At 63.3% G+C, this 115,343-nt stretch carries 99 protein-coding genes and 2 pseudogenes (2 of these 101 only partly in view); 57 read left to right on the forward strand and 44 right to left on the reverse strand.

From position 1 onward, the window contains the following. The 5 genes from rlmF to L6D80_RS06550 all read right to left on the reverse strand — a co-directional run. Positions 1-590 carry the 5' portion of a 23S rRNA (adenine(1618)-N(6))-methyltransferase RlmF gene (rlmF, locus tag L6D80_RS06530; RefSeq protein WP_176513057.1) on the reverse strand. The gene continues 361 nt to the left of window position 1, outside the view, so the window shows 590 of its 951 coding nt (coding positions 1-590); its start codon is at positions 588-590; its stop codon lies off the left edge, out of view. Positions 591-761: 171 nt separating this feature from the next. After that, entirely contained in the window at positions 762-3,608 is a 2,847-nt protein-coding gene (locus L6D80_RS06535; RefSeq protein WP_176513059.1) for a valine--tRNA ligase, read from the reverse strand. A 118-nt stretch (positions 3,609-3,726) separates the two neighbouring features. Beyond that, on the reverse strand, positions 3,727-4,092 hold the full coding sequence (locus tag L6D80_RS06540) for a DNA polymerase III subunit chi (RefSeq protein ID WP_176513061.1): 366 nt from the start codon (positions 4,090-4,092) through the stop codon (positions 3,727-3,729). A gap of 5 nt (positions 4,093-4,097) precedes the next feature. Beyond that, on the reverse strand, positions 4,098-4,526 hold the full coding sequence (locus L6D80_RS06545) for a DNA polymerase III subunit chi (protein WP_176513063.1): 429 nt from the start codon (positions 4,524-4,526) through the stop codon (positions 4,098-4,100). A gap of 48 nt (positions 4,527-4,574) precedes the next feature. Next, positions 4,575-6,068, reverse strand: a complete 1,494-nt coding sequence (locus L6D80_RS06550) for a leucyl aminopeptidase (protein ID WP_054901014.1) — start codon at positions 6,066-6,068, stop codon at positions 4,575-4,577. A 290-nt stretch (positions 6,069-6,358) separates the two neighbouring features. On the opposite strand from L6D80_RS06550, the gene lptF reads away from it, so the two are divergent. Both lptF and lptG read left to right on the forward strand, forming a co-directional pair. After that, a complete protein-coding gene (gene lptF, locus L6D80_RS06555; RefSeq protein WP_054901013.1) occupies positions 6,359-7,474 on the forward strand; it encodes an LPS export ABC transporter permease LptF in 1,116 nt (371 codons plus the stop codon). Continuing rightward, positions 7,467-8,528, forward strand: a complete 1,062-nt coding sequence (lptG, locus tag L6D80_RS06560) for an LPS export ABC transporter permease LptG (RefSeq protein ID WP_054901012.1) — start codon at positions 7,467-7,469, stop codon at positions 8,526-8,528. Before lptF ends, lptG begins: the two co-directional genes overlap by 8 nt. Before the next feature lie 52 nt (positions 8,529-8,580). On the opposite strand, the gene L6D80_RS06565 is transcribed toward lptG, so the two are convergent. The 13 genes and pseudogenes from L6D80_RS06565 to arcD (L6D80_RS06625) all read right to left on the reverse strand — a co-directional run bounded on the left by L6D80_RS06565 (position 8,581) and on the right by arcD (L6D80_RS06625) (position 24,162). Further along, positions 8,581-9,069 carry an RDD family protein gene (locus L6D80_RS06565; protein WP_054901011.1) on the reverse strand — a complete coding sequence of 163 codons (489 nt, stop codon included), beginning with the start codon at positions 9,067-9,069 and terminating at the stop codon, positions 8,581-8,583. A gap of 92 nt (positions 9,070-9,161) precedes the next feature. Further along, entirely contained in the window at positions 9,162-9,374 is a 213-nt protein-coding gene (locus L6D80_RS06570; RefSeq protein WP_028631500.1) for a cold-shock protein, read from the reverse strand. A 357-nt stretch (positions 9,375-9,731) separates the two neighbouring features. Continuing rightward, positions 9,732-10,853 (reverse strand): glycine cleavage system aminomethyltransferase GcvT, encoded by a 1,122-nt coding sequence (gene gcvT / locus L6D80_RS06575; RefSeq protein ID WP_176513065.1) that lies wholly within the window; start codon positions 10,851-10,853, stop codon positions 9,732-9,734. A gap of 26 nt (positions 10,854-10,879) precedes the next feature. After that, positions 10,880-12,256, reverse strand: a pseudogene (locus tag L6D80_RS06580) (L-serine ammonia-lyase). An 82-nt stretch (positions 12,257-12,338) separates the two neighbouring features. Next, positions 12,339-15,194 (reverse strand): aminomethyl-transferring glycine dehydrogenase, encoded by a 2,856-nt coding sequence (gcvP, locus tag L6D80_RS06585; RefSeq protein WP_054901008.1) that lies wholly within the window; start codon positions 15,192-15,194, stop codon positions 12,339-12,341. Between the two features lie 11 nt (positions 15,195-15,205). After that, positions 15,206-15,589, reverse strand: coding sequence for a glycine cleavage system protein GcvH (gene gcvH / locus L6D80_RS06590; RefSeq protein WP_054901007.1), 384 nt, complete (start codon positions 15,587-15,589; stop codon positions 15,206-15,208). Positions 15,590-15,902: 313 nt separating this feature from the next. After that, positions 15,903-17,108, reverse strand: a complete 1,206-nt coding sequence (gene gltS / locus L6D80_RS06595) for a sodium/glutamate symporter (protein WP_176513067.1) — start codon at positions 17,106-17,108, stop codon at positions 15,903-15,905. Between the two features lie 173 nt (positions 17,109-17,281). Beyond that, positions 17,282-18,790 (reverse strand): sigma-54-dependent transcriptional regulator, encoded by a 1,509-nt coding sequence (locus L6D80_RS06600; protein WP_054901005.1) that lies wholly within the window; start codon positions 18,788-18,790, stop codon positions 17,282-17,284. A gap of 137 nt (positions 18,791-18,927) precedes the next feature. Beyond that, on the reverse strand, positions 18,928-19,296 hold the full coding sequence (locus L6D80_RS06605; protein ID WP_054901004.1) for a DUF5064 family protein: 369 nt from the start codon (positions 19,294-19,296) through the stop codon (positions 18,928-18,930). 56 nt (positions 19,297-19,352) lie between these two features. Further along, positions 19,353-20,282: a carbamate kinase gene (arcC, locus tag L6D80_RS06610; protein ID WP_176513070.1), complete on the reverse strand. Its 930-nt coding sequence runs from the start codon at positions 20,280-20,282 to the stop codon at positions 19,353-19,355. An 85-nt stretch (positions 20,283-20,367) separates the two neighbouring features. Then, positions 20,368-21,378: an ornithine carbamoyltransferase gene (locus L6D80_RS06615; protein ID WP_054901002.1), complete on the reverse strand. Its 1,011-nt coding sequence runs from the start codon at positions 21,376-21,378 to the stop codon at positions 20,368-20,370. A 69-nt stretch (positions 21,379-21,447) separates the two neighbouring features. Then, entirely contained in the window at positions 21,448-22,701 is a 1,254-nt protein-coding gene (arcA, locus tag L6D80_RS06620) for an arginine deiminase (RefSeq protein ID WP_176513072.1), read from the reverse strand. 33 nt (positions 22,702-22,734) lie between these two features. Continuing rightward, complete coding sequence (gene arcD / locus L6D80_RS06625) at positions 22,735-24,162, reverse strand: arginine-ornithine antiporter (protein WP_054901000.1); 1,428 nt, start codon at positions 24,160-24,162, stop codon at positions 22,735-22,737. A gap of 439 nt (positions 24,163-24,601) precedes the next feature. Here arcD (L6D80_RS06625) and arcD (L6D80_RS06630) point away from each other — a divergent pair, with 439 nt between their 5' ends. Next, positions 24,602-26,029, forward strand: a complete 1,428-nt coding sequence (gene arcD, locus L6D80_RS06630; RefSeq protein WP_176513074.1) for an arginine-ornithine antiporter — start codon at positions 24,602-24,604, stop codon at positions 26,027-26,029. On the opposite strand, the gene L6D80_RS06635 is transcribed toward arcD (L6D80_RS06630), so the two are convergent. From L6D80_RS06635 to gap, 6 genes are all read right to left on the reverse strand, one after another. Then, entirely contained in the window at positions 26,009-26,422 is a 414-nt protein-coding gene (locus L6D80_RS06635) for a YbaN family protein (protein WP_054900998.1), read from the reverse strand. The genes arcD (L6D80_RS06630) and L6D80_RS06635 overlap by 21 nt on opposite strands. A gap of 53 nt (positions 26,423-26,475) precedes the next feature. After that, on the reverse strand, positions 26,476-27,069 hold the full coding sequence (locus L6D80_RS06640; RefSeq protein WP_054900997.1) for a biliverdin-producing heme oxygenase: 594 nt from the start codon (positions 27,067-27,069) through the stop codon (positions 26,476-26,478). A gap of 165 nt (positions 27,070-27,234) precedes the next feature. Next, positions 27,235-29,820: a TonB-dependent receptor gene (locus L6D80_RS06645; protein WP_176513076.1), complete on the reverse strand. Its 2,586-nt coding sequence runs from the start codon at positions 29,818-29,820 to the stop codon at positions 27,235-27,237. A gap of 126 nt (positions 29,821-29,946) precedes the next feature. Continuing rightward, positions 29,947-30,909, reverse strand: coding sequence for a FecR family protein (locus L6D80_RS06650; protein ID WP_054900995.1), 963 nt, complete (start codon positions 30,907-30,909; stop codon positions 29,947-29,949). Positions 30,910-30,999: 90 nt separating this feature from the next. Further along, positions 31,000-31,512: an RNA polymerase sigma factor gene (locus L6D80_RS06655; protein ID WP_054900994.1), complete on the reverse strand. Its 513-nt coding sequence runs from the start codon at positions 31,510-31,512 to the stop codon at positions 31,000-31,002. 204 nt (positions 31,513-31,716) lie between these two features. Then, positions 31,717-32,718, reverse strand: a complete 1,002-nt coding sequence (gene gap, locus L6D80_RS06660; RefSeq protein ID WP_054900993.1) for a type I glyceraldehyde-3-phosphate dehydrogenase — start codon at positions 32,716-32,718, stop codon at positions 31,717-31,719. Positions 32,719-32,981: 263 nt separating this feature from the next. On the opposite strand from gap, the gene edd reads away from it, so the two are divergent. The 11 genes from edd (at position 32,982) to L6D80_RS06715 (ending at position 46,117) form a co-directional block, all read left to right on the forward strand. After that, entirely contained in the window at positions 32,982-34,808 is a 1,827-nt protein-coding gene (gene edd, locus L6D80_RS06665) for a phosphogluconate dehydratase (RefSeq protein ID WP_176513078.1), read from the forward strand. Continuing rightward, positions 34,805-35,764: a glucokinase gene (locus L6D80_RS06670; protein WP_176513080.1), complete on the forward strand. Its 960-nt coding sequence runs from the start codon at positions 34,805-34,807 to the stop codon at positions 35,762-35,764. Before edd ends, L6D80_RS06670 begins: the two co-directional genes overlap by 4 nt. Before the next feature lie 69 nt (positions 35,765-35,833). Further along, a complete protein-coding gene (gltR, locus tag L6D80_RS06675) occupies positions 35,834-36,556 on the forward strand; it encodes a two-component system response regulator GltR (RefSeq protein WP_054900990.1) in 723 nt (240 codons plus the stop codon). Beyond that, on the forward strand, positions 36,540-37,991 hold the full coding sequence (locus L6D80_RS06680) for an ATP-binding protein (protein WP_176513082.1): 1,452 nt from the start codon (positions 36,540-36,542) through the stop codon (positions 37,989-37,991). Before gltR ends, L6D80_RS06680 begins: the two co-directional genes overlap by 17 nt. A gap of 108 nt (positions 37,992-38,099) precedes the next feature. Further along, on the forward strand, positions 38,100-39,326 hold the full coding sequence (locus L6D80_RS06685; RefSeq protein WP_176513084.1) for a D-mannose isomerase: 1,227 nt from the start codon (positions 38,100-38,102) through the stop codon (positions 39,324-39,326). A gap of 104 nt (positions 39,327-39,430) precedes the next feature. Beyond that, positions 39,431-40,717, forward strand: a complete 1,287-nt coding sequence (locus tag L6D80_RS06690) for an ABC transporter substrate-binding protein (protein ID WP_054900987.1) — start codon at positions 39,431-39,433, stop codon at positions 40,715-40,717. 131 nt (positions 40,718-40,848) lie between these two features. Further along, the gene (locus L6D80_RS06695; RefSeq protein ID WP_054900986.1) at positions 40,849-41,757 is read left to right on the forward strand and encodes a carbohydrate ABC transporter permease; all 909 of its coding nucleotides are present in this window, start codon (positions 40,849-40,851) and stop codon (positions 41,755-41,757) included. Continuing rightward, a complete protein-coding gene (locus L6D80_RS06700) occupies positions 41,750-42,601 on the forward strand; it encodes a carbohydrate ABC transporter permease (protein ID WP_054900985.1) in 852 nt (283 codons plus the stop codon). Before L6D80_RS06695 ends, L6D80_RS06700 begins: the two co-directional genes overlap by 8 nt. Positions 42,602-42,604: 3 nt before the next feature. Next, positions 42,605-43,759: an ABC transporter ATP-binding protein gene (locus L6D80_RS06705; RefSeq protein WP_054900984.1), complete on the forward strand. Its 1,155-nt coding sequence runs from the start codon at positions 42,605-42,607 to the stop codon at positions 43,757-43,759. Between the two features lie 42 nt (positions 43,760-43,801). After that, positions 43,802-45,145, forward strand: coding sequence for a carbohydrate porin (locus L6D80_RS06710; RefSeq protein WP_054900983.1), 1,344 nt, complete (start codon positions 43,802-43,804; stop codon positions 45,143-45,145). Between the two features lie 117 nt (positions 45,146-45,262). Continuing rightward, positions 45,263-46,117: a D-hexose-6-phosphate mutarotase gene (locus tag L6D80_RS06715; protein WP_054900982.1), complete on the forward strand. Its 855-nt coding sequence runs from the start codon at positions 45,263-45,265 to the stop codon at positions 46,115-46,117. On the opposite strand, the gene hexR is transcribed toward L6D80_RS06715, so the two are convergent. Continuing rightward, positions 46,110-46,973, reverse strand: coding sequence for a DNA-binding transcriptional regulator HexR (gene hexR / locus L6D80_RS06720; protein WP_176513231.1), 864 nt, complete (start codon positions 46,971-46,973; stop codon positions 46,110-46,112). The two genes, L6D80_RS06715 and hexR, sit on opposite strands and share 8 nt — an antisense overlap. A 212-nt stretch (positions 46,974-47,185) precedes the next feature. On the opposite strand from hexR, the gene zwf reads away from it, so the two are divergent. From zwf to L6D80_RS06735, 3 genes are read left to right on the forward strand one after another with little or no spacing between them, the layout of a single operon-like run. Then, a complete protein-coding gene (gene zwf, locus L6D80_RS06725) occupies positions 47,186-48,655 on the forward strand; it encodes a glucose-6-phosphate dehydrogenase (RefSeq protein ID WP_176513086.1) in 1,470 nt (489 codons plus the stop codon). Further along, positions 48,642-49,355, forward strand: coding sequence for a 6-phosphogluconolactonase (gene pgl / locus L6D80_RS06730; RefSeq protein ID WP_176513088.1), 714 nt, complete (start codon positions 48,642-48,644; stop codon positions 49,353-49,355). The genes zwf and pgl overlap by 14 nt, the downstream gene beginning before the upstream one ends. A 17-nt stretch (positions 49,356-49,372) precedes the next feature. Continuing rightward, positions 49,373-50,047: a bifunctional 4-hydroxy-2-oxoglutarate aldolase/2-dehydro-3-deoxy-phosphogluconate aldolase gene (locus L6D80_RS06735; RefSeq protein ID WP_054900978.1), complete on the forward strand. Its 675-nt coding sequence runs from the start codon at positions 49,373-49,375 to the stop codon at positions 50,045-50,047. Between the two features lie 157 nt (positions 50,048-50,204). On the opposite strand, the gene leuA is transcribed toward L6D80_RS06735, so the two are convergent. From leuA to L6D80_RS06755, 4 genes are all read right to left on the reverse strand, one after another. Further along, positions 50,205-51,878 (reverse strand): 2-isopropylmalate synthase, encoded by a 1,674-nt coding sequence (gene leuA, locus L6D80_RS06740; protein WP_176513090.1) that lies wholly within the window; start codon positions 51,876-51,878, stop codon positions 50,205-50,207. Between the two features lie 414 nt (positions 51,879-52,292). Continuing rightward, positions 52,293-53,120, reverse strand: coding sequence for a M23 family metallopeptidase (locus L6D80_RS06745; RefSeq protein WP_176513093.1), 828 nt, complete (start codon positions 53,118-53,120; stop codon positions 52,293-52,295). A 3-nt stretch (positions 53,121-53,123) separates the two neighbouring features. Beyond that, entirely contained in the window at positions 53,124-54,503 is a 1,380-nt protein-coding gene (xseA, locus tag L6D80_RS06750; RefSeq protein WP_176513095.1) for an exodeoxyribonuclease VII large subunit, read from the reverse strand. Between the two features lie 45 nt (positions 54,504-54,548). Then, positions 54,549-55,436 (reverse strand): LysR family transcriptional regulator, encoded by an 888-nt coding sequence (locus L6D80_RS06755; protein ID WP_054900974.1) that lies wholly within the window; start codon positions 55,434-55,436, stop codon positions 54,549-54,551. A gap of 97 nt (positions 55,437-55,533) precedes the next feature. On the opposite strand from L6D80_RS06755, the gene L6D80_RS06760 reads away from it, so the two are divergent. The 4 genes from L6D80_RS06760 to guaA all read left to right on the forward strand — a co-directional run bounded on the left by L6D80_RS06760 (position 55,534) and on the right by guaA (position 60,104). Further along, entirely contained in the window at positions 55,534-56,289 is a 756-nt protein-coding gene (locus L6D80_RS06760; RefSeq protein ID WP_176513097.1) for a sulfite exporter TauE/SafE family protein, read from the forward strand. Between the two features lie 46 nt (positions 56,290-56,335). Further along, complete coding sequence (locus L6D80_RS06765) at positions 56,336-56,893, forward strand: hypothetical protein (RefSeq protein ID WP_054900972.1); 558 nt, start codon at positions 56,336-56,338, stop codon at positions 56,891-56,893. Positions 56,894-56,979: 86 nt separating this feature from the next. Beyond that, positions 56,980-58,449, forward strand: a complete 1,470-nt coding sequence (gene guaB, locus L6D80_RS06770; protein ID WP_054900971.1) for an IMP dehydrogenase — start codon at positions 56,980-56,982, stop codon at positions 58,447-58,449. Positions 58,450-58,526: 77 nt separating this feature from the next. After that, positions 58,527-60,104, forward strand: a complete 1,578-nt coding sequence (gene guaA, locus L6D80_RS06775; RefSeq protein WP_054900970.1) for a glutamine-hydrolyzing GMP synthase — start codon at positions 58,527-58,529, stop codon at positions 60,102-60,104. 64 nt (positions 60,105-60,168) lie between these two features. On the opposite strand, the gene L6D80_RS06780 is transcribed toward guaA, so the two are convergent. Next, positions 60,169-63,054: a membrane-targeted effector domain-containing toxin gene (locus tag L6D80_RS06780; RefSeq protein WP_373876106.1), complete on the reverse strand. Its 2,886-nt coding sequence runs from the start codon at positions 63,052-63,054 to the stop codon at positions 60,169-60,171. Positions 63,055-63,295: 241 nt separating this feature from the next. Here L6D80_RS06780 and L6D80_RS06785 point away from each other — a divergent pair, with 241 nt between their 5' ends. Further along, positions 63,296-64,678, forward strand: coding sequence for a multicopper oxidase family protein (locus tag L6D80_RS06785; RefSeq protein WP_176513101.1), 1,383 nt, complete (start codon positions 63,296-63,298; stop codon positions 64,676-64,678). Beyond that, positions 64,678-65,157, forward strand: a complete 480-nt coding sequence (gene tadA / locus L6D80_RS06790; RefSeq protein ID WP_054903273.1) for a tRNA adenosine(34) deaminase TadA — start codon at positions 64,678-64,680, stop codon at positions 65,155-65,157. The genes L6D80_RS06785 and tadA overlap by 1 nt, the downstream gene beginning before the upstream one ends. A gap of 88 nt (positions 65,158-65,245) precedes the next feature. On the opposite strand, the gene mltF is transcribed toward tadA, so the two are convergent. Continuing rightward, the gene (gene mltF, locus L6D80_RS06795; protein ID WP_054903272.1) at positions 65,246-66,703 is read right to left on the reverse strand and encodes a membrane-bound lytic murein transglycosylase MltF; all 1,458 of its coding nucleotides are present in this window, start codon (positions 66,701-66,703) and stop codon (positions 65,246-65,248) included. A 241-nt stretch (positions 66,704-66,944) separates the two neighbouring features. Between mltF and purL the strand changes: the two genes are divergently transcribed. Next, positions 66,945-70,844 (forward strand): phosphoribosylformylglycinamidine synthase, encoded by a 3,900-nt coding sequence (purL, locus tag L6D80_RS06800; RefSeq protein ID WP_176513103.1) that lies wholly within the window; start codon positions 66,945-66,947, stop codon positions 70,842-70,844. Between the two features lie 2 nt (positions 70,845-70,846). After that, on the forward strand, positions 70,847-71,158 hold the full coding sequence (locus L6D80_RS06805) for a YqfO family protein (RefSeq protein WP_054903270.1): 312 nt from the start codon (positions 70,847-70,849) through the stop codon (positions 71,156-71,158). Between the two features lie 49 nt (positions 71,159-71,207). Here the strand turns inward: L6D80_RS06805 and tatC are convergent, their stop codons facing one another. The 3 genes from tatC to tatA are packed head-to-tail and all read right to left on the reverse strand — an operon-like array spanning position 71,208 to position 72,459. Then, positions 71,208-71,966, reverse strand: coding sequence for a twin-arginine translocase subunit TatC (tatC, locus tag L6D80_RS06810; RefSeq protein WP_176513105.1), 759 nt, complete (start codon positions 71,964-71,966; stop codon positions 71,208-71,210). Then, on the reverse strand, positions 71,963-72,235 hold the full coding sequence (gene tatB / locus L6D80_RS06815; protein WP_176513107.1) for a Sec-independent protein translocase protein TatB: 273 nt from the start codon (positions 72,233-72,235) through the stop codon (positions 71,963-71,965). The genes tatC and tatB overlap by 4 nt, the downstream gene beginning before the upstream one ends. Then, complete coding sequence (gene tatA, locus L6D80_RS06820) at positions 72,235-72,459, reverse strand: twin-arginine translocase TatA/TatE family subunit (protein ID WP_054903267.1); 225 nt, start codon at positions 72,457-72,459, stop codon at positions 72,235-72,237. The genes tatB and tatA overlap by 1 nt, the downstream gene beginning before the upstream one ends. Before the next feature lie 143 nt (positions 72,460-72,602). Here tatA and gspK point away from each other — a divergent pair, with 143 nt between their 5' ends. Further along, entirely contained in the window at positions 72,603-73,568 is a 966-nt protein-coding gene (gene gspK / locus L6D80_RS06825) for a type II secretion system minor pseudopilin GspK (RefSeq protein WP_176513109.1), read from the forward strand. Positions 73,569-73,703: 135 nt separating this feature from the next. Here gspK and L6D80_RS06830 read toward each other — a convergent pair whose 3' ends face one another. Further along, positions 73,704-75,767, reverse strand: a complete 2,064-nt coding sequence (locus L6D80_RS06830) for a PhoX family protein (RefSeq protein ID WP_176513111.1) — start codon at positions 75,765-75,767, stop codon at positions 73,704-73,706. Positions 75,768-75,990: 223 nt separating this feature from the next. On the opposite strand from L6D80_RS06830, the gene L6D80_RS06835 reads away from it, so the two are divergent. From L6D80_RS06835 to L6D80_RS06890, 12 genes are read left to right on the forward strand one after another with little or no spacing between them, the layout of a single operon-like run. Next, positions 75,991-77,631, forward strand: coding sequence for a bifunctional UDP-sugar hydrolase/5'-nucleotidase (locus tag L6D80_RS06835; protein WP_176513113.1), 1,641 nt, complete (start codon positions 75,991-75,993; stop codon positions 77,629-77,631). Further along, a complete protein-coding gene (locus L6D80_RS06840) occupies positions 77,628-78,053 on the forward strand; it encodes a pilus assembly protein PilZ (protein ID WP_176513116.1) in 426 nt (141 codons plus the stop codon). Before L6D80_RS06835 ends, L6D80_RS06840 begins: the two co-directional genes overlap by 4 nt. 21 nt (positions 78,054-78,074) lie before the next feature. Beyond that, entirely contained in the window at positions 78,075-80,006 is a 1,932-nt protein-coding gene (gene gspD, locus L6D80_RS06845) for a type II secretion system secretin GspD (RefSeq protein WP_371419528.1), read from the forward strand. Then, on the forward strand, positions 80,006-81,454 hold the full coding sequence (locus tag L6D80_RS06850) for a GspE/PulE family protein (protein ID WP_176513233.1): 1,449 nt from the start codon (positions 80,006-80,008) through the stop codon (positions 81,452-81,454). The genes gspD and L6D80_RS06850 overlap by 1 nt, the downstream gene beginning before the upstream one ends. A gap of 3 nt (positions 81,455-81,457) precedes the next feature. Beyond that, positions 81,458-82,660, forward strand: coding sequence for a type II secretion system inner membrane protein GspF (gene gspF / locus L6D80_RS06855; protein ID WP_176513119.1), 1,203 nt, complete (start codon positions 81,458-81,460; stop codon positions 82,658-82,660). Positions 82,661-82,678: 18 nt separating this feature from the next. Further along, positions 82,679-83,113: a type II secretion system major pseudopilin GspG gene (gene gspG, locus L6D80_RS06860; protein ID WP_054903259.1), complete on the forward strand. Its 435-nt coding sequence runs from the start codon at positions 82,679-82,681 to the stop codon at positions 83,111-83,113. A gap of 3 nt (positions 83,114-83,116) precedes the next feature. Beyond that, positions 83,117-83,593: a type II secretion system minor pseudopilin GspH gene (gene gspH / locus L6D80_RS06865; RefSeq protein WP_176513121.1), complete on the forward strand. Its 477-nt coding sequence runs from the start codon at positions 83,117-83,119 to the stop codon at positions 83,591-83,593. After that, positions 83,590-83,958, forward strand: a complete 369-nt coding sequence (locus L6D80_RS06870; protein WP_176513123.1) for a type II secretion system protein GspI — start codon at positions 83,590-83,592, stop codon at positions 83,956-83,958. The genes gspH and L6D80_RS06870 overlap by 4 nt, the downstream gene beginning before the upstream one ends. After that, positions 83,955-84,545 carry a PulJ/GspJ family protein gene (locus L6D80_RS06875; RefSeq protein WP_176513125.1) on the forward strand — a complete coding sequence of 197 codons (591 nt, stop codon included), beginning with the start codon at positions 83,955-83,957 and terminating at the stop codon, positions 84,543-84,545. Before L6D80_RS06870 ends, L6D80_RS06875 begins: the two co-directional genes overlap by 4 nt. Positions 84,546-84,583: 38 nt before the next feature. Beyond that, positions 84,584-85,624, forward strand: coding sequence for a type II secretion system protein GspL (locus tag L6D80_RS06880; RefSeq protein ID WP_176513235.1), 1,041 nt, complete (start codon positions 84,584-84,586; stop codon positions 85,622-85,624). After that, the gene (gspM, locus tag L6D80_RS06885) at positions 85,621-86,007 is read left to right on the forward strand and encodes a type II secretion system protein GspM (protein WP_176513127.1); all 387 of its coding nucleotides are present in this window, start codon (positions 85,621-85,623) and stop codon (positions 86,005-86,007) included. The genes L6D80_RS06880 and gspM overlap by 4 nt, the downstream gene beginning before the upstream one ends. Further along, positions 86,004-86,663, forward strand: a complete 660-nt coding sequence (locus tag L6D80_RS06890; RefSeq protein ID WP_176513129.1) for a general secretion pathway protein GspN — start codon at positions 86,004-86,006, stop codon at positions 86,661-86,663. The genes gspM and L6D80_RS06890 overlap by 4 nt, the downstream gene beginning before the upstream one ends. 60 nt (positions 86,664-86,723) lie before the next feature. Here the strand turns inward: L6D80_RS06890 and L6D80_RS06895 are convergent, their stop codons facing one another. From L6D80_RS06895 to L6D80_RS06910, 4 genes are all read right to left on the reverse strand, one after another. Beyond that, positions 86,724-91,250 carry a hemagglutinin repeat-containing protein gene (locus tag L6D80_RS06895; protein ID WP_176513131.1) on the reverse strand — a complete coding sequence of 1,509 codons (4,527 nt, stop codon included), beginning with the start codon at positions 91,248-91,250 and terminating at the stop codon, positions 86,724-86,726. A gap of 27 nt (positions 91,251-91,277) precedes the next feature. Then, on the reverse strand, positions 91,278-92,957 hold the full coding sequence (locus tag L6D80_RS06900; protein ID WP_176513133.1) for a ShlB/FhaC/HecB family hemolysin secretion/activation protein: 1,680 nt from the start codon (positions 92,955-92,957) through the stop codon (positions 91,278-91,280). 160 nt (positions 92,958-93,117) lie between these two features. Further along, the gene (locus L6D80_RS06905) at positions 93,118-93,672 is read right to left on the reverse strand and encodes a L,D-transpeptidase family protein (protein WP_054903250.1); all 555 of its coding nucleotides are present in this window, start codon (positions 93,670-93,672) and stop codon (positions 93,118-93,120) included. 18 nt (positions 93,673-93,690) lie between these two features. After that, positions 93,691-94,242: an NUDIX hydrolase gene (locus tag L6D80_RS06910; protein WP_054903249.1), complete on the reverse strand. Its 552-nt coding sequence runs from the start codon at positions 94,240-94,242 to the stop codon at positions 93,691-93,693. 123 nt (positions 94,243-94,365) lie between these two features. Here L6D80_RS06910 and L6D80_RS06915 point away from each other — a divergent pair, with 123 nt between their 5' ends. From L6D80_RS06915 to purT, 5 genes are all read left to right on the forward strand, one after another. Next, entirely contained in the window at positions 94,366-94,965 is a 600-nt protein-coding gene (locus tag L6D80_RS06915) for a CoA pyrophosphatase (protein ID WP_054903248.1), read from the forward strand. 41 nt (positions 94,966-95,006) lie between these two features. Beyond that, positions 95,007-95,531: a gamma carbonic anhydrase family protein gene (locus L6D80_RS06920; protein WP_054903247.1), complete on the forward strand. Its 525-nt coding sequence runs from the start codon at positions 95,007-95,009 to the stop codon at positions 95,529-95,531. Continuing rightward, entirely contained in the window at positions 95,524-95,718 is a 195-nt protein-coding gene (locus L6D80_RS06925) for a DUF1289 domain-containing protein (protein WP_054903246.1), read from the forward strand. The genes L6D80_RS06920 and L6D80_RS06925 overlap by 8 nt, the downstream gene beginning before the upstream one ends. 81 nt (positions 95,719-95,799) lie before the next feature. After that, positions 95,800-96,267 carry a 7-cyano-7-deazaguanine/7-aminomethyl-7-deazaguanine transporter gene (locus L6D80_RS06930; protein WP_054903245.1) on the forward strand — a complete coding sequence of 156 codons (468 nt, stop codon included), beginning with the start codon at positions 95,800-95,802 and terminating at the stop codon, positions 96,265-96,267. Positions 96,268-96,343: 76 nt separating this feature from the next. Then, on the forward strand, positions 96,344-97,525 hold the full coding sequence (gene purT, locus L6D80_RS06935; protein ID WP_054903244.1) for a formate-dependent phosphoribosylglycinamide formyltransferase: 1,182 nt from the start codon (positions 96,344-96,346) through the stop codon (positions 97,523-97,525). A gap of 61 nt (positions 97,526-97,586) precedes the next feature. Here the strand turns inward: purT and L6D80_RS06940 are convergent, their stop codons facing one another. The 3 genes from L6D80_RS06940 to L6D80_RS06950 form a co-directional block, all read right to left on the reverse strand. Next, a complete protein-coding gene (locus L6D80_RS06940; RefSeq protein WP_176513135.1) occupies positions 97,587-98,885 on the reverse strand; it encodes an MFS transporter in 1,299 nt (432 codons plus the stop codon). 276 nt (positions 98,886-99,161) lie between these two features. Then, positions 99,162-100,367 (reverse strand): transporter associated domain-containing protein, encoded by a 1,206-nt coding sequence (locus tag L6D80_RS06945; protein ID WP_054903242.1) that lies wholly within the window; start codon positions 100,365-100,367, stop codon positions 99,162-99,164. A 9-nt stretch (positions 100,368-100,376) separates the two neighbouring features. Further along, entirely contained in the window at positions 100,377-101,186 is an 810-nt protein-coding gene (locus tag L6D80_RS06950) for a cytochrome C assembly family protein (RefSeq protein ID WP_054903241.1), read from the reverse strand. A gap of 273 nt (positions 101,187-101,459) precedes the next feature. On the opposite strand from L6D80_RS06950, the gene ffh reads away from it, so the two are divergent. From ffh to L6D80_RS07010, 12 genes and pseudogenes are all read left to right on the forward strand, one after another. Continuing rightward, positions 101,460-102,836: a signal recognition particle protein gene (gene ffh / locus L6D80_RS06955; protein WP_012270758.1), complete on the forward strand. Its 1,377-nt coding sequence runs from the start codon at positions 101,460-101,462 to the stop codon at positions 102,834-102,836. A gap of 235 nt (positions 102,837-103,071) precedes the next feature. Next, complete coding sequence (rpsP, locus tag L6D80_RS06960) at positions 103,072-103,323, forward strand: 30S ribosomal protein S16 (RefSeq protein ID WP_008094480.1); 252 nt, start codon at positions 103,072-103,074, stop codon at positions 103,321-103,323. Between the two features lie 5 nt (positions 103,324-103,328). Then, entirely contained in the window at positions 103,329-103,865 is a 537-nt protein-coding gene (gene rimM, locus L6D80_RS06965) for a ribosome maturation factor RimM (protein WP_054903240.1), read from the forward strand. Between the two features lie 3 nt (positions 103,866-103,868). Then, complete coding sequence (trmD, locus tag L6D80_RS06970; protein ID WP_054903239.1) at positions 103,869-104,621, forward strand: tRNA (guanosine(37)-N1)-methyltransferase TrmD; 753 nt, start codon at positions 103,869-103,871, stop codon at positions 104,619-104,621. Positions 104,622-104,663: 42 nt separating this feature from the next. Then, complete coding sequence (gene rplS, locus L6D80_RS06975) at positions 104,664-105,014, forward strand: 50S ribosomal protein L19 (protein ID WP_029613346.1); 351 nt, start codon at positions 104,664-104,666, stop codon at positions 105,012-105,014. Between the two features lie 94 nt (positions 105,015-105,108). Beyond that, positions 105,109-105,516: an acyl-CoA thioesterase gene (locus tag L6D80_RS06980; protein ID WP_054903238.1), complete on the forward strand. Its 408-nt coding sequence runs from the start codon at positions 105,109-105,111 to the stop codon at positions 105,514-105,516. 108 nt (positions 105,517-105,624) lie between these two features. Continuing rightward, entirely contained in the window at positions 105,625-106,521 is an 897-nt protein-coding gene (gene xerD, locus L6D80_RS06985; protein ID WP_054903237.1) for a site-specific tyrosine recombinase XerD, read from the forward strand. Positions 106,522-106,673: 152 nt separating this feature from the next. Next, entirely contained in the window at positions 106,674-107,435 is a 762-nt protein-coding gene (locus L6D80_RS06990; RefSeq protein WP_176513137.1) for a thioredoxin fold domain-containing protein, read from the forward strand. A gap of 82 nt (positions 107,436-107,517) precedes the next feature. Beyond that, positions 107,518-108,822: a homoserine dehydrogenase gene (locus L6D80_RS06995; protein ID WP_054903235.1), complete on the forward strand. Its 1,305-nt coding sequence runs from the start codon at positions 107,518-107,520 to the stop codon at positions 108,820-108,822. A 159-nt stretch (positions 108,823-108,981) separates the two neighbouring features. Further along, positions 108,982-110,391, forward strand: a complete 1,410-nt coding sequence (gene thrC, locus L6D80_RS07000) for a threonine synthase (RefSeq protein ID WP_176513139.1) — start codon at positions 108,982-108,984, stop codon at positions 110,389-110,391. A gap of 129 nt (positions 110,392-110,520) precedes the next feature. Further along, a pseudogene (locus L6D80_RS07005) lies at positions 110,521-110,918 on the forward strand (histidine kinase). Positions 110,919-110,997: 79 nt separating this feature from the next. Beyond that, positions 110,998-111,279, forward strand: a complete 282-nt coding sequence (locus L6D80_RS07010) for a DUF3509 domain-containing protein (RefSeq protein ID WP_054903232.1) — start codon at positions 110,998-111,000, stop codon at positions 111,277-111,279. Positions 111,280-111,406: 127 nt separating this feature from the next. On the opposite strand, the gene L6D80_RS07015 is transcribed toward L6D80_RS07010, so the two are convergent. Both L6D80_RS07015 and L6D80_RS07020 read right to left on the reverse strand, forming a co-directional pair. Further along, the gene (locus L6D80_RS07015) at positions 111,407-112,264 is read right to left on the reverse strand and encodes a TIGR02285 family protein (RefSeq protein ID WP_054903231.1); all 858 of its coding nucleotides are present in this window, start codon (positions 112,262-112,264) and stop codon (positions 111,407-111,409) included. Between the two features lie 14 nt (positions 112,265-112,278). After that, positions 112,279-113,478: a CaiB/BaiF CoA transferase family protein gene (locus L6D80_RS07020; RefSeq protein WP_054903230.1), complete on the reverse strand. Its 1,200-nt coding sequence runs from the start codon at positions 113,476-113,478 to the stop codon at positions 112,279-112,281. A gap of 133 nt (positions 113,479-113,611) precedes the next feature. Here L6D80_RS07020 and L6D80_RS07025 point away from each other — a divergent pair, with 133 nt between their 5' ends. Both L6D80_RS07025 and recJ read left to right on the forward strand, forming a co-directional pair. After that, complete coding sequence (locus L6D80_RS07025; protein WP_054903229.1) at positions 113,612-114,154, forward strand: YaeQ family protein; 543 nt, start codon at positions 113,612-113,614, stop codon at positions 114,152-114,154. Between the two features lie 8 nt (positions 114,155-114,162). After that, on the forward strand, positions 114,163-115,343 hold the 5' portion of the coding sequence (gene recJ / locus L6D80_RS07030; protein ID WP_176513141.1) for a single-stranded-DNA-specific exonuclease RecJ. The gene runs 529 nt beyond the window's last position; the window shows 1,181 of its 1,710 coding nt (coding positions 1-1,181); the start codon lies at positions 114,163-114,165; the stop codon falls past the right edge of the window.

Raw genomic sequence — 115,343 nt, forward strand, 5'->3', positions numbered from 1 at the left:
GTGGCCTCCTCGCGTGAGGCATGGAAGGGCGGGTTGCACAGGGTCAGGTCGAAGCGTTCGTCCGCTTGCAGCAAGCCGGCGAGGATGTGCCTGGGGTTGTCCTGCTGGCGCAGGGCTATGCCTTTGCTCAGGCCATTGGCCTGAACGATGGCCTTGGCCGAGGCCAGTGCCACCGGGTCGATGTCCGACCCGAGGAAGCGCCAGCGGTAATCGCTGTGGCCGAGCAGGGGGTAGATGCAGTTGGCCCCCACGCCGATGTCCAGGGCGCGGATCTGGGCACCCTTGGGTACTTCGCCGGCGTTGTCCTCGGCCAGCAGGTCGGCGGCGACATGCAGGTAGTCGGCACGTCCAGGGATGGGCGGGCACAGGTAGTTGGTGGGGATGTCCCAGTGCTGAATGCCGTACTGCGCCTTGAGCAGCGCACGGTTGAATACCCGTACGGCTTCGGGGTTGGCGAAGTCGATACTGGGCTTGCCGTGGGGGTTGGTGATGGTGAAGCGGGCCAGGTCAGGGTGCGCCTTGATCAGGCTGGGGAAGTCGTAGCGGCCCTGATGGCGGTTACGCGGGTGCAGGGTGGGTTTCTGGGTCATGCTTGAATCCAAATGAGCATCGCTGGCCTGGGGGCCGCGGTGCGGCCCATTCGCGGCACAAGGCCGCTCCCACAGGATAGTAAGGTTGGCGATAGCACCCCTATCCTGTGGGAGCGGCCTTGTGCCGCGAACGAGGGCGAAGCCCTCGCCGGTCAGATCAGCAATATCAGGTTACAGCGCCGCAATCCGCGCATGCTGCTCGGTGAAGTTGGCCAGGGCCTGCTCGGACTCAGCCAGCTTGGCGCGCTCCTTCTCGATCACCGCAGGCGGTGCCTTGTCGACGAACGCTGCGTTGGACAGCTTGCCGCCGACGCGTTGCACTTCGCCTTGCAGTCGCTGGATTTCCTTGTTCAGGCGAGCCAGCTCGGCGTCCTTGTCGATCAGGCCGGCCATCGGCACCAGCACTTGCAGGTCGCCTACCAGGGCGGTGGCCGACAGGGGGGCCTCGTCGGCATCGCCAAGCACGGTGAACGATTCGACCTTGGCCAGTTTCTTGAGCAGGGCTTCGTTTTCCTGCAGGCGACGCTGGTCGTCGGCGTTGGCGTTCTTCAGGAACAGTGGCAGTGGCTTGCCTGGGCCGATGTTCATTTCGGCGCGGATGTTGCGCAGGCCCACCATCAGCTCTTTGAGCCATTCGATATCGCCTTCGGCGGCGGCGTCGATGCGGCTTTCGTTAGCGACCGGCCACGGCTGCAGCATGATGGTCTTGCCCTGGATGCCGGCCAGCGGCGCAATGCGCTGCCAGATCTCTTCGGTGATGAACGGCATGAACGGGTGAGCCAGGCGCAGCGCTACTTCCAGTACCCGCACCAGGGTACGACGGGTGCCGCGGGCGCGTTCGACCGGGGCGTTTTCATCCCACAGTACCGGCTTGGACAGTTCCAGGTACCAGTCGCAGTACTGGTTCCAGATGAACTCGTACAGGGCCTGGCTGGCCAGGTCGAAGCGGAACTGCTCGAGCTGGCGGGTCACTTCGGCTTCAGTGCGCTGCAACTGCGAGATGATCCAGCGGTCGGCCAGCGACAGTTCGTAGGCTTCGCCGTTCTGGCCACAGTCCTCGCCCTTGTCCAGCACGTACCGGGCAGCGTTCCAGATCTTGTTGCAGAAGTTGCGGTAGCCTTCGACGCGGCCCATGTCGAACTTGATGTCGCGGCCGGTGGAGGCCAGCGAGCAGAAGGTGAAGCGCAGCGCGTCGGTGCCGTAGCTGGCGATGCCCTCAGGGAACTCGGCCTTGGTCTGCTTGGCGATCTTCTCGGCAAGCTTAGGCTGCATCATGCCGCTGGTACGTTTCTCCAGCAGGGCATCCAGGGTGATGCCGTCGACGATGTCCAGCGGGTCGAGGACGTTGCCCTTGGACTTGGACATCTTCTGGCCCTGGCCGTCACGTACCAGGCCGTGCACATAGACGGTCTTGAACGGTACTTGCGGGGTGCCATCCTCGTTCTTGATCAGGTGCATGGTCAGCATGATCATCCGGGCAACCCAGAAGAAAATGATGTCAAAGCCCGTGACCAGCACATCGGTGGAGTGGAATTTCTTCAGGAACTCGGTCTGCTCCGGCCAGCCCAGGGTGGAGAAGGTCCACAGGCCCGAACTGAACCAGGTGTCGAGCACGTCGTCGTCCTGGCGCAGGGCAACGTCGGCGCCCAGGCCATGCTTGGCACGCACTTCTTCTTCGTTGCGCCCGACATAGACCTGGCCGGCCTCGTCGTACCATGCTGGGATGCGGTGGCCCCACCACAGCTGGCGGCTGATGCACCAGTCCTGGATATCGCGCATCCAGGAGAAGTACATGTTCTCGTACTGCTTGGGCACGAACTGGATACGGCCGTCTTCCACGGCAGCGATGGCAGGTTCTGCCAGGGGCTTGGTGGAAACGTACCACTGGTCGGTCAGCCACGGTTCGATGACCGTGCCGGAGCGGTCGCCCTTCGGTACTTTCAGCGCGTGGTCGTCGATGCTCACCAGCAGGCCCTGGGCGTCCAGGTCGGCAACAATCTGCTTGCGGGCGACGAAACGATCGAGGCCGGCGTACTGAGCTGGCAGGCTAGTATCGACCTGCTCGTTGACGCTGCCATCGAGGTTGAAGGCCTGGGCGGCGGACAGCACCAGGGCATTCTTGTCGAAGATGTTCAGCAGCGGCAGGTTGTGGCGCTTGCCGACTTCGTAGTCGTTGAAGTCGTGGGCCGGGGTGATCTTCACGCAGCCGGTGCCGAATTCCGGGTCGCAGTAATCATCGGCGATGATAGGGATGCGGCGACCGACCAGCGGCAGTTCGACGTATTTGCCGATCAGGGCCTGGTAGCGTTCGTCGTTCGGGTTGACCGCGACTGCAGCGTCACCCAGCAGGGTTTCCGGACGCGTGGTGGCAACCACCAGGTAGTCCTTGCCTTCGGCAGTCTTGGCGCCGTCGGCCAGCGGGTAGCGCAGGTTCCACAGGTGGCCTTTCTCGTCGTGGTTTTCCACCTCGAGGTCGGAGATTGCCGTGTGCAGCTTGGTGTCCCAGTTGACCAGGCGCTTGCCACGGTAGATCAGGCCGTCTTCATGCAGGCGCACGAAGGCTTCCTTGACCGCTTCGGACAGGCCGTCGTCCATGGTGAAGCGCTCACGGCTCCAGTCTACCGACGAGCCCAGGCGACGGATCTGGCGGCTGATGTTGCCTCCGGACTGCTCCTTCCACTCCCAGACCTTGTCCAGGAAGGCTTCGCGGCCGAGGTCGTGACGGTTCTGGCCCTTGGCCTCGAGCTGGCGCTCTACCAGCATCTGGGTGGCGATACCGGCGTGGTCGGTACCGGGCTGCCACAGGGTGTCGCGGCCCTGCATGCGACGGAAACGGATCAGGGCGTCCATGATCGCGTTGTTGAAACCGTGGCCCATGTGCAGGCTGCCCGTCACGTTCGGTGGCGGGATCATGATGGTGTAGGACTCACCTGCACCTTGTGGAGCGAAATAGTTCTCGGACTCCCAGGTGTTGTACCAGGAAGTTTCGATGGCGTGCGGCTGGTAGGTCTTATCCATGCGCGGCGGGACCCTGTGCATTTATTCGGGAAAGCCGGGAAGTATAACCAAGGTGGGGGCCGCAGGCGACAGCTGTACTTGTGTTGCCTGGGCTTGCGGCCGATGAGGCGGTGCCGAACTACTCGGAGCGCTTGATCAGACGCTCGATACGCGCATCGAGGCGGCGCTTGATCTCGGTCTCGATATGCGGGGTGAAATCATTGATCACGTCCTGCATGATCAACTGCGCCGCAGCGCGCAGCTCGGCCTCCAGGTGCAGCAAGGTGTCCTGGCGGCGGGTCTGCGGGTCATCCTCAGGCTCGGCTTTTACCGGCGCTGGCGCGGGCGTGGTGTTGCCGGCCGGGGTGTCGAGCAACAGGGGGATCTGTTCCACCGTTTCGGTCAGCAACGGTGGCTGCAGGTCGGCATCACCCAGCAGCTGGCGGATCGACTCAAGGTCGTCGAGCAGATGGGCGGAATCGGGTAAGGCGGAAGGCTTGTCCATCGTCGTTAAAGTCGCTGTAAGCGGTGGTCTTGCAGAGCATAGCCCTGTTCACGGTAGAAACGGAATCGCTCGCGTGCCGATTGGCGAATACCGGGCTCCTCGACAACGATCTCGGCAACCCGCTCGAACTGGCCGATGAACCCAGGCACATTGGCCCCCAGGTTGATCAGCAGGCCGCGGTGCTCGCCCGCCTTGTCGCCCAGGCCCAGGGCCACCGTGGCGTCGGCATGCGCCTCGGCCAGGTCGTGGGGCACGAAGGCTTCGCCCTTGAAGCGCCACAGGCGCAGGTCCAGCTCGTTGCGCTGCTCAGCGTCCTGGCAGTGCAGGTAGACCCGGTGGCCGAGGCGCCAGGCCTTTTCGCACAGCTTACAGGCGAAGTCCAACCGCGCCGACAGGGCGTCGGTGGGCAGAATGTAGAAATCGACTTTGCTCATGGTTCAGTCTGCCAGCCGGTGGTGCCAGGGCACCACCGGTTCACGGCATCAGGCGCCAGCGCGATCAAGCAGGTACTGCGTCAGCAGCGGGACTGGGCGGCCAGTGGCGCCCTTGTCCTTGCCACCGCTGATCCAGGCGGTACCGGCGATGTCCAGGTGCGCCCAGTTGTAGGCCTTGGCAAAGCGCGACAGGAAGCAGCCGGCCGTGATGGAGCCGGCTTTCGGGCCACCGATATTGCCCATGTCGGCGAACGGGCTGTCCAGTTGTTCCTGGTACTCGTCGAACAGCGGCAGCTGCCAGGCGCGGTCGTCGGCACGTTTGCCGGCGTCCAGCAGTTGGCTGACCAGCTCATCATTGTTGCCCATCAGGCCCGAGGTATGGCTGCCCAGGGCGACGATGCAGGCGCCGGTCAGGGTGGCGATGTCGATGACGGCCTGCGGCTTGAAACGCTCGGCGTAGGTCAGGGTGTCGCACAGCACCAGGCGGCCTTCGGCGTCGGTGTTGAGAATCTCGACCGTCTGGCCACTCATGGTGGTCACGATGTCGCCTGGGCGCGTGGCGCCGCCGCTTGGCATGTTTTCAGCGCAGGCCAGCAGGCACACCAGGTTGATCGGCAGTTGCAGTTCGAGCACTGCACGCAGGGTGCCGAACACACTGGCGGCGCCGCACATGTCGAACTTCATTTCGTCCATGCCGGCGCCAGGCTTCAGGCTGATGCCACCGGTGTCGAACGTGATGCCCTTGCCGACCAGCACGAAGGGTTTGTCGGCTTTCTTGGCACCCTGGTAATTGAGCACGATCAGGCGTGGCGGCTGGTCGCTGCCCTGGCCCACGGCATAGAACGCGCCCATGCCCAGGTCCTTGATTTTCTTCTCGTCCAGCACTTCGACCTTCAGGCCTTTATGGGCCTTGCCCAGGTCCTTGGCCTGTTCGGCGAGGAAGCTTGGGTGGCACAGGTTCGGTGGCAGGTTGCCCAGGTCGCGGGTGAAGGCCATGCCGGTGGCGATGGCGCTGGCGTGCTTGACGGCGCGCTCGACCTCGGCCAGGCCTGCCTTGTCAGCCAGAAGGGTGATCTTTTTCAGGGCACGGGGTTCGGCCTTCTGGCTCTTGAAACGGTCGAACACGTATTCGCCGTCGAGCAGGGTTTCGGCCAGCAGGCGATGCTTGCCGTAGTGGCCCTCGCGGTTGCTGACGGCGATGTCGTCCAGGGCCAGTACCGCGTCGCTGCCGTTGAGGCCTTTGAGTACCCCGGCCACGCTGTTGACCAGCTTGCGCCAGGCACGGTCACCCAGCGCTTCGTCTTTGCCACTGCCGACCAGCAGTACACGCTCTGCCTTCAGGCCAGGCAGGCTCTGCAGCAGCAGGGTCTGGCCCGGTTTGCCGGCCAGGTCGCCACGCTTGAGCACGGCGCTGATGGCACCTTCGGCGGCCTGGTCGACAGCTTTGGCAACGGCGCCAAGCTTGCGGCCTTCACCGACCGGTACGACCAGAGTGGCGGTTTTTACGGATGCAGCAGCTACGCTTTTTACAACCAGTTCCATGTCAGGGTCCCCGAATGGTCTTTGCAGTGGGCGCTGTAGTGTCTTCGCGCTCTGAACAGGCTTGGCCGCGTGGTCGCGTACCAGTGGAAAAGCTGCCAGTTTGAGCCTCTGACAACAGTGCTGACAACCCCGATGTGCGGCTTCATGCGCGGCCAAGTGACAGGCGCTGCCAATCACAGGATAATGCGCGCACTTTACAAGGAGGTTCGCCCTTGGCGAACCGGCATTGGTCTTGGCTGTCGTAAGCCTTTGTTTGGCAGTCCGCCCCTGACAACCCAGGAGTGTCTGGTTTGATCGTCTTTCGTTATCTCTCCCGCGAGGTCGTGCTGACCTTGAGCGCCGTCAGCGCCGTGCTGCTGGTGATCATCATGAGCGGGCGTTTCATCAAATACCTGGCCCAGGCGGCCCAGGGCATGCTCGACCCGGGCGTGCTGTTCCTGATCATGGGCTTCCGCTTGCCGGGTTTCCTGCAGCTGATCCTGCCTCTGGGGCTGTTCCTGGGCATTCTCCTGGCCTATGGACGGCTGTACCTGGAAAGCGAGATGACCGTGCTTTCGGCCACCGGCATGAGCCAGCAACGCCTGTTGGGCCTGACCATGGCACCGGCGGCGCTGGTAGCGCTGGTGGTTGCCTGGTTGAGCCTGAGCCTGGCCCCGCTGGGGGTCGCCCAGGTGCAGAAGATCATCGCCCAGCAGGATGCCCTGACCGAGTTCGATACCTTGGTCCCTGGCCGTTTCCAGACCCTGCGCGATGGCTCGCGTGTCACCTACACCGAGCAATTGTCCGATGACCGGGTCAAGCTCGACGGTGTGTTCATTTCCGAGAAGCGCTTCAACCAGGACAAGACCAAAGACCGTGCGCCATCGGTGCTGGTTGCCGAAAAAGGCCACCAGGAAGTGCAGGCCGATGGCAACCGCTACCTGGTGCTGGAAAACGGTTACCGTTATGACGGCAACCCGGGCCAGGCCGACTATCGCGCCATCAAGTACGACACTTATGGCGTGCTGCTGCCCAAGCCTGAGGTCAGCGAAGAGGTGACCGAGCGCGAAGCCATTCCGACCACGGACCTTATCGGCCACGACGGCCTGCGCGAGCGCGCCGAGTTGCAGTGGCGCATTTCGCTGCCGATCCTGGTGTTCATCGTGACCCTGCTGGCGGTGCCGCTGGCCAAGGTCAACCCGCGCCAGGGCCGCTTCCTCAAACTGCTGCCGGCGATTCTTCTGTACATGGCCTACCTGACGATGTTGATTTCCGTACGCGGCGCTCTGGAGAAAGGCAAATTGCCGATCGCCCTGGGCATGTGGTGGGTGCATGGCCTGTTCCTGCTGATCGGCCTGGCGCTGATGTACTGGGAGCCGCTGCGCCTCAAGCGTGCCGCTCGCCGTGCGGAGGTGGCCCGTGGCTAAACTCGACCGCTACATCGGCCAGAGCGTGCTGCTGGCCATTCTCGCTGTGCTGGGCATCATTCTTGGCCTGGCTTCCCTGTTCGCCTTCATCGACGAGATGAGCGACCTGAGCGATACCTATACGGTCATGGACGCGGGCTCCTACGTCCTGCTGACCGCGCCGCGCCGGCTTTACGACATGCTGCCGATGGCGGCGTTGATCGGCTGTCTGATTGGCCTGGGCAGCCTGGCCAGCAGCAGCGAACTGACCATCATGCGCGCCGCCGGGGTGTCCATTGGGCGCATCGTCTGGGCCGTGATGAAGCCGATGCTGATCCTGATGCTGGTTGGCTTGCTGATCGGTGAGTACGTGGCACCTGTCAGCGAGAACAAGGCCCAGGCCGACCGCTCGCTGGCCCAGGGCGGTGGCGAGGCGCAGAGCTCCAAGCGCGGCATGTGGCACCGTCAGGGCGAAGAGTTCGTGCATATCAACTCGGTACAGCCCAATGGCCTGCTGCTGGGTGTGACCCGCTACCGCTTCGACAACGAGCGCAAGATCATGACCTCCAGCTTCGCTCGCCGGGCGCGCTACGAGAATGATCGCTGGGTGCTCAGCGATGTCAGCACCACCTACTTCCGTGGCGATCACACCGAGGTTGTCAAGGTCCCGGAAGAGGTGTGGGATGTTTCGGTAACGCCACAACTGCTCAACACTGTGGTACTGCCGCCTGAGTCGCTGTCGATCACCGGTTTGTGGGATTACATCCACTACCTGGCCGACCAGGGCCTGAACAACGCCCGCTACTGGCTGGCGTTCTGGACCAAGGTGCTGCAGCCGGCAGTGACAGCGGCCTTGGTGCTGATGGCGATTTCCTTCATCTTCGGCCCGCTGCGGTCGGTGACTCTGGGCCAGCGCGTGTTTACCGGTGTCCTGGTAGGCTTCGTGTTCCGTATTGCCGGCGAGTTGCTCGGCCCTTCGAGCCAGGTATTTGGCTTCCCGCCACTACTGGCCGTGGTGATACCGGTAGGGGTATGTACCATCGCTGGGTTCTGGTTGTTACGCCGGGCGGGATGATGGCCTGACCGGTACAAGAAAGCCGACCTTGGGGTCGGCTTTTTTGTGGGGCTCATTTCTTCTGCTTCGGCACCCGTACCAGCTGGGTTTCCGAATAGATGTCATGCCAGCTGCGCTTGCGTTTGTCGATCAATGACCAGAAGAACCCCAGCCCCAGGCACAGCCACGAGGCAATCGACACGACAAAGCGCAGCAACGCCTGCCACAGGCTGATTGCGCTGCCATCGGCATTCTGTACGCGTACGCCCCACACCTGCATGCCCAGGGTTTGCCCGCCATGGGTCCAGAACTTGGCAAAGAAGCCGAACAGCGCAAACAACAGGACCGTCGACAACAGTGGATCGCCGTCCAGCGCGCCGGCGTCGGTCAATTCACGCATGCGCGCCTCGCCGATGATCGTCATCTGGATCATCTTGTAGGCGCCTGCGGTCACGATCAGCAGTGCCGTGCACAACAAAAAGTCGTAAAACATCGCCGCCAGGCGCCGACCCAGGCCGACAGGTGGGAAATCTCCCTGGGGGGAGAGCAGAGGCTTGGACATGCAGAACGGCTCCGAATGACGAAGCCGCTATTCTACGGGCAAAAAAAAGCCCCTGCACTGGGCAGGGGCTTTTCTTCGACGTCGGCGCCGGCTTAGCCGAGGACCTGAACCTTGTCAGCCTGCAGGCCTTTCTGGCCCTGGACTGCTTCGAAGGAGACCTTCTGGCCTTCTTTCAGGCTCTTGAAGCCGTTACCTTCGATAGCACGGAAGTGCACGAACAGATCAGCACCGCTTTCTGGGGTGATGAAGCCGTAACCTTTCTCGTCATTGAACCACTTGACGGTACCGTTCTGACGCTCAGCCATTGTCTTATTTCCTATGAAGCTTAAATTTTGATGACAGTTTCTATCACACTAATAAAGTGTGAAAGATTACTGGGCTGGGTTGCAGGAAAGTAAGAGACGTCGAACGGGTTGTAGCAGATTGCGGCTACTGGCCCAGGTCACGAACTGTTGCGACCCATGCAAACACAGTGCAGTGACTCTACGCCAACTCTCGAGAAAAAAACAAGCCCTTGGTCGTATGGAAAATCGGGCTTTTGCCGTTTACCGACATATTTGTCGGAAACGGCATGGTGCCTGGGCTGGCGCTATGTTCAAAAGCTATTGGGCAGGTTCGAAAACGAATATGTCTAGCCTGCCTGGATACCTCAGATGATACGTTCAACCGCGATAGTAACGTGGTGGAACAAAAGGCATTTTGCTGACTTTCAGGGCAACCTTCTTGCTCCGTACCAAGGCAAACAGTGGCGTTTCGAGTGCGCCATGTTCGATATCGACATAACCCATTGCAACGGGGGCACCGAGTGTCGGACCAAAGCCACCGCTGCACACTTTGCCTACCACTTTGTCAGCAGCGTCGACTATCTCTGCCCCTTCGCGAACTGGCGTCCGCTCTTGTGGCAACAGACCCACCCGCTTGCGTGCCACCCCCGCTTGCTGCTGGGCAAACACCACCGCGGCACCGGGGAAGCCGCCTGCACGGGTACCATCGGCGCGGCGCACCTTCGAGACGGCCCAGAGCAGGCTGGCTTCGACCGGTGTGGTGGTGGTATCCATATCGTGGCCATACAGGCACAGGCCCGCTTCCAGGCGCAATGAGTCGCGCGCGCCCAGGCCGATCGGCTGCACTTCGGGTTCGGCCAGCAGCCGGCGAGCCAGGGCTTCAGCGGCGCCGGCCGGTACCGAAATTTCATAGCCATCTTCGCCGGTGTAGCCCGATCGGCTGACGAAGCAGTCCTCGCCAAGCAAGCTGACCGGGCGCAGCTGCATGAACGTCATGGCGGCCACTTCCGGTGCCAAGCGCTGCAGTACCTTGACCGCCGCTGGGCCTTGCAGGGCGAGCAAGGCGCGTTCGGCGAACAGGGGCTGGATCTGGCAGCGGTCAGCGAGGTGTTCTTGCAGGTGCGCCAGGTCCTGCTCCTTACAGGCAGCGTTGACCACCAGGAACAGCGTGTCGTCACCCAGGTTGGCGACCATCAGGTCGTCGAGGATACCGCCTTGCTCGTTGGTGAACATGGCGTAGCGCTGCATGCCTACCGGCAGGTCAATGATATCCACTGGCACCAGGCTTTCCAGGGCCTGGGCCGCCTCTTTGCCGCGCAGCATGATCTGGCCCATGTGCGAGACATCGAACAACCCTGCCTGCTCACGGGTGTGCAAGTGCTCCTTGAGCACGCCCAGCGGGTACTGCACCGGCATGTCGAAGCCGGCGAATGGCACCATGCGAGCGCCCAGCTCCAGGTGCAGGGCGTGCAGCGGGGTCTTGTGCAGTGTTTCGGACATCGATGACTCCTTGGTTTTTTATCGGGTCAACATTCGATGATGTTGACGGCCAGACCGCCGCGGGCGGTCTCCTTGTATTTGCTTTTCATGTCGGCGCCGGTCTGGCGCATGGTGCGGATGACCTTATCGAGCGAGACGTAGTGCTGCCCGTCGCCGCGCAGGGCCATGCGCACCGCATTGATGGCCTTCACCGAGCCCATGGCGTTGCGCTCGATGCAAGGCACCTGGACCAGCCCGCCTATCGGGTCGCAGGTCAGGCCAAGGTTGTGTTCCATGCCGATCTCGGCGGCGTTTTCAACCTGTTGCACGCTGCCACCCATCACTTCGCACAAGGCGCCCGCCGCCATCGAGCAGGCCACACCCACCTCGCCCTGGCAGCCCACTTCGGCCCCGGAGATCGAAGCGTTTTCCTTGTACAAGATGCCGATGGCGGCGGCGGTGAGCAAAAAGCGCACCACGCCGTCTTCGCTGGCACCGGGGACGAAGCGCATGTAGTAGTGCAGCACCGCCGGGACGATGCCCGCCGCGCCGTTGGTCGGTGCGGTGACCACGCGCCCGCCGTAGGCGTTTTCCTCGTTCACTGCCAGCGCGTAGAGGTTGACCCAGTCGAGCACCGACAGCGCATCGCGCAGGTTGGCCTCCGGGTGCTGACTGAGCTGGCGGTAGAGCGCCGGTGCGCGGCGCTTGACCTTGAGGCCGCCTGGCAGGATGCCCTCATGCCGGTAGCCGGCCTCGACGCAGTCCTGCATCACCTGCCAGATTCGCAGCAGGCCGGCACGGGTCTAGGCCTCGGGGCGCCACACCGCTTCGTTGGCCAGCATCACCTGGCTGACCGACAAGCGCTGTGCGGTGCAATGCCCGAGCAGTTCCTTGGCGGTTTTGAAGGGATAGGGCAGCACCGTGCTGTCCTCGACGATACGGTCGTGACCGGCGGCGTCTTCATCGACCACAAAGCCGCCGCCTACCGAGTAGTACTCGCGGCTACGGATCTGCAAGCCGGCTGCGTCGAAGGCACGAAAAATCATGCCGTTGGGATGATAAGCCAGCGGCTTGCGGATCATCGCCAGATGCTGCTTTTCGGTGAAGGCAATATCGTATTCGCCGAGCAGGCGCAGGTGGCCGCTGTCGCGGATCGCCTGCAGGCGGGCGGGGATGGATTCGGTGTCGACAGTATCGGGGTGCTCGCCTTCAAGGCCGAGCAATACCGCCTTGTCGCTGCCGTGGCCTTTGCCGGTTGCACCGAGCGAGCCATACAGCTCGGCCTTGATGCTTGCGGTGCTGGCCAGCAGGCCGTCGCGGCGCAGCCCTTCAGCAAAGCGTGCGGCAGCGCGCATCGGGCCGACCGTGTGGGAACTGGAGGGGCCGATGCCGATCTTGAACAGGTCGAAGACGCTCAGGGACATGGTGGTTCCTCCAGGTAGGTCGTGCAGACAGCATTGGCCCCTGTGGGCGCGGGACAAGCCCGCTCCACAAGGGGAGTCCGCCTCAAACGTCCTGATAGCTTTCGATCGACGGGCAGGCGCAGACCAGGTTGCGGTCACCGAACACGTTGTCGACCCGCCCGACCGGCGGCCAGTACTTGCCCTCCACCAGGCTCGGCAGTGGGTACACCGCCTGCTCACGGCTATAACCATGGGCCCAGTCGCCCACCAGCTCGGCCGCCGTGTGCGGGGCGTTTTTCAGCGGGTTGTCATCCTTGTCCAGGCTACCGTTCTCCACGGCGCGAATCTCTTCGCGGATCTGGATCATTGCGTTGCAGAAGCGGTCCAGTTCTTCTTTGGACTCGCTTTCGGTCGGTTCGATCATCAGCGTGCCCGCCACAGGGAAGGACATGGTCGGGGCATGGAAGCCAAAGTCGATCAGGCGCTTGGCCACGTCGTCGACACTGATGCCGCTAGTGTCCTTGAGCGGGCGCAGGTCGAGAATGCACTCGTGTGCCACCAGGCCATTGCCACCGGTGTACAGAACAGGATAGTGCTCTTCCAGGCGCCGGGCGATGTAGTTGGCATTGAGGATCGCCATTTGCGAGGCGCGCTTGAGGCCCGCACCGCCCATCATGCGGATGTACATCCAGGTAATGGGCAGGATGCTGGCGCTGCCGAACGGCGCCGCGCACACGGCACCTTCGTGGTTTTCCAGCTGTGCATGGCCTGGCAGGAATGGCGCCAGGTGCGCTTTCACGCCAATCGGGCCGACGCCCGGGCCGCCACCGCCGTGTGGAATACAGAACGTCTTGTGCAGGTTCAAGTGCGAGACATCGCCGCCGAACTTGCCGGGGGCGCACAGGCCGACCATGGCATTCATGTTGGCGCCGTCGATGTACACCTGGCCGCCATTGTCGTGAATGATCGCGCAGATCTCGCCGATCGCCTCCTCGAACACGCCGTGGGTCGATGGGTAGGTGATCATGATCGCGGCCAGGCGCTCCCGGTGCTCGATGGCCTTGGCACGCAGGTCATCGACATCGACGTTGCCACGGGCGTCACAGGCGGTGACAACCACGCGCATACCGGCCATGTGCGCGGTAGCGGGGTTGGTACCGTGGGCTGAAGACGGGATCAGGCAGATATCACGATGGCTTTCGCCGCGGCTGCGGTGGTAAGCGCGGATGGCCAGCAGGCCGGCGTACTCGCCTTGGGAGCCGGCATTGGGTTGCAGCGACACGGCGTCGTAGCCAGTGGCGGCGCACAACATGGCTTCCAGTTCGCGTGTCAGTTGCTGGTAGCCCTGACTCTGCTCGGCGGGGGCGAACGGGTGCAGGTTGCCGAACTCGGCCCAGGTCACCGGGATCATTTCGCTGGCGGCGTTGAGCTTCATGGTGCACGAACCCAGCGGGATCATGCTGCGGTCCAGCGCCAGGTCCTTGTCGGCCAGGCGGCGTAGGTAACGCATCAGTTCGGTTTCGCTGTGGTATCGGTTGAACACCGGGTGTTCGAGGATGGCCGACTGGCGCAGCAGCGCGACCGGCAGGCGCGAGCCGGTGCTGGCGGCCAGGGCGGCGAAGTCAGGGTGTGCCTGCTGGCCAGCGAACACCTGCCACAAGGCTTCTACATCGGCCTGGGTGGTCGTTTCGTCGAGCGACAGCCCCAGCGTGTCGCTGTCGATCTGGCGCAGATTGATGCGTTGCTCACGGGCCTTGGCGTGCAGGCTTGCGGTTGCGCTGCCCGTGGCCAGGGTCAGGGTATCGAAGGCGGTTTCGCCCAGCACATCGATGCCCAGGGTTTTCAGGCCGGCGGCAAGGATCGCGGTCAGCGCGTGGGTGCGCTGGGCAATGCGCTTGAGGCCTTGCGGGCCGTGGTACACGGCGAACATGCTGGCGATGTTGGCTAGCAGTACCTGGGCGGTGCAGATGTTGCTGGTGGCCTTCTCGCGACGGATGTGCTGCTCGCGGGTCTGCATGGCCAGGCGCAGTGCGGTCTTGCCGAAGCGGTCGATCGACACGCCGACCAGGCGGCCCGGCATGTCACGCTTGAAGGCATCGCGGGTGGCGAAGTAGGCCGCGTGGGGGCCTCCGAAACCAAGCGGTACACCGAAGCGCTGGGCGCTGCCAATGGCCACGTCGGCGTCGAATTCGCCCGGCGGGGTCAGCAGCGTCAGGGCCAGCAGGTCGGCGGCCACGGCCACCAGGGCATTGGCGGCATGGAAGCGCTGCACCAGTTCGCGGTAGTCGAACACTTCACCCTTACTGGCCGGGTATTGCAGCAGGGCACCGAAGAAGGTGCTGACATCGTTCAGCTCGCGCTCGTCACCCACCACGATCTCGATGCCCAGCGGTTCGGCACGGGTCCGCAGCACGTCGAGGGTCTGCGGATGGCAGTGCACGGAGGCAAAGAAGGCATGGCTGGCCTTGTTCTTTGACAGGCGCTTGCAGAAGGTCATGGCTTCGGCGGCGGCAGTCGCTTCGTCGAGCAAGGATGCGTTGGCGATCGGCAGGCCAGTCAGGTCGCTGATCAGGGTCTGGAAGTTCAGCAGGGCCTCCAGGCGGCCTTGAGAGATTTCAGGCTGGTAAGGCGTGTAGGCAGTGTACCAGGCAGGGTTTTCCAGCAGATTGCGCAGGATCGGTGCCGGGGTGTGGGTGTTGTAGTAGCCCTGGCCGATGTAGTTCTTGAACAGCTGGTTCTTGCCAGCGATGGCTTTCAGCGCAGCGAGGGCATCGGCCTCGCTCTGGCCGTCTGCCGAGCCCAGTACGCTAGTGCCTTTGATGGTATCGGGGATGACAGCGGCGGTCATGGCTTCCAGCGAGTCGAAGCCGAGGGTCGCCAGCATGGCCTGCTCGTCAGCGGTGCGAGGGCCGATGTGGCGGGCGATGAATTCGTTGGCGGTGCCGAGGTTGATGGTCATGGCAGGCGTCCTCAGGCGTCGTCGTTGGCTTTGATCAGGCGGTCGTAGGCGTCCTGGTCGAGCAGGGCGGCCACTTCGTTCATGTCTGCGGGGATGAAGCGGAAGAACCAGCCCTCGCCCAGTGGATCTTCGTTGACCCGTTCGGGGCTTTGATCAAGCTGGTCATTCACTGCAACCACTTCGCCGGCCAGCGGCATGTAGACACCGCTGGCGGCCTTGACCGATTCGACGGTGGAGGCTTCGGCACCTTTGTCGTACTGCTGCAGCTCTGGCAGTTGCACGTAGACCACGTCACCCAAGGCATTCTGAGCGTAGGCAGTGATGCCTACGGTGACACTGCCGTCGGCCTCGACGCGCAGCCATTCGTGATCTTCGGTGAAACGCAACTCGCTCATGGGGAATCCTCGGGAAGCAGGGCGTTGGGCGCGGTATGGCCGCGCTCTTGGTTAAGGATTCCATAGCAATAATGCGGCCATTAAATAAAAGTCATTAAATATCAATAACTTAAATAATTTAACCGATGTTGTTTTCGCTTTTTTGGAATGAAAACGCTACAGAGGAGGGCGGAAAGAAAAGGTTCGGAGGATCAAACCCTTGCGCAGAACGCGCCAAGTGGCTTTGTATTGAATTCGATACGATGTACGGATATCGCTACGGACAGGGCGGCCGGGCCCATGCGCGGGTTACGCCGCGAAAGGGCCCGATTTTTTACAGCGCTGTAAAGAACGGCAGCGTGAGGTACAGCTTGATCACGATGACATTGATGATGTCGATGAAGAATGCGCCCACCATCGGTACTACCAGAAATGCAATCTGCGAAGACCCGAAGCGCTGGGTGATGGCTTGCATGTTGGCAATGGCCGTTGGCGTTGCGCCCAGGCCAAAACCGCAGTGTCCGGCGGCCAGTACGGCGGCATCGTAGTTGCTGCCCATGAGTCTGAACGTCACGAACATTGCAAACAGTGCCATGACCAACGTTTGTACAGCCAAAAGAGTGAAGAAGGGTAACGCCAGGGCCGCCAGGTCCCACAGTTTCAGGGACATCAGTGCGATTGCCAGAAACAGCGACAAGCTGACATTGCCCAGCACGGACACTTCGCGCTCGAATACCTGATACAGGCCAAATACAGAAAGCCCGTTGCGCAGCAGCACGCCCACGAACAAGACGCAAACGAATGTCGGTAACTCAAATGCCGTCTCGTGGAGCAGGCCGTTCAACAGGGTGCCGCCCATCAAACTGACCGCGATCAGAGCAAGGGTTTCGATCATTGAGAAGGGCGTGATCAGCCGCTCTTCGTTTGGCTGTTCGAAGCCCTTTGGCAAGTGTGAAATACCCTGATCAAGGCCCGGCGTTTCAACACGGTTGATGAGTAGGCGTGCAACCGGCCCGCCAATCAGCCCGCCCAGCACCAAGCCAAACGTCGCCGCTGCCAATGCCAGTTCCGTTGCCGACGCCAAACCGTACTTTTCGCTGAACGTCGCTCCCCACGCCGCGCCGGTGCCGTGGCCGCCCGACAGGGATATCGAACCGGACAACAGGCCCATCAGCGGATCAAGCCCCAGTGCCTTTGCCAGCCCGATGCCCATTGCATTCTGGACCACCAGCAGCCCAGTGACCGCCAGCAGGAAAATACCGACAACCCGGCCGCCTTTTTTCAGGCTGGCAATGTCGGCACTCAGACCGATGGTGGCAAAAAACGCCAACATCAAGGGTGTTTGCAGTGAGGTATCGAACTGCACATGCACGTCGACGGTGCGTAAGCCCAACAGCAGCAGCGCCACGAGCAGGCCGCCTGCTACCGGTTCGGGAATATTGTAAGTGCGCAGGAAACCGACGCGGGTGACAAGACCGCGCCCTAGCAAAAGTACCAGGGAAGCGGCCACGAGCGTGCCGTAAAAATCGAGTTGAAGCATTCAGAGTACTCTTGGTTCCGTGAGGGGCGAACATTGCTTGGAGGCGCCTTTTGGGCCGAGTGTATGTGCAATGTCATCCTTTAACGGGTAGGGAAATTCTGAATAAAACCTCGATTTTGCGGGCAAATGGAGAGGGGAGGCATTCGTACCGGGCCGGGGCGAATACCGCCACATCAGCCCTTGTTGGGGATACCGTACTTGCGTAGCCGTTGAGCGATGGCGGTGTGCGACGTCTGCAGTCGCCCCGCCAACTGTCGGGTGGAGGGGTAACTGGGATACAGCCGCTGCAGCAGCTCACGTTCGAAATTGCCAACCGCCTGTTCCAGGCTGGCCACCTCGCCATCCTGCCCGCGGGCTACCGAGGTGCCGGCGATGTCTAAGTCGCCGATGTCCACCAGGTTGCCCTCGCAAATGGCAGCGGCGCGGAAGATCACGTTCTGCAACTGACGCACGTTGCCCGGCCATGGGTTGGCCAGCAGTGCCGAATGGGTGGCGGGCGTCAGGCGGCATGGCGGGCGTTGGATCTGGGTGCAGGCCTGCTGCATGAAGTAATGCGCGAGCATCAGGATATCCTGACCCCGGTCACGCAGTGGCGGCACTTGCAGGTTGAGCACATTCAGGCGGTAGAACAGGTCTTCACGGAACGTGCCTTCGGCGACCATGCGTTCCAGGTCACGGTGGGTGGCACTGATAATTCGTACATCGACCTTCACCTCACGGTCGCCGCCCACGCGGCGGAAGCTGCCATCGCTGAGAAAGCGCAGGAGCTTGGCCTGCAGGTAAGGAGACATTTCGCCGATTTCGTCGAGAAACACCGTCCCCTGGTTGGCCAGCTCCATCAGCCCTGGCTTGCCACCCCGCTGGGCACCGGTAAAGGCGCCGGGGGCATAGCCGAACAGCTCGCTTTCGGCCAGGCTCTCGGGCAGCGCGGCGCAGTTCAGCGCCAGAAATGGCGCTGCATGGCGGCTACTGATGGCATGGCAGGCACGGGCCACCAGTTCTTTGCCCGTGCCAGTCTCGCCATGTACCAGCAGCGGTGCGTCGAGCGCCGCCACGCGCAGGGCGCGCGCCTTGAGGGTGCGAATCGCCGGTGAGTCGCCGAGCAATGCATCGAAACCTTCGGCATGGTCGTGGTGCAGGGCCGACAGGCGCTCGCCCATACGGTTGGGTGGGTAGAGGGTCAGCAGGCCGCCGGCGTTGGTGATGGGCGTGGCATCGAGCAGCAGGCTCTGGCCGTTGAGCTGCATCTCACGCATCGGCAAATGGAAATTGTTGTCCAGCAGTGCCTGCAGTAGCGCCGGGTCGCCGAACAGCTCGCCTACCGAGCGCCCGGCCGACTCTCGGCCGCACAGGGCGATCAGTGCCGGGTTGGCAAGCAGCACCTTGCCGGCGCTGTCCACCGCCAGCACCGGATCGCTCATGGCCGCCAGCAAGGCGTCGAGCTGCAGGTGGCGGCGCTGGCCGGGGAGGATGTCGACCACGTCCACCGATTGCACACCGTGCACATCGAACAGGGCGTCGTGCAGCTCTTCCAGCACGGCCGGGCTGAGGGTCGGGGCATCGATGTAGACGTTCGGCGGGACCATCTCCACGGCGTCCAGGTTGAGGTTGCGGGCACCGAGCAGGGCGAGGACTTCCTGGGTGATGCCGACGCGGTCGATGAAGCTGACGTGGATGCGCATGGGGAGAGGAGGTTATGGCCGGGGGAGGGCAGTAGTATGCCTCGTGCGCTGTGGGAAACCCAATCGCCGGCCAGCCGGCCTCCACAGGTGCTGCCCGTCAGTGGCGGTCTGCGGGAGCCGGCTGGCCGGCGAGGGGGTTACCCCAGATGTTCTGGCTTGATCGAGTCGCCCGACTTCACATCCAGCTTGGCGCGGATGTCTTCGAACATCAGGTCGTAGATCTTGTGCGGTGAGCTCAGGGTCTCGAATTTCTTGGGCGGTGCGAGGTGGGCCTGGGCCTTGCGGCTCAGCACCATCAGAAAGCTTGGCAGGACCTGGTCCTTGGGCAGAAAGAACGTTTCGTCCACCGGCTTACCTTCGATGCTGCCATGCAGGCGGAACTGTACACCTCGGCCTTCCTTGGGGTCCTGTGTCGCCTCGTACTCAAGATTGAGGTCATAACTATGGTCGGCGCTGTTCAGCGCGGTGCGCTCGATATGCACGTGACCAGGGTGGAACTGGGCCATGGCGGAATCCTCCGGAAGGTCGAAAACGGCGGGCGGCTTACGCCCGCCTACTGCATTCAACGGTAGCTGATACCTGGCTTGGCCGTGGAAACCCGAGTGCCGGCCGTGCCTTTGACGATGTCCTCGATGTTCTCCAGCGAGCTGATCACCGCCACTTTACCGGTATTGCGGGCAAAGTCACTGGCAGCCTGCACCTTTGGCCCCATGGAGCCGGCGGCGAAGCCCAGGCGTTCGAGTTCGTCGGGGTGGGCCTGGGCAATGGCTTTTTGCGTTGGCTTGCCCCAGTCAATGTAGGCCGCGTCGACGTCAGTGGCGATTATCAGAAGGTCGGCTTCCAATTGCTCGGCCAGCAGTGCCGAACACAGGTCCTTGTCGATGACCGCCTCGACGCCTTTGAGCTTGCGGTTTTCATCGTACAGGGTGGGGATGCCGCCGCCACCGGCACAGATCACGATACTGCTCTTTTCCAGCAGCCATTTGATCGGGCGAATCTCGAAGATGCGCTTGGGTTTGGGGCTGGCGACCACGCGGCGGTACTTGTCGCCATCAGCCTTGACCACCCAGCCTTTTTCCTTGGCCAGGCGCTCGGCTTCTTCCTTGCTGTAAACCGGGCCGATGAACTTGGTGGGGTCTTTGAAGGCCGGGTCGTTGGCATCGACTTCGACCTGGGTCAGCAAGGTGGCGAACGGCACCTCGAAGTCCAGCAGGTTGCCCAGCTCCTGTTCGATCATGTAGCCGATCATGCCTTCGGTTTCGGCACCCAGCACGTCCAGCGGGTAGGCTTCGTCCGGCTTGTAGGACAGTGCCTGCAGCGACAGCAGGCCGACCTGAGGGCCGTTGCCGTGGGCGATGACCAGTTCGTTGCCAGGATGAATCTTGGCGATCTGCTCGGTGGCGGTGCGGATATTGGCGCGCTGATTTTCAGCGGTCATGGGCTCGCCGCGGCGCAGCAGGGCGTTGCCGCCCAATGCAACAACGATACGCATGGTAGTGTCCTTTAACGTAGAAGTGAGGGTCGCCTCCTGCCCCTGGGGTCATCGGCAAGCCGGGTTCCAGGGGCAGGAGTGGCCTTTAAAGGTCAGCCAGGGTCGACACCAGGATCGCCTTGATCGTATGCATGCGGTTTTCTGCCTGCTCAAAGGCGATGCACGCCGGCGACTCGAACACGTCGTCGGTCACTTCGATGCCGTTGGCCAGGTCCGGGTACTGTTCGGCGATCTGCTTGCCGACCTTGGTCTCGGAGTTGTGGAACGCCGGCAGGCAGTGCATGAACTTGGTGCGTGGGTTGCCGGTGGACTTCATCAGCTCCGCGTTGACTTGGTAAGGCTTGAGCTGCTTGATGCGCTCACCCCAAGCTTCGATCGGCTCACCCATCGAGACCCAGACGTCGGTGTGCACGAAGTCCACGCCCTTGACTGCGGCTTTCGGGTCTTCGGTGAGGGTGAGGCGCGCGCCGCTTTCCTCAGCGTATTTCTTGCAGCGTTCTACCAGGTCGTCATGGGGCCACAGCGCCTTGGGTGCGGCAATGCGCACGTCCATGCCGAGCTTGGCGCCAATCAGCAGCAGCGAGTTGCCCATGTTGTTGCGGGCATCGCCGAGGTAGGCATAGCTGATGTCGTGCAGCGGCTTGTCGCTGTGCTCACGCATGGTCAGCACGTCGGCGATCATCTGGGTTGGGTGGTATTCGTCGGTCAGGCCGTTGAACACCGGCACGCCGGCGAACTTGGCCAGCTCTTCGACGATTTCCTGCTTGAAGCCACGGTACTCGATGGCATCGTACATGCGCCCGAGTACGCGGGCGGTGTCCTTCATGCTCTCCTTGTGGCCGATCTGCGAGGAGTTGGGGTCGATGTAGGTGACGTTGGCACCTTGGTCGTAGGCGGCGACTTCGAAGGCGCAGCGCGTACGGGTCGAGGTCTTCTCGAAGATCAGGGCAATGTTGTTGCCTTTGAGATGCTGCTGCTCGGTGCCGGTGTACTTGGCACGCTTGAGGTCGCGGGACAGGTCCAGCAGGTACCTCAGCTCGCGGGTGGTGTGGTGTTCGAGGCTGAGCAGGTTGCGGTTGTGGATGTTGAACGCCATGGTGATTCTCCTTGAATTCGGTAATCGGCCCGGCTACCGCCTTGTGGGGGCAGCCGGGAGAATGGTCGTTTAGTAGTCGATTGGGTCGCGCACGATTGGGCAGGTCATGCAGTGGCCGCCGCCACGGCCCCGGCCCAGTTCGCCGGCGCTGATGGTGATGACCTCGATCCCGGCCTTGCGCAGCAGGGTGTTGGTGTAGGTGTTGCGGTCGTAGCCAATGACCACGCCAGGCTCCACTGCCACCACGTTGTTGCCGTCATCCCATTGCTCGCGTTCGGCGGCAAAGCTGTTGCCCCCAGTCTCGACCACGCGCAGTTTGACCCCCAGTTGCTCGCCAACCACCTCGATGAACGATTTGTTCTCGCGGCGCACGTCCATGCCGTAGGGTTTGCTTTCGTCGGGGCGGATGATGAACGGCACGATCTCTTTCACCACTTCCGGGAAGACCGTGACCAGGTCGCGGTCGCAGAAGCTGAATACGGTGTCCAGGTGCATCGCGGCGCGGGATTTAGGCAGGCCGGCGACGATGACTTTTTCTACCGCGCCTTTGGCGAACAGGTTCTGTGCCAGCTGGCCGATGGCCTGGCGCGAGGTGCGCTCGCCCATGCCGATGAGCACGATGCCTTTACCGATCGGCATCACGTCACCGCCTTCCAGGGTGGCGTTGCCGTGTTCTTTGTCCGGGTCGCCATACCAGACCTGGAAGTCGGCACCGGTGAACTGCGGGTGGAACTTGTAGATGGCGGTGGTCAGCAGGGTTTCCTGGCGTCGCGCCGGCCAGTACATCGGGTTGAGGGTGACGCCGCCATAGATCCAGCAGGTGGTGTCACGGGTGAACTGGGTGTTGGGCAGCGGTGGCAGGATGAAGCTGGAATGGCCCAGGTAGTCGTTGTACATCTTGACCACATCGGCGCCTTCGCTCTGCGGCAGGTCCTGGCCGGCCACGCCGCCTATCAGGAACTCGGCCAGGTGGCGCGGCTCGAGGCCTTCGAGCCAGCTGCGCACTTCGTTGGTCAGGCCGACACCGACGGTGTCAGGGGTGATCTTGCGGTCGAGGATCCACTTCAGGGCTTCTTTGTTCTGCACGATGTCGGTGAGCAGGTTGTGCATTTCCAGCACATCCACCCCGCGCTCGCGCATCTTGGTGACGAAGTCGAAGTGGTCACGTTTGGCCTGGTCGACCCAGATCACGTCATCGAACAGCAGTTCATCGCAGTTGCTCGGGGTCAGGCGCTTGTGCGCCAGGCCCGGGGCGCAAACCATCACTTTGCGCAGTTTGCCGGCTTCGGAGTGGACACCGTATTTCTGTTTTTCAGCGGACATGGTTCTTTCCTCCAATTGAGCGAGAACGTGGGGTCACAGGGTCAGGAAACCGTCATACAGGCCATAGGCTGCCACCAGGGCGCCGATGACCACGGCTGCGAAGATCAGTTTTTCCACGTTGGTGAAGATCGGTTGGCCAATTTCACGCTTGGCCTTAGCGAACAGGATCACGCCAGGGGCATACAGCAGGGCCGAAAGCAGCAGGTACTTCACGCCGCCGGCATACAGCAGCCAAATGGCATAGATCAGGGCGATGCCCCCGATGAGCAGGTCCTTGCTGCGCTCGCGAGCGGCTTGCTCATAGGTTTCGCCGCGCATGGCCAGCAGGAAGCCATAGGCCGCCGACCACAGGTAAGGCACCAGGATCATCGAAGTGGCAAGGTAGATCAGCGACAGGTAGGTACTGGCCGAGAACAGGGTGATCACCAGGAAAATCTGCACCATCGCGTTAGTCAGCCACAACGCGTTGGCAGGTACCTGATTGGCATTCTCGCGGCGCAGGAACTCCGGCATGGTGTGGTCCTTGGCCGCGGCGAACATGATCTCGGCGCACAGCAGGACCCACGACAGCAGGGCCCCGAGCAGCGAGATGATCAGGCCGACGCTGATCAGCACCGCGCCCCAGTGGCCGACCACATGTTCCAGCACAGCCGCCATCGAAGGGTTCTGCAGCTTGGCCAGCTCTGGTTGGGTCATCACACCCAGCGACAGCACGTTGACCAGGACCAGGAACAGCAGCACGGTGATGAAGCCGATGACCGTGGCCTTACCCACGTCGGAGCGTTTTTCCGCACGGGAAGAGAAGATGCTCGCGCCCTCGATACCGATGAACACCCACACGGTGACCAGCATCATGTTGCGCACCTGGTTCATCACGCTGCCCAGTTCCGGCGTGCCGGTGCCCCAGATGTCGGCGGTGAAGATGTCGAGCCTGAAGGCGAACAGGCAGATCAGTGCGAACAGCACCAGTGGCACGACCTTGGCCACGGTAGTGACCAGGTTGATGAAGGCCGCTTCCTTGATGCCACGCAGCACCAGGAAGTGCACCGCCCAGAGCAGGATCGAGGCGCCGATGATGGCCGCCGGGGTATTGCCTTCACCGAAGACCGGGAAGAAGTAGCCCAGGGTGCTGAACAGCAGCACGAAGTAACCGACGTTGCCCAGCCAGGCGCTTATCCAGTAGCCCCAGGCCGAGGAAAAGCCCATGTAGTCGCCGAAACCGGCCTTGGCGTAGGCATAGACCCCGCCGTCCAGGTCAGGTTTGCGGTTGGCCAGGGTCTGGAACACGAAGGCCAGGGTAAGCATGCCGACGGCGGTGATACCCCAGCCGATCAATACGGCCCCCACGCCGGCGCTGGCTGCCATGTTTTGCGGCAAGGAGAAGATCCCGCCGCCAATCATTGAACCTACAACAAGTGCAACAAGCGCACCAAGTTTTAGTTTTCCGGAAGAATCAGACATTTAACAACTCCGTACCAGGAGAAAGTTGACGACAGGTTAAATCCGTCGCCTGGGTCATGAACTGACTTAGATCAGTTCATGACGTTGTGAAGTAGGAAATTTCCTTCACATGACTCCTGGAGAGTGCCGACAGCCTTTGCTTGCTGGGCCTGGTATGCTGGCACCTCCATGTACTTCTAGAGCAAACGCTCTGTTTGTCCTGCGATCTCTGACGCTAGCCTCTTTTGCCGTTTTCGCAAATTTTTTACAGCGAATTCCACGTTTGAACTTTTTTTAAAAGTTGAGCGGCAGTCGGCATTTTCTGCCTGGCCGCCGGTATAGACAAAGGAGTTATGAGTGCTATAGGTTTAATGGCTTGGTCTGCTATAAGAGGCTATATGGATATGCACTTAAAGCTGTTTCAGCGGTATGACAACGCGCGCAAAAGATGGGGATGTGCATGAGTGAACCAGGTCAGAAGCTGCGTCTTGGCGCGTTGATCGCACTGGTCGTCGGTTCGATGATTGGTGGTGGGATCTTCTCTTTGCCGCAAAACATGGCAGCCCGCGCCGACGTGGGGGCCGTGCTGATCGGCTGGGGCATTACCGCTGTGGGCATGCTGGCGCTGGCCTTCGTGTTTCAGACCCTGGCCAACCGCAAGCCGGAGCTCGATTCTGGGGTGTACGCCTACGCCAAGGCCGGTTTCGGCGACTACATGGGCTTCTCTTCGGCCTGGGGCTACTGGATTAGCGCCTGGCTGGGCAATGTCGGCTATTTCGTGCTGTTGTTCAGTACCCTGGGCTTCTATTTTCCGGTGTTCGGCGAGGGCAATACGCCGATTGCCATCGGCTGCGCGTCGCTCCTGCTGTGGGCGGTGCATTTTCTGGTGCTGCGCGGCATCAAGGAGGCAGCCTTCATCAACCAGGTGACCACCGTGGCCAAGGTGGTGCCGTTGCTGATCTTCATCGTCATCGCCGCCTTTGCCTTTCGCGCCGACATCTTCACCCGTGATATCTGGGGCCTGAGCAATCCGCAGTTCGGCAACGTGCTGGACCAGGTGCGCAACATGATGCTGGTGACGGTGTTCGTGTTCATCGGCATCGAGGGTGCCAGCGTCTACTCGGGACGGGCGCAGCGCCGCTCGGACGTGGGCAAGGCCACGGTGATCGGCTTTCTGGGGGTTCTCGCGTTGCTGGTGCTGGTCAACGTGCTGTCGTTGGGGGTGATGACCCAGCCGGAGTTGGCCGGGTTGCAAAACCCCTCGTTAGCCTCGGTGCTCGAGCATATCGTTGGCCCTTGGGGGGCGCTGCTGATCAGCATTGGCCTGGCCGTGTCGCTGCTCGGGGCATTGCTGTCGTGGGCGTTGCTGTGCGCCGAGATCCTTTTCGCCACGGCGCGGGACAAGACCATGCCGCGCTTTCTGGCCAAGGAAAATGCCAACCACGTGCCGGCCAATGCCCTGTGGCTGACCAACTGCATGATTCAGGGCTTTTTGCTGATCACGCTGTTTTCGGCCGGCACCTACACCAGCCTGATCTACCTGGCGTCGTCGATGATCCTGGTGCCCTACCTGTGGTCGGCCGCGTATGCGGTGCTGCTGGCGCTGCGAGGGGAGAGCTACGCCGGGCTGGAGGCGCTGCGGCGCAGGGACCTGCTGGTGGCGCTGGTGGCGCTGCTGTACGCGGTGTGGCTGCTGTATGCCGGGGGGCTCAAGTACCTGCTGCTTTCGGCATTGCTGTATGCGCCAGGCGTGATCCTGTTCGCCCGGGCCAAGCGTGAACAGCAGCAGACACTGTTCACGCCTTGGGAGAAGCTGATTTTCGCCGCGGTACTGGTGGGCGCGGCGTTGGCGGCCTACGCGTTGTACTCAGGGCTGTTGAGCTTGTGAGGTAGGAGGGCATGCCTGTTCTGGCCGTGACCAGATCCACAGGTTGCCCAGGGTCATGCCGGCAATCGCCAGAAAGACCGGCCAGTGATGGTCGAGGAACGTCAGCATCACCCCCGCGCACACCAGCATGCTGATCGTCGCACTGACCTTGGCCCGGCGCTGGATTACCTTGCCATTGCGCCAGTTGTAGAGAATCGGCCCGAACAACCGATGGTTTTCCAGCCATGCCAACAGGCGCGGCGAACTGCGTGTCGCCGCCCAGGCGGCCAGCAGGATGAACTCGGTGGTCGGCAGTCCCGGGATGACGATGGCGACCAGGCCGATACCCAGGCTCACATAAGCCAGGATGCCATACAGCAGGCGGGACAGTTTCGAACGGGCTGGTTGGGTCATGGTCTCACTGCGAAAAACGTTCCGGCCACCTGGGGACGGCCGGGTAATACGTGTCAGGCTAGCGCGTTATCCGCAGCATAGGCATGTTTGAGCAGTTCGGTGAAGCGCTCGAAGGCGGCGACTGCACCCCGCTCGGCGGCGGCGTCTTCCTCGGCCGACAGCTCGAGGCCATCGAGGATACGGGTGAACTGCTTCCAGCCTTCGGCGCGGCCGCCGGCAGGTTCGCCCAGGTGGCGGGCACCGAAGCTGTCGGACAGTTGCAGGGCAACGGCACGCTTGATCAGAAACGCAGCGCCCAGTTTGGAGCCTTCGGAGACGAAGATCCAGCCCAATGCCTCACCCAGGCTCGGGTTCTGCAGTGCGCCGGGTAGCGCAGCCGGTACTTCGGTGCCCAGGTCAGCCAGGTCCAGGCGGGCCTGTTCGGCGCGGCAACGCTCCGCCAGGTCAGGGACGATGGCGACCAATTGTGGATCGTTGTACAGCGCCTGCAGTTCGGACTGGAACAGGTATTGGGCAACGACGAAGCGGGCAAAGCTTTCACGGCTGTCGAACGGCGCGTGGGATTTGACCAGGGCGTCGAGCTCGGTGTGCGGGGCGTGGGTAACCTGGTTGAGGCGTTGCGAGCGCAAGGCTGGGCGTTCGGTCATGGGGATGTCCTTGGAAAATGGGGGCGTCTAGTGACAAGACGAAACAGCGGCGTGGGGACAGTAAAAAAAAACGGGTGTTCGTGTTGTCAGTTCCGGGCCCTGACGCCGGCAAGCAGGCTCCCGCGGAGCACGCCGGCGACAGGGGCCGGAACTGATCAGTTCAGGTTAGATATCCCAAACCACATTGATGCCGAAGTTGCGCCCCGGCATGGTCAGGCGGTCGAGGTTGGCAGGCTGGGTCACACCCGCTTCACCCTGGCCGTCGTAGGCGCGTACCGAATCCCACTGCCAGTATTTCTTGTCGGTGAGGTTGTACAGGCCAGCGTTGACCGTCACGTCCTCCGTCACCTTGTAGAAGCCGGTCAGGTCCAGCACGCCATAACCCGGGGTACGGAACTTGGCGCTTGAGCCATCCGGCGCGAAGAAGTTGGTGTCGTCGACGCGGGTCTTGCGCTTGACCAAGGTCCAGCTCAGCAAACCGCCGTAGTTGGCTTGGTCATAACCCAGGCCGAACACGCCAGTCAGCGGGTTGACGCTGTTCAATGGCTGGCCGGTGTCATCGTTGCGGCCATTGGCATAGGCCACCGAGGCCTGGGTATACAGGCCCTGCGGCGCGCCAAAGTGGTCGAGGTTCAGACGGCCCTTGACCTCAGCCCCCTTGATGGTGGCGTGCTTGATGTTGTTGGCCATGAAGGTGTTGCCAAGGTTGGCGCTTTGCACCGCGTCCTCGTCGATGAAGTCGCGGTACTTGTTGTAGAACACTGCCACAGCGAAGTTACCGGCATCGAAGTTACCGCGCAGGCCAGTCTCGTAGCCCTTGCTTTTCTCGGGTTCCAGGTTCGGGTTGCCTTGTACACGATACCCCTCACCCAGGTTTTCGAAGCGCCCGTACATCGACTTGGCGGTCGGCGTGCGGAAGCCTTCGGCGTACTGGCCGTACCAGGTGTAGTTGTCGTTGAAGGCATAGGTCAGGCCGAACTTCGGTGACACGCGGTGCCACTTCTTGTCCGCATCGTCGAGGCTGGCAGGCGCTGCGCCGGTGCCTTGCACGCCACGCAGGAACGCATCGGTGAACTTGGGCTCCATGCGCGTGTAGTCATAGCGAGCGCCCGGCAGGAACGTCCAGTTGTTCCAGCGGATCTCATCCTGCACGAACAGGCTGTAGGTATTGACGGTCGGGTCCGGGAAGTCGCTGACCAGTGCCTGGGCATCGCTGGCGCTGACCTGACCGATGGCACGGCAGGTACCACCGACTGCCAGGCAGGTACCGGTACCACTGCGCGAACCGGTCACCTTCTCGTGCTTGAGGGTGGTGCCGTAGGTCAGCAGGTGGTCAGTGGCGCCGATGCTGAAGGCTTTGTCCAGCTGTGCGTCAAAGACCCACTGGCGGTCCTTGTAGGTGGTGTCGCGGGTTCGCAATACGGTGCGGCTGAACGGGAAGTAGACTTCCTCGGTGTGCTGGTCGGTCTTGGCGATCTGGTAGTTCAGGCTCCACTTGATGTGGTCGGCGACCAGTGAATCCAGGCCGAACTCGTGGTTGATGCCAAAGCGCTCGCGGGTCACGGTGTCGTTGCCGTTACGGCTGCGGTACATACCCATTCCGGCACCATTGGCGAACGGGCCACCCACAGCGCTGAGAATGTTCTGGTCGCGGTCATCCTTGTAGCGTTCGTAGGTGAACCCCAGGCGCGCGTCGTCGGCGTAGTTCCAGCCCAGCTTGGCCAGCACGTTGGTGGTGCGTACGTCCTCGGGGTTGGCTTCGGTGCGCTCCAGGCCGGTACCGCCATGGCTGCCGAAGGACTCTTTCTCATGGCCGTTGCGTTGGCTCAGGTGCAGCAGGCCGTCGAAGTCGCCCTGGCGGCCGGCCACGGTCGCCGACGTCAGCCAGCTTTCATCGGCCGAGCTGTAGCCGGTCTTCAGGCGAGCGCCCACATCCTGGCCTGGCTTGATGATGTCGTCCGGGTCGAGGGTGAAGTAGCTCACCGCGCCGCCGATGGCGTTGCTGCCGTATAGCACCGAGGCCGGGCCGCGGAGGATTTCAACGCGCTTGATGATCTCGGGGTCGACGTAGTTGCGCTGGGTCTGTGCGTAGGGGCCATAGAAGAAGCTGTCGGGGATCGACACGCCGTCGATCTGGGTGAGCACCCGTTCGCCGTCGATGCCACGGATGTTGTAGCCGTTTAGGCCACTGCGCTGGCCAGTGCCGGCCACTGACACGCCCGGTTCGTAACGTACCAGCTCCTGGATATCGTTGACGTTCTGCCGGTCGAGCTGCTCGCGGGTCTGCACGCTGACGGTGCTGGGCACTTGGCTGACGTCCTGCGCGCTGCGGGTGGCGCTGACGGTCATCTGTTGCAGGGCAATGGTGTTCCCCGCCGACTGGCGCTCGAGCACCACATTGCCATTGCCGATCTTGCGATAGCCCAGGCCGGTGCCCTGGAGCAGGCGCTTGAGCGCCGCCTCTGCAGGCAGCGAACCTTGTACACCGGGTGATGCCACACCATCGGCCAGCTCGGCGCTGAAGCCGACCTGCCAACCGGTCACCTTGCTGAAGGCATTGATGGCTTCGACCAAAGGCTGCTGGGCAATGCTGAAGCGGTAATCACCCATGCGTGGGCTACTTGCCTGAGCCGGTTCGGCGGCCAGTGCCGGCAGGCTGCAGGCGCCACTGGCGAGCAGTGCCAGGGTCAGCAGGGACAGTTGCCCTGCACGGCGGGGAAGGGTGGACGGGCGAGTTGAACCTGTGGACATCGAAAGCGCTCCCTGACGCGCGAACTGTTATAGGTGATGACCGTTCTTGTTTTCAAACAAGAATCAGTTGCATTGGCTATAACGAGACGGGTGGGGCAGCGCGATCGCGTAAAAATAGTTTCTGGGTCAGTTGAGGATGACCACGGCGGGGTATTCGTGCAGTTGCGCCGAAGTGATGTGGGCAAGGGCACGCAAGGTCTCCAGCGGTTCGTCCAGGCGATAGTTGCCGGTCACCGCCATGTTGTCCAGTTGCGTGTTGCGGTTGATGATCCAGCCGGGGTAATAGCGCCGGACCTCGGCCAGCACTTGGCTCAGCGGGCAGTTCTCGAACACCAGGCGGCCGTCGATCCAGGCGAGGTCCTTGTGCATGTCGGGGCGCTGGCGCTGGCCGAAGCCTTGCGGGCCGACGCTGATGCTGTCGCCGGCGCTCAGGCGGATGCGCTGGTCGCTGGCAGCCTGCAGGTCGACGTCACCGCGTTGCACGCGCACCTGCGCTTCGCCATCGAGGTAGCGCACGGCAAAATCGGTGTCGCGTACGTGCGCCCGCAACGGCCCGGCCTGAACCTCCAGGGGCAGTTGGGCTCCGCCCGGCACCTGGAAGTACGCCTCGCCCTGCAGCAGGCGCGCCACCTGGCGACCTTCACGCAGGTCGCTGGCGAACGCCGAGTTGGTGTTGAGCAGCACTTTGGCGCCATCGTCGAGCTGCAGCCGCTGGCGCTCGCCGACCACTGTCAGGTGATCGGCCTGCAGCCGTACCGGCAGGTTGCCAACGGTGAACAGCCCGACCAGCAGCACTGCGGCTGTGGCCAGGGGTTTCCAGTGCGCCCGCAGGCGCCCGCGCACAGAGCGGCGTCGCCCGTTGTGCATCTGCGTGGCTGCGTGGCGCAGAGGTGTGCCGTTCCACAATGCTTCGGCTTCGACGTAGGCTTCGGCGTTTTCCGCCGCGGCGCTGAGCCATTGTTCGAAGGCCCGGGTGTCGGCTTCTGTGGCGCATTGCAGGCGTACCAGCCAGTCCAGCGCCTCGTCCATCGCACGGGCGCGGGCGTCGGGCCCGGTGGCTGGCGGGCGAGGGACGGGGCTGTCGGTCACGGTGGATCCTTGAAATGATTTTCCCGAATGATCAAGGCTAAGGCGGGGTGTGGCAAGGGCTTCGCCTCACTCAACTGGCCAGCGGTCGTCTCACTTGAGGCGATCGGCCACACCCATGCAGATGGCCATGATCAGTTTCAGTTCCTTCTGCACCGTGCTGGCCGAGACATTCAGTTGCTCGGCGATTTCCAGGTAGCTGGCGCCGTGCAGGCGGCTGAGGATGAAAATGCGCTGTTGGCGCTCGGTCAGCTGGCTGAGGCTGACGCTCAGGTGCTTGAGCAGCTGTTCGGCGTGTGCGGCATCTTCGCTGCTGCTCAGGGGCGCCGCGACGTTATGCAGGACCTCATCGGGGACATCGTCGACCAGCATGCGCGAGTGCACCCGGCGTGTGCGCAGATGGTCCAGGGCCAGGTTGCGTGCAGTCTGGAACACGAAAGGTTCAAGATGCTCGATGGGCCGTTCGCTCAAGGCGCGGGACACCCGCAGGTAGGTTTCCTGCAGCAGGTCCTCGGCAGTGCTTGGGTTGCCCACCATGCGCTGCAAGGTGCGCAGCAAGGAAAGGCGCTGGACGAGGAAGACGGAGTTGAACCGAGACTGACTCACGGGGGGACCTGGCCGACGAAAGGTTAATGATAATGCTTATCATCTTGCCCATTGGTCAAGCCCGCAAGTGTTAGGAAAAGGTAAAGATTGTAGCGTTCAGGCCGGGGCCTATCATCGGCAAGCCCACGCTCACAGGTCGTTCACTGGTCCCGCGCTTAGTGAACTCCCGCGTGAGCCGGGCTGCCGGTGACAGGGTCAGCGGGATCAGCGGGCGTTGCACAGCGCCAGGCAGTTATCCAGCATGCGGTTGGAGAACCCCCATTCGTTGTCGTACCAGGCCAGCACCTTGAGCATCTTGCCGTTGGCCCGCGTATGGTTGGCATCGAAGATCGACGACAGTGGGTTGTGGTTGAAATCGCATGACACCAGCGGCAGTGCGTTGTAGCCCAGCACCTTGGAATGCCGGCTGGCTTCGAGGAACAGCTGGTTGACCTGTTCGGCGGTGGCCTCGTGCTTGAGGTTTACGGTGAGGTCGACCAGCGACACGTTGATCACCGGCACGCGCACCGCCATGCCGGTCAGTTTGCCCGCCAACTCCGGCAGCACCAGGCCCACAGCTTCAGCGGCGCCGGTCTTGCTCGGGATCATGGACTGGGTTGCCGAGCGCGCGCGGTAGGGGTCACTGTGGTACACGTCGGTCAGCACCTGGTCGTTGGTGTAGGCGTGGATTGTCGTCATCAGCCCTTGCTCGATGCCGAACTCGCGGTGCAGCACCTGGGCGATCGGCGCCAGGCAATTGGTGGTGCAGGAGGCATTGGAGATGACCTGGTGCGAGGCGCGCAGAATGTCGTGATTGACCCCGTACACCACTGTGGCGTCGGCGCCTTTGGCCGGTGCCGAGACAATCACCTTGCCAGCGCCGGCCTGCAGATGTGCAGCGGCCTTGGCGCGGTCGGTGAACAGCCCGGTGCATTCGAAAACCACATCGATCGCTTCGGCCTTCCAGGGCAGTTCGGCCGGGTTGCGGATGGCGCTGACCGCGATGCGGTCACCGTTGACCGTCAGGCTCTCGTGGTCGGCCTCGACCGAGGCATCGAAGGTGCCGTGCACGCTGTCGTACTTGAGCAGGTGGGCGTTCATCGCGCTGTCGCCCAAGTCGTTGATGGCGACGACCTGCAGGTCCTGGCGGTAGCCTTGGGTATACAGTGCGCGCAGGACGTTGCGCCCGATGCGGCCGAATCCGTTGATGGCGATGCGAAGGGTCATGGCAGTACCTCTGGCAGTCCGAGTGAAACCTGTGGCACAAAGGGGTTTCACTGAAACGGTTTTGTTGTTGGAATTACAAGATTATTCACTGAGCGATAGAAAACAAGCCTTTTTACTGGCAGTATTTTGTTTAAACATACAACGAGTGGTCGGGCAAGCCGCCTCCTCGATGCGTCAGGCACCTTTTCATTGAGCCTAGGTCGCAATCGTTTGGAGGGGAAATGCCCAGTAAGCCGCCCTTACCGTTAGCCTGGAGTCAGTACATGCACCCGCGCATCCTTGAGGTCACCCAACGGCTGGTCGAACGTAGCCGTGCCACCCGTGAACGCTACCTGCAGCTGATTCGCGGTGCGGCCAGTGATGGACCCATGCGTGCCAGCCTGCAGTGCGCCAACTTCGCCCACGGCGTGGCCGGGTGTGGTGCCGACGACAAGCAGAGCCTGCGGCTGATGAACGCCGCCAACGTGGCCATCGTCTCGGCCTACAACGACATGCTCTCGGCGCACCAGCCGTATGTGCACTTCCCGGACCAGATCAAGCAGGCCCTGCGCGAGGTCGGCTCGGTCGGCCAGTTCGCCGGCGGTGTCCCGGCCATGTGCGATGGCGTGACCCAGGGTGAGCCGGGCATGGAACTGGCCATCGCCAGCCGTGAAGTGATTGCCATGTCCACCGCGGTGGCGCTGTCGCACAACATGTTCGACGCTGCACTGATGCTCGGGATCTGCGACAAGATCGTCCCGGGGTTGATGATGGGCGCCCTGCGCTTCGGGCACCTGCCAACCCTCTTCGTGCCCGGCGGCCCGATGGTTTCTGGTATCTCCAACAAGCAGAAGGCCGATGTGCGCCAGCGCTATGCCGAAGGCAAGGCCAGCCGCGAGGAACTGCTGGAGTCGGAGATGAAGTCCTACCACAGCCCGGGTACCTGCACCTTCTACGGCACGGCCAACACCAACCAGCTGGTGATGGAAGTGATGGGGCTGCACCTGCCGGGCGCCTCGTTCGTCAACCCGTATACCCCGCTTCGCGACGCGCTCACCGCCGAGGCCGCACAGCAGGTCACGCGCATGACCAAGGCCAGCGGCAACTTCATGCCACTGGGCGAAATCGTCGATGAAAAAGCACTGGTCAACGCCATCGTCGCCCTGCATGCCACCGGTGGCTCGACCAACCACACCTTGCACCTCCCTGCGATGGCCCAGGCCGCCGGCATCCAGCTGACCTGGCAGGACATGGCCGACCTGTCCGAAGTCGTACCGACCCTGTCCCACGTCTACCCCAACGGCAAGGCCGACATCAACCACTTCCAGGCTGCCGGTGGCATGGCCTTCCTCATCCGTGAGCTGCTCGACGCCGGTTTGCTGCACGAGGACGTCAATACCGTGGCGGGCCATGGGCTGCGCCGCTATACCCAGGAACCGTTCCTCGACAATGGCAAGCTGGTCTGGCGCGAAGGGCCGCAGCAGAGCCTGGACGAGAGCATCCTGCGCCCCGTGGCGCGGCCATTCTCGGCAGAGGGCGGCCTGCGGGTGATGGAAGGCAACCTGGGCCGTGGTGTGATGAAGGTGTCCGCCGTGGCCCCCGAGCATCGGGTGGTGGAGGCGCCAGCGCGGGTCTTCCAGGACCAGCAGTCCCTGGCCGATGCGTTCAAGGCCGGCGAGCTGGAGCGCGATTTCGTCGCGGTGGTGCGCTTCCAGGGCCCACGGTGCAACGGCATGCCCGAGCTACACAAGCTGACCCCCTTCCTCGGGGTGCTGCAGGACCGCGGCTACAAAGTCGCATTGGTGACCGATGGCCGCATGTCGGGTGCTTCGGGCAAGATCCCTGCGGCCATTCATGTCTGCCCCGAAGCCTTTGACGGTGGCCCGCTGGCACGGGTGCGCGATGGTGATATCGTGCGGGTCGATGGTGCCGAAGGTACGCTGCGGGTGATGGTGTCGGCCGAAGAGCTGGCCAGCCGCGACCTGCCGCCGCCGCCCCAAGGCAACGACTTGGGTTGCGGGCGTGAACTGTTCGGCTTCATGCGCATGGCGTTCAGCCCGGCAGAGAAGGGCGCGAGCGCCTTTACCTCGGCCCTGGAGAACCTCAAATGAAGGACCTGCTGGTTGGCGACATCGGTGGCACCAATGCCCGTTTTGCGCTGTGGCGTGACAACCAGCTGTACCGGGTCAAGGTCTTCGCGACTGCGGATTACACCAGCCCGGAGCAGGCCATCGAAGCCTACCTGAACGATCAGGGTATTTCCCGCGGTGGGCTGGCGGCGGTATGCCTGGCAGTGGCCGGGCCGGTCGATGGCGATGAATTCCGCTTTACCAACAACCACTGGCGGTTGAGCCGAAGCGCCTTCTGCAAGACCTTGCAGGTCGAGCGGCTGCTGCTGATCAACGATTTTTCGGCCATGGCGCTGGGCATGACCCGCCTGCAAGCGGGCGAGTTCCGCGAAGTCTGCCCAGGCCAGAGCGACCCCGTACGGCCTGCGCTGGTGATTGGCCCAGGCACCGGACTGGGCGTCGGCAGTCTGTTGCGCCTGGGCGAGCAGCACTGGCAGGCGTTGCCGGGTGAAGGTGGGCATGTTGACCTGCCGGTGGGCAACGCCCGTGAGGCGGCCATTCACCAGCAGATTCACAGCCAGATTGGCCATGTGAGTGCCGAAACGGTGCTCAGTGGCGGAGGCCTGGTGCGCCTGTACCAGGCCATGTGCGCGCTGGACGGTGACACTCCGCGACACAAGAGCCCTGCAGACATTACCGATGCCGCCCTGGGCGGCGAGCCACGGGCGCTGGCGGTGGTCGAGCAGTTCTGCCGCTTCCTTGGCCGCGTGGCAGGTAACAATGTTCTGACCCTGGGCGCGCGTGGTGGGGTTTACATTGTCGGCGGGGTGATCCCGCGGTTCGCCGAACTGTTCCTGCGTAGCGGTTTTGCTGCAAGTTTTGCCGACAAGGGCTGCATGAGTGGATATTTTGCCGGGGTACCGGTGTGGCTGGTGACGGCGGAATTCTCTGGATTGCTGGGCGCCGGGGTGGCATTACAGCAGGCACTGGATCACTGATGTGTGAAGGGGCGCAAAGCGCCCCCCATAGCAGGCAGAGACCTGCGACGAACAAGAGGGCGGGACACCTTGAGCACTGCCGGAAAATCCATTCTGATGGTCGACGACGATCAGGAAATCCGTGAACTGTTGCAAACCTACCTCAGCCGTTGCGGCCTGCAGGTGCATGCCGAGGCAGACGGAAAGGGCTTTCGCCGCGCGCTGGAAACCACCCCCTGCGACCTGGTCATACTGGATGTGATGCTGCCCGACGAAGATGGCTTCAGCCTGTGCCGCTGGGTGCGCCAGCACCCGCGCCAGTCGCGTGTGCCAATCATCATGCTGACGGCCAGCTCCGACGAAGCCGACCGGGTTATCGGCCTGGAACTGGGGGCCGATGACTACCTGGGCAAACCGTTCAGCCCGCGCGAGTTGCAAGCGCGTATCAAGGCGCTGTTGCGCCGTGCGGAGTTCGGCCATGCGGCGCCTGTCAGCGCCGTACTGGCCTTCGACGACTGGCGCCTGGATACCGTTAGCCATCGGCTGTTTCACCGTGACGGTGAAGAGGTGATCCTCTCCGGTGCCGATTTCGCCCTGCTCAAGCTGTTCCTCGATCACCCCCAGCAGATTCTTGACCGCGACACCATCGGCAACGCCACCCGTGGTCGTGAACCGATGCCGCTGGACCGAATCGTCGACATGGCGGTCAGCCGCCTGCGCCAGCGCTTGCGCGACACCGACAAGCCGCCGCGGCTGATCCGCACCGTGCGTGGCAGTGGTTACCTGCTGGCTGCCCATGTCTGCGCTTGCTGAGCGGCGCTGGCGCCTGCTGCCGCGCTCGTTGCTCGGGCGCATGCTGCTGCTGACCTTGCTCGTGGTGCTGCTGGCCCAGGGCCTGTCGAGCCTGATCTGGGTTGCCCAGTTGCGCGCCAGCCAGTTGCAGGGGCTGCGTGCCAGTGCCAGCAGCCTGGCGCACTCGATGAGTGCCAGTGTCCGCTACTTTCGGTCGTTGCCGGTGGCGTACCGGCCGATGGTACTGGACCAGTTGCGCAGCATGGGCGGCACGCGGTTTTTCGTGTCGCTCAACGACAAGCCGTTGGATATGCCGGTATTGCCCATAACGCCGCGCAAGCAGGCGGTCATCGAGGTGTTCCAGCAGGTGCTGCACGAACGCCTTGGCGAGCAGATGGAAATTTCTGTCGAATTCGTCGGTCCCGATGACCTGCGCATCTTCAACAGCGGCCTGAAGCTTGATGAGCTGCCGCGCTCCTGGGCGCATTACTCATTGACGTTGGAGCCCCTCAACCCGCCGGTGTTGGTCACGCAAATCCGCCTGGGCGAGGGTGAGTGGTTGTACATTGCCTCGCTGCTGCCCGAACCCTACACCAGCCTGGAAGCCGAGCGCCTGCCACGTCAGCAGATCGGTTTCATCGTGCTGACCACGGCCTTACTGCTGCTGTTCATCGGCCTGTTGGTGCAGTGGCAGAGCTGGCCGCTCAAACGCCTGGCGCGCGCCGCTCGGGAAATGTCACTTGGCGCGGACGTGGCGCCGGTGGCCGAGGGCGGCGGCAGCGAGGTGGTGGAAGTAGGCCGCGCCTTCAACAGCATGCGCGAGCGCATCAGCCGTTATCTCACCGAGCGCAGCCAGTTGTTCAGTGCCATTTCCCATGACCTGCGCACGCCCATCACCCGCCTGCGCCTGCGGGTCGAATTGCTGGAGGACGAGCGCCTGCAGGCCAAGTTCAGCCAGGATCTGGATGAGCTGGAATTGCTGGTCAAAGGCGCTTTGCAGTGTGTGAAGGACACCGACATCCACGAGAACATCGAGCCGGTGGACCTCAACCAGGTGCTGGAAATCCTCGCCGAGCCTTACCTTGGGGACGGCCGCATCACCGTCGAGGGCCGCGCGCTTGCGCCTTATCCGGGCAAGCCGCTGGCGCTGCGGCGTTGCATCGGCAACTTGATCGACAATGCCATCAAGTATGGCGAGCGCGCCCACTTGCGCCTCATCGACAGTGCCGACGGGTTCGTCCTGCAGGTCGATGACCAAGGCCCTGGCGTGCCGCAGCAGCAGATGGAACAAGTGTTCGAGCCGCACTTCAGGCTGGCCGGGCAGCAGCAGGGGTATGGGCTGGGGTTGGGGATTGCGCGCAACATCGCCCACAGCCACGGGGGCGAGGTGAGTTTGCTCAACCTGCGCGAGGGCGGGTTGCGGGTGACGTTGTGCCTGCCACGCGGCGTGGATTGAAGGCGCTAAATGTCACGCAGTGGTGACCTATTCGCAGGTCTTCGTGACGTCCCGGCCAGGACGGCTGGTTAGACTCTGCAAACCTCAGACATGGAAAGAAGCGGGCGCATGGACTACATCGATTCCCCCGAACATATCGCTTGGCTCAGGGCCGAGGGCCAGCGCTTGCTGTTGTTTGCCAGGGCCGCGAAAGTCCCTGAAGGCTTCGCCAATCTCGATGCCCAAGGCCGGTTACCACCTGCGGCCGTCGCCGAAACCATGAACACCGCGCGCATGACCCACAGCTTTGCCTTGGCCCATATTCAAGGTGTGCCGGGCTGCCTGGCCCTGGTGGAACATGGCGTGCAGGCCCTGCGCGGGCCGTTGTGCGACGCCACCCATGGCGGCTGGTTCGCGCATCCGCAAGGGCAGGGTGGCGACGACAAGGCAGCGTACCTGCATGCCTTCGTCGCGCTCGCCGCCAGCTCGGCAGTGGTTGCTGACGCTGCCGGTGCGCAGGGTTTGCTGGTCGATGCGATTCGGGTCATCGAGGAGCGTTTCTGGAGCGAGGAGGAGGGCGCGCTGCGGGAATCTTTTTCTCGCGACTGGCAGCAGTCACAAGCCTATCGCGGCGCCAACAGCAACATGCACGCCACCGAGGCCTTTCTGGCGCTGGCGGATGTGACCGGCGACAAGGTCTGGCTCGAGCGTGCCCTGCGCATTGCCCAGCGCCTCATTCACACCCATGCCGCCGCCAACGATTACCGGGTTATCGAACATTTCGATGCGCATTGGCAGCCAGTGCGGGACTACAACCAGGACAAACCGGCCGATCACTTCCGGCCATACGGTACGACGCCTGGCCATGCCTTCGAGTGGTCGCGCCTGCTGTTGCACCTGGAGGCGGCGGGGCAATTGGCTGGGTTAACGATGCCTGACTGGCTGTTGGAGGGGGCCCGTGGCCTGTTCGCCAGCGCTTGCCGGCATGCCTGGAACATCGATGGTGCGCCAGGCATCGTCTACACCCTCGACTGGGAAAATCAGCCGGTTGTGCACGAACGCCTGCACTGGGTGCACGCTGAAGCCTGCGCCAGCGCTGCCGCCCTTCTGCGACGCAGCGGCGAGCCGAGTTACCAACGCTGGTACCGCTACTTCTGGGATTTCATCGACACCTACTTCATCGACCGGGCCGCTGGCAGTTGGCACCACGAACTGGATCCTGCCAATCAGCCTGCAGCGACGATCTGGGCGGGCAAGCCTGACCTCTATCACGCATACCAGGCGCTGCTGCTGCCAACCCTGCCATTGGCGCCGAGCCTGGCAACCGGGCTCGCGCGCAATGTAACCAAACGATGACATTCACGCATCGCTTCGTTACCTGGCGCAGCGAGCACACTGATTAGACTCCATGCAATGCAAGCGATCGACTTGCCAGGCATAACAACAAGAAAGGTACTCCGATGAATTCGACGCTCCGTCTCGCTGCCGCGATCTCCTTCGCCTCGCTTATGCCCCTCAGTGCTTTCGCCGCCGATTCCAAAGGCAGCGTCGAAGTGGTGCACTGGTGGACTTCCGGTGGTGAAAAAGCGGCGGTCGATGTGCTCAAAGCCCAGGTCGAGAAGGATGGCTTCACCTGGAAGGATGGCGCTGTTGCCGGCGGCGGTGGCGCCACCGCCATGACGGTGCTCAAGAGCCGTGCCGTGGCCGGTAACCCACCCGGTGTCGCTCAGATCAAGGGCCCGGACATTCAGGACTGGGCTGCCACTGGCCTGCTCGACCCCGATGTGCTCAAGGATGTCGCCAAGGAAGAAAAGTGGGACACGCTGCTGGACAAGAAAGTCGCCGACACTGTGAAGTACGACGGTGACTACGTGGCCGTGCCGGTGAACATCCATCGCATCAACTGGCTGTGGATCAACCCCGACGTGTTCAAGAAGGCCGGTATCGACAAGGCACCGACCACCCTCGACGAATTCTACGCCGCCGCCGAAAAGCTCAAGGCCGCAGGTTTCATCCCGCTCGCCCATGGCGGCCAGCCGTGGCAGGACAGCACCGTGTTCGAAAGCGTGGTGTTGTCGGTGATGGGGGCTGACGGCTACAAGAAAGCCCTGGTCGACCTTGATGAAGCCACGCTGACGGGGCCTGAAATGGTCAAGTCATTGACCGAGCTGAAGCGGGTCGCCACCTACATGGACCCCGACGGTAAAGGCCAGGACTGGAACCTGGAAGCGGCCAAGGTCATCAACGGCAAGGCCGGCATGCAGATCATGGGTGATTGGGCCAAGAGCGAGTGGACCTTGGCCAAAAAGACCGCGGGCAAGGATTACCAGTGCGTGGCCTTCCCTGGCACCGCTCAGGCCTTCCTCTACAACATTGACTCGCTGGTGGTGTTCAAGCAGAACGACAAGGGCACGGCCGCTGGCCAGCAGGACATCGCACGCAAGGTCCTCGGGCAGGACTTCCAGAAGGTGTTCAGCACCAACAAGGGCTCAATCCCAGTGCGCAACGACATGCTCGCCGACATGGGCAAGTATGGTTTCGACGCGTGCGCCCAGACCGCGGCAAAAGACTTCTTAGCCGACGCCAAGACCGGCGGTCTGCAACCGAGCATGGCGCACAACATGGCCACCACGCTGGCTGTGCAGGGCGCGTTCTTCGATGTGGTAACCAACTACATCAACGACCCCAAGGCCGACCCGGCCGACGCGGCGAAGAAGCTGGCGGCGGCGATCAAAGCAGCCAAGTGAGCACCTGATGGCCCCATCGTCGGCAACTCAGTGCCCTTGAGCGCTGTGGGGCAGAGGTGGTAGCCGGCTAGCCGGCGATGAGGCCTGCACTGACAACACAAGGGGCTGCCCAGGCTCCGGGTAATCACACTATGACTACAGCAACCGCCCAACTGCGGGCCTCACCCCTGGACGCGCTCCAGCGCTGGCTACCGAAACTGGTGCTGGCACCGAGCATGTTCATCGTCCTGGTGGGCTTCTACGGCTACATCCTGTGGACCTTTGTCCTCTCCTTCACCACCTCGACCTTTCTGCCGACGTACAAGTGGGCAGGCCTGGCGCAATACGCGCGGCTGTTCGACAACGACCGCTGGTGGGTGGCAAGCAAGAACCTGCTGGTGTTCGGTGGCCTGTTCATCGGCATCAGCCTGGCCATCGGCGTGCTGCTGGCCGTGCTGCTTGACCAGCGTATCCGCCGTGAAGGCTTCATCCGCACCATCTACCTCTACCCGATGGCCTTGTCGATGATCGTCACCGGCACGGCCTGGAAGTGGTTGCTCAACCCCGGCATGGGGCTGGACAAACTGCTGCGTGACTGGGGGTGGGAGGGCTTTCGCCTGGATTGGCTGATCGACCCCGACCGGGTAGTGTACTGCCTGGTGATCGCTGCCGTGTGGCAGGCTTCGGGCTTCATCATGGCCATGTTCCTCGCCGGCCTGCGCGGCGTCGACCAGTCGATCATCCGCGCCGCTCAGATCGATGGCGCAAGCTTGCCGCGTATCTACTGGACCGTGGTGCTGCCAAGCCTGCGCCCGGTGTTCTTCAGCTCGCTGATGATCCTCTCGCACATTGCCATCAAGAGCTTCGACCTGGTGGCCGCGATGACCGCCGGCGGCCCGGGGTACTCGTCCGACCTTCCCGCCATGTTCATGTACTCGTTCACCTTCAGCCGCGGCCAGATGGGCATGGGCTCGGCCAGTGCCATCCTCATGCTCGGGGCGATCCTGGCGATCCTGGTGCCGTACCTGTACTCGGAACTGCGGAGCAAGCGCCATGCATGATCCTGTCGTCACAAGCCCGGGCAAATTGAGCCTGAGCCGTATCGCCATTCACGCGGTGCTGCTGATTGCCGTGCTGCTGTACCTGGTGCCGCTGGTGGTGATGCTGCTGACCAGCTTCAAGACCCCCGAAGACATCAGCAGCGGCAACCTGCTGAGCTGGCCGGCAGTGATCAGCGGTATTGGCTGGGTCAAGGCCTGGGGCACGGTCAGCGGCTACTTCTGGAACTCGATCATGATCACGGTGCCGGCGGTGCTGATCTCCACGGCAATCGGTGCGTTGAACGGCTATGTGCTGTCGATGTGGCGCTTCCGTGGCTCGCAGCTGTTCTTCGGCCTGCTGCTGTTCGGCTGCTTCCTGCCGTTCCAGACGGTGCTGCTGCCGGCCTCGTTCACCCTCGGCAAGCTGGGCCTGGCCAGCACCACCAGTGGCCTGGTGCTGGTGCATGTGGTGTACGGCCTGGCCTTTACCACGCTGTTCTTCCGTAATTTCTACGTGAGCATTCCTGATGCGCTGGTCAAGGCTGCGCGCCTGGATGGCGCCGGGTTCTTCACTATTTTCCGGCGCATCATCCTGCCGATGTCGACGCCCATCATCATGGTCTGCCTGATCTGGCAGTTCACCCAGATCTGGAACGATTTCCTGTTCGGCGTGGTGTTCTCCAGTGGCGACTCGCAACCGATCACCGTGGCCCTGAACAACCTGGTCAACACCAGCACCGGGGCCAAGGAATACAACGTCGACATGGCGGCGGCAATGATCGCCGGCCTGCCAACCCTGCTGGTCTATGTGGTGGCAGGCAAGTATTTCGTCCGCGGGCTGACTGCCGGCGCCGTCAAGGGGTAAGTCATGGCAACACTTGAACTTCGCAATGTGAACAAGACCTACGGCAGCGGCCTGCCGGATACGCTCAAGGCTATCCAGTTGTCGATCAAGGACGGCGAGTTCCTGATCCTGGTCGGCCCCTCGGGGTGCGGCAAGTCGACCTTGATGAACTGCATCGCTGGCCTTGAGAGCATCACCGGCGGCGCGATCCTCATCGATGACCAGGACGTCAGCGGCATGAGCCCGAAGGACCGTGACATTGCCATGGTGTTCCAGTCCTACGCCCTGTACCCGACCATGAGCGTGCGCCAGAACATCGAGTTCGGCCTGAAAATTCGCAAGATGCCCCAGGCTGCCATCGATGAGGAGGTGGCGCGGGTGGCCAAGCTGCTGCAGATCGAACACCTGCTGGCGCGCAAGCCGGCGCAGTTGTCCGGTGGCCAGCAACAGCGTGTGGCCATGGGCCGGGCGCTGGCACGGCGGCCGAAGATCTACCTGTTCGACGAGCCATTGTCGAACCTGGACGCCAAGCTGCGGGTCGAGATGCGCACCGAAATGAAGCTGATGCACCAGCGCCTCAAGACCACCACGGTGTACGTCACCCACGACCAGATCGAGGCCATGACCCTGGGCGACAAGGTTGCGGTGATGAAGGACGGCATCATCCAGCAGTTCGGCACCCCCCAGCAGATCTACAACGACCCCGCCAACCAGTTCGTCGCCAGCTTCATCGGCTCGCCGCCGATGAACTTCATACCGGTGCGGCTGACGAAACAGGACGGCCGCCTGCTGGCCCTGCTCGACAGTGGCCAGGCGCGTTGCGAGCTGCCGCTGGGGTTGACCGACGATGGCCTGGAGGGTCGCGAAATCGTGCTTGGCATCCGCCCGGAGCAGATCGCCCTCGGCGCGGGGGAGGGCAATGGCCTGCCAGGCATACGCGCCGAGGTGCAGGTTACCGAGCCCACCGGCCCGGACCTGCTGGTGTTCGTCACCCTCAACCAGACCAAGGTGTGCTGCCGCCTGGCGCCGGATGTGGCCTGTCGGGTGGGTGACAGCCTCAACCTGCAATTTGACCCGGCGCGGGTACTGCTGTTCGACGCCGCCAGTGGCGAACGCCTGGGCTTGAACAGTTCCACCGCTTCAGTGAAGGGCAACGTGGCTCACTTCAAGAGCCGTTGAATCGTCTACACCAATCAATAAGAAAAAAGAGGACGCAAAGGGATGGAACAGCGCAATCGCATCAAGACCTTGGGCTCGCTGGCCTTGCTGGCCGTAGTTGGCAGCAGCGGCGTGCAGGCCGCCGAGGCCTTCTCCAGTGAGTCGAAATGGATGACCGGCGACTGGGGCGGCACCCGCACCGAATTGCTGGAAAAAGGCTACGACTTCACCCTCGACTACGTCGGTGAAGTCGCTGGCAACCTCAACGGTGGTTACAACAATGACAAGACCGCACGTTACAGCGACCAGTTCGCCCTGGGGGCGCACCTGGACCTGCAGAAAATCTTCGGTTGGCACGATGCCGAATTCAAGCTTGCCGTCACCGAGCGCAGCGGCCGCAACCTGTCCAACGACCGCATCAGCGACCCGCGCGCCGGCCAGTTCAGCTCGGTACAGGAGGTGTGGGGCCGGGGCCAGACCTGGCGCCTGACCCAGATGTGGGTCAAGCAGAAATACTTCGACGGTGCGCTGGATGTGAAATTCGGCCGCTTTGGTGAGGGTGAGGATTTCAACAGTTTCCCGTGCGACTTCCAGAACCTGGCGTTCTGCGGCTCACAGGTGGGCAACTGGGTGGGCGGCATCTGGTACAACTGGCCGGTGAGCCAGTGGGCACTGCGGGTCAAGTACAACATCACGCCTGAGTTCTTCGTCCAGGTCGGCGCCTTTGAGCAGAACCCGTCGAACCTGGAAACCGGCAACGGCTTCAAGCTCAGTGGCAGCGGCACCAAAGGCGCGATCCTGCCGGTGGAGGCCGTCTGGTCGCCGCAGGTCAATGGCCTGCCGGGCGAATACCGCTTGGGTTATTACTACAGCACAGCCAAGGCCGATGATGTCTTCGATGATGTCAACGGCAACCCGCAGGCAGTGAGCGGTGAGGCCTTCAAGTCGCATTCGAGCAAGCATGGCTGGTGGGTGGTGGCGCAGCAGCAGGTCACGGCCCATGGCGGCGATGCCAGCCGCGGCCTCAGCCTGTTCGCCAACTTCACCGTGCATGACAAGGCCACCAACGTGGTCGACAACTACCAGCAGGTGGGCCTGGTGTACAAAGGGGCCTTCGATGCCCGGCCCAAGGATGATATCGGCTTCGGTGTAGCCCGCATTCATGTGAACGACGATGTGAAGAAGCGCGCCGAGCTGCTCAATGCACAAAGCGGTATCAACGATTACGACAACCCAGGCTTCGTGCCGCTGCAGCGTACCGAGTACAACGCCGAGCTCTATTACGGCTTCCACGTCACCAACTGGCTGACCGTGCGCCCTAACCTGCAGTACATCAAGAGCCCAGGCGGGGTGGATGAGGTCGACAACGCACTGGTCGCTGGCGTGAAGATTCAGTCGTCATTCTAAGCTCAATTGTTGTAAATTTACGCCAATCCAATTTCGGCCCCCGGCACCCACTGGCTTGCAGTGGTTGTCGGGAATGGGTCGAGACAGCGCTACCTCAAACAAAAAGAGCTTGGAACCATGCCTGAACATCCGCTACATCGCTTCTTTTCCTCGCATAGGCCCAGGCCGACATTCGAGTGGGAGCGTTACCAGCAGCGCGATGTGCTGATTATCGACCATCCCCGCTGCCAGGCTGTATTCAGTCGCCAGGGTGCACAGTTGTTGCATTTTCAGCCGGCCGGTGAGCGGCCTTGGCTCTGGTGCGCCGAGCAGTGGCCGCAGGTGGGGGCGATTCGCGGTGGTGTACCGGTGTGCTGGCCCTGGTATGGGCGCCACCCCAGCGAGGACCTGTGGCCGGCCCATGGCTGGGCCCGGCTGCTGGACTGGAAGCTGGTGGACAGCCGCGAGGACGAGGAGGGCGTGACCCTCAGGTGGCGGCTGGAGCTGTGCGACTGGCAGGTCGACTTGCATGCCCGCCTGGGCAGCCGCATGGAGCTTAGCCTCAGCACCGAGCACCAGGACAGCGAACCTTGCCAGTTGAGCCATGCGCTGCTGGCCTATTGGCGTATCAGTGATGTCGCTGAGATAGCGCTGTCTGGGCTGGAAGATAAAGAAGGCTATGATCGCCTGAGCCGGCAAGCGTGCCGCGAAGACGGCGCCTTGAAGCTCAAGGGCGGCTGCCAGAAGGTTTACCCCGACACGCCCAAGGTGCAATTGCAGGACCCCGCCTGGCAGCGGGAGCTGTGCATCGATACCGGTGACAGCGACGACACCGTGGTCTGGCACCCCGGCAACCGCCCCCTGATGGGCGTGAGCGGGCGTGAGTGCCAGGGGTTTGTTTGCGTTGAGGCGGCCAGCGGCAGCAGCGAAGGCTTGAGCCTTGCGCCTGGGCAGCGCGCCCATCTGCGCCTGCAGGCGCACCGGCTCAGCTGAGTTCGTCGTCCTCGATCGGGTAGCGGCTGGCGTTGAGGCTTTCCTTGATCTTGCGCAAGTGTGGCTGGAAGTCCACGCCGCGGCGCAAGGTCATGCCGGTGGCCAGTACATCGAGGACGGTCAGCTGGATGATCCGCGACGTCATCGGCATGTAGATGTCGGTGTCTTCCGGCAACGGGATGTGCAGGCTGAGACTGCAGGCCTGGGCCAGTGGCGAACCGGCGGCGGTCAGGCCCAGCACCGAGGCGCCGTTTTCCCGTGCCAGGCGTGCCACCTCGACCAGTTCGCGGGTGCGCCCGGTGTAGGAGATGATCACGAACAGGTCGCCAGTGTGGGCCACCGAGGCCAGCATGCGCTGCATCAGCACATCGGCATGGGCCGACACTGCGAGGTTGAAGCGGAAGAACTTGTGCTGAGCGTCCAGGGCTACCGGGGCTGATGCGCCCAGGCCGAAGAAGTGGATCTGCCGGGCCTGGATCATCATGTCCACGGCGCGGCTGACCTGCTGCGGGTCGAGCTGCTGGCAGGCACTGTCCAGCGAGGCGATGGCACTGCCGAAGATTTTCTGGGTGTAGGCCGCAGGGTCGTCGTCGGCCTCCACCGCACGGCTGACATAGGCGGCGCCGCTGGCCAGGCTCTGTGCCAGCTGCAACTTGAGTTCGGGGTAGCCGCTGACGCCGAACGAACGGCAAAAGCGGTTGACGGTCGGTTCGCTGACCTTGGCCGCCTGGGCCAAGGCGGCAATGCTGAACCGGGTCGCTTGTTGCGGGTTGAGCAGGATGACTTCGGCGACTTTGCGTTCGGCCTTGTTCAGCTCGTCGAGGCGTCCCTGAATCTGTTCCAGGAGGTTTCGCACGCGGTCCATGGGGAGTGTCCTTGGGTCGGAAAGACAGGCGGCTGAGGGAGTAGCAAGCCTTTTGCAGGGCCGTCTATCGTACTGTCGGTGCGGGTGACGCACCACTTGTCTGTAACACTTGTCGGTAATGTTGTGGTTTTTACTACATTATCCCTTGAAAACCGTATGTGAAAGCGGTATTCCTAGTTCAACTTTAGGAAAGAACCAACATCATGGCTGCGATCAGTGTCGAACCTTGCACCTTTGCCCTGTTTGGCGCCCTCGGCGACCTGGCATTGCGCAAGCTGTTTCCCGCGCTCTACCAGCTCGACCGTGCCAACCTGCTGCACGCCGACACCCGCCTGCTGGCCTTGGCCCGGGAGCCCGGCAGCGCGCAGGAGCACCTTACTACCATCGAAAACCACCTGCGCCGGCACGTTGCGGATGCAGACCTGGAGCCTGCCGCCCTGGGCCGTTTCCTCGGGCGCCTGAGCTACCAGCACCTGGACTTCCTGCAACCTGAGGGTTACCTCGCCCTCGCCGAGCAGGCGCCTGCCGAACTGCCGTTGATTGCCTATTTCGCCACCGCGGCAGCCGTTTATGGCGCAATCTGCGAAAACCTCGACAAAGCCGGCTTGGCCGGGCGCACCCGGGTGGTGCTGGAAAAGCCCATCGGCCACGACCTGGAGTCGTCGCGCCGGGTCAACGATGCCGTGGCGCGTTTCTTCCCCGAAAGCCGGGTATATCGGATCGATCATTACCTGGGCAAGGAGACGGTACAGAACCTCATCGCCCTGCGCTTTGCCAACAGCCTGTTCGAAACCCAGTGGAACCAGAATTCCATCTCCCATGTGGAGATCACCGTGGCGGAAAAGGTCGGCATCGAAGGCCGTTGGGGCTACTTCGACAAGGCCGGCCAGCTGCGTGACATGATCCAGAACCACCTGCTGCAGTTGTTGTGCTTGATCGCCATGGACCCGCCCAGCGAGCTCTCGGCCGACAGCATTCGCGACGAGAAGGTCAAGGTGCTCAAAGCCCTGGCGCCGATCACTGGCGACGGCTTGAGCACCCGCGTGGTGCGCGGCCAGTACATCGCCGGTTACAGCGATGGCAAGCCGGTGCCAGGCTACCTGGAAGAAGACAACGCCAATGCGCAGAGCGACACCGAAACTTTCGTTGCCTTGCGTGCCGATATCCGCAACTGGCGCTGGTCAGGTGTGCCGTTCTACCTGCGCACCGGCAAGCGCATGCCGCAAAAGCTCTCGCAGATCGTCATTCACTTCAAGGAAACGCCGCACTATATCTTTGCCCCGGAACAGCGCTTGCAGGTCGGCAACAAGCTGATCATCCGCCTGCAACCGGACGAAGGCATTTCGCTGCGGGTGATGACCAAGGAGCAGGGCCTGGACAAAGGCATGCAACTGCGCAGTGGCCCGCTGCAACTGAATTTTTCCGATACTTGGCGCACCGCCAGGATTCCGGATGCCTATGAACGTTTGCTGCTTGAAGTGATGCGCGGCAACCAGAACCTGTTTGTACGCAAGGACGAGATCGAATATGCCTGGACGTGGTGCGACCAGCTGATCGCTGGCTGGCGCAACGCCGGTGATGCCCCTAAGCCATATGCAGCAGGCTCGTGGGGGCCGATGAGCTCGATTGCACTGATTACGCGCGATGGGAGGGCGTGGTATGGGGATATCTGAATTGCAATTGCCGGGGGCGGTCAAGGTGCATCAGTTGGGTGATGCCAAGGTACTTGCCTCGACGTTGGCCACTGATGTGGCCGCCCGCCTGAAGGCCGCCATCGCCGCCAAGGGCCAGGCATGCCTGGTGCTTTCCGGTGGCCGCAGCCCGGTGCCTTTCCTCGAGAAGCTGGCCAGCGAAGTGCTGGATTGGTCCAAGGTCACCGTCAGCCTGGCCGACGAGCGTTGGGTGCCGGTGGAACATGCCGACAGCAATGCCGGCTTGCTGGCCCGTCATCTGTTTCGCGGGGCGGCCGCCCAGGCCCGTTTCATTGGCCTCTATCAGCAGGCAGAAACGGTTGAAGGGGCGGCCGACAAAGCCGATAAGGCCCTTGCTGCGCTACCGGCCATCGACGTGTTGGTGCTTGGCATGGGCGACGATGGCCATACCGCATCGCTGTTCCCCAACAGCCCCAACCTGCGTGAGGGCCTTGAACTGAACACCACGCGTCGCTGCCTGCCGCTGCTGGCGCCGAGCGTGCCCCACCAACGCCTGTCGATGACCCGTGCGTTGCTGGCCAGCGCCGCATTCATCGCCCTGTCCGTGCAAGGGCCGGGCAAACTCGCTACCCTGCGCGCCGCGCTGGCGGGCAACGACCTTACCGAAATGCCGATTCGCGCCTTTCTTCACGACCCCCTGGACATCTACTGGTGCCCATGAGCAAAGGATCCACTGTCATGACCACCCTCGAACGCCCACAGCCTCTGCTCTCGATGGCCGAGAAAGCCGACCGGATCGATGCGATCTGTGGCGCGGCGCGCATCCTGCCGGTGATCACCATCGCCCGTGAGGAAGATATCCTGCCCCTGGCCGATGCCTTGGCCGCTGGCGGCATCCGAACGCTGGAAGTGACCCTGCGCTCTGAGCATGGCCTGAAGGCCATCCAAGTGCTACGCGAGCAGCGTCCGCAGCTGTGCGTCGGTGCCGGTACTGTGCTCGATCGCGGCATGTATGCAGCGGTCGAGGCGGCGGGTGCGCAGTTCGTGGTTACCCCGGGCATCACCCAGGACCTCCTCGAGGCTGGCGTGGACAGCGACATTCCGCTGTTGCCAGGCATCAGCACACCCTCGGAAATCATGATGGGCTATGCCCTGGGTTACCGGCGCTTCAAGCTCTTCCCGGCTGAGATCAGCGGCGGCGTGGCGGCGATCAAGGCCTTCGGTGGCCCGTTCGGCGATATCCGCTTCTGCCCAACCGGCGGGGTTAACCCGGCCAATGTGCGCAACTACATGGCCCTGCCCAACGTCATGTGCGTGGGCGGTACCTGGATGCTCGACAGCAGCTGGATCAAGAACGGTGACTGGGCGCGGATCCAGGCGTGCAGCGCCGAGGCGATGGCCCTGCTGGACTGATACTGAATTTGTTGTGTGCTTTACGGCTTATGGGGCGCTTGGTCGGCGCCCCCTTTTTTTGCCTGCAGGTTTTGTGCTGCCTGTGCTGGCCTTGTCGCGCCACAGGCATTAAAAAGCCCGCATCAAGGATGCGGGCTCTGGGCCATCAAACTACAGCTTACGCTGCTTTGGCTTCTTGCTGGCTCAGCGAGCGGTTCAGTGCACTGAACAGCGCCTTGAAGCTGGCGGTGGTGATGTTTTCATCGATGCCCACGCCATGCACAGGGCGGCCGCCGGCCACACGCAGTTCGATGTAGGCCGCCGCTTTGGCGTTGGTGCCGGCACCAATGGCGTGCTCGTTGTAGTCCATGATCTCCACGGCGATCGGCAGGCCGGCCACCAACGCCTCCAGGGCGCCGTTGCCTTTGCCGCGCCAGTGCAGGGTGGTCTCGCCTTCACCGGCGACTTCCACTTCCACGGCGCTGTGGCCGTTTTCTTCCTGCAGACGATGGCTGACCAGCGCATACGGGCTATTGGCCTGGAGGTATTCCTTGTGCAGCAGGCTGTAGATCTGCTGGGCGGTCATTTCCAGGCCAAGGCGATCGGTTTCACCCTGCACCACCTGGCTGAATTCGATCTGCATGCGGCGCGGCAGGCTGATGCCGTATTCCTGCTCGAGCAGGTAAGTGATGCCGCCCTTGCCGGACTGGCTGTTGACGCGGATGACCGCCTCGTAGCTGCGGCCGATATCAGCTGGGTCGATCGGCAGGTATGGCACTTCCCACAGCTCGCCTTCCTGCTGCTTGGCGAAGCCCTTGCGGATGGCGTCCTGGTGCGAGCCGGAAAACGCGGTGTGGACCAGGTCGCCGACATACGGATGACGTGGGTGGACCGGCAGTTGGTTGCACTCTTCGACCACTTTGCGCACGCCGTCGATGTCGGAGAAGTCCAGCTTGGGGTCGATACCTTGGGTGTAGAGGTTCAGCGCCAGGGTCACCAGGTCGACGTTGCCGGTACGCTCGCCGTTGCCGAACAGGCAGCCTTCGGCGCGGTCGGCACCGGCCATCAGGCCCAGCTCGGTGGCGGCGATGCCGGTACCACGGTCGTTGTGGCAGTGCAGGCTGATGATCACGCTGTCACGGCGGCTGACGTTGCGGCAGAACCATTCGATCTGGTCGGCGTAGATGTTTGGCGTGGCAACTTCGACGGTGGCGGGCAGGTTGAGGATAACCTTGTGCTCAGGGGTCGGGTTCCACACGTCGATGACCGCGTCACAGACTTCCTTGGCGAACGCCAGCTCGGTGGCGCTGAAGGTCTCGGGCGAGTACTGGAAGGTCCAGTGGGTTTCCGGCTGCTGGGCAGCGTATTTGACGAACAGCTTGGCCGCGTTCACCGCGATGTCCTTCACGCCCTGCTTGTCCTGGTTGAAGACGATGCGGCGGAACGACGGGCTGGTGGCGTTGTACAGGTGAACGATGGCTTTCTTGGCGCCGCGCAGCGATTCGAAAGTGCGGGCGATCAGGTCTTCACGGGCCTGGGTGAGCACCTGGATGGTGGTGTCGTCCGGGATGTGGCCGTCTTCGATCAGGGTGCGCACGAAGTCGAAATCAGTCTGCGAGGCGGACGGGAACGAGGCTTCGATTTCCTTCACGCCCACCTGCACCAGGGTCTTCCAGAAACGCAGCTTCTTCTCTGAGTCCATCGGCTCGATCAGCGACTGGTTGCCATCACGCAGGTCGGAACTGCACCAGATCGGTTCTTCAGTGATGGTCTTCGACGGCCAGGTGCGGTCGGGCAGGTCGATGGTCGGGAAAGCGCGGTACTTCTTCGATGGGTCTTTGAGCATGGTCATGGGAGCAATCCTTTTGTGTGCGGCCGAGATCGGGCCTGCCGAGCGTAACGAGATGAGGGGGCGAGGCGACGCGATTCAGCCTGGTAGTCGGGCGCTGACCAGGCAGAGGCTGCGATGTTGTCGGAGCAGAATGAGGGTGCTGAAGGTTTTCATGCCTTCAACCCTAACCAGTGGGGTCAGGGATGGCAAGTGCTCGCCGAAAATTGAGATAAATGCTTAAAAAAAGAGTGTTTGCGAGATTTTATGGCTGAAATTCTTTTTAGGTTTATAGCTTGTTGCGCAGTATTTTTCGATAGCGCAAGGCTGTGATGCCGAGGCTTAGGCGAGCCGGCCCCATCGCCGGCAAGCCGGCCTCTACAGGTACCGAGACGCGCTGCTCGGCGCTGTGGAAGCCGGCTTGCCGGCGAGGCGTGGTCAAGGCTGAAACGCACCAATGAAAATGGCCGGATCCACACGTGCATCATTGAGGCTGACGTTCCAGTGCATGTGCGGTCCGGTGGCCCGTCCGGTCGAGCCCACCCGGCCCACCACATCCCCGCGGCGCAACGGCTGCCCCACATTCACATCGATCTTCGACATATGGCAGAACATGCTGATGAAGCCCTGGCCATGGTCGACGAACACCGTGCGCCCGTTGAAGAAGTAGTCACCCACCAGGATCACCTTGCCATTGGCCGGGGTCTTGATCGGTGTGCCTGCCGGCACCGCGAAGTCCAGCCCGGCGTGCGGGTTGCGTTCCTCGCCGTTGAAGAAGCGGCGCACGCCGAACTTGCTCGACAGCGGCCCGCTGACCGGCTTGTCGAGCACCAGGTTGCTCGGCAGGTTCGGGCTGAAGCTGCGGTAGGCCTTGATCTGTTCGGCCAGTTCACGGTCGATGCGCTTGAGGTCGGCCGGGTCGGGGTTGACCTGGCGCTTGTTCTTCAAGGTGATGTGCTGCTCGGGGTATTGCTTGGCCCCTACGCTGAACGGCAGGCGCCGCTCGCCTTGGGTGAGCACGGCCGTGCCGGTTTTTTGCGTCAGCGGGATACCGACGATGGCCAGCCAGTTGTCCTGCTCCTTCACCACCAGCACCGGCTTGCCGTCGAAGCGTGCGCTGGGCGCCGAGGCCGCTGGGCCGAGGTCGACCACGGCGACGCCGCCGGGGACCGGTTTGTTCAGGGTACGGGTGATGTAGCTGGCCTGGGCGCCGCCAGCCAGCAACAACAGAGAAAGGGCAAGCAGGGGGGCGAGCAGGCGGGGCATGTGTCAGTCCAGTAGTGAAAGGGTGACCGGAGTCAGGTGGTTGTCCTCGACCCGCACCTGCAGTTCGCCTTCGTTGAGGCGGGCAGTCAGGCGCTGGCCGTTGCGGGTCTGCTCGGCGCTGCGGATGGCCTGGCCACGCTCGTCGAGCAGGATGCTGTAGCCCCGCGCCAGGGTGGCCAGGGGGCTGACCACCTGCAATGTTTGCAGTTGCGTCTGGAAGCGCTGGCGGCGGTCCTTCAGCACGTCGCGCATGGCCCGTGGCAGACGCTCGGCAAGGCTGTCCAGGCGTTGCCCGAGCAACTTCAATGTACGCCCCGGGTGCTGCGCCGCCAGGCGCGTGTCAAGGCGTGCCAGGCGTTCGCGGCGCTGGTTGAGGTTGAGCAGGAATGCGCGGCGCAGGCGCATGTCCAGGTCATCCAGGCGCTGGGCCTGCTGGCGCAGACGCTCGCCGGGGTGGCGCAGGCGTCGGGTCAGTGACTCCAGGCGCAGACGGTCGTGGGCTATGCGGTTCTGCATGCGCAGCAGCAGGCGCCGTTGCAGACCGTCCAGCCGCTGTTGCAGGCCGCTGCTGTCAGGGGCCAGCAGCTCGGCAGCGGCTGATGGCGTGGGTGCCCGTACGTCCGCCACAAAGTCGCTGATCGATACATCGGTCTCGTGGCCAACGGCGCTGACGATGGGCGTGACGCAGGCCGCGACAGCGCGTGCCACGGCTTCTTCGTTGAAGCACCAGAGGTCTTCCAGCGAGCCGCCACCGCGGGCCAGGATCAGCGCGTCGAAGCCGCGACCATCGGCCAGTTGCAGGGCACGGACAATCTGGTTGATGGCCTCGCGGCCTTGCACGGCGGTGGGGATCAGATTCAGCTCGACCTGCGGCGCCCGGCGGCGAAACACACTGATGATGTCGCGGATCACGGCACCGGTGGGCGAGGTGATGACGCCGATGCGCTGCGGGTGGGCCGGCAGGGGCCGTTTGCGCTCGGCACTGAACAGGCCTTCAGCGCCGAGCTTCTCCTTCAGGGCCTCGAAGGCCAAGCGCAGCGCACCGTCACCGGCGGGCTCGACGGTGTCGAGGATCAGTTGGTAGTCGCCGCGCCCCTCGAACAACGACACCTTGCCGCGCACCCGCACCGCCAGGCCGTCGCGCAGGGCCTGGCGCACCCGCGTGGCATTCTGGCGGAACAGCGCGCAACGTACCTGGGCGCCGCTGTCCTTGAGGGTGAAGTACAGATGGCCGGAGGCCGGGCGGGCAAGGTTGGAAATCTCGCCTTCCACCCAGACGCTGCGGAACACGTCTTCCAGCAGCACGCGGGCGCGCCCGTTGAGTTGGCTGACGGTCAGGACCTCGCGGTCCAGGCCGAGTCGTTCGAAGGGGTCTTTGATCATGGCAGGCATCATAAAGGACATCGGCCCTGGTTGTCTGTCTCGGCCCTATCCTGAGCAAGCCTGCATCACCCTCACGAACTGCTGCACCCTCTGCCCCGCATCCCGCCGACAGGCCAGCGCCACGGTGCTTTCGCGCGTGCCCTCGAGCGCCACGAAGCTGACCGAGGCCGGCGCAATCTCGCGCATGCATTCGGGTAACAACGCTACCCCGAACCCCGCCTGAATCAGCTGCAACTGTGTCGTCTTGCGCGACACCACCTGTGCCGCTTTTGGGAAAAAGCCCGCCTCCATGCACAGCGAGGCCGACAGGTAACTGAGCCCGCCGCGGTCCCGGTGCGGGATGGAAATGAAGCGCTCTTCCCGTAACTGCTCGAGTTTCACCTGTGCCGCGCTCACCAGTGGATGCCCGGCGGCAACCGCCAGCAACAGGGGCTCACTGAACAGTTCATGCAACACCACACCTTCATGCTGGCGCAACACTGGCAGGCGCAACAGGCCGATATCCAGCCGCCCGGCGGCGATGTCCTCCAACTGCGCCTCTGACGACTGCTGCGCGATTTCCAGCGAAACCCCTGGGTTGTGCCGCAGGTAGCTCCCCAGGCGAGCCAGTAGCGGGCCGGTCAGCGGCACGGTGCTGGAGTGGTTCAGGCGCAGGCTGCCCAGCAGCCCTTCACCCACGTCGCGGGTGGTCCGCTCGGCCTGCGCCAGGTCAGCCAGCAAGCGGCGTGCCTGCTCCAGAAAGGTGTGGCCGGCCGGCGTCAGGCGTGGCAGGCGTGCGGTCCGTTCGAACAGCGCCGTGCCCAGTTGCCGCTCCAGCGCCTTGATCTGCCGGCTCAATGCTGATTGGGCGATGTACAGCCGCTCGGCGGCACCGCTGAAGCTGCCGCACTCGGCTATTTCAACGAAGTAACGCAGTTGGCGGATCGAGGTCATGTCATGCCTTTTCGAGATAGGTGTGGCTAAAAAGACATATTAGTCGGCATAGCTCAGGGCTGGCTAACCTTTGGCTGTCTTCCCCGGAACTGCTGCCATGCTCGCCCAACTGTCGTTTTCTGGCCTTGACTGGCTGCCCATCCTGCTTGGTGTCGGTGTTGCGTACATCGTCTTCGGCATTGCCGGATTTGGCACCGCGCTGGTGGCCGGCCCGGTACTGATCCACTTCATGCCGCTGTCGCGGATCATTCCGCTGTTGGTATTGCTGGATTTCGTCGCGGCGTTGGGCAACCTGTTACCGTCGCGCCGCGATGTGGTGCGAGGCGAACTGTTACGCTTGCTGCCGTGCATGGCCGTGGGCTGCACCCTGGGCGTGGTGTTTCTGTTGCACCTCAAGTCCGACCTGTCGCTCTTGCTGATGGGGCTGTTCGTCACCGCCTACGCCATCTATGGCCTGGCGGTGAACCTGCGGCCGGCCCGTCTGTCCGGCCTCTGGGCCGTGCCGATGGGCATCACCGGTGGCTTGTTCGGGGCTTTGTTCGGCAGCGGGGGCTTCCTCTACGCCATCTACCTGAGCGCGCGGCTGGAGGTGAAAGAGCAAATACGCGCGACTCAGAGCGCCTTGATCAGTTGCAGTACGGTGGTGCGCCTGTCGTTGTTCCTGCTCGCCGGGGTCTACGCCGATACCAGCCTGCTGTTGCTCGCCGCCAGCCTGTTGCCGGTTATGTTCGCCGGGCTGTGGGTCGGGCGCAGGCTGACCCTGAAACTCTCACGCGAGGCCTTCGTGCGCCTGGTCACCTGGCTGGTACTGGGCAGCGGCCTGGCGCTCATCGGTCGCTACCTGAGCGCGTGAGCGGTAGAATTGCGCCATTACCGCAGTTCGCAGGCCTGTTTTGTCAATGAACACCCAAAGCATCATCGTTCCCAGACTCTCCACCGTGCCGGTCCACGAGGCGCGCGCGCGGGCCATCCTGCGCTGGCTGGTGCGGGAGAAGATCGTCGAGGAACCGCTGACCACCTGTGGTCGTACCGGCAACCGCATGGGCCATGCCCTGGCCGATGGCGCACGCAAGGTCGCCCTGCACCCGCAAAGGTTGCCGTTCGGGGAGCCGGTCAATGGTTTGGAGGTGGTGCTCAAGCGCTGCATCTATACACCCAGCGATGGCTTCCTTGAAGAAGCCGGCTGCCCGGAGTGCCGCCGCGAGGTGGGTGAGCCCTTGTTCGAAAGCCTGGAAGAGTGGATGCCAGGGGTGAGTGACAACTTCACCTGCCCGTTGTGCGGCTTCGAAGACGACATCAATGGCTTCATCTTCCTGCAGCCATGTGCCTTTTCCAACCTGGGGTTCATCTTCAACAACTGGGGCGAGGCCGGGTTTACCCAAGCCTTTCTCGACAGCTTCGCCGACTGGCTGGATCAGCCGGTGGCGGTGGTGCAGGTAAAACTGCCAGTACGCTGACCGAAGGCCCTTATTTTGCATTGAGCGGCGCGCCGTGGATGAGTATAATGGCGCGCTTCCATTTTTCCCGCCCGGGAGCCCCCGCGATGCTGCGTATCAGCCAAGAAGCCCTGACCTTCGACGATATCCTCCTTGTACCTGGCTACTCTGAGGTACTGCCCAATGAAGTCAGTCTCAAGACCCGTTTGACTCGTGGCATCGAGCTGAACATCCCACTGGTTTCCGCCGCCATGGATACCGTGACCGAAGCGCGCCTGGCTATCGCCATGGCCCAGGAAGGCGGCATCGGCATCATCCACAAGAACATGACCATCGAACAGCAGGCCGGCGAAGTGCGCAAGGTCAAGAAGTTCGAGGCTGGCGTGGTCAAGGACCCGATCACCATCGAAGCCGACGCCACTGTGCGCGACCTGTTCGACCTGACCCGCCTGAACAACATCTCCGGTGTTCCGGTGCTGGAGAACGGCGACCTGGTCGGTATCGTCACTTCCCGTGACGTGCGCTTCGAAAGCCGCCTGGATGCCAAGGTGCGCGACGTGATGACGCCTAAAGAGCGTCTGGTCACCGTGCGCGAAGGCGCCGACAAGAACGAAGTCCGCGAGCTGCTGCACAAGCACCGCCTGGAAAAAGTCCTGATCGTCGACGACAAGTTCAGCCTCAAGGGCATGATGACCGTCAAGGACATTGAAAAAGCCAAGGCCTACCCGCTGGCCAGCAAGGACGACCAGGGTCGTCTGCGTGTCGGCGCTGCGGTCGGCACCGGCAAGGACACCGGCGAGCGCGTTGCCGCCCTGGTTGCCGCCGGCGTTGACGTGGTGGTGGTCGACACCGCCCATGGCCACTCCAAGGGTGTGATCGATCGCGTGCGCTGGGTCAAGGAAACCTACCCGCAAGTGCAGGTGATCGGCGGCAACATCGCCACCGGCGCTGCGGCCAAGGCCCTGGCCGAGGCTGGCGCTGACGCAGTCAAGGTCGGTATCGGCCCAGGCTCGATCTGCACCACCCGTATCGTCGCCGGCGTCGGCGTGCCGCAAATCAGCGCCATCGCCAACGTCGCCGCAGCCCTGGAAGGCACGGGCGTGCCGCTGATCGCCGACGGCGGCATCCGCTTCTCGGGTGACCTGTCCAAGGCCATCGTTGCCGGTGCTTCGTGCGTGATGATGGGTTCGATGTTCGCCGGTACCGAAGAGGCACCGGGTGAAGTCGAGCTGTTCCAGGGCCGGTCCTACAAGGCCTACCGTGGCATGGGCTCGCTGGGTGCCATGGCGCAGGCGCAAGGGTCGTCCGACCGTTACTTCCAGGACTCCTCGGCCGGCGCCGAGAAGCTCGTTCCGGAAGGGATCGAAGGCCGCGTCCCGTACAAAGGCGCCCTGGCCGCGATCATTCACCAGCTGATGGGCGGCCTGCGTTCGTCCATGGGCTACACCGGCAGCGCGACCATCGAAGAGATGCGCACCAAGCCGGAATTCGTGCGCATCACCGGTGCCGGCATGGCCGAGTCCCACGTGCACGATGTGCAGATCACTAAAGAAGCCCCTAACTACCGCGTAGGCTGAGGCTTCCAGCTACAACAGAAGCGGGGCTGTCACGACAGCCCCGCGTCGTTTCCGATTTCCACTGACGAGATTGAGTCATGGCCCTCGACATTCACGCTCACCGCATCCTGATCCTCGATTTCGGTTCCCAGTACACCCAGCTGATCGCCCGCCGCGTGCGCGAGATCGGTGTCTACTGCGAACTGCATCCGTTCGACATGGATGATGAAGCGATCCGCGAATTCAACCCGCGCGGCATCATCCTTGCTGGCGGCCCTGAGTCGGTCCACGAAGCCAACAGCCCGCGTGCACCGCAGGCCGTGTTCGACCTGAACGTACCGCTGCTGGGCATCTGCTACGGCATGCAGACCATGGCCGAGCAGTTGGGCGGCAAGGTCGAAGGTTCCGACCTGCGCGAATTCGGCTATGCCCGTGTTGACGTGGTCGGCAAGAGCCGCCTGCTGGACGGCATCGAAGACCACGTCGATGACGACGGTGTGCTGGGCCTGGACGTGTGGATGAGCCACGGCGACAAGGTCACCCAGATGCCGGGCAACTTCAACATCCTGGCCAGCACCCCGAGCTGCCCGATCGCTGGCATGTTCGACGATTCCCGTGGCTACTACGGCGTGCAGTTCCATCCGGAAGTGACCCACACCAAGCAGGGCGGTCGCATCCTCTCGCGCTTCGTCCAGGACATCTGCGGCTGTGAAGCCCTGTGGACACCGTCCAACATCGTCGAAGACGCCATCGCCCAGGTGCGTGAGCAAGTCGGTTCGGCCAACGTCCTGCTGGGCCTGTCCGGTGGCGTTGACAGCTCCGTTGTTGCCGCGCTGCTGCACCGCGCCATCGGCGATCAGCTGACCTGCGTATTCGTCGACAACGGCCTGCTGCGCCTGCACGAGGGCGACCAGGTGATGGCCATGTTCAAGGAAAACATGGGCGTCAAGGTGATCCGTGCCGATGCCGAGAAGCAGTTCCTCGACAACCTGGAAGGCGAAGCCGACCCGGAGAAGAAGCGCAAGATCATCGGCCGTACCTTCATCGACGTGTTCGACGCCGAAGCCAGCAAGCTGGAGAATATCCAGTTCCTTGCCCAGGGCACTATCTACCCGGACGTGATCGAGTCGGCGGGCGCCAAGAGCGGCAAGGCCCACGTGATCAAGTCGCACCACAACGTCGGTGGCCTGCCAGAGGAAATGAACCTCAAGCTGGTCGAGCCGCTGCGCGAACTGTTCAAGGACGAAGTGCGCAAGATCGGCCTGGAGCTGGGCCTGCCGTACGACATGGTCTACCGCCACCCGTTCCCGGGCCCGGGCCTGGGCGTGCGTATCTTGGGTGAAGTGAAGAAAGAGTACGCCGACATCCTGCGTCGCGCCGACCATATCTTCATCGAAGAGCTGCGCAAGGCCGACTGGTACCACAAGACCAGCCAGGCCTTCGTGGTGTTCCAGCCGGTCAAGTCGGTGGGCGTTGTTGGCGACGGCCGTCGCTACGCTTGGGTTGTCGCCCTGCGTGCCGTCGAGACCGTGGACTTCATGACCGCGCGCTGGGCGCACCTGCCGTACGATCTGCTGGAGACCGTCAGCGGCCGCATCATCAACGAGATCGACGGTATCTCGCGCGTGACCTACGACGTGTCCAGCAAGCCGCCGGCCACTATCGAGTGGGAATGAGTTAAGCCACAAGGGCGCCGCAAGGCGCCCTTGTCGTATCTGGCTTGCAGGGCATGCGCGCTGTTCACGTGTGAACGTAGTGCATGCCTTGGCGGGTGAGGGCGGTGCGCAACTGCGCCAGGCCATTGAGGTGGCGTCCGCTGATCCATGGCCAGTCTGGCTTTTCGATGTAGACGTAACGCCCGTCCTGGCGCACCAGGGTATATTTCAGTTGCCCGTCGCTGCTTCGATGGACCAGTTTGATTTGGCCATCGAGGTCGTTGAAGGTGAACATGCCTCTGCTGGCCAGGCTCATTTCCAGGTTCCTGCTGCCCCGTGTGGTCTGGGCCACCGCTACCTGTACCCGCAGATCACCCTGAAGGCGATGGATGTCAAGGTCGGCGCTGACAACCACGCGTCCCGGATCGACTTCAATGCCGCCCACTTCACCGATCTGAATGTCTTCAAAGCGCAGCCCGATCGCGCCTTGTAGTTCACTCAGGCCGGGTACGCCTTCGAAGGTGTTCGAGTGCGTACTGCCCACCAGGGCTACCCACTTGCCCGGGCCGCGTACGACCTGGTCGGCATCGATGGTCAGGTGCGCGAAGTAGTTCATCATCGTTTGCCGGGTCTGCGGCAATGGTGCGCTGTCCCAGGCCTGGCGGTAGCTGGCCATGCAATCGATGGACTGGACGCGGATCCGCTGTTTTTGGGCTGCGATCAGTACGTGCTTGAACGTGTAGCGGCCTGCGCGATCGGTGAAGTGCCCCATGTCCAAGGTGTCCGCGTAGGCCTCCAGGCTTGCTGGCATTTGCCCGGTGCGATTGAACAAGTCCAGGTCCGCTTGGTGGAAGTCCGTCAGAAAATGCTCCATGTACAACACGCTGACTTTCTGCTTTTTCAGCAGCGCCATGTTGTCGATCAGAAAGCGTTTGCTGCCCAGTTGCGAGTGCCCCTCACCAATGACAACGCCGTGGCTGCGCTCATACAGGCTGCGGATGATCTGCTTTGGGCTCGCCTCTCGAGGCAGCTCGGGAGGCTTGGGGCGCGCAGGCAGCTGTACGCTTTCGAAGAACTGCCGGGCGTCGCTGGCCAAACTGTCGCGGCGTCTCCTGAATTCGATGTATTGCTCATTGGCTTCAGGGTTCAGGTCGACAAAGATGCCACTCAACGTTTTGTCATTGCCCCCTTCAGCGGCGCTTTTCAAGCCGCTGCGCAGGGCTTGGGGGATTTCATAAGGGCTGGCGGGCAGTTCGGTCACTGCAGCGCTCCGTGCTCCGCCCCAAAGGGACAGCAGCTTGCGCGGCAACATACCGCCGCGTAACCCGAGGCGCTCGAAGGGCTGCCATTGTCCATTGGCATCCAGGGAGACAGGGACGTTGCGGTAGAAAGAAAACGGGTTCTGCGGGTCGACCACCACCCAGCTGTTCATTTGCCCGACAAAGCGTACCTGATAGGGTTGCTCGTCGATCAAGGCGTAGAAGTTGCCGCCCTGGGTATAAATGCCTTCCAGAGGGCCGCTGCCAGGGGAGCCTGTCAGTACCTCGTTGGTTTCGAAGGGGGCTAGCAGGGCGCTTTGCCTGACAGGTCTGTGCGGTTCAGGGACCCAGGTTTCGATCTCGGCCGGCGTCGCAGGCTCGCTGTCCTCGGCGGCGTGCCACGTTTCATCGGGCTCGCCCGGCAGCGGCGGCTCGGGCTCGCCAATCTCGCCCAGGCGGGCGTCCGGTGCACCAGCGAGCAGGGTCGCGCTGAACAGCGTATTGATGGCAGCCAGCACCGCACCGGTTACCCCCTGCTGGCGTTCAGCGGTGGTATGGCCATTGACCGCCTGGTCGATGCTCAGGCCGGTCTCTGCCAGGCCGGCGCCCACCACCGCCAGGGCCACGGGCCAGGACACAGCAGCCATGGGGCCCACTATCTCGCCGAAGGCCTTGAAGTAACCGATCCACAGTTGTTTGCGCAAATCGGCATTGGAGCGCAGGGCGAACTGTGCATCGTCGATCATGCGTTTACGTGCACAGTCTCGCAAATGGCTGAATGCATCACCGGGCACTGTCCGGTCGAACTGGTTGAGGCAGGGGTGGTCGTCGCCTCCCCAGTTGAAGAACAGAAGATCGATCAGGTGGTTGAGGCCCACGCTGCTGTCCTTTTGGTCGAGCGTGTCGAGCGAGAAATGCCCCATGAAGCGCGCCCTGTTATCGGCCTGGTTGGTGTTCATCAGCACCCACCAATACAGCTCGCTGCGGTTGCGAAATATGTGCAGGGCTTCGAACTCGCCTGGGGTGTAGAGCAGTTGGTAACCATCGTCCATCTCGACCCGGAGGATGTCGGTGGCCACATGGCCGCCGATATCGAAGGTGCAAACGCGGTAGCCAGCGGCGGGCGGGACGTGCTGCTGCAGTTGCTCAAGGGTCGGCGGCCAGGTGCTGGCGCCGGTCAGGGCGGTGGCTACCCTGCGGGCGCGCCTGGCCAGTTCGCTTTGTCCATCCTCCACGCATAACTCCAGCACCTTGGCGAGGAAGTTGACCTTGGCCAGGGTGCGATAGTCGTCGGCGTGCTGGGTCCAGAAATCATCCAGGCGCTTATGGAACGCGCTGCTGAAATCGATTTCCCAGAAGTCCTGAAGCACGTCGCGAGGGGCGATGGCAATTTCGTTGTGCTCGTCGAATACTTCTTTGTCCGCACCGTCCTTGTAGAAACCGGTCAGATAGCTGAGCAGGTCGGCATTGTCCTGGTCGTGGACGTCGAAACGGTGCATCACCAGTTGCGGCAGGGTCAGTGATTGGAACGGTGACTCGCGGTGTTCCCAGCCACTGAATGACCGTGGGTTACTCACGGCGGTGTGAAAGCGGTTGAGATGAACCTGGTCAGGCTCCAACTGCGCCTGGTGGTGCTTGAACAGGATGGAAAGGGCGGTATCGCGTGCCATCTGGCGCATATCCGGGCAGGCGACGACCAGGGGCACGGCCATTTTCCGGAGCTGCTGGAGGGTTTGCTGCTGTCGGGAAGAGAGATCCATGGCGTTTACTCGATGAGGGTGAACGCCAGAGCCTGCATCGGGACAGTGCGTGGGTCGCGGTAGATATCTCTTTAGGTGAAGGTACTGCTACAACACTTCACTTAATCTTTCTCAATTGCAGGTGTATCGTATTCGCCCTTCATCGCCAGCTGTGCTGGCAGCTTGATTGCGCCGAAACGAGGTACCCGCACCGATGTCCTTCACCCGTCGACAAATGCTCAAAGGCCTGACTGGCCTGGTTGTAGTAGGCCTGGGCGCAGGAGGCGCGGCGCGGTACTGGCTGGGCAAGGTCGAGGACGACAATGCCGGGCATGATTACGAGCTGATCGCCGCCCCCCTGGATGTCGAACTGGTGCCCGGTTTCAAGACCGAAGCCTGGGCGTTCGGCCCCTCGGCGCCCGGCACTGAACTGCGGGTGCGCCAGGGCACCTGGCTGCGGGTGCGGTTCATCAACCATCTGCCGGTGGAAACCACCATCCACTGGCACGGCATCCGCCTCCCGCTGGAAATGGACGGGGTGCCGTACGTGTCGCAGTTACCGGTCAAGCCCGGCGAATACTTCGACTACAAGTTCCGCGTGCCGGATGCCGGCAGCTACTGGTACCACCCGCACGTCAGCAGTTCCGAGGAACTGGGCCGCGGCCTGGTCGGCCCGTTGATCGTCGAGGAACGTGAGCCTACCGGCTTCCTCCATGAACGCACCCTGAGCCTGAAGAACTGGCACGTGGACGAGCAGGGTGCCTGGCTGCCGTTCAGCATTCCCCGTGAGGCCGCGCGTAACGGTACCGCAGGGCGGCTGATCACCATCAACGGCCAGGCCGACTCGGTGACCGAACTACCGGCCGGGCAGGTGGTGCGCTTGCGGCTGCTCAACCTGGACAACACCTGGACCTATCGGCTGAACCTCAAGGGCAACTTCGAGGCGAAAATCTACGCCCTCGACGGCAACCCGATCACGCCACGGCCGATGGATGACGAATACTGGCTGGGCCCTGGCATGCGCATCTGCCTGGCGATCCGTATCCCCGAGGCGGGCGAGGAAATTTCCTTGCGTGATGGGTTCGTGCGCCTGGGCACCCTGCGCTCGGTGGCCAGCAACGAGGCGCCCAGCGACTGGCCGCCGGCCTTGCCGCGCAACCCGGTCGCAGAGCCGGACCTGGATAATGCCGAAAAGCTGAACTTCAATTTCGAGTGGGTGGGCAAGGTTTCGGTCAATACCGAGAACGGCAAGCCGCCGAGCCTGTGGCAGATCAACGGTCAGGCCTGGGACATCACCGACAAGACCTGTGCCGACCGACCGATCGCTACGCTGCAGAAGGGCAAGAGCTACATCTTCGAGCTGAAGAACATGACCCAGTACCAGCACCCGATCCACTTGCACGGCATGAGTTTCAAGGTGATCGCCTCCAATCGACGCAATATCGTCGAACCGTGGTTCACCGACACCTACCTGTTGGGCAAGAACGAGCGTGCCCAAGTGGCGTTGGTGGCGGATAACTCCGGTACCTGGATGTTCCACTGCCATGTCATCGACCATATGGAAACCGGCCTGATGGCCGCGATCACGGTGGTGTGATGCGCCCGCAGATCATCGATCGCAGCCGCGATCAGGAATTCATGCACCTGGCTCTGGCCCTGGCCGCCGAAGGTGCGGCCATGGGTGAGGTGCCGGTGGGGGCGGTGCTGGTGCAGCATGGCCAGGTGATTGGGCAAGGCTTCAACCGGCCGATCATCGACAGTGACCCCAGCGCCCACGCCGAAATGGTCGCCATCCGCGCAGCGGCGAAATCGGCCAGCAATTACCGGCTACCGGGCAGCACGTTGTACGTGACACTGGAGCCGTGCAGCATGTGCGCAGGGTTGATCGTTCATTCGCGGGTGTCGCGGGTGGTGTATGGCGCGCTGGAGCCCAAGGCGGGGGTCGTGCAAAGCCAGGGGCAGTTCTTCGGCCAGGGCTTTCTCAACCATCGGGTGATGGTGGAGGGCGGGGTGCTGGCGCAGGAGTGCGGGCAGATCCTCAGTGACTTCTTCAGGGCGCGGCGGGCGAAGGGTTAGTCTGTTCAGCTTCGGCGTCACCGTCAGAACGTACGGTGACCCTGCGGGGGCGATGCCTGAACAGTCCGCGGACGGCTTCGCTCGAAGGTTACATCGGCGGCGACTGTTCCGCCGGCTTGTCCTTGTTGACCCCGGGCACATGCAGGTTGCCCTCGGCCACCTGGCCTTCGAGCTGGGGCTGGGTCACCCAGGTGAGGATGTCATAGTAACGCCGGATGTTGGCCACGAAGTGCACCGGCTCGCCGCCGCGGGCGTAACCGTACTTGGTCTGCCGGTACCACTGTTTCTGCGACAGGCGTGGCAGCATCTTCTTCACATCCAGCCACTTGTTCGGGTTGAGCTTTTCGCGCTTGGCCAGGGTACGGGCGTCTTCCAGGTGGCCGGTGCCGACGTTGTAGGCGGCCAGCGCAAACCAGGTCCGGTCCGGCTCCTGGATGCTGTCGTCGAGCTCTTCCTTGATCTTCATGAAGTACTTGGCGCCGCCCTGGATGCTTTGCCGGGGGTCGAGGCGGTTGGACACGCCCATGGCCTGAGCGGTGCGCTGGGTCAGCATCATCAGGCCGCGTACGCCCGTCTTGGAGGTGACTTCCGGCTGCCACATCGATTCCTGGTAGCCAATCGCTGCCAGTAGCCGCCAGTCCACCTGCTCGACCTTGGCGTAGCTCTTGAAGTGCTTCTCGTATTTGGGCAGGCGTTGCTGCAGGTGCTGGGCGAAGGTATAAGCACCGACATAGCCCAGCACGTCGACATGGCCGTAGTAGCGGTCCTTAAGGCGTTGCAGCGTGCCGTTCTTCTGCGCCTTGTCGAGGTATTCGTTGACCTCGTTGAGCAGGCTGTTGTCTTCGCCTGCCGCCACGGCCCAGCGTTGATCGCGCGTGTCGCCCAGGTCGAAGGCGACCCGCACGTTGGGGAAGTACACCTGGTTCATGGCCAGCTCGTTTGAGTCGACCAGGGTCAGGTCGATCTGGCCTTCATCGACCATGCGCAGCAGGTCGACCACCTCCACGGCGTCGGATTCTTCATATTCCAGGCCGGGGTACTGCTTCTTCAGCTCGGCCAACTGGTCGGCGTGACTGCTGCCTTTGAGCACCAGGATCTTCTTGCCGACCAGGCCCTTGGGGTCGGTGGGCCGGGGGCGACCGTTACGGTAGATGACCTGCGGGGTCACTTCAAGGTACGGGTGCGAGAACTTCGCCTGGGCCTTGCGCCGCTCGCTGCTGACCAGGCCGGCGGCAGCCAGCACCGGGCCGGAAGGCTTGCCCAGCTGGTCAAACAGCTCATCGAGGTTGTCGGCGGTCTCGATCTGCAGCTTTACGCCGAGATCGTCGGCGAAACGCTTGACCAGTTCATACTCGAAGCCTGTTTCGCCATTGCGGTCCTGGAAGTAGGTGGCCGGGCTGTTGCGGGTGATCACGCGCAGCACGCCATCCTCCTTCACGCGCTCGAGGGTGCTGGGTTTTTCAACACAGGCACCGAGCATCAGAAAGAGTCCGGTTGCGAAGAGCCATCTGGCGCAACGCTGGCGCAAAGCAGTGTGGGCGAACATAGGTTGCAGTATACGCAAAGGACCGGCACAGCCATATCTCGACAACAGATAGCTTGTCTGGTAGCGCGTTCTGTGTTGCCCCGGCCTTGGCGAAGGTGCAGGCCAGGCAGGGCAAATTTTTTGACCCGAAAGTCCGGTTCCACCGCCCGGCAGGCTTGGCTTAGAGCGGGTGCCGAAAGCCGTGGAATTAGGCTAGAATGCACGGCCTCTAAGCACACCCCTTCCTGAGGCTGTCCCGACGATGTTGATCCTGCGCGGCGCTCCTGCCCTTTCTGCCTTTCGCCACGGTAAATTACTCGAGCAACTGAGCCAGAAAGTCCCCGCTGTTACTGGTTTGTATGCCGAATTCGCCCACTTCGCCGACGTTGACGGCGAGCTGACCGCCGACCAGCAGCAGGTGCTGGGCCGTCTGCTCAAATACGGCCCGAGCGTGCCGGTACAGGAGCCCACTGGCCGCCTGTTCCTGGTCGTGCCGCGCCTGGGCACCATCTCGCCCTGGGCCAGCAAGGCCAGCGACATCGCCCACAACTGCGGCCTGCAGTCGATCCAGCGCCTGGAGCGCGGCATCGCCTACTATATCGCCGGTGACCTGAGCGAGGCCGACGCCGAACGTGTCGCTGCCCAACTGCACGACCGCATGACCCAGCGCGTACTGGCCAAGCCGGAGCAGGCATCCGACCTGTTCAGCCATGCCCAGCCCAAGCCGATGACGTCGGTCAACATCCTCGAAGGTGGCCGTGAGGCCTTGGCCAAGGCCAACATCGACCTGGGCCTGGCCCTGGCCGAAGACGAGGTCGACTACCTGGTTAATGCCTTCCAGGGCCTTGCGCGCAACCCCAACGACATCGAACTGATGATGTTCGCCCAGGCCAACTCCGAGCACTGCCGCCACAAGATCTTCAACGCCAGTTGGGACATTGACGGCCAGGCGCAGGAAAAGAGCCTGTTCGGCATGATCAAGAACACCTACCAGATGCACAGCGAAGGCGTGCTGTCGGCCTACAAGGACAACGCCTCGGTCATCGTCGGCAACGTCGCCGGCCGCTTCTACCCGAACCCTGAAACCCGCCAGTACGGCGCGGTGCAGGAGCCGGTGCACATCCTGATGAAGGTCGAGACGCACAACCACCCGACCGCCATCGCTCCGTTCTCCGGCGCCTCAACCGGCTCCGGCGGCGAAATTCGCGACGAAGGTGCTACCGGTCGGGGCGCCAAGCCCAAGGCTGGCCTGACCGGCTTCACCGTGTCCAACCTGCGCATTCCAGGCTTCGAGCAACCCTGGGAGCAGGCCTATGGCAAGCCAGGCCGCATCGTCGATGCGCTGGACATCATGGTCGAAGGCCCGCTGGGCGGCGCCGCATTCAACAACGAATTCGGCCGCCCGGCCCTGACCGGCTACTTCCGTACCTTCGAGCAGGCCATCAACACCCCGCGTGGTGAAGAAGTGCGCGGCTACCACAAGCCGATCATGCTCGCCGGCGGCATGGGCAACATCCGTGAAGACCACGTTCAAAAAGGCGAGATCACTGTCGGCGCCAAGCTGATCGTGCTCGGCGGCCCTGCCATGCTGATCGGCCTGGGCGGCGGTGCCGCCTCTTCGGTGGCCACCGGTGCCAGCTCCGCCGACCTCGACTTCGCGTCGGTACAGCGTGAAAACCCGGAAATGGAGCGTCGTTGCCAGGAGGTCATCGACCGTTGCTGGCAACTGGGCGACAAGAACCCGATCGCCTTCATCCACGACGTGGGCGCTGGTGGTATTTCCAACGCGTTCCCTGAACTGGTCAACGACGGTGGCCGCGGTGGCCGCTTCGAACTGCGCAACGTGCCCAACGACGAGCCGGGCATGGCGCCGCACGAAATCTGGAGCAACGAGTCGCAGGAGCGGTACGTGCTGGCAGTCAGCGCTGAGGACTTCGAGCGCTTCCAGGCCATCTGCGAGCGCGAGCGCTGCCCGTTCGCCGTGGTCGGCGAAGCCACCGCCGAGCCGCACCTGACCGTGACCGACAGCCACTTCGGCAACACCCCGGTGGACATGCCGCTCGACGTGCTGCTGGGCAAGCCGCCGCGCATGCACCGTTCGGTTACCCGCGAGGCCGAGCTGGGCGATGACTTCGACCCGAGCGAACTGGACCTGGACCAGGCCGTCGAGCGCGTCCTGCACCACCCCGCGGTGGCCAGCAAGAGCTTCCTGATCACCATCGGCGACCGCACCATCACCGGCCTGGTTGCCCGCGACCAGATGGTCGGCCCGTGGCAGGTCCCGGTGGCCGACTGCGCCGTCACTGCTACCAGTTTCGACGTCTACACCGGTGAAGCCATGGCCATGGGTGAGCGCACTCCGCTGGCCCTGCTGGATGCCCCGGCGTCCGGCCGCATGGCCATCGGCGAGGTGCTGACCAACCTGGCCGGCGCCCGCATCGAAAAACTGTCCGACATCAAACTGTCGGCCAACTGGATGTCCGCCGCCGGTCACCCGGGTGAAGACGCCCGCCTGTACGACACCGTCAAGGCTGTCGGCATGGAGCTGTGCCCAGAGCTGGGCCTGACCATTCCGGTCGGCAAGGACTCCATGTCGATGAAGACCAAGTGGAGCGATGAGGGCGTCGAGAAGAGCGTCACCGCGCCCATGTCGCTGATCGTCAGCGGCTTTGCCCCGGTCACTGACATCCGCGGCACCCTGACCCCGCAACTGCGCATGGACAAGGGTGAAACCGACCTGATCCTGATCGACCTGGGCCGTGGCAAGAACCGTATGGGTGCCTCGATCCTGGCGCAGACCTACGGCAAGATCGGCGCCCAGGCGCCGGACGTCGACGACGCCGAAGACCTCAAGGCGTTCTTCGCCGTGATCCAGGGCCTGAACGCCGACGGCCACCTGCTGGCCTACCACGACCGTTCCGACGGTGGCCTGCTGACCACCGTGCTGGAAATGGCCTTTGCCGGCCACTGCGGCCTCGACCTGCAGCTCGACCCACTGACCGACAGCCGCAAGGACGTGCCGGCCATCCTCTTCAACGAAGAGCTGGGTGCGGTCATCCAGGTTCGCCAGGATGCCACCCCGGACGTGCTTGCGCAGTTCAGCGCTGCCGGCCTGGGCGAACAGTGCGTTGCCGTGATCGGCAAGCCGGTGAACAACGCTGAAGTGTCCATCAGCCTGAACGGCGAAGTGCTGTTCGACGACGACCGCCGCATGTTGCAGCGCCAGTGGGCCGAGACCAGCTACCAGATCCAGCGCCTGCGCGACAACGCTGACTGCGCCGATCAGGAGTTCGACCTGCTGCTGGAAGAGGACAACCCTGGCCTGTCGGTGAAGGTCGGGTTCGACGTCAACGACGACATCGCTGCGCCGTACATCAAGAAAGGCGTGCGCCCGCAAGTGGCGATCCTGCGCGAGCAGGGCGTCAACGGGCAGGTCGAGATGGCAGCCGCCTTCGACCGTGCAGGCTTTGCTGCCATCGACGTGCACATGAGCGATATCCTCGCTGGCCGTGTCGACTTCGACGCGTTCAAAGGCCTGGTGGCCTGCGGTGGCTTCTCCTACGGTGACGTGCTGGGCGCCGGTGAAGGCTGGGCCAAGTCGGCGCTGTTCAACAGCCGTGCCCGTGATGCCTTCCAGGCCTTCTTCGAGCGCACCGACAGCTTCGCCCTGGGCGTGTGCAACGGTTGCCAGATGATGTCCAACCTGCACGAGCTGATTCCGGGCACCGAGTACTGGCCGCACTTCGTGCGCAACCGCTCGGAGCAGTTCGAGGCGCGCGTGGCCATGGTCGAGGTGCAGAAGTCCAACTCGATCTTCCTGCAGGGCATGGCCGGTTCGCGCATGCCGATCGCCATCGCCCACGGGGAAGGCCACGCCGAGTTCGCCAGCGAAGAGGCACTGCTGGAAGCCGACCTGTCCGGTTGCGTGGCGCTGCGCTACGTCGACAACCATGGCAAGGTCACCGAAGCCTACCCGGCCAACCCGAACGGCTCGCCGCGTGGTATCACCGGCCTGACCAGCCGCGACGGCCGCGTGACCATCATGATGCCGCACCCGGAGCGTGTGTTCCGCGCCGTGCAGAACTCCTGGCGCCCGGATGAGTGGCAGGAAGACGCCGCGCTGATGCGTATGTTCCGCAATGCGCGGGTGTGGGTGAACTAAGGGTGTACAAGCTCGCCTTCTTCGTCCCCGCCAGCCATGTCGACGTGGTCAAGGCCGCTGTGTTCGCCGCCGGTGGCGGGCGCATCGGCGACTATGACCACTGCGCCTGGCAAACCTTGGGCCAGGGCCAGTTCCGCCCGTTGCACGGCAGCCAGCCGTACCTCGGGCAAACGGGTCAGGTCGAAGTGGTCGAGGAGTGGAAGGTGGAGCTGGTGGTGGCTGACGATCGGGTGGTACAGGTCGTCGCCGCGCTCAAGCACAGCCACCCGTACGAGACGCCAGCCTATGAAGTCTGGCGGCTCGCCGAGTTCTAGAGGGCGGCGTCCCTGTGGTGGGTGCGGGCTTGTCGGCGACAGGGCCGGCTCACTCAGCCGCACGCTCCGTGGCCTGCCCGGCGCGCCGCAACCCTGTACACGCCAGTAGTCCCACCTCGAACAATACCCACATCGGCACTGCCAGCATCGTCTGCGAAAACACATCCGGCGGTGTCAGAATCATCCCCACCACAAAGCACCCGACGATCACGTAGGGTCTGCTACGCCGCAGTGTGGCCACATCGGCCAGCCCCACCCACACCACGATGAAAGTTGCCACCGGGATCTCGAACGCCAGGCCAAAGGCCAGGAACAGCGCCATGATGAAATCCAGGTATTGGCTGATATCGGTCATCATTGCCACGCCATCCGGCGTCACGCTGGCAAAGAACCCGAACATCATCGGGAACACCAGGTAGAACGCGAACGCCATGCCGGCATAGAACAGCACGATGCTCGACACCAGCAATGGCAGGGCAATGCGCCGTTCGCGGCGGTACAGCCCGGGTGCGAGAAACCCCCAGGCCTGGTGCAGCAACAGCGGCATGGCCACGAACAGCGCGCACATGGCCGTCAGCTTGAACGGCGTGAGAAACGGTGAAGTGACGCTGGTGGCGATCATGCTGGCGCCTTCGGGGAGGAAGCGACGCAGCGGTTCGGAGATCAACGTATAAAGCTGTTGCGCGAACGGGAACAGGCCGGCGAACACCAGTGTCAGCAAGAGCAGGCAGCGCACCAGCCGTTTGCGCAAATCACCCAGGTGACCGGTCAGTGGCATGCGTGCTGTCGGATCCAGGGCAAGGCTCATGGGTTGTTCTCCCTGGGCACCTTGCTCGGCTCGGGGGTAAGGCTGATGCCTTGGCGGATGTCCTGCTCAAGGCGCCGCAGCGGCGCGCTGTCGAATGGCGGCATGTCGATCTCGCGCTCCATCTGCGCGCGCAGCCCCTGCATTGCCCGGCGCGCCTGGCCCAGGCCACGGCCCAAGGTACGCACCGCCACGGGCAGACGTTCCGGGCCAAGCACCAGCAGGGCGACGACGCCCACCAGCAGCAGTTCGCTGAAGCCTACCTCGAACATCAGGCTTGCCGATCCGTTGGTTGCTGCGCCGCCTGGGTGGTCAGGGGAGGGTGCTGTTGCACCTGGTCCGCACGGGTGGCGTCAGTGTCGCCACCCATGGACTTGCGAAAGCCCTGGATCGCTTCGCCCACGTCACTGCCTAAGCCCTTCAGGCGTTTGGTACCGAACAGCAGAAACACGATCAGCAGTACGATCACCAGTTGCCAGATACCAATGCCACCCATTACGACCACTCCTGTAAGGCCATGAAAAGAAAGGCCAATCCTGCCGTGGGCAGATGACGCGCACATGACTGCAACGCTGTTGCCATCTACCTGCAACAACCCGCGTGTTGACTGACGCCTTTATTGAATGAAAGGGAATGTCAATGGCTGGCAAGCGACAGCAGGGTGCGGCACTGCTGATGGTGATGGTGGTGCTGGCAATGCTCGCCGCAGGGATGGCCTGGCTGGTGGAAGACGGCCGGCGCCAGGTCGATGAGGTGCAATTGCTACGCCAACGCGTGCAGGTCCGGGCCATGGAGCAGGCCGGACTGGCCTATGCCTCACAGGCCCTGCGTGACCCGGCCTGGCGGCTCAGCCCGCTGTTCTGGCAGGCGCTGCGCGGCCAGCCGCTGAATTACGATTTTGGTGCCGGCCAGGCGCAACTGCGGGTGCACGATCAGCACACGTGCTTCAACGTCAATGCGCTGCTGGGGGCTGATGGCGAGCGTGCCGAACGCCAGCTGCGGCACCTGCTGGGTGATGACATGGCGGCAGAGCGTTTGATCGATGCCTTGGCCGACTGGCTCGACAGTGACAGTGACGCCCGCCTGCAGGGCGCCGAAAGTGCCCAGTACCTACGCCAGCAGCCACCGCGCCTGGCGGCCAACCAGCCGATGCTCGACACCAGTGAGCTGAACCTGCTGCTGGAGCCGGATGCCTCCCGCCAGGGCCGCTACCCGATGCTATGTGCCTTGCCGCAGACCAGTGGTTGGCGCTTGAACGCCAATGCCTTGGGCCTGGAGCATCTACCGCTGCTCGAGGCACTGTATGAAGGGCGCTATCCGCGGTCGCTGCTGACCCGGATCGTCAGTGGTCGACCGGCGTCGGGGTATGTTGATGCTGCAGCGTTGCGTCAGGCGCTAGGGGCCGTGGATGACGAGACGTTCGAACGGTTAAGCGAGGGTTTGCTGCTCAACAGTGGGCATTTTCTGTTGCAGCTGTCGTTCGAGGAAGCGGGGCGGACAATGCGCAGTCAGTTCCTGGTGGAGGCGCTGGGGGTGGTGCAATGGCATGCCCGGGTGCCGGCGCAGCAAGTGCGGGTAAAAAGTCGGGAGCCTGTTATGTGGTGAGCGTGCCCAGCCCCCACAGAGCTCGGTGTCGCTTCTACGATCCGTGAACGGCCCCCTTGGGTTGGATTGGTGTCCAACTTTCCGGGGGCAGTCCACCTGGCTGGACGGGCCGCACTGCGGCCCTGGTGAAGTGGATCAGACTGTGCCGATCTCGCCCCCATCATCACGCTGGATCACCACCGTCGAAGCCCGCGGGCGCAGCGTAGTCCCCGCCGGGGTCACCTCGGTGGCCTTGTCGGTATACGGCCAGTTATCCGGGTGCTGGATATTGACGAAGATCGACTTGTTGTCCGGCGTGAAAGTAATCCCGGTCACTTCGCAGCCGTTCGGCCCAACGAAGAAGCGGCGCAGGTCCACCTGGTTCTGCGCATTGATCGGCACCTGTTTACCTGTAGCGTCCACCAGGTCGGTAGGAATCACCGCCAGCAACTGGTCATTGGTGTAATCGGTGAGGGTGGTTTCGCCGTTGTCGGTCTCGAACCACAGCACGCCGCGGCTATCGAAGCTCATGCCATCGGGACTGGCGAACTGGTTGAGTTCGGTCAGGCCCGAGCGGTTGATGTCAGCGGTACCGGCAGCATTGGCGCCAAACACGAAGATGTCCCAGGTGAAACTCAACTGGTCGTCACTGTCGTGCCAGCGAATGATGTGGCCGTGGCGGTTAGGGCCGCGCGGGTTGGCAGCGTCGACCTTGTCCGGGGTACGTGCGCTGTTGTTGGTCAGGGTCAGGTAGGCATCGCCATTGAGCGGGTTGACCGCTGTCCATTCCGGACGGTCCATCGGCGTTGCCCCCACGGCATCGCCCGCGCCCCGGGTGTTGAGGATGATGCCCGCCAGGTCACCGTACAGTGCACCCAAGGTGCTGCCGGCCTTGGTGGCTGTGGCGACGTCGAGCAGCAGCCACACACCGGTGCCGTCGGCGTTGAAGCGGGCCACATAGAGCTTGCCCTGGTCCAGGTACTTGGCGCCGGTGGCCAGGCGGTCGGCCGGGTTGGCGTCGGCGGCGTCCCACACGGCGGTGGAAACGAACTTGTACAGGTATTCGTTGTTGGAGTCGTCACCCATGTACCAGACCAGTGGCTTGCCTGCCACCGGCAGGCCCGGGCAGCACCCTTCGTGGCGGAAGCGGCCCAGTGCGGTGCGCTTGGTGGCCAGCGTACTGCTGTTGTAGGGGTCGATTTCGACGATGTAGCCGTAGGTGCTGGCTTCGTTACGGTAGTCGTCGGTGGCGCTGGCGCCCTTGGGCGTGACGTCGAAACGGGCGAATTCGCCATCGACCTCGGTGCTGTCTGCGGCGGCACTTTCCCATTTGTACTGGCCGCTGGAGGTGCCGACGCCGATGCGGCGCTGGTCTTCAGGGCGCGTGCCCTTGTTGACGAAGATGCCGGGCCAGTTCTCTTCGCAGGTCAGGTAGGTGCCCCACGGGGTATAGCCATTGCCGCAGTTGTTGTTGGTGCCACGGCAATGGGTACCGTCGGCCGAGTACTTGGTCTTGACGTGGTCGGTGCCGCGCAGCGGCCCGGTGATTTCCATGCGCGAGGCGGTGGTGAAGCGGCGGTTGAGCGGGTCGTTGTCGACTACCTGCCAACGGCCGTTGACCTTCTGCAGGCGCACCACACCGGCACCGTGGGCGTTTATTTCCTTGCGGACTTCCTCGGCTGGGCGCTTGCCGTTGGCGTCGGTCGTCGGGCCTTTGGGGTGCAGTGCGGCGGTGTCGATGTATTCGAAGTTGATGGCCAAAAGGCCGTCTTCGGAGCTGCCATTGATCGGGAAGAAGTGCATGCCGTCATGGTGCATACCCATGGCATTGGCCTGGTCGGTCGAGGTGTTGCTGCCGTCTGCCTTCCACGGGTTGGCGTTGCTATTGAGGGGTGTACCCCAGGGTGCCAGCACGTAGGCACTGTACCCGGCGGCGACCACGCAGGCATCGGTGCGCGAGCCTGGGATGGACTGGAAACCCAGCGCCAGTTTCGGCACTTGCGGTTCGGTGACTGGCGGCTCGGTGACCGGATTGTCATGGTGAGACCCGCCGCCACTGTCGAAGCAGCCGGTCAGGCCAGTACCGGCAATCATCGCGATAGCGGCGCCAAGGCTGCCACGCATCACGCTACGGCGGCTCAGGTAAGCGTCCATGACGCTGGCCATCGGCAGGTTGCCGCTGTGGTTGCGGTCCAGGTTGTCGCCGGTTTCTCGACTCATCAGGGTGTCCTTGTAGTGGCTGAGTTAGAGGAACCCGCGACTTTAGAGCGCAAGTATGATGATTCATTGGCAGAAATATTAACGGGGCTTTAAAACTGTAAGTTCTTACGACTGTGAGCGACAGATCAATTTGGAATTGTTGTCCGATTTTTGCCATTAAACTGTCATGCGAACGCCGCAACATCCGGGGCCCAACAGAACTCGGATAAGGATGGCGGGCCCGATGGCAAGCAGTGTGCACAGGCGCGAAGTGATCAGCTGGATGGGTGTCGGTGCGTTGGCACCGTTGCTCGGCGCCTGTTCTGCCCTGCCGGGCCAGCAAGGCGCCGATGCCAACGTGGACCTGCTCTACGTGGCCGACACCCTCGATGCACGCCAACCCGGCCTGCCGGTGGTACCGGCCACCCGCCTGGGGCCGGTCAGCCACCTGGGACGGGCGCCGTGGATGACCGGCGCCAATGCCAGCCTGGCCCACCCGCAACTGGCGCCTCTGCTCGATGCGAATCAGGCCGCCGGCGTGCAATCGGGTGGGTATGCCGTGCTCGCCGCATTGCTGGCGCAACTGCGCAGCGAGGCCGGGGCGGGCAACAGCCTCACTTTGGAGAATGGCCAGGGCTGGAATGGCAGTGGCCTGGCTTACCTGACCCAGGGCGAAAGCGGTGTGCAGGGCAGCCAGTTGCTGGGCAGTGAGGCGCGGGTCAGCAGCGATGAGCGGGTGCTTTGGCCGCAGCGAAGCGCAGGGCTCTATCGTCAGTCTTCTTCCATTACCCTCGGCGCCGGGCTCGCCGACGAACAGCGCAAGGCATTGGGCCTTGAGCCCCTGAAAGTCTTCGCGCGTGGCGGCATGCGCATTGCCGTGGTCGGCGTCACCGATCCCTACGCACAGGATCAGAAAGCCTCCCTCAAACAGTGGTACCAGTCGCTGCTGCCCACTTTTGCCCAGGCGCGTCGCGAGGCCGATCTGGTGGTGGCGCTGGCGGATGTCGGTACCGGGCCGGGGTTGTGGTTGGCCGAACGGGTGCCGGAAATCGACCTGTTGCTCTGTGCCCGTGGCCAGGACCTGTGGCCTACGCCCGTGTACGCCACGCAACCCAGTGGCCGCCGTGTGCCGGTAGTGTTTGCCGGTTGCCGTGCCAGCGGTGCGTTTCGCCTGCGTTGCCAGCGCATGGCAGGGCAATGGCAATTCGAGGGGCGCTTCTTTGCCGCTTTCCCCCAGCAACTTTCACCTGCCGCACAGGCACGTGCCCGCCAGTTGCAGGCCGAGTTGCAACGCCAGCGAGCCGGCCACGCGGCGTGGCTGGACCAGCCCCTGGCGCGCGCCCCGCAGGCGCTGTGGCGCCGTGACACCCGCGGCGGCAGTTGGGACCGCCTGTTGCATCAGGCCTTGGCCGACGACAGCAGCATGCCAGTGCTGTTACCGGGCCTGCGCTACGACTACCCATTGGCTGCCGGCGAGGCCATTACCCGCGAGCACCTGATCAGCCTGACCGGCAGTTACCCGGCGCCGGTGGTGGAGGCGCCGGCCCGACAGGTCGAACAGGTGCTGGAAAACGCAGCGGAGCAACTGTTCGGCGACCCGTTGCTGCTGGACAACAGCCAGGACCTGCCGCGCTGGCAGAGCCAGGCCTGGCGGGTCAGCTACAGCCCTCAAGGCAAGCGAATCTCAGGCCTCGACCCGGTGCAGGGCCTGTGCCGCACCTTTGGCCTACAGTTCGAGGCCCAGGCCGGTGAACCCTTGTGGCAACGTCTCGAGGCCTGGTTGGCGCGGCAAACGTCGGGCTGGCAACTGGCGGCGCTGCAGCTGCCCGAAGTGCGCTACGTGCAAGGCCATCCCGGCTGGCATCCACGTCAGGTGCCAGCGTGAGCAGGGCCAGCCGCCTGCTTACCGCCGGCCTGCTCACGCTGGTCGGCTGGCTGGCTGCCCAGTGCGTGTTGCAACTGGGGCGTGAGCCGCAGCCGGCACGCTCACCGGTGACCACGCAGACGCCGCTGCCGGGGCTGATGATCGGCCACTGGCAGGCGCCCCTCGACGCGACGGCGATCGCGCTCACTCGCCTGCCGCTGCAGTACCTCGGCGGCCTCAAGGCCGAGCCGTTGTCAGCCAGTGTGGTGGTGCTGCGCTATGGCCAGCAGGTACGCACCCTGGGCCGTGGGCAACGCCTGGCCCCAGGGATCGTGTTACAGGACATCGATGCCGATGGCCTGATTTTCGACAACCAGGGGCGGCGCGAACGCCTGCCCTGGCCGCCACGCCCCGCCGTGACCGGCTTCAAGCGGCAAGGATGAACGATGCCTGTCAGATACTGCGTGGCCGCTGCCTTGAGCCTGGCCCTTTGCGTGGCCTGGGCAGAAGAGCCCGAAACCTTCGATGACAACGGTACCCCGGTGTACGAGGTGAACTTTGTCGACACCGATCTGGGCGAGTTCATCGACAGCGTGTCGCGCATCACCGGCACCACCTTCATCGTCGACCCACGGGTGAAGGGCAAGGTCACGGTACGCACGGTTGACCGGCATGACGCCGAGGCCATCTACGATATCTTTCTGGCCCAACTGCGCGCCCAAGGCTACGCCGCAGTGGACCTGCCCAATGGCAGCGTGAAGATCGTCCCCGACCAGGCGGCGCGCCTGGAGCCGGTGCCGGTGGAAGCTGCCGGCAAACAGAGTGCGGGCAGTGATGGTGTGGCCACGCGGGTGTTCAATGTGCGCAATGCAGCCAGCGAACAGATGCTTGGCATTCTCAAACCGCTGATCGACCCACGGGTGGGTGTGATCACGCCCTATCCTGCGGCCAACCTGCTGGTGGTCACCGACTGGCGGAGTAACCTGGAGCGCATCGACAGCTTGTTGCGCCAGCTCGACCAGTTCAGTGACGAGCCGCTGCAGGTCATGCCCCTGCGCCACGCCAGCGCAGCCGACACCGCGCAGATGCTGACCCGGTTGCTGGCCCGCGAGCAGGGCGCCGACAGCACCCAGGTCGTTGCCGACCCGCGCAGCAACGCCTTGCTGGTGCGAGGCAGCACCGACCGCGTCCGGGCGTTGCTGGCTCAGCTCGACCGGCCTAGCGATACCGCGCACACCAGCAACACCCAGGTGATGTACCTGCGCCATGCCAATGCCAGCGAAGTGGTCAAGGTGCTGCGCGGGCTGAGCCAGGAAGGGGCCGTGGCCAGCGCAGGCGCGGGGCAAGGGGAGGGCAAGGACACGCCGGTAGTAGCCGCCAGCGACTCGGGCATACGCCTGGAATACGAGGAAGGCACCAACGCTGTGGTCATGGTCGGCCCGGACAGCCAACTGGCGGCGTACCGCTCCATTGTCGAACAGCTCGACATCCGTCGCGCCCAGGTGGTGGTCGAAGCGATCATCGCCGAAGTATCCGATAGCCAGGCCCAGGAGCTGGGCGTGCAGTGGCTGTTTGCCGATGAGAAGTTCGGTGGGGGCATCGTCAACTTCGGCAACAACGGGGTGAACATCGGCAACATCGCCGGCGCAGCCGCCAGTGGCGACAATGAGGGCCTGGGCAAGTTGCTCTCGGCCACCACGGGTGCCACCGTGGGGGTCGGCCACTTCGGCGGCGGCTTCAACTTCGCCATGCTGATCAATGCGCTCAAGGGCAAGAGCGGGTTTAACCTGCTGTCCACGCCCACCCTGTTGACCCTGGACAACGCCGAGGCGTCGATCCTGGTCGGCCAGGAGGTGCCCTTTGTCACCGGCTCGGTGACCCAGAACAACGCCAACCCGTACCAGACCATCGAGCGCAAGGAAGTCGGGGTCAAGCTGCGCATCAAGCCGCAGATCAACATCGACAACAGCGTACGCCTGGACATCGTCCAGGAAGTTTCGTCGATCGCCGACTCCAGTGCCGCCAGCGACGTGATCACCAACAAGCGCGAAATCAAGACCAAGGTCATGGTCGAGGACAACGGTCTGGTCATCCTTGGCGGGTTGATCAGTGATGAGCTGAGTACCAGCAACCAACGTGTGCCGTTCCTGGGAGATGTCCCGGGCCTGGGCCGGCTGTTTCGCTCCGACGCCAGCAAGCACACCAAACAGAACCTGATGGTGTTCATTCGCCCGCGCATCCTGCGGGATGGGCCGAGCCTGGCGGGCCTGAGCGAAGACAAGTACCGCACGCTGCAGCAGACCACGCCACTCAAGCTGCCAGGCCTGGCCGAGGGTGGCCAGTTGCTGCGGGTGTTTCCGGCCAGCCGTGCGCGGCTTGAAGGCGGTGACTGGTGATGCTGCCCTACCGCTTGGCGCGCCAGGCCGGGTTGGCCATGGCTCCGGCAGAGGTTGGCTGGCAGCTGTGGCTGCGCCGCGATGCCGACAGTGACCAGGTGCAGGAACTGCTGCGGGTGCATGGCTGCCCGGCGGCGCTGGAATATCTGGAGCCGGCAGCGTTCGACGAGCGCCTTGGCCAGTTGTATCAGGCAGGCGCGGCGGCCAACGAAGCGCTGATCGAAGGCATCGGCGAGCAGGTTGATCTGGCCAGCCTGATGAGCGAGATGCCGCGCATCGAGGATCTGCTCGAAAGCGATGATGAAGCCCCCGTGATCCGCCTGATCAACGGCTTGTTTGGCCAGGCCTTGCGCCTGCGCGCCTCGGACATCCATATCGAAACCTTCGAGCAGAGCCTGGTGGTGCGCCTGCGCGTCGATGGCCATCTGCGCGAGGTGCTGCGCCCACCGCGGGCGCTGTCGGCGATGCTGGTGTCGCGGATCAAAGTCATGGCGCGCCTGGACATCGCAGAAAAACGCCAGCCCCAGGACGGTCGCATCACCTTGCGAGCGGCCGGGCGTGAAGTGGATGTTCGGGTTTCGACCTTGCCCGGGATCTACGGTGAGCGTGTGGTGATGCGGGTGCTCGACAAGCAGGCCAGCCTGCTGGCGCTGGATAATCTGGGCATGCCCGCCGCTGTGCTGCAGGCCCTGCGCCGTTGCCTGGCGCGGCCCAATGGCATCGTGCTGTCCACCGGACCCACTGGCTCGGGCAAGACCACCACCTTGTACGCCAGCCTGAACAGCCTCAACGACGGCAGCCGCAACATCCTCACCGTCGAAGACCCGGTGGAATATGCCATCGCCGGTATCGGCCAGACTGCCATCAACCCCCGCGCCGGCCTCACCTTCGCCAGTGGCCTGCGCGCGATCCTGCGCCAGGACCCCGACGTGATCATGCTCGGCGAGATCCGCGACCAGGAAACCGCGCAGATCGCCGTGCAGGCCAGCCTCACTGGCCACTTGGTGCTGTCGACGCTGCATACCAACAGTGCGGTAGGCGCGGTAACCCGTTTGCGCGACATGGGCGTCGAGCCCTTTCTGATCGCATCGTGCCTGCGTGGCGTGCTGGCCCAGCGCCTGGTGCGGCGCCTGTGCACTTGCGCCGTGGCCCAGCCACTGCAGCCGGCCGAACGTGCCCTGTGGCCGGAGTTGGCGGCACTGGGCAGCAGCTATCACGCTGTGGGCTGCGACCAGTGCCAGGGCAGTGGCTATGTGGGGCGCCTGGGCCTGTACGAATTCATCGAGCTGGATGCCGGCCTGGTCGCCTTGTTGTACAACGGCGCCAGCGAGCTGGCCATGCAGGATTACCTGGCCGAGCGCCGCCAGAGCCTGGTGGCGATGGCCAGTGACTGCCTGGCCCGGGGCGAAACCAGCCTGGCCGAAGTGCTGCGTGTGGTGCAGGGCTGACCTATGCCGACCTTTCGCTACCAGGCCGTGGATCTTGCGGGCAAGCGCCATCAGGCCAGCGTGCAGGCCGACAGCGAGCGCCATGCGCGGCAGTTGCTGCGAGAGCAGGGCCTGTTCCCGCGGCAGTTGCAGCGCTTGGAGGCTGCCACCGGCCGGCAGCGAAGCCAGCGCCTGAGCCGCGCCCAGCTGTGTGAGCTGACCCGCCAGTTGGCGACCCTGACCGGTGCCGGTATCCCCCTGGTCGATGCGTTGGCCACGCTGGAGCGCCAATTGCGCCAGCCGGCCCTGCAGGCCGTGCTGGTGGCATTGCGGGGTTCGCTCGCCGAAGGGGTGGGGCTGGCGCGCAGCCTGGCCCGCCAAGGTGCGCCCTTCACCGGTTTGTATTGCGCGCTGGTCGAGGCCGGCGAGCGCTCCGGGCGGCTTGCCCAGGTCTTGACGCGGCTGGCCGATCACCTTGAGCAGGTGCAACGCCAGCAGCACAAGGCCCGCACCGCGCTGATCTACCCCTGCGTGCTGATGGGCGTGTCACTGGCCGTGGTGATCGGCCTGATGACCTTCGTGGTGCCCAAGCTCACCGAACAGTTTGCCCACGCGGGGCAGAGCCTGCCCCTGATCACCTCGCTGCTGATCGGCCTGAGCCAGGCCCTGGTACACATCGGCCCCTGGCTCCTGGGGTTGGCGATGCTGGCCACCCTGTTGGGTTCGTGGTTGCTGCGCAAGCCGCACTGGCGCCTGCGCCGCGACGATCTGCTGCTGTGCCTGCCGCGTATCGGCGGGCTGTTGCAGGTGTTGGAGAGCGCCCGTCTGGCGCGCAGCCTGGCGATCCTCAGCAGCAGTGGCGTGGCCCTGCTCGAAGCCTTGCAGGTGGCCACCGAAACCGTCGGCAACCGGCGTATCCACCTGGCCATGGAGCAGGTCCGCCAGCAGGTGCAGGGCGGCACCAGCCTGCATCGCGCCCTGGAGGCGAGCCGGCAATTTCCGCCGCTGCTGGTGAACATGGTCGGCAGCGGCGAGGCCAGCGGCACACTGGCCGACATGCTCGAACGCGTGGCCGACGACCAGGAACGCGGTTTCGCCCGCCAGGTGGACACGGCCATGGCCCTTTTCGAACCCCTGATGATCCTGGTGATGGGCGCCGTGGTGCTGTTCATCGTGCTGGCGGTGCTGCTGCCGATCATGCAACTCAACCAGGGCCTGCAACTGTAAATGACAAGGAGTACCCCCATGCAGCATCGACGTAGCCGCCAGCGCGGCTTCACCCTCATGGAAATCATGGTGGTGATCTTCATCATCGGCTTGCTGATCGCGGTGGTCGCGCCCAGTGTGTTGGGCAACCAGGACAAGGCCATGCGGCAGAAAGTGATGGCCGACCTGGCCACCCTGGAACAGGCGCTGGACATGTATCGCCTGGATAACCTGCGCTTTCCCAGCAATGAGCAAGGTCTGGCCGCGCTGGTGAAAAAGCCGAGCCAGGAGCCACAGCCCCGCGCCTGGCGCAGCGACGGCTATGTGCGCCGCCTGCCGGAAGACCCCTGGGGTACGCCTTACCAGTACCGGATGCCGGGTGAACATGGTCGGGTCGATGTGTATTCGCTGGGTGCCGATGGTATGCCGGGTGGCGAAGGCCAGGATGCCGACCTGGGCAACTGGGCGTTGTAAGCGATGGGTGCTGCGCTGAAGGTGGAAGCGGGCTTGAGGGGGAGCGGTCGCCAGCGCGGCTTCAGCCTGCTCGAGTTGCTGGTGGTGCTGGCCATCGCCGGGCTGATGACCGGGCTCGCCGTGGCCTGGCTCGACAGCAGCAAGGCCAGTGTCGAGCAGGCGTTGCAGCGGCTTGCCGCGCACGTCTATACGCAGGCCGCTCTGGCCCGGCATGCCGGGCAGTTGCGCGGGCTGCGCTGGACGGGCACGCACCCCGAGTTCGTGCGGCGTGAGGGTGATGGCTGGGTAGTCGAGGCGGTCAGCCTGGGTGACTGGCCCAAGGGGCTGCGCCCGGACTGGCATGCCAGTGCGCAGCCGCACTTACTGTTTACGCCCCAGGGGTGGGCCCAGCCTGGCTCGGTGCGCTGGCGCTGGGCCGAGGGCAGCCAACGCTGGCAGTGGGAACGTGACGGCCAACTGCGCACGGTGATGTCGCCATGAAGCGTCAGCAACGCGGCTTCACCTTGCTGGAAGTAACCGTGGCCCTGGCGATTGCCGCAGTGCTGGCGGTCATCACCAGCCAGGTGCTGCGCCAGCGCCTGGCCGTGCAGGACAGCGTGCAGCAGCATCGCCTGGGGGTGTTATGTGCCCGTGAATTGCAGGCGCGCTTTGCCGTGGAACAGTACTGGCCGGCGAACGACCAGGCCAGCGGTGTGCTGAGCCAGGGCGGCCAGGCCTGCCACTGGCAGTTGCAGCTGCGTCGCACCGGCGTGCGCGACTTGCGCCGCGGCGAGCTGCAGCTTTCCGCCGACCGCGACCAGCGCCTGCCGCTAGGCCAGTACACGGTTTTTCTGGAGCGCCCATGAAGCAGCGTCAGGCCGGGTTGACCCTGATCGAGCTGATGGTGGCCTTGGCCTTGACTGCGGTACTGGGAGTCATGCTTGCGGCCTTGGTCAACGGCTGGCTCAAGGTACGCGAGCGGTTGCAAGTGAATGGCCAGGAAACCCGCGTGCTCGAGTTCTGCCTTGCCCTGGAGCGGCGCTTCGACAGCCCGGTGCTGCGGCAGGTATACGAGCAGCGGCTGCCCCTGGCCAGCCGCTGGCTCGACTGGCAGGGCGATCGCCAGCAACTGCTGTGGGTGGCTGGCGCTGCCTTGCCCGAGGCCGAGGGGGGCGCGCGGCTGCAACGTCAGCGCCTGCGTTTCGACGTCCATGGGCAAGCGCTGCTGCTGGAAACCTCGGCAGACCTGTATGCCGCCAGCGAACCCAACTGGCGCTTGCGTGAGCAACTGCAGCGGGTCAGTGCGTTCAACGTGCTTTACCACCAGGGTGGCCGCTGGCTGCCTTGGCCTGCCGACCAACCCGCGCATCCCGGCCGTGGTGTGCGCGTGGAATTACAGCGTGATGGAGCCCCCTATGTCTGTACCTTCATGCTCCCTTGGGGGCGTTCATGAAACGTGAATGACACCGACGGGCGCAGCCCCGGCCCTGGCTGCTGTTGCGCCCAGGCGATACCTGGGACTGGCTGCTGCTAGATAACGGTACTGTGCAATGCGAAGGGCAGGGTCAGCCATCGGCGAGCCTGGTCGCACGGGTAGCGTTGATCGTACCAGGCGAGCAGTGCAGCCAGTTTCAACTGGCTGCGCCGCCCGGCCTCAAGCGTGACGAGTGGCCACTGCTGCTGGAAGATCAGCTGATGCAGGGCCCGGACGAGGTGCACTGCGCTTGCCTGTCACGCCACGCCGGGCAACTGCGTTTGCTGGTCGTGGCACGCGAGCGCCTGCATGCCTGGCGCAGGCAGTGTGCTCAGTGGGGTGTGCAGGTGGACCGTTGTTGGGCGGAGTTCCAACTGCTGCCGACACCCGAACCGGGTCTTGTCTGGCAGTGGCAACGGGCACCCGGCACGATCCTGTACAAAGGGCGGGGGGACGATGGCCGGGAACACTGGCTGCTCTGGCCAGCGGTGCTCGGCGATACTCCACAACTGCCTTGGCTGCAACAGCGCACGGTGCCGCTGGCCGGTGCATGGCCAACTGCGCTGGCGCCCCTGGACAGCCTACCGAGCCTGTTCGAACAGCCCCGCACGGCCCACAGGTGGCCGGCTGTGCCACGCCATCAGCAACGGCTGATTGCCGCTTGCCTGGTGCTGGCAGCGGGGTGGGGCGGGTTGTGGCTGAGCCAGCAATGGCGCCAAGCCCAGGTTTGGCGTGCGCAGGTGCAGGCGGTGGCTGGCAATCAGGCCAGCCCGCAGCAGGCGGCACAGGCCCTCAAACACCTGCGCGACAGCGAGCGGCAACAGCAACTGCACATGCGCCAACTGCAAGAACTGCAAGCCCAGGTACAGGCCTGGCTGCATGATCACCCCGGCTGGCGCCTGCACGCGGCGCACTTCGACGGCCAGCGCTGGTACCTGCGTCTGGACGGTGAGGGCAGTGCACCGCCTTGGGTCGAGATGGCCAGTGCCGCGGGGGCGACGGTGCAGGTGCAGGACGCAGCGTCGCACGTGGTGTTCGACCTGGGAGCGGCAACATGAACCGACACTGGATTCAGCGCCATCGGCTGCTGCTGGCGTGGTACCTGATTGGTCTGTTACTGGCCGTGTTGGCAGTGCGCGAGGGGCTGTCCCACTGGCGTGAACTGAGCCAATGGCGTGGGCTGGCAGAGCAGGCGGCTGGACTGCGCAGCGGCCCTGGGCTGAGCCTGGAACGGCTGCGCCAGTCTGCCCAGGCGCGGCGGGTTGAGCTTGTCGATGTCGAGCTACAAGGCAAGCGCTGGCAGCTGCGTGGCCAGGTGGCCGATGACCGTGTCCTGGAAGGCTGGCTGCAAGCCTTGCGCTCAGAGGGTGTCCAACCCCTGCAATGGGGGCTGGAGCAGGACGCCCAGGGGCTGCGTTTCGATCTGGTGGTGCAACCATGAGCCGCTGGGGGATGCTGTGGGTGGGCGGGGTATTCAGCGTGACCCTGTTGGTAGAGCTACCGGCGTCATGGGTGGCGCGCGGCGTTGGCCTGCCCATGCACGAGGTCAGCGGTAGCCTCTGGCAGGGGCAGGCGCGCCAGTTGGGGCCTGTCGGCCCCATGCACTGGACGCTGCAGCCCTGGCGCTTGCAGGCAAATGCCCAGTTGGGTTTCCAGGGGCAGGGCTGGCAGTTGCGCGCCGACGGCTGGCCATGGCGCTGGCGGCTTGAAGTGGCGGCATTGGGGGCCCAGGCGACGGCACAGGCTGACTACCGAGTGGCCGGGCAGTGGCAGGGTACGCTGCGCGTGCAGGGCGTGGGACGTGCCTGCCGCGCCAGCGAAGGCCGCATCACTGTCAGCGATCTGGCATTGAGCGAACCTTGGTCGTTGAGCCTGGGCCAGGGGTGGGTTGAACTGGACTGCCACAACGGCTGGCGCCTGCACGGCCAGTTGGCGCAACAAGGGCAGCATCAACTGACAGGGGATGCCGACCTGCTGGGGCGTCGAGCGCAGGTCGCCTTTGAGCTCCAGCCGGAGGCTGCCCTGACGCCGTTGCTGCGCGGCGCGCAGTGGTTGGGGGCGCAGGCGGCGTCCGGGCAACGGGATTTGCGCTGGTAACCCTTCTGGCCCTGTCGTGGGCGGGTCGCGCCGACGACAGGGCCGTACGGGCTACTGTGTTCAGTCTGCTTTGCCTTGCACGCTGGATACCCACTGCTCGCTGCGGTTATGCCCGCTGGTGCGCAGCAACCCCAGGTCCAGGGCATTTTCACCGTCCGCTGCACCTTTGCCTTTGGCTATCTGGGCAATGGCCGTGCCCAGGTCCACTGGCGAATTGGAAGCATCGATCGATACATCCCGACGATAGTCGTTGCCGCTCAAGGTTTGTTTGGTCACGGCATTGGTATCGAGCGCGACATTGCCCTTCGCCGATTGCAGCTTCGCCGCCACCAGGTGCGTATCGCCCCCCACCTTCAAGTCGATGCCCTCACTGCCTTTGAGCGTGGTGTGCTGCGCTACGCTGTCACGTTGCACGTGGGAGACTTCAAGGCTGAAGGTGGGTGAGAAACCGGGGTCTGCCTTGCTCGCGGCCGAGCCCGCCTTAGCGCTCACCTTGCTTCCCAGGGGGCTGGTCATGGCGCTGGCTGCGTTGGCGTAACCCTGCGGGTTCTTCTCCTTGCTCAGCCGAGCGTCACCTTTCACGGTCAGGGTATCGACGTTGTCCTTGCGGCTGGCGATGCGCAAGTCGCCGTCGATTTCACCCTTGATACGCCCGGCCTCCAGGCTGACGCCTTCGATACGGGTGTCGCCGCGGCTTTGCAGGTCGATGCGCTCGGCGCGCAGGTTGCCGGCGTTCCAGGTCAGGTTGTCGCGCTTGTCCAGGTTGAGCTGCGCGCGCCCGTGCAGGCCGTAGGTGTCAGTACCCCCCTTGGACTGGTTGAAGCCAGCGCCGGCCGTGATATCGAGGTTGTTGCGTCGTTCGCGGTCGGAAGAGGCTTCGATCAGCATGCCGCCGCTGGCGGCATTGATATCGATCTGCTCCGCCGTGGCGTGCAGGCCCTCCAGGTGCAGGGCGATGTCTTCGCGGGCGCGGCTCTGCAGGGCCAGCTTGCCAGCGCTGTGGAACTGCGCATCGACGGCCTGCTGGGCGTTTTCCTCCTGCTTGCCATGGGTGAAGTGCCCACCCAGGGCTCCACCTCGGGTGGCACCGGTTTTGGCCGCCAGTTCCAGACCGCCGCCAAGGCCGCCGCCTTCGGCCTGTTGGGTATTGCTGGCCGCCGTAACCTGCAGGCGGCCGCCGCTTTGCAGCAGAATATCGCCGGCCTTGGCTTCGCGACTGCCGATGCGGGTGCCTTCGAGCAACAGGTCGCCACCACTGCTGAGGCGCACGCTGCCCTGAGCGTCGACCTGCGCCACCTGGGCTTTGGTCTGTGCGCTCTGGCGCTGGTCATGGTCGAGATAACCCCGGCCATCGACACCGGTGTTGCCTGGGCGGTTGCCAACTTTGGCCCAGGCATTGCCATCGAGTTGCTGCGTGCGCTGTTCGGCGTGGTCGCTGGCCTGGGTGAGCGACAACGAACCGGCGCTGTGCATGACCACGTCGCCTGTGCCACCGTCGATGCGCACGCCTTCATAGCGGCCATCGCTACCCAGCTGCACCTGAATGCCCTGTTGCCCGTAAAGGCTGCCGGGCACGGCGGTGCTGGCGGTGTCTTGCCTGGACAACGAACCGCCCTTGCCGGTGACACGCACGTTCAGGTCTTCGCCGGTACTGGTGTCGACCCTCAGGTCGCCGCCATAGGCCAGCCGTTCGCCGGTGTTTTCCTGAGTATGCTTTGCGGCGCGCAGGGTGTGTTGCTGCGCATCGATCTGCAATGCGCCGGCGTTGGCGCGCCAGGCGGTGCCCTGGTCATCGATAGAGTCGGCCGTGACCTGGGCCGTCGCGCCGGACAGCTCACTCACATGCGCAAAGCCGCGGCGCTGGTTTTCCAGGCGTTTGAGGTGGTCAACGGTCATGTCGGCGCCCATACTGGGCGCAACCATTGCGTCCTCGGGGGACGCCTGTTGGAAGCGCGCGGCTTCTTCGCCCAGCACCAAGCGCTCGATCGGCCGGGTAAGGTCCCGGTATTCGACGCTGGCACCAAGGCTGCCTTGCCAGTCTTCCCGGCGTTCTTCACGTTCGTGGATGTCTTGCACGGCGCGGTTCTCGATGCGTTTGGCGGTCACCTTGAGGCCGTTGCCCGCTTCCACCTTGGCGGCTTCGGCGACCAGTTCATCTGCGCCGAGCTTGAGGTCGCCACTGGCCTGCAACGTGCTGCGCTGCCCCTTGCTGTCGTGCTCGGTGACCGTCTCGACGTTGTGCTGGCCTTCGAACTGGCTACCTATCCGGTCGATGCCGCCGGTTACCGTGAGCCCGCCACCGCTGCGCGTGGTGTTGGTGGATGAATCGCGCGTGTTACGGGCCGCGCCGAGGCTCATCTGCTTGGCCTGGATGTCCAGGTCACCGGCGCCGGCCTGAACGCTGGAGCCATTGACCTGCAGGTGCGCGCCGCTGTTGAGGGCAACCGTCGCGCCCTTCAGTGCGCTGGCCACCTGAGAGACCTCGCGCTGCTTGCCTGAGGTGGTGACAACCTCGTAAGCCAGGCCCGCGGCGTATTGGCGGGAGCCGGGCTTGCCGTCTTCGGCGTCTTGAGTCTGCTTGGCGCTGGCTACGAAGCTACGCTGCTGGCTGCGGGTGTCACTGTCAGCGACCGATTGCGTGCTGTCGATGATCAGGTCGCCCTTGGCTTCGACCTGCAGATGCTTGCCGGCCTCAACGTTGGCGCCATTGATGCGCAGCTCGTCGGCGCTGGCCAGGCGCAGGTTGGAGGCAGAGCTGACGTCGCTGACCAGGGCGTGTTGCTTGCGTTGCGTGTGTTCGCGGTCGCGCCCTATCAGGCCGAACAGCTTGCTGTTGTTCTCGTGCTCGCTCGACGTGGAGCTGCCATGGTCTGCCCCGATCGCCAGCGCACCCTTTTCGCTGTAGAGCACAGCGTCTTGCCCGCCGTGAACGGTACTGCCCTTGACGCTGACCTGGTCAGCGGTGACTTGCAGCTTACCGTCCGCTTTGACGCTGCTGTCGGTAACGACCTGGGCCTGGGTGTCATTACCCTGGCGGTCAGCAAAGAAGGTGCCGGATACCAGGTCGCCTCGGTAGTTGCGTCGTGTGCCCTGTTCCTGCAGGGCCGTGGTGCCGATTTCGACCTGTTTGGCATGCAGGTCCAGGTCGTTGCGGCCATGCATTGTGCTGCCTTGTACAGTGAGTGTGTCGTTCGCCTTGACGGCCACGTGCCTGGCACTGAGCGAGCTGCCTCGCGCGGTTTCCTTGTACTGCTGTGAATCACTGTCGCCGCGCCACAGGTCCTTGCGGTGGCGTACCTGTTCTTCGATGCGCTGGCTGTCGATGCCCGCGACGATGTCCAGGTTGGCACCGCTGTCGAGGGTCAGGTCACCGCCGGCATTCACCTCGGCGGCCACCAGACGCATGTCGGCGCCGGACTGCAACTGTATGCCGTTATTGCCTTGCAACTGTGTACCGCGCTGCTGGCGCTCGGTGGTCGTGCGCTCGCGGCTGTAGGTCTCGCGGGTGATGAACAGAACCTTTTTCTTCCAGTTTTCACGGTCGTGGGCGATGTGCTCGCGGGTATCGGCATCGAGGACGAGGGCTTTGCCGGCCTTGGCCTCGATGCGGTCGGCCTTGCCGTCGACCGCGCGCAGCGTCAGGTCATCGGCGGCGGTGAGCAGCAGTTCACCCTGCTCAGTGTGCAGTTCACCTGGCCGGTCGGCAGTACCGTCGACTCGCAGCGCGCCGGCTGACTGAATGCTGATGCCATGATCGGCCTTGGCCTGCACTGGCCCCATGCGGACCCCGGCACCTTCGGCCGTGCTGACCACGCGTATGCGCCCGGCCCGCATGGCGCCGAACAGATTGGCGTCGATGCTCGACGCCGTGCCGGGCAAGTGCTCGAGCACCTGCCCGTCGTTGTAGCCGAGGCGGTTGCGGCCAACGGTGACGTTGAGGTCGTGCCCGGCCATGAGCGTGCCTGTGCTGTCCAGCTGCGGCGCGATCAGTTCGAGCGCGCCTTCGGCATTGCTCTGGCCGCCGTCAAGTACCTGCAAGGTACCGCTGGCGTGCAGCGTATTGAGGTGTTTGAGCTGCTCGTCCTGAAGTTCTGGCGTGCCCACCAGAAAGCCGGCACGGGTCGTGTTGATGAAGCTGCCGCCATTGAGGGTAATGCCATTGGGGTTGGCCAGGATGTAGTCGGCCGGGCGCCCGAAGATCTCTTGCGGGCCTTCGATCAGCGAGGCGTTGCGGCTGACCACTTCGTTGAGGATGGTCGACGCTGCCTGGCCTTGGAACTGCGGGTTGGCGGCGAGCGCACCGGCCAGTTGCGATTGGCCGGCGTGCAAGGCGTTGTTCAGCACCACCCCGGGGCTGGCGACGTTGTAGTCGAGAAACTGGTTGTGCGACAGGCCACCGGCGTTGGGCGCGACGATATCGATCACCGGGACGCCGTGGTCATGGTTGATGACTGGTATGCCACCGGGGCCAGGGGCGGCTTCCAGCCCACCCTGGGCCAGGGCGGTGGTAGAACTGAGCAGGGCGAGGAAGATGGCCCAGCGCAAGGTATTGGGGTGGATAGACGGTAACTGCGAGAGTGTGTGCATGTTCTCGTTCTCTTTGTTGTGGGTGAATCAGAGGTTCAAGGCCCACTCCACTACCCAGAAGCCGGGCTCCAGAAGCGGGCGGTGCCGGTCGCTGGTGTAGAGGGCGCGCTGGTAGTCCAGGCGCAGGCGGCTGTGCGGCAGGCTCAGTTCAACGCCGACCGCGGCCCCTGCCAGGCGCTGCGAGGGGGAGCGCTGCGCCAGGCGTAGCCAGCCTGTGTCCAGACCCAGGTAGGGACGCACCTGGGCAGGTGCGGTCCAGCCCAGTGGTAGAGGTTGGCTCAAGGTGTTGCGCCAGACGGCGGCACTGGCGCCGCTGTAGGTGTGTTGGCGAAAGCCGCGCACGGCCGAGTCGTCGCTGAGCAGCATCTGCTCGACTGCGGGCAGGGCCTGGCTGCTGTACTGCAGGGCAAGCTCGCTCTGCCAGCGCCATGGCCGGTTCGCCGGCCCCTGACGCAGGTGCAGCAGGTTGGCGCGGTACTTGCGAAAATCCCGGGGGGGCGCGTCCGCACGTCGCGCGGGTTGCGTGGCGCCGAGCCAGCCTGTGCCCTGGGCGACGCCGACGTAGGTGTTCCAGACACCGTTGTCCAGCCACAGCAGGTTGAGGCCGGCTTCCACACTGGTCAGGGTCGGGCTTTGCAACTGGACGAGGGCACCACCGGTGCGGTTGACCAGTTGCTTGCGATCGAGGCGGGCGCTGGCGCTGAGCATGCCGTGCTGGTTGCGCCAGAGCATGCGTTCGACGCTCACGCCCTGGTATTGGCTGCTGCCGCTGCTGCGCTGCGCGCTCTGCGGGAGGGGCGCGTTGTAGCTCAATTGGCTGGCATTGAGGGTGAAGGTCCAGGGACCGTAGGGAATGCTGTAGTAGGCGCTGACGCCTTGGCTGCGCCCGGGCGCATCGATAACCGTGGTCGCCAGTGACAGGCGCAGGTCGTCGTTGAGGCCAAGCGGGCTGTCTACGCCGAGGGTCAGGTTAAGGCGGTACCGCCCCGTCAGGGGGCTGCCGCGGTTGTCGAAGCGGCTGTCCAGGTGCCAGCGCGAGTCTACCTGGCGGGATTGCAGCAGCACCCGGGTGCCTCCCTGCATTTCACCTGGCAGCAGGTCGGCACTCAGTTCGTAGGCACGCAGGCGGTTGAGCTGGTCCAGCCCCTGCTCGAGGTCTGGCAGGTAAACCGGCTGCCCAAGCATGTCGGGGAAGGCACTGTGCAGGGAAAGTGGCCGTTCGACGTCAAGCTCGACCGATTCTACGAAGCCCTCGATGATGAGGATGTCCAACGCGTCGCCCTGCGCGGGTGGGTGCTGCAGGTAGGGGCGGCTGGCCGGGTAGCCGGCCTGCACATAGCGTTGGGTGATGGCTTTGAGCAAGCGGTTGATATCGGCGACGCCCATGCAGGGGGACACCAGGGCTTGAACAGTGGGGGCGAGGGCTTTGGTCGACAGCAGGTGGTTGCCGGCCAGACGCACGCCACTGACCGCCCAGCAGTGGCCGTCGCCGGGCTCGGCAGACGACGGCGCGCCGTTGCGCACGGCGAACGGGGCACGTAGCCAGCGCTCCAGCCGTTGTTGCTGCTCCAGCTGCCGCCCTGTCTGCTGTTGTTCGCGCAGCTGCTGGCTGGCGGGGTCGTTGGCCTGCGCCATCGGTGCGACCAGCCAATACGACAGGTAGCAGGCAAGTAGCCTGCTGGCGACCGGGTGAAATCGGAACGGCATGGGTGAACCCCGCAAAAGGCGTACGGCTTACGTACTCGTTTGCGTGGATGCTAGAAATTTTGCCATTCGATTGGATGCAGTCTGCTGCCTACGCAAACGTAGGGCAGATGTGGAATTGAGGTGAGAAAGCTCCTACATCCTGAGTTGGAATGCAGGACGATCAGGGACGAATCTCGATCAGGGTGCCGTCGCGCACCAGTTCCCAGACTTCGCGCATGTCGGCATTGCGCATGGCGATGCAGCCATCGGTCCAGTCAAGGGTGTGGAAATACCACTCGGGATAGTCATCGTTGATCGGCGTGCCATGGATCATGATCATGCTGCCGGCGCTCCAGCCCTCGCGGGTGGCGCGGGCGGCGTCGCTGATGTTCGGGTAGGTGATGTGCATGGCCAGGTTGAAGCGGTCGCTCTGCTTGCGCCAGTCCAGCCAGTAAAGGCCCTCTGGGGTCTTCTTGTCGCCTTCACGCTCCTTTGCCCCCTTGGGCTGCTTGCCCAGGGAGATGCGGTAGGTCTTGAGCGGCTCGCCCCGGCTGATCAGTTGCAGGCGGCGCTCGGACTTGATCACCAGTACCTTGTCGATCAGCGGCTGCATGGCGGTCTGCGATTGAGTCTGCGCCGGCACCGGGGGTTGGGGTTTGCGAATGATGGTCTCGGTAAAGGCCGCCTGGGACACCGAGGTAACGCAAAGGCAGAAAAAGGCAAACAACCAGCGCATGAAGCGGTACCTGCAAGCTTAAGTGGTGGGCGAAACGTTCATCGGCGGCAGGTACTCATGGCCTATGGGGTAGTGCTGCCCGATGCGGTCGCGATAGTAGCATTCTAGTGTGCGCGTGACGGTGCGAAAAGCCAGCTCGCGCCAGGGGATCTCGTGCTCCTCGAACAGCCGTACTTCCAGGCTTTCCTCACCGATCGCGAAGTCCAGGTCGGCCAGTTCGGCACGAAAGAACACATGCACCTGGTCGATGTGGGGCAGGTCGAACAGTTGATACAGGCTCATCGGCCCGACCCGGGCGCAGGCTTCTTCCACGGTTTCGCGACGGGCGGCCTGGTCCAGGGTCTCGCCATTCTCCATGAACCCGGCGGGCAGGGTCCAGAAACCGCGGCGCGGCTCGATGGCTCGCCGGCACAGCAGCACCTGGCTGCCCCAGGTAGGCAATACCCCGGCAACGATGTTCGGGTTCTGGTAGTGGATGGTCTGGCAATGCTCGCAGACGTACCGCAGGCGGCTGTCGCCTGCGGGGATCCGCTGAATGACCGGCTGGCCGCACGCGCTGCAGAATTTCATGCTGTCTCCCTTTGTCTGCGGTTATCTTGGCGCGCCAGGCGGTGCTGCTGCAAGCGTGCGGGGCTTGGGTGCTTCGCGGCTTTGGTGCATCATGCAGGCAGGCCTTGGAAACGAGAGTGCGTGATGCTGGACGAGCTACTTCGCCGAATGAGCAACCACCAACCGGCTTCGCTGGAAACCGACCGACGGTTCCCCGAGGCGGCGGTTCTTTTGCCCATCACCCGCAGCGAAGCGCCCGAATTGGTTTTGACCCTGCGCGCCAAGGGCCTGTCCACCCACGGCGGCGAAGTCGCCTTTCCCGGAGGCCGGCGCGACCCTGAAGACCCCGATCTGGTCTTCACCGCGTTGCGTGAGGCCGAAGAGGAAATCGGCCTGCCGCCTGGCTTGGTCGAAGTGCTCGGCCCACTCAGCCCGCTGATTTCCCTGCATGGCCTGAAAGTGACGCCGTTCGTCGGGGTGATCCCCGATTTCGTCGAGTATCACGCCAATGATGCGGAGATCGCGGCAGTATTCAGCGTGCCCTTGGAATTCTTCCGTCAGGACCCGCGTGACCATACCCACCGCATCGATTACCAGGGCCGCAGCTGGTATGTCCCCAGCTATCGTTATGGCGAGTACAAGATCTGGGGGTTGTCGGCGATCATGATCGTCGAGCTGGTCAACCTGCTGTACGACGCAGGCATCAGCCTGCACCAGCCCCCAGAGCGCTATATAGAAATCTGAGCGGGCACACCCCGCCGCCGTTGATACCCTGAGGAGCGACTATGAAATACCGCCTGGGCGACCTGCGGGTCGAAAGCCATCCCACCAGCTGGGCAGCACCTAACGCCATGCTGATCGGCAAGGTACGCCTGCAGGCGCGAGCCAGTGTGTGGTTCGGCGCGGTGCTGCGCGGCGACAACGAGCTGATCGACATTGGCGAAGACAGCAACGTCCAGGACGGTACGGTGATGCACACCGACATGGGCTCGCCACTAACGCTGGGCAAAGGCGTGACCATCGGCCACAACGCCATGCTGCATGGCTGTACCGTCGGCGACTACAGCCTGATCGGTATCAATGCGGTCATTCTCAATGGGGCGCGGATCGGCAAACACTGCATCATCGGCGCCAATGCGCTGATCCCGGAAGGCAAGGAGATCCCCGATGGCTCGCTGGTGATGGGCTCGCCGGGCAAGGTGGTGCGTGAGTTGACCGAGCAGCAGAAGCGCTTGCTGCAAGCCAGTGCCGCGCACTATGTACACAATGCCCAACGTTATGCGCGGGAGCTGGTGGTTGACGATGAGTGATGGTGTGGAGCGGCCGGTGGCCTCGCCATGCGTGAGCATCTGCGCGTTGGACGAGCAGGATATCTGCACCGGGTGCCAGCGTACCGTGGCCGAGATTGGCCGCTGGGGGCGGATGGACAATGACGAGCGTCGGGCGGTACTGAAGCTGTGCCATGAACGGGCTGTGGAGGCCGGCCTCATCCTCTAGCCTGAGGCGATCCTGTGGGCGCGGGTTTACCGGCGAAGACGCCAGCGGTAATCTGTACGGCTTGCCCACAGACGACCCGCCATGTTCTATCTGATTGCCTACATCAGCAGCGTAGTGCTGATCAACTACGCCTTTTCCAGTGCCCCCCACCTGGACGTGATCTGGTCCGCCTGGGGCGGGCTGGTGTTCATCCTGCGCGACATGGTGCAGACCCGCTATGGGCACGGCGCACTGATCGCCATGCTGATGGCCCTGGTGCTGTCGTACGCCACCTCCGAGCCTGCCATTGCCCTGGCCAGTGCCACTGCCTTCTTCGTCTCCGAACTGATCGACTGGCTGGTATTCAGCATCACCCGGCGGCCATTGCGTGACCGCCTGTGGCTGAGCTCAGCGCTGAGCATTCCGGTCGATACCTTCATCTTCTTCGGCATGATTGGCGCCTTGACCCCCGCAGTGATCGGCACCGCGATGGCCTCCAAGTTCGCCGGCGTGACCGCGGTGTGGCTGGCCATGGCTTTTCGAGCGCGGCGGGCTGCCGTTACCGGCTGATGGTGTAGAATACCGGTCCTTTTTCAGCGGGCTGCGCCAAGCCTGGCACGGCCCCGGACGCCTTCGAGGACCTGAAATGACCCGTATCGGAACCCCATTGTCGCCAACCGCGACCCGTGTACTGCTCTGCGGCTGTGGCGAGCTGGGCAAGGAAGTGGTGATCGAGCTGCAGCGCCTGGGCGTCGAAGTGATCGCCGTGGACCGCTACGCCAATGCGCCAGCGATGCAGGTCGCGCACCGCAGCCACGTGATCAACATGCTCGATGGGGTGGCGCTGCGCGCGGTAATCGAGGCTGAAAAACCGCATTACATCGTCCCGGAAATCGAAGCCATTGCCACCGCGACCCTGGTTGAGCTGGAGAGTGAAGGCTTTAACGTGGTGCCGACCGCTCGCGCTACTCAGCTGACCATGAACCGCGAAGGCATCCGCCGCCTGGCCGCCGAAGAGCTGGACCTGCCCACCTCGCCGTACCATTTTGCCGACACCTATGAAGACTACGCCAAGGCCGTGGCCGACGTGGGTTACCCGTGCGTGGTCAAACCGGTGATGAGCTCCTCGGGCAAGGGGCAGAGCCTGCTGCGCAGCGATGCCGACCTGCAGACGTCGTGGGATTACGCCCAGGAAGGCGGCCGTGCTGGCAAGGGGCGGGTGATCATCGAAGGCTTCATCGATTTTGACTACGAAATCACCCTGCTGACCGTGCGCCACGTGGGCGGCACCACGTTCCTGGAGCCGGTCGGCCACCGTCAGGAGAAGGGCGACTACCAGGAGTCCTGGCAGCCCCAGGCCATGAGCCCGAAGGCCCTGGCCGAGTCGCAGCGGGTGGCCAAGGCGGTCACCGATGCGCTGGGCGGGCGTGGCCTGTTTGGCGTGGAGTTGTTCGTCAAGGGCGACCAGGTATGGTTCAGCGAAGTATCGCCGCGCCCGCATGACACCGGCCTGGTGACGCTGATTTCCCAGGACCTGTCGCAATTTGCCCTGCATGCACGTGCCATTCTTGGCCTGCCGATCCCGGTGGTGCGCCAGTTCGGCCCTTCGGCTTCGGCGGTGATCCTGCCTGAGGGCCAATCACAGCAGACCAGCTTCGCCAACCTGGGTGCGGCGCTGAGCGAGCCGGATACCGCCATTCGCCTGTTCGGTAAGCCAGAAATCAACGGCCAGCGTCGTATGGGCGTGTGCCTGGCGCGTGACGAGTCGATCGAAGCGGCGCGGGCCAAGGCGACCCGTGCGTCGCAGGCGGTCAAGGTCGAGTTCTAAGCCACGCCACAAGCCATAAGGTGCAAGGAGCGCTCTACGCTTGCACCCTGTGGCTTGCACCTTACAGCTGCGTATTACGGGTCTCTTTCAGGCACAGCACCGCGATCAGGCTGATCACCGCTGCCACCGACACGTAACCGCCCACCCAGCTCAAACCGCCCATGCTCACCAGTTTCTGAGCAAAGAACGGCGCGGCCGAAGCCCCCACGATGCCACCGAGGTTATAGGCCGCCGACGCGCCGGTATACCGCACGTGGGTCGGGAACAGCTCGGGCAGCAACGCGCCCATCGGGGCGAAGGTCACGCCCATCAGGAACAGCTCGATGGCCAGGAACAGCGCGACGCCCGTGGTCGAACCCGAGGTCAGCAACGGTTCCATGGTAAAGCCCGAAGCTATCGCCAGCAGGCCGCCGACAATCAGCACCGGCTTGCGCCCGTAGCGGTCGCTGAGCCAGGCCGACAACGGCGTGGCCAAGGCCATGAACACCACTGCGAAGCACAGCAGGCCAAGGAACGTTTCGCGGCTGTAGCCCAGCGTGGTCACGCCGTAGCTCAGCGAGAAGACCGTGGAGATGTAGAACAGCGCATAGCACACCACCATGGCCGCAGCGCCCAGCAGGGTTGGCAACCAGTACTTGGAGAACAGGTCGACCACTGGCATTTTCACCCGCTCGTGACGGGCCACTGCCTTGGCGAACACCGGGCTTTCTTCGAGCTTCAGGCGTACATACAGGCCAACCAGCACCAGCGCGGCGCTGAGCAGGAACGGAATGCGCCAGCCCCACTCGCGGAACTGCTCGTCGCTGAGTACCAGGGCCAAGGTCAGGAACAAGCCATTGGCCGCCAGAAAACCGATCGAAGGGCCAAGCTGCGGGAACATGCCAAACCACGCGCGCTTGCCTTCTGGTGCGTTTTCCGTGGCCAGCAATGCCGCGCCACCCCATTCGCCCCCCAGGCCCAGGCCCTGGCCAAAGCGCAGCAGGCAGAGAATGATCGGCGCCCAGACGCCGATGCTGTCGTAGCCCGGCAGCACGCCGATCAGCGTGGTCGACACGCCCATCAGCAGCAGCGAGGCGACCAGCGTCGACTTGCGGCCGATGCGGTCGCCAAAGTGGCCGAACAACGCCGAGCCCAAGGGTCGGGCGAGGAAGGCGATACCGAAGGTCAGGAACGCCGCAAGCATTTGCGCGGTGCCCGAACCGGATGGGAAGAACACCGGACCGATCACCAGCGCGGCGGCGGTGGCGTAAACGTAGAAGTCGTAGAACTCGATGGCCGTGCCGATGAAACTGGCGGTGGCCACCCGCGCGGGCGAGTTGACCGGCGCCGCAGGCGCTTGGGCATAAGTGCTGGTTGTCATTAAGTAGGTCCCTAACAGTCGGATCGTGCTCCATGGCTTGGCCCGCGAAGGCGCGCTCATCAACAGAGGGCAGGCACGCATTCGCAGACGCCGGAGCGTATTGTTGTTTTGCTCGCCCGACTGACGATAGCCCAAGGGGGATAGGGGCGGGGCGGGCACTGTTCGGGGTGTTGAAGCAGGACCGCAGGGCGTGTCAGTGGAGCGGACTGGCCGTGGGGCGCCGGGTGCGGGTAGCAGGCGGGACGGCGGGGCTGGGTAAGCGTGACCCGAGTATAGCTATCGGGTCACGGTCCACACCAGTACCTTGCTGGCGCAATTGTCCTCTGTTTCGAGGATCTCCAGGCGATAGCGGCCGATCTTCAGGCAGACGGCGCTTTCCGGGATGCTCTCCAGGGCCTCGGTGACGAGCCCATTCAAGGTCTTCGGGCCACCGTCGCACGGCAGGTGCCAACCCAGGGTACGGTTGATCTCCCGCAGCGAGGCTGTACCTTCGATGACAAAGGTACCATCGGCTTGTGGGTGTACATGGGGGTTGTCCAGGCTGTGCTCGTCCTCGAACTCCCCGACGATCTCTTCGAGGATGTCCTCGAGGGTGACGATACCCTGTACCTCGCCGTATTCGTCCACCACCACGCCCAGCCGGCGTTGTTGCTTGTGGAAGTTCAGCAACTGCAGCTGCAATGGCGTGCTTTCCGGTACGAAATAGGGCTCGTAGCAGGCGCTGTGGAGTTTTTCCAGGGTCAGCTCGGCTTTGGGCAGCAGGTGGCTGATCAGCTTGGTGTTGAGGATCGCTTCGACCTGGTTGATGTCGTTGTGGTAGACCGGCAGGCGGGTGTGCCGACTGACGATCAACTGCTCGATGATGCGCTCGATCGGCTCGTCCAGGTTGATGCCGTCGACTTCGTTGCGCGGCACCAGGATGTCATTGACGGTGATCTTGTCCAGGGACTGCAGGCCATCCAGCAGGCCGTGGCGTGGTGTGTCGAGGTCTTCATCCTCGGCGTAGTCGTCATCTTCCTGCGGGTGCAGGGCCACGGCTGTGGGTTGCACGCGGAACGGGCGCAGGATCAGCTTGGCACAGCCGTCCAGCAGGCACGCCAAGGGCTGCAGGAGTGCCAGCGGCAACCTCAACAGGCTTGCGCCGAGGCTGACGATGGCTTGCGGGTTGCGCCGTGCAAGGCGCCGCGGAAGGTATTCGGCAAAGATCAGCAAGGCCATGGCGGCGGCCAGGCCGGCCAGCCAGAAACCGTGCTCGCCGCTGTAGCGCTGGCCGATCAAGCAGGCCAGGCCCAGTACCAACAGCTTGCCCAGGCTGGCGCAGAGCACCAGGGCCTGGGTGGGCAAGGCGGGCTGGCCGTCTTCGCCGGCGCGTAGCGAGCCATTGAGTTGCAGGCGGGCGGTGTCCACGGCGGTGAGCAGCGCCGACCAGAGCAGCGCCAGTGCCAGAATGCCGAGTAGCGGAGCGTACGGCAGGGTGTCCATGGGCAACCGTCAGATATGCAGGATGAATTCGCGAACCAGCTTGCTGCCGAAATAGGCCAGCATCAGCAGGCAGAAACCGGCCAGCGTCCAGCGGATCGCCTTGTGGCCACGCCAGCCGAGGCGGGTGCGGCCCCACAGCAGTACGCTGAACACGACCCAGGCAACGCAGGCCAGCAAGGTTTTATGCACCAGGTGCTGGGCGAACAGGTTGTCGAGGAACAGCCAACCGGAAATCAGCGACAGCGACAGCAGGCACCAGCCTGCCCAGAGGAAGCCGAACAACAGGCTTTCCATGGTCTGCAGCGGCGGGAAGTTGCGGATCAGGCCGGAAGGGTGCTTGTTCTTCAACTGGCGGTCCTGCAACAGCAGCAGCAGCGACTGGAACACCGCGATGGTGAATAGCCCGTAGGCCAGGATCGACAGCAGAATATGGGCAAGAATGCCCGGTTCTTCGTTGATCAGCGGTACGGTGCCAGGCGGTGCGAACTGCGCCAGTAACGCTGTTACTGCGCCGAGCGGGAACAGCAGCACCAGCAGGTTCTCGACGGGGATGCGCAGGCAGGCCAACAGGGTCAGGGCAATGACTGCCACGGCGATCAGGCTGGCGGCGCTGAAGAAGTCCAGGCTCAGGCCCAGCGGGGTGATCAACTGGAAGAACAGGGCCCCGCCCTGGGCAATTACGGCAAGGGCGCCGAGCAAACCAAGCAGCCGTTTGTCGGCTTTGTTCGACTGGGCCAGTCGCGAACCCTGATAGACGGTCGCTGCTATATAAAGGCCGGCGGCGATCAGGTTGGGGATGAGGCTGGGTGAGGAGACCATAAGTGCTGGTTGGCGAGCCTTAAAGAGACGGAGTTTGGCATAGATCGCGCCGGGGGGGCTAGTGAGGTGCAAGCCTCACGCTGCAAGCAAAGACAGATTCGTGAGATGGCTGCATTTCTCGCACCGTCACGCTTGCAGCCCACCGCTGGGAAGCCAAGGTGTGCGTTGCCGCCGGTCTTCGCTATAATCGCCGCCTTGCTGTGCCCAGCGCGTGTACATTTTCACCTGGGCGCCTGACGAATCTCGGCTTTTACTGGGCCTGAAAGGATCACCATGTTCGAAAACCTGACCGACCGCCTGTCACAGACGCTGCGCCATGTCACCGGCAAGGCCAAGCTGACTGAAGACAACATCAAGGATACGTTGCGCGAAGTGCGCATGGCCCTGCTCGAGGCCGACGTTGCGCTGCCGGTGGTCAAGGATTTCGTCAACAGCGTCAAGGAACGTGCGGTCGGCACCGAGGTGTCGCGCAGCCTGACCCCGGGCCAGGCGTTCGTGAAGATCGTCCAGGCCGAGCTGGAAAGCCTGATGGGCGCGGCCAACGAGGACCTCGCGCTGAACGCCGCGCCGCCTGCCGTGGTGCTGATGGCCGGCCTGCAAGGTGCCGGTAAGACCACCACCGCCGGCAAGCTGGCGCGCTTCCTCAAGGAGCGCAAGAAGAAGAGCGTGATGGTGGTGTCGGCCGACGTCTATCGCCCGGCGGCGATCAAGCAGTTGGAGACACTGGCCAACGACATCGGCGTGACCTTCTTCCCGTCCGACATCAGCCAGAAGCCGGTGGCCATCGCCGAGGCGGCGATCCGCGAAGCCAAGCTCAAGTTCATCGACGTGGTCATCGTCGATACCGCCGGCCGTCTGCACATCGACGCCGACATGATGGACGAGATCAAGGCTCTGCATGCCGCGGTCAAGCCGATCGAGACCCTGTTCGTGGTCGACGCCATGACCGGCCAGGACGCCGCCAACACTGCCAAGGCCTTTGGCGAAGCCCTGCCGCTGACCGGTGTGGTGCTGACCAAGGTCGACGGTGATGCCCGTGGCGGTGCCGCGCTGTCGGTGCGTGCCATTACCGGCAAACCGATCAAGTTTATCGGTATGGGCGAGAAGACCGAAGCCCTCGAACCCTTCCACCCGGACCGCGTCGCTTCGCGCATCCTCGGCATGGGCGACGTGCTCAGTCTGATCGAGCAGGCCGAGCAGACCATCGACAAGGCCAAGGCCGACAAGCTGGCCAAGAAGCTGAAGAAAGGCAAGGGCTTCGACCTCGAGGACTTCCGCGACCAGCTGCAGCAGATGAAAAACATGGGCGGCCTCGGTGGCCTGATGGACAAGCTGCCGAGCATCGGCGGGGTCAACCTGTCGCAGATGGGCAACGCCCAGGGTGCGGCCGAGAAGCAGTTCAAGCAGATGGAAGCGATCATCAACTCGATGACCCCGGCCGAACGTCGCGACCCTGACCTGATCAGCGGCTCGCGCAAGCGCCGTATCGCCTTGGGTTCTGGCACCCAGGTGCAGGACATCGGCCGGCTGATCAAGCAGCACAAGCAGATGCAGAAGATGATGAAGAAATTCTCTGCCAAAGGCGGCATGGCCAAAATGATGCGCGGCCTTGGCGGGATGCTGCCCGGTGGCGGCATGCCGAAGCTGTAACCCTTATTCCGGGCGTTCGTCTGTTAACGGATGGAACGCTCAGAACCCCCGCTGCGGCGGGTAACGGCCGCGAAATCCGTGGCTTAACCGGCAAATCTGAACGGCAAGGCAAGGCCCTGCCGAAAAAGACATTTGCAAATGTCCGTGTATTCCCTGAGAATATGCGGCCTTTTGGGCACCCGTGTGCCTATTTGGCATTCAGATTTGCAGCACCGACTATAGGAACGATGTTCACATGGTAACCATTCGTCTTGCCCGTGGCGGCTCGAAAAAGCGCCCTTTCTACCACCTGACCGTGACCAACTCGCGTAACGCCCGTGACGGCCGTTTCGTTGAGCGCGTTGGCTTCTTCAACCCGATCGCATCGGGCGCCGAAGTCAAGCTGTCGGTCAACCAGGAACGCGTCACCTACTGGCTGAGCCAGGGCGCGCAGCCGTCTGAGCGTGTTGCTCAGCTGCTGAAGGACGCTGCCAAGGCCGCTGCCTGAGTCATATGAACGCGACGCCAGAAAAGGCTGACGACCTCATCGTCGTTGGCAAGATTTTTTCGGTTCACGGCGTTCGCGGCGAGGTGAAGGTGTATTCCTTTACCGATCCGATTGAAAACCTGTTGGATTATCCACGCTGGACGCTTCGGCACGAAGGCAAGGTAAAGCAGGTCGAGCTGGTCAGCGGTCGTGGCTCCCAAAAGGGCCTGGTCGTGAAATTGAAAGGCCTCGATGATCGTGATGAAGCCCGTCTTCTGAGCGGCTTCGAAATCTGCATCCCGCGGAGCCTTTTGCCCAACCTGCCCGTCGACGAGTACTACTGGTACCAGTTGCAGGGGCTGAAGGTCATCAACCAGGACGAACAACTGTTCGGCAAGGTCGATCACCTGTTGGAGACCGGTGCGAACGATGTAATGGTGGTCAAACCCTGCGCAGGCAGCCTGGATGATCGCGAGCGTTTGTTGCCCTATACGGAGCAATGCGTGCTGGCAATCGACCTGGAAGCAGGCGTGATGCGGGTTGAGTGGGACGCGGACTTCTAAACGATGGGAAACCTTCGCGTAGACGTCATCACGTTGTTTCCCGAGATGTTCTCGGCCATCACGGAGTACGGCATTACCAGCCGCGCGGTGAAACAGGGGTTGCTTCAGGTGACTTGCTGGAACCCGCGGGACTACACCACAGATCGCCACCATACCGTGGATGATCGGCCGTTTGGCGGTGGTCCGGGCATGGTGATGAAAATCAAGCCTCTGGAAGACGCCCTGGTTAGCGCCAGGCAAGCGACCGGAGCATCGGCAAAGGTGATCTACCTTTCGCCGCAAGGCCGCAAGCTGACTCAGCAAGCGGTCAAAGGCCTGGCTGAACAGCAATCGCTGATTCTGATCGCCGGTCGTTATGAAGGCATCGACGAGCGCTTTATCGAGGCTCATGTCGATGAGGAGTGGTCGATTGGTGACTATGTGCTTTCCGGTGGCGAGCTGCCGGCCATGGTACTGATCGATGCGGTTACACGGCTGCTGCCCGGAGCTTTAGGGCATGTGGACTCGGCGGAGGAAGATTCCTTCACTGACGGTCTGCTCGATTGCCCGCACTACACCCGACCTGAGGTGTATGCGGATCAGCGTGTTCCCGACGTGTTGCTCAGTGGCAACCATGCACACATCCGGCGTTGGAGGATGAAGCAGTCCCTTGGTAGGACCTTCGAACGACGCGCCGATCTTCTGGAAAGTCGCTCGCTTTCTGGAGAAGAGAAGAAGCTGCTCGAGGAATATCTCCGCGAGCGGGACGATAGTTAAACGTATCGATGGTGGATCACGTATCCATCTTAGGAGCACAGCATGACCAACAAGATCATCCAGCAGCTCGAAGCCGAGCAGATGAGCAAGGAAATCCCAGCCTTCGCACCAGGCGACACCATCGTCGTCCAGGTTAAAGTGAAGGAAGGTGAGCGTTCCCGTCTGCAGGCGTTCGAAGGCGTCGTTATCGCCAAGCGTAACCGCGGTCTGAACAGCGCCTTCACCGTGCGCAAAATCTCCAGCGGCGTTGGCGTTGAGCGTACCTTCCAGACCTACAGCCCGCAGATCGACAGCCTGGCCGTGAAACGTCGTGGTGACGTGCGTAAAGCCAAGCTGTACTACCTGCGCGACCTGTCCGGCAAAGCCGCTCGCATCAAGGAAAAACTGTCCTGAGTACAGTTTGCCTGGCGGCCCTGGCCGCCTAGCGAGAAAAAAGCAGCCTTCGGGCTGCTTTTTTGCGTTTTGAACCCCTTCAGATGTGACCGACATGACTACCCGAGACCAGGAAATCCAGCGCCGCACCGAGCTGTCGGTGACCCGCGTGACCAAGGCGGTGTTCCCCAACACCACCAACCACCACAACACCCTGTTCGGCGGTACCGCACTGGCATGGATGGACGAAGTGTCGTTCATCGCCGCTACGCGCTTCTGCCGCTTGCCCCTGGTAACGGTGTCCACCGACCGTATCGACTTCAAGCACCCGATCCCGGCGGGCTCGATCGTGGAGTTGGTGGGCACGGTGATCAAGGTTGGCAATACCAGCTTGCAGGTACAGGTGGATGTGTTTGTCGAGAACATGTACCTGGATGGCCGCGAGCGAGCGATCCATGGAGTATTCAGCTTTGTGGCCATCGACGAGGACAAACGTCCGGTGCCGGTGTTGCCGCAGCCCTGAAGCTTCCTGTACTGGCCCTATCGCCGGGTTGCCGGCGATAGGGCCAGTACAGACAACCACAACCTGCTGTGAAACACTGTCGACCTCTCATTACTAAGCCCCCCGCGCATGCCTGCCCTGGACCACCCCCTGATCGATCAGTTTCTCGATGCCCTGTGGCTTGAAAAAGGCCTGTCCGATAACACCCGCGTCTCCTACCGCAGCGATTTGGCCCTGTTCAACGGTTGGCTGCAGGAGCACGCCGTAACCCTGCCCGATGCTGGTCGTGACTTGATCCTCGATCACTTGGCCTGGCGCCTCGACCAGGGCTACAAGCCGCGTTCCACCGCGCGTTTCCTCTCTGGCCTGCGGGGGTTCTTTCGCTACTTGCTGCGCGAAAAGCTGATCGCTGTCGACCCGACCCTGCAGGTGGAAATGCCGCAACTGGGTAAACCCTTGCCCAAGTCGCTATCGGAAGCCGACGTTGAAGCCTTGTTGCAGGCCCCGGACCTGGGCGAAGCCATCGGCCAGCGTGACCGCGCCATGCTCGAGGTGCTGTATGCCTGCGGCCTGCGGGTCACCGAGCTGGTCAGCCTGACCCTCGACCAGGTCAACCTGCGCCAGGGCGTACTGCGGGTGATGGGCAAAGGCAGCAAGGAGCGCCTGGTGCCGATGGGCGAGGAGGCGGTGCTGTGGCTCGAGCGCTACCTGCGCGATGGCCGCGCCGAGTTGCTCAACGGGCGGCCCAGCGACGTGCTGTTCCCCAGTCAGCGTGGCGAGCAGATGACCCGCCAGACCTTCTGGCACCGTATCAAGCACCAGGCGCGCGTTGCCGGGATCGACAAGCCTCTGTCACCGCACACCCTGCGCCATGCCTTTGCCACCCACTTGCTCAACCACGGCGCCGACCTGCGGGTGGTGCAGATGCTGCTGGGCCACAGTGACCTGTCGACCACGCAGATCTACACCCATGTGGCCAAGGCCCGCTTGCAGCAGTTGCACGCCCAGCACCACCCGCGTGGATGAATGATTTTCATGATCCGCCAACCGGCACCTGCAGACCCCTTCATTGGCAGCGTGTTGTGGTAGGCTTGGGCGGTTTGCACCAAGGGCCGCACGGTCGCCGCGTTTTTGCGCAGGCGACGCCCTCCGGCCCCTGTCCGCCTTCAGGAGTTCCCATGCGCGTGACCCAGATGTTCGCCGCCGCCGCGTTGGCGTTGGCCAGTACCTTCGCCGTTGCCGCGGCCACCGATACCAATGCCGGTGCCGAGCAGGCTATTCGCAAGTCGTTGCAGAACCTGGAACTGGAAGTACCGGTAGAAAGCGTTGCCAGCAGCCCAGTCAGCGGCCTCTATGAGGTCAAGCTGCAGGGCGGCCGCGTGCTGTATGCCAGCGCCGATGGCCAGTTCGTGATGCAGGGCTACCTGTTCCAGATCCAGGATGGCAAGCCGGTCAACCTGACCGAGAAGACCGAACGCTTGGGCGTCGCCAAGCTCATCAACGGCATTCCGGCCGCCGAGATGGTGGTTTATCCTGCCAAGGGCGAAACCAAGTCGCACATCACCGTCTTCACCGACACCACCTGCCCGTATTGCCACAAGCTGCACGCCGAAGTGCCCGAGCTGAACCGTCGCGGTATCGAAGTGCGTTATGTCGCCTTCCCGCGTCAGGGCCTGGGCTCGCCGGGTGATGAGCAGTTGCAGGCGGTGTGGTGCTCCAGCGACCGCCGCGCGGCGCTGGACAAGATGATCGATGGCAAGGAAATCAAGGCCGCCAAGTGCGCCAACCCGGTCGGCAAGCAGTTCCAGCTGGGGCAGTCGATCGGCGTCAACGGTACGCCGGCGATCGTGCTTGAAAGCGGCCAGGTGATCCCGGGCTACCAGCCAGCGCCGCAAGTGGCCAAGCTGGCCCTTGCCGGCCAGCAGCAAGCGGCCAAGTAATTCATTCAGTACGCCGTCGTCATGGGGTGACGGCATGTTTCACGGTCGGCGCAGGTGCCGTCCGTTCAATGGGGAGTTCACAGTGAAACCGGTCAAAGTAGGCATCTGTGGGTTGGGGACCGTCGGTGGCGGTACCTTCAATGTACTTCAGCGCAACGCCGAGGAGATTGCCCGCCGTGCCGGGCGCGGTATTGAAGTGGCACAGATCGCCATGCGCTCGCAGAACCCGAACTGTCAGATTACCGGTACCCCCATTACCGCTGATGTGTTCGACGTTGCAAGCAACCCGCAGATCGACATTGTCATCGAACTCATCGGTGGCTACACCATTGCCCGTGACCTGGTACTCAAGGCCATCGAAAACGGCAAGCACGTGGTGACCGCCAACAAGGCGCTGATCGCCGTGCATGGCAACGAAATCTTCGCCAAGGCTCGCGAGAAGGGCGTCATTGTCGCGTTCGAAGCGGCAGTCGCAGGCGGCATCCCAGTGATCAAGGCCATCCGCGAAGGGCTATCGGCCAACCGCATCAACTGGCTGGCCGGCATCATCAATGGCACCGGTAACTTCATCCTCACCGAGATGCGCGAAAAAGGCCGTGCGTTCCCCGACGTGCTGGCCGAAGCCCAGGCGCTGGGCTATGCCGAGGCCGACCCGACGTTCGACGTCGAAGGTATCGATGCCGCCCACAAGCTGACCATTCTGGCGTCCATCGCCTTTGGCATTCCGTTGCAGTTCGAAAAGGCCTACACCGAGGGTATCACCCAGCTGACCACGGCCGATGTGAACTATGCCGAGGCCCTTGGCTACCGCATCAAGCACCTGGGGGTTGCCCGCCGCACGGCCGAAGGCATCGAGCTGCGCGTGCACCCGACGCTGATCCCGAGCGACCGCCTGATCGCCAACGTCAATGGTGTGATGAACGCTGTGATGGTCAATGGCGATGCCGCCGGTTCCACGCTGTACTACGGCGCCGGTGCCGGTATGGAACCGACGGCTTCCTCGGTGGTTGCCGACCTGGTGGATGTGGTCCGCGCCATGACCTCCGACCCGGAAAACCGTGTACCGCACCTGGCCTTCCAGCCTGATGCCCTGTCGGCTCACCCGATCCTGCCAATCGAAGCCTGCGAAAGCGCGTACTACCTGCGCATTCAGGCCAAGGATCACCCGGGGGTGCTGGCACAGGTGGCGAGCATCCTGTCGGAGCGTGGCATCAACATCGAGTCGATCATGCAGAAGGAAGCCGAGGAACAGGATGGCCTGGTGCCGATGATCCTGCTGACCCACGGTGTGGTCGAACAACGTATCAACGACGCTATTGTCGCCCTGGAAGCCTTGCAGGATGTGGTCGGCAAGGTCGTGCGCATCCGCGTCGAGCAGCTCAATTAAGCTCCAGGCTCTCCACTGCGAACAAGCGCAGTACGGGGTTGAAGCTTTGAACCGATTACATTCGTGGCAAGGGAGGGTGCAGCACGCAGGAAAAATGCCGATCCGCTTTTTCTTGTAGCCTGCACCTTGCAACTTGCCGCTCAAACCGAAGGTTTGCATATGCGATATATCAGTACCCGCGGCCAGGCACCGGCCCTGAATTTCGAAGACGTCCTGCTGGCAGGCCTGGCCAGCGATGGCGGCCTGTATGTGCCAGAAAACCTGCCACGCTTCACCCAGGAAGAAATCGCCTCGTGGGCCGGGCTGCCGTATCACGAGCTGGCCTTCCGCGTCATGCGCCCGTTTGTCGAAGGCAGCATCGCCGATGCCGATTTCAAGAAAATTCTTGAAGAGACCTACGGTGAGTTCGCCCACGCCGCAGTGGCACCGCTGCGTCAGCTGAACAGCAACGAGTGGGTGCTCGAGCTGTTCCACGGCCCGACGCTGGCCTTCAAGGACTTCGCTCTGCAACTGCTCGGCCGCCTGCTCGATCACGTGCTGGCCAAGCGCAACGAGCGTGTGGTGATCATCGGCGCCACCAGTGGCGACACCGGCTCTGCGGCCATCGAAGGTTGCCGTCGTTGCGACAACGTCGATATCTTCATCCTTCACCCGCACCAGCGTGTTTCGGAAGTACAGCGCCGGCAGATGACCACCATCTTTGGCGACAACATCCATAACATCGCCATCGAGGGCAACTTCGACGACTGCCAGGAGATGGTCAAGGCCAGTTTCGCCGACCAGTCGTTCCTCAAGGGCACCCGCCTGGTAGCGGTCAACTCGATCAACTGGGCGCGGATCATGGCCCAGATCGTCTATTACTTCCATGCCGCACTGCAGCTGGGTGGCCCGGCCCGTTCGGTTGCCTTCTCGGTACCTACCGGCAACTTCGGCGACATCTTCGCGGGCTACTTGGCGCGCAACATGGGCCTGCCGGTCAGCCAGCTGGTCGTGGCAACCAACCGCAACGACATCCTGCACCGTTTCATGAGCGGCAACCAGTACGTCAAGGAGACCCTGCACGCGACCCTGTCGCCGTCGATGGACATCATGGTTTCGTCCAACTTCGAGCGCCTGCTGTTCGACCTGCATGGGCGCAACGGTGCCGCTATCGGCGAACTGATGGCCAACTTCAAGCAGGGTGGCGGTTTCAGCGTCGATCAGGACCGTTGGACCGAAGCGCGTAAGCTGTTCGATTCACTGGCCGTCAGCGACGAGCAGACTTGCGAAACCATCGCCGAGGTCTTTGCCAGTACCGGTGAGGTGCTCGACCCGCATACCGCGATTGGCGTCAAGGCCGCCCGCGAGTGCCGTCGCAGCCTGGACACGCCGATGGTGGTGCTGGGCACTGCCCATCCGGTCAAGTTCCCGGAAGCGGTGGAGAAGGCTGGCGTCGGCAAGGCGCTGGAGCTGCCAACGCACCTGGCCGACCTGTTCAGCCGCGAAGAGCGCTGCACGGTTCTGGCGAATGACCTGAAGGCGGTTCAAGCCTTTGTCAGTCAACACGGTAATCGCGGCAAGCCGCTTTAAGTCGTGTGGCAGGGGGCCGCTGCGCGGCCCTTGTTTCTCCACCTTTTCCGCGATAGTTTTCGGAATTGTCCTATGTAAGGCGCTTGGCGCCTTGCATAGAGTGGCCGGTCCTTCTCCCAGGAGCGGCTCATGCATCAGCCCTACGTGTTGATTCACCAGCACGGCCTTCCCATCAGATCCTCCTGCACCAGGCCTGCAACGCCTTGGGGGTTTTCGACGTTCGCGTCACTGACGGCTTGACTGAGCTGAATGCTTGCCTGGCCCGCCGTGGCAGTGCTGACCTGCTTATTCTCGATCATTCGATGAACGATGGCCTGACCGTGCTCGAGCACATCGAGCGCAACCGGTCTTCACGGGCCCTGCTGTTCGTTGGCCGTGCCAGCAGCCATCGCCCAGACCTTGCCAAAGAGGCCCAGCGACGTGGCCTGTGGGTGCTGGCCGATTTGCCCTGGCCCTTGCCGGTGCTGCGCTGGCAGCAGGCATTGCAGCGTATTCAAAGGGTCACATCGCCCACGCATGCTCGCTGAAACAGCGGCGGCGTAACGAACTTTTCGCTGCGTTTGCTGGTCAGTTCCTTCATGTCCCACCACGCAGCGAGTGATCCGGATGGAAAGAATCTGCAGACTGCTCAACGACGCCCTGAGCCCCTACCAGACCGAACTTGGTACCGTGGATGCCAGCGGCAACCGCCAATTGACCGTGTTCGACAGCCTGGGTAGCCCCACCTTGCAGCGCACAGTCAGCCAGCGCCAGTTACAGGAGCAACGCCTGCTGATCGACCTGGTCGACGGCTTGCACCGTGATTTGCAGATTGCCGAGGGCCGCTTGCAGCCTTGCGTTATCGCTGCATTGCAGCAGCGTCAGCAGCCGCAGGGAACCTTTGCCTGAGTGACCGATCAGAGGCAGTAACGGCAGCCAGCCAGCACACAGCTCCGGTGCGGGCCGGCCGTCGCGGGAAGTCCACATGGACTTTCGATTGACCCCGGGCGTCTTCCCCAGCGACCGGGGTTTCTTTTTATCTGCTTTCGAAGAACTGGCTGCTTTGTTCCAGGTAGTCTGCCCGCAGTTCCGGGTCCAGCCATCGTGCATACAGCGCTTGCAGTGTGTCCCGGCGTAGCGCCGGTAACAACTGGTCGATATGCGTCACGGCCTGGTGGCCCTGGGGTGTGTCAGAGCAGCCTACATGCAGGAAATGGTAGGGGCTCACGCCTTTTATCGGGTGGAACCGATAGTCGTCCAGCGAGCCTCCTTGCTGCTGAATCAGGTAACGCACTTCCGGCCAGTAGCCAAGTACCAGTTGCAGACGCCCAAGCCGCTGCATCTGCAGCAGGCTGGCGGTGGCCTCGTTGCCATAATGTCGGCTGAGGGCCGCGTCAGGCAGTTGCCGCAGGGTGTCGTCGATCTGTGTGCTGTAGCTGCGTTCGGCGACGATGCCAAGTTTGAGCTGTGTGCTGCTCAGCAACCCCTTGAGATCGACCTGCTGGCCATCGAGAAAAGGTGCGAGCATTGCCGCGTCTTGCTTGCGCACCACCAGACCGCCGCTCATTACGCCCAGTGTGGGTTTGGAAAAGTGTACGAATGTCGCGCGTTCCGGTGTCCACAGCAGTGTAGGGTCGCAGATGAAGTAGCTTGTGTCCTGCAGCATCTGGATGCCGCGTGCCCGGTTGACCCGCACGATGGAGTGGTCGTACTCGGGCATCTGCTTGATCAACAGCGGCAACATCTGGTCGATCACCCCCTGGCCTTTTTCCGTACCCTCGAAAATGGTGAAAGGCGGCAGGTCGCGGATCAGCCACAGCAAGCGTTCCTTGGCCAGTGCAGGCACCGTCGCCATGGCAAGCAGCAGCCCGCAGAGCAGCTTCAACACGCGCATTGTTGAGGGCAACCTCAGACCGTGCCCGATTGGCGCAGCATGGCGATAGCTGCGCTGTCATAGCCCAGCCTGCTGAGCAAGGCATCGGTATGCTCACCCAGCGCCGGGCCCACCCATTCGGTGCTGCCCGGGGTGTCGGAGAGCTTGGGCACGATGCCAGGCATCTTGAACGGTTTGCCGTCGGGCAGGCGCGCATGCAGGAACATCTCGCGCGCCAGGTATTGCGGGTCGCTGAACATGTCTTCTGCCGAGTAGATGCGGCTGGCTGGTACTTCGGCCTCGGTAAGCACCTGCATGACCTGGTGCAGCGGCAAGCTGCTGGCCCAACGGTCGATCACCCCGTACAGCTCGTCGCGCCGCGCGTCGCGGCCATCGTTGCTGGCCAGGGCCGGGTCGTGCGCCAGGTCGGCGCGGCCGATGGCCTGCATGAAGCGTTTGAAGATCGCGTCGCCGTTGGCGCCGATCTGCACGTGCTTGCCATCGGCGCTGGTGTGGATGGAGGAGGGCGTGATGCCCGGCATGATGTTGCCGGTGCGTTCGCGAACGAAACCAAACACGTCGAACTCCGGGACCATGCTTTCCATCATGGCGAAGATCGCCTCGTACAGCGCCACGTCCACGACCTGGCCCTGGCCACCGTTGACCTCACGGTGACGCAGCGCCATCAGGGCGCCAATCACGCCCCACAGCGCGGCAATCGAATCGCCGATGGAGATACCGGTGCGCACTGGCGGACGATCATCGAAGCCGGTGATGTAGCGCAGGCCACCCATCGACTCGCCCACGGCGCCGAAGCCGGGTTGGTCTTTCATCGGCCCGGTCTGGCCAAAGCCCGACAGCCGTACCATCACCAGGCGCGGGTTCAGTGCATGCAACACGTCCCAGCCCAGGCCGAGCTTTTCCAGTACGCCGGGACGGAAGTTTTCGATGAGGATGTCGGCGTCGGCCAACAGTCGCTTGAGGATCTCGCGTCCCTCGGGATGCTTGAGGTTGAGCGTCAGGGATTGCTTGTTGCGGGCCTGCACGAACCACCACAGCGACGTACCCTCGTAGAGCTTGCGCCATTTGCGCAACGGGTCGCCGCCGTCCGGCGACTCGACCTTGATCACGTCGGCGCCGAATTCAGCGCAGATGCGCGAGGCGAACGGGCCGGCGATCAGGGTGCCAAGTTCGATGACTTTGAGGCCGGCGAGAGGTTTGCTGGGCGTTGACATGAGGCATCCGTGGCAGCAGGGCAGAGCCGTGGTTTTATCATAGCTCTGTAGCGGCAGATACTGCTGCGGGCGCAGCGAGGATCAGGATCGGTTAGACTGTGTCACTTTTCTTTGCGCAAGAAGCCCGTTGACCATGGCCCAGCCGTCCACCACCTACAAGTTCGAATTGAATCTCACCGACCTTGATCGCAATGTCTACGAAAGCGTCAAGCAGACGATCGCCCGGCATCCTTCGGAAACCGAAGAGCGGATGGCCGTTCGTCTGTTGGCGTACGCGCTCTGGTTCAACGAGAACTTGTCGTTCGGTCGAGGCCTGTCGGATGTCGATGAGCCGGCACTGTGGGAAAAAAGCCTGGATGATCGCGTGTTGCACTGGATTGAAGTCGGCCAACCCGATGCTGATCGCCTGACCTGGTGCTCGCGTCGTACCGAACGCACCAGCCTGCTGGCCTACGGCAGCCTGCGGGTGTGGGAAGGCAAGGTGGTGAGTGCGGTCAAGAACCTGAAAAACCTGAGCATTGCCGCGGTACCGCAAGAGGTGTTGGAAACCCTGGCGACCGATATGCCGCGCAGCATCAAGTGGGACGTGATGATCAGTGAAGGCACGGTATTCGTCACTGACGACCGTGGCCAGCATGAAGTGCAACTGCAGTGGCTGCTCGGTGAGCGTGGCTGAAGCAACCCATGCGTATCGAACCCCGTCCTCTGCCGCCGACCCTGCCATTTCTGGGTAATCTGCCACCCTTGCTGACCCGCTTGTACGCCGCGCGCGGCGTGCAGAGCGAGGCTGAACTGGACAAGAGCCTGGCACGCTTGCTGCCGTACCAGCAACTCAAGGGCATCGAGGCCGGTGTGGATCTGCTGGTCGCAGCCCTCGACCAGCGCCAGCGCATCCTCATCGTCGGTGACTTCGATGCCGACGGTGCCACGGCCAGTACCGTCGGCGTGCTGGGCCTGCGCCTGCTGGGCGCGGCCCATGTCGATTACCTGGTACCCAACCGCTTCGAGTACGGCTACGGCCTGACCCCGGAAATCGTCGAGGTGGCGCTGCAGCGCCAGCCGCAGTTGCTGATTACCGTGGATAACGGCATTTCCAGCGTCGACGGGGTGGCGGCAGCCAAGGCCGCTGGGCTCAAGGTGCTGGTCACCGATCACCACCTGCCGGGCGAACAGTTGCCCGACGCCGATGCCATCATCAATCCCAACCAGCCGGGCTGTAGCTTCCCAAGCAAGTCGCTGGCCGGGGTAGGGGTCATCTTCTATGTGTTGATGGCCCTGCGCGCTCGCTTGCGCAGCCTTGGGCGCTACGAGACGCAACCACAGCCGAACATTGGCGAACTGCTCGATTTGGTGGCGCTGGGCAGTGTCGCCGATGTGGTGCCGCTGGACGCCAACAACCGCATACTGGTGCACCAAGGCCTTGAGCGCATCCGCGCCGGCCGCGCCCGACCAGGGCTGAAAGCCATTCTCGAAGTGGCCCGCCGCGATCACCGGCGGATTACCTCGACCGACCTCGGTTTCATCCTCGGCCCACGATTGAACGCTGCCGGGCGCCTGGACGACATGAGCCTGGGCATCGAATGCCTGCTGTGCGAAGACCCGGCCTTGGCCCAGGACATGGCCCAGCAGCTGGATGACCTGAACCAGGACCGCAAGTCGATCGAGCAGGGCATGCAACGCGAGGCGCTGGCCCAGCTCAAGGACTTGCCCGTCGAGTCGATGCCGTATGGTTTGTGCCTGTTCGATGCTGATTGGCACCAAGGGGTGATCGGCATTCTTGCCTCGCGCCTGAAGGAGCGCTACCACCGGCCGACCATCGCCTTTGCCGATGCCGGCGACGGCATGCTCAAGGGCTCGGCGCGCTC

Origin of the sequence: Pseudomonas ceruminis (assembly GCF_021602025.1) — a bacterium.
GTDB lineage: Bacteria > Pseudomonadota > Gammaproteobacteria > Pseudomonadales > Pseudomonadaceae > Aquipseudomonas > Aquipseudomonas ceruminis.

Bases quoted from the DNA above. Each gene is read 5' to 3' on its own strand.
- L6D80_RS06535 (WP_176513059.1), bottom strand. From the start codon at position 3,608: ATGGATAAGACCTACCAGCCGCACGCCATCGAAACTTCCTGGTACAAC.
- L6D80_RS06540 (WP_176513061.1), bottom strand. From the start codon at position 4,092: ATGGACAAGCCTTCCGCCTTACCCGATTCCGCCCATCTGCTCGACGAC.
- L6D80_RS06545 (WP_176513063.1), bottom strand. From the start codon at position 4,526: ATGAGCAAAGTCGATTTCTACATTCTGCCCACCGACGCCCTGTCGGCG.
- L6D80_RS06550 (WP_054901014.1), bottom strand. From the start codon at position 6,068: ATGGAACTGGTTGTAAAAAGCGTAGCTGCTGCATCCGTAAAAACCGCC.
- L6D80_RS06565 (WP_054901011.1), bottom strand. From the start codon at position 9,069: ATGTCCAAGCCTCTGCTCTCCCCCCAGGGAGATTTCCCACCTGTCGGC.
- L6D80_RS06570 (WP_028631500.1), bottom strand. From the start codon at position 9,374: ATGGCTGAGCGTCAGAACGGTACCGTCAAGTGGTTCAATGACGAGAAA.
- gcvT (WP_176513065.1), bottom strand. From the start codon at position 10,853: ATGTCCGAAACACTGCACAAGACCCCGCTGCACGCCCTGCACCTGGAG.
- gcvP (WP_054901008.1), bottom strand. From the start codon at position 15,194: ATGACCATCAACCTCGGCACCGCCAACGAATTCATCGCCCGCCACATC.
- gcvH (WP_054901007.1), bottom strand. From the start codon at position 15,589: ATGAGCGAGTTGCGTTTCACCGAAGATCACGAATGGCTGCGCGTCGAG.
- gltS (WP_176513067.1), bottom strand. From the start codon at position 17,108: ATGCTTCAACTCGATTTTTACGGCACGCTCGTGGCCGCTTCCCTGGTA.
- L6D80_RS06600 (WP_054901005.1), bottom strand. From the start codon at position 18,790: ATGCGCATCCACGTCAGCTTCATCGACCGCGTCGGCATCACCCAGGAA.
- L6D80_RS06605 (WP_054901004.1), bottom strand. From the start codon at position 19,296: ATGGCCCAGTTCCACCCTGGTCACGTGCATATCGAGCGCACCGCGCTG.
- arcC (WP_176513070.1), bottom strand. From the start codon at position 20,282: ATGCGTATCGTTGTTGCATTGGGCGGCAACGCCCTGCTGCGCCGCGGC.
- L6D80_RS06615 (WP_054901002.1), bottom strand. From the start codon at position 21,378: ATGGCGTTCAACATCCACAACCGCAACCTGCTCAGCCTCGAACACCAC.
- arcA (WP_176513072.1), bottom strand. From the start codon at position 22,701: ATGTCCGCTGAAAAACAGAAATACGGTGTCCACTCCGAAGCCGGCAAA.
- arcD (WP_054901000.1), bottom strand. From the start codon at position 24,162: ATGTCTGATTCTTCCGGAAAACTAAAACTTGGTGCGCTTGTTGCACTT.
- arcD (WP_176513074.1), top strand. From the start codon at position 24,602: ATGAGTGAACCAGGTCAGAAGCTGCGTCTTGGCGCGTTGATCGCACTG.
- L6D80_RS06635 (WP_054900998.1), bottom strand. From the start codon at position 26,422: ATGACCCAACCAGCCCGTTCGAAACTGTCCCGCCTGCTGTATGGCATC.
- L6D80_RS06640 (WP_054900997.1), bottom strand. From the start codon at position 27,069: ATGACCGAACGCCCAGCCTTGCGCTCGCAACGCCTCAACCAGGTTACC.
- L6D80_RS06645 (WP_176513076.1), bottom strand. From the start codon at position 29,820: ATGTCCACAGGTTCAACTCGCCCGTCCACCCTTCCCCGCCGTGCAGGG.
- gap (WP_054900993.1), bottom strand. From the start codon at position 32,718: ATGACCCTTCGCATCGCCATCAACGGATTCGGCCGCATCGGGCGCAAC.
- edd (WP_176513078.1), top strand. From the start codon at position 32,982: ATGCACCCGCGCATCCTTGAGGTCACCCAACGGCTGGTCGAACGTAGC.
- L6D80_RS06670 (WP_176513080.1), top strand. From the start codon at position 34,805: ATGAAGGACCTGCTGGTTGGCGACATCGGTGGCACCAATGCCCGTTTT.
- L6D80_RS06680 (WP_176513082.1), top strand. From the start codon at position 36,540: ATGTCTGCGCTTGCTGAGCGGCGCTGGCGCCTGCTGCCGCGCTCGTTG.
- L6D80_RS06685 (WP_176513084.1), top strand. From the start codon at position 38,100: ATGGACTACATCGATTCCCCCGAACATATCGCTTGGCTCAGGGCCGAG.
- L6D80_RS06690 (WP_054900987.1), top strand. From the start codon at position 39,431: ATGAATTCGACGCTCCGTCTCGCTGCCGCGATCTCCTTCGCCTCGCTT.
- L6D80_RS06695 (WP_054900986.1), top strand. From the start codon at position 40,849: ATGACTACAGCAACCGCCCAACTGCGGGCCTCACCCCTGGACGCGCTC.
- L6D80_RS06700 (WP_054900985.1), top strand. From the start codon at position 41,750: ATGCATGATCCTGTCGTCACAAGCCCGGGCAAATTGAGCCTGAGCCGT.
- L6D80_RS06705 (WP_054900984.1), top strand. From the start codon at position 42,605: ATGGCAACACTTGAACTTCGCAATGTGAACAAGACCTACGGCAGCGGC.
- L6D80_RS06710 (WP_054900983.1), top strand. From the start codon at position 43,802: ATGGAACAGCGCAATCGCATCAAGACCTTGGGCTCGCTGGCCTTGCTG.
- L6D80_RS06715 (WP_054900982.1), top strand. From the start codon at position 45,263: ATGCCTGAACATCCGCTACATCGCTTCTTTTCCTCGCATAGGCCCAGG.
- zwf (WP_176513086.1), top strand. From the start codon at position 47,186: ATGGCTGCGATCAGTGTCGAACCTTGCACCTTTGCCCTGTTTGGCGCC.
- pgl (WP_176513088.1), top strand. From the start codon at position 48,642: ATGGGGATATCTGAATTGCAATTGCCGGGGGCGGTCAAGGTGCATCAG.
- L6D80_RS06735 (WP_054900978.1), top strand. From the start codon at position 49,373: ATGACCACCCTCGAACGCCCACAGCCTCTGCTCTCGATGGCCGAGAAA.
- leuA (WP_176513090.1), bottom strand. From the start codon at position 51,878: ATGACCATGCTCAAAGACCCATCGAAGAAGTACCGCGCTTTCCCGACC.
- L6D80_RS06745 (WP_176513093.1), bottom strand. From the start codon at position 53,120: ATGCCCCGCCTGCTCGCCCCCCTGCTTGCCCTTTCTCTGTTGTTGCTG.
- xseA (WP_176513095.1), bottom strand. From the start codon at position 54,503: ATGATCAAAGACCCCTTCGAACGACTCGGCCTGGACCGCGAGGTCCTG.
- L6D80_RS06755 (WP_054900974.1), bottom strand. From the start codon at position 55,436: ATGACCTCGATCCGCCAACTGCGTTACTTCGTTGAAATAGCCGAGTGC.
- L6D80_RS06760 (WP_176513097.1), top strand. From the start codon at position 55,534: ATGCTCGCCCAACTGTCGTTTTCTGGCCTTGACTGGCTGCCCATCCTG.
- L6D80_RS06765 (WP_054900972.1), top strand. From the start codon at position 56,336: ATGAACACCCAAAGCATCATCGTTCCCAGACTCTCCACCGTGCCGGTC.
- guaB (WP_054900971.1), top strand. From the start codon at position 56,980: ATGCTGCGTATCAGCCAAGAAGCCCTGACCTTCGACGATATCCTCCTT.
- guaA (WP_054900970.1), top strand. From the start codon at position 58,527: ATGGCCCTCGACATTCACGCTCACCGCATCCTGATCCTCGATTTCGGT.
- L6D80_RS06780 (WP_373876106.1), bottom strand. From the start codon at position 63,054: ATGGCCGTGCCCCTGGTCGTCGCCTGCCCGGATATGCGCCAGATGGCA.
- L6D80_RS06785 (WP_176513101.1), top strand. From the start codon at position 63,296: ATGTCCTTCACCCGTCGACAAATGCTCAAAGGCCTGACTGGCCTGGTT.
- tadA (WP_054903273.1), top strand. From the start codon at position 64,678: ATGCGCCCGCAGATCATCGATCGCAGCCGCGATCAGGAATTCATGCAC.
- mltF (WP_054903272.1), bottom strand. From the start codon at position 66,703: ATGTTCGCCCACACTGCTTTGCGCCAGCGTTGCGCCAGATGGCTCTTC.
- purL (WP_176513103.1), top strand. From the start codon at position 66,945: ATGTTGATCCTGCGCGGCGCTCCTGCCCTTTCTGCCTTTCGCCACGGT.
- tatC (WP_176513105.1), bottom strand. From the start codon at position 71,966: ATGAGCCTTGCCCTGGATCCGACAGCACGCATGCCACTGACCGGTCAC.
- tatB (WP_176513107.1), bottom strand. From the start codon at position 72,235: ATGTTCGAGGTAGGCTTCAGCGAACTGCTGCTGGTGGGCGTCGTCGCC.
- tatA (WP_054903267.1), bottom strand. From the start codon at position 72,459: ATGGGTGGCATTGGTATCTGGCAACTGGTGATCGTACTGCTGATCGTG.
- gspK (WP_176513109.1), top strand. From the start codon at position 72,603: ATGGCTGGCAAGCGACAGCAGGGTGCGGCACTGCTGATGGTGATGGTG.
- L6D80_RS06830 (WP_176513111.1), bottom strand. From the start codon at position 75,767: ATGAGTCGAGAAACCGGCGACAACCTGGACCGCAACCACAGCGGCAAC.
- L6D80_RS06835 (WP_176513113.1), top strand. From the start codon at position 75,991: ATGGCAAGCAGTGTGCACAGGCGCGAAGTGATCAGCTGGATGGGTGTC.
- L6D80_RS06850 (WP_176513233.1), top strand. From the start codon at position 80,006: ATGCTGCCCTACCGCTTGGCGCGCCAGGCCGGGTTGGCCATGGCTCCG.
- gspF (WP_176513119.1), top strand. From the start codon at position 81,458: ATGCCGACCTTTCGCTACCAGGCCGTGGATCTTGCGGGCAAGCGCCAT.
- gspG (WP_054903259.1), top strand. From the start codon at position 82,679: ATGCAGCATCGACGTAGCCGCCAGCGCGGCTTCACCCTCATGGAAATC.
- gspH (WP_176513121.1), top strand. From the start codon at position 83,117: ATGGGTGCTGCGCTGAAGGTGGAAGCGGGCTTGAGGGGGAGCGGTCGC.
- L6D80_RS06870 (WP_176513123.1), top strand. From the start codon at position 83,590: ATGAAGCGTCAGCAACGCGGCTTCACCTTGCTGGAAGTAACCGTGGCC.
- L6D80_RS06875 (WP_176513125.1), top strand. From the start codon at position 83,955: ATGAAGCAGCGTCAGGCCGGGTTGACCCTGATCGAGCTGATGGTGGCC.
- gspM (WP_176513127.1), top strand. From the start codon at position 85,621: ATGAACCGACACTGGATTCAGCGCCATCGGCTGCTGCTGGCGTGGTAC.
- L6D80_RS06890 (WP_176513129.1), top strand. From the start codon at position 86,004: ATGAGCCGCTGGGGGATGCTGTGGGTGGGCGGGGTATTCAGCGTGACC.
- L6D80_RS06895 (WP_176513131.1), bottom strand. From the start codon at position 91,250: ATGCACACACTCTCGCAGTTACCGTCTATCCACCCCAATACCTTGCGC.
- L6D80_RS06900 (WP_176513133.1), bottom strand. From the start codon at position 92,957: ATGCCGTTCCGATTTCACCCGGTCGCCAGCAGGCTACTTGCCTGCTAC.
- L6D80_RS06905 (WP_054903250.1), bottom strand. From the start codon at position 93,672: ATGCGCTGGTTGTTTGCCTTTTTCTGCCTTTGCGTTACCTCGGTGTCC.
- L6D80_RS06910 (WP_054903249.1), bottom strand. From the start codon at position 94,242: ATGAAATTCTGCAGCGCGTGCGGCCAGCCGGTCATTCAGCGGATCCCC.
- L6D80_RS06915 (WP_054903248.1), top strand. From the start codon at position 94,366: ATGCTGGACGAGCTACTTCGCCGAATGAGCAACCACCAACCGGCTTCG.
- L6D80_RS06920 (WP_054903247.1), top strand. From the start codon at position 95,007: ATGAAATACCGCCTGGGCGACCTGCGGGTCGAAAGCCATCCCACCAGC.
- L6D80_RS06925 (WP_054903246.1), top strand. From the start codon at position 95,524: ATGAGTGATGGTGTGGAGCGGCCGGTGGCCTCGCCATGCGTGAGCATC.
- L6D80_RS06930 (WP_054903245.1), top strand. From the start codon at position 95,800: ATGTTCTATCTGATTGCCTACATCAGCAGCGTAGTGCTGATCAACTAC.
- purT (WP_054903244.1), top strand. From the start codon at position 96,344: ATGACCCGTATCGGAACCCCATTGTCGCCAACCGCGACCCGTGTACTG.
- L6D80_RS06940 (WP_176513135.1), bottom strand. From the start codon at position 98,885: ATGACAACCAGCACTTATGCCCAAGCGCCTGCGGCGCCGGTCAACTCG.
- L6D80_RS06945 (WP_054903242.1), bottom strand. From the start codon at position 100,367: ATGGACACCCTGCCGTACGCTCCGCTACTCGGCATTCTGGCACTGGCG.
- L6D80_RS06950 (WP_054903241.1), bottom strand. From the start codon at position 101,186: ATGGTCTCCTCACCCAGCCTCATCCCCAACCTGATCGCCGCCGGCCTT.
- ffh (WP_012270758.1), top strand. From the start codon at position 101,460: ATGTTCGAAAACCTGACCGACCGCCTGTCACAGACGCTGCGCCATGTC.
- rpsP (WP_008094480.1), top strand. From the start codon at position 103,072: ATGGTAACCATTCGTCTTGCCCGTGGCGGCTCGAAAAAGCGCCCTTTC.
- rimM (WP_054903240.1), top strand. From the start codon at position 103,329: ATGAACGCGACGCCAGAAAAGGCTGACGACCTCATCGTCGTTGGCAAG.
- trmD (WP_054903239.1), top strand. From the start codon at position 103,869: ATGGGAAACCTTCGCGTAGACGTCATCACGTTGTTTCCCGAGATGTTC.
- rplS (WP_029613346.1), top strand. From the start codon at position 104,664: ATGACCAACAAGATCATCCAGCAGCTCGAAGCCGAGCAGATGAGCAAG.
- L6D80_RS06980 (WP_054903238.1), top strand. From the start codon at position 105,109: ATGACTACCCGAGACCAGGAAATCCAGCGCCGCACCGAGCTGTCGGTG.
- xerD (WP_054903237.1), top strand. From the start codon at position 105,625: ATGCCTGCCCTGGACCACCCCCTGATCGATCAGTTTCTCGATGCCCTG.
- L6D80_RS06990 (WP_176513137.1), top strand. From the start codon at position 106,674: ATGCGCGTGACCCAGATGTTCGCCGCCGCCGCGTTGGCGTTGGCCAGT.
- thrC (WP_176513139.1), top strand. From the start codon at position 108,982: ATGCGATATATCAGTACCCGCGGCCAGGCACCGGCCCTGAATTTCGAA.
- L6D80_RS07010 (WP_054903232.1), top strand. From the start codon at position 110,998: ATGGAAAGAATCTGCAGACTGCTCAACGACGCCCTGAGCCCCTACCAG.
- L6D80_RS07015 (WP_054903231.1), bottom strand. From the start codon at position 112,264: ATGCGCGTGTTGAAGCTGCTCTGCGGGCTGCTGCTTGCCATGGCGACG.
- L6D80_RS07020 (WP_054903230.1), bottom strand. From the start codon at position 113,478: ATGTCAACGCCCAGCAAACCTCTCGCCGGCCTCAAAGTCATCGAACTT.
- L6D80_RS07025 (WP_054903229.1), top strand. From the start codon at position 113,612: ATGGCCCAGCCGTCCACCACCTACAAGTTCGAATTGAATCTCACCGAC.